At 38.5% G+C, this 115,343-nt stretch carries 102 protein-coding genes, 1 rRNA gene, 1 pseudogene and 1 other annotated feature (2 of these 105 running past the window's edge); of the genes and pseudogenes, 84 read left to right on the top strand and 20 right to left on the bottom strand.

From position 1 onward, the window contains the following. From IGL86_RS11630 to IGL86_RS11610, 5 genes are all read left to right on the top strand, one after another. Positions 1-1,292 carry the 3' portion of a hypothetical protein gene (locus IGL86_RS11630; protein ID WP_033625340.1) on the top strand. Its footprint begins 490 nt before the window's first position, so 1,292 of the gene's 1,782 nt are visible here — the last part of the coding sequence; the start codon falls outside the window, past its left edge; the stop codon is at positions 1,290-1,292. Positions 1,293-1,535: 243 nt separating this feature from the next. Next, positions 1,536-2,276: a tRNA pseudouridine(38-40) synthase TruA gene (truA, locus tag IGL86_RS11625; protein WP_002409191.1), complete on the top strand. Its 741-nt coding sequence runs from the start codon at positions 1,536-1,538 to the stop codon at positions 2,274-2,276. A 102-nt stretch (positions 2,277-2,378) separates the two neighbouring features. Beyond that, positions 2,379-2,762 (top strand): potassium channel family protein, encoded by a 384-nt coding sequence (locus IGL86_RS11620; RefSeq protein ID WP_002355036.1) that lies wholly within the window; start codon positions 2,379-2,381, stop codon positions 2,760-2,762. A 128-nt stretch (positions 2,763-2,890) separates the two neighbouring features. Beyond that, positions 2,891-4,153, top strand: a complete 1,263-nt coding sequence (gene sstT, locus IGL86_RS11615) for a serine/threonine transporter SstT (protein WP_002355037.1) — start codon at positions 2,891-2,893, stop codon at positions 4,151-4,153. 149 nt (positions 4,154-4,302) lie between these two features. Next, positions 4,303-6,855 (top strand): cation-transporting P-type ATPase, encoded by a 2,553-nt coding sequence (locus IGL86_RS11610; protein ID WP_033625254.1) that lies wholly within the window; start codon positions 4,303-4,305, stop codon positions 6,853-6,855. 5 nt (positions 6,856-6,860) lie between these two features. Here the strand turns inward: IGL86_RS11610 and IGL86_RS11605 are convergent, their stop codons facing one another. The 5 genes from IGL86_RS11605 to IGL86_RS11585 all read right to left on the bottom strand — a co-directional run bounded on the left by IGL86_RS11605 (position 6,861) and on the right by IGL86_RS11585 (position 13,440). Then, on the bottom strand, positions 6,861-8,300 hold the full coding sequence (locus IGL86_RS11605; RefSeq protein ID WP_002396642.1) for a helix-turn-helix domain-containing protein: 1,440 nt from the start codon (positions 8,298-8,300) through the stop codon (positions 6,861-6,863). Between the two features lie 100 nt (positions 8,301-8,400). Then, positions 8,401-9,582: a hypothetical protein gene (locus IGL86_RS11600; RefSeq protein WP_002367380.1), complete on the bottom strand. Its 1,182-nt coding sequence runs from the start codon at positions 9,580-9,582 to the stop codon at positions 8,401-8,403. 43 nt (positions 9,583-9,625) lie between these two features. Continuing rightward, on the bottom strand, positions 9,626-11,050 hold the full coding sequence (locus tag IGL86_RS11595) for a DUF1116 domain-containing protein (protein ID WP_002407867.1): 1,425 nt from the start codon (positions 11,048-11,050) through the stop codon (positions 9,626-9,628). After that, positions 11,037-12,596 carry an acyl-CoA synthetase FdrA gene (fdrA, locus tag IGL86_RS11590; RefSeq protein ID WP_033625257.1) on the bottom strand — a complete coding sequence of 520 codons (1,560 nt, stop codon included), beginning with the start codon at positions 12,594-12,596 and terminating at the stop codon, positions 11,037-11,039. Before fdrA ends, IGL86_RS11595 begins: the two co-directional genes overlap by 14 nt. Beyond that, the gene (locus IGL86_RS11585) at positions 12,574-13,440 is read right to left on the bottom strand and encodes a DUF2877 domain-containing protein (RefSeq protein WP_033625170.1); all 867 of its coding nucleotides are present in this window, start codon (positions 13,438-13,440) and stop codon (positions 12,574-12,576) included. Before IGL86_RS11585 ends, fdrA begins: the two co-directional genes overlap by 23 nt. Before the next feature lie 127 nt (positions 13,441-13,567). Between IGL86_RS11585 and IGL86_RS11580 the strand changes: the two genes are divergently transcribed. Next, positions 13,568-15,226 (top strand): PucR family transcriptional regulator, encoded by a 1,659-nt coding sequence (locus tag IGL86_RS11580; RefSeq protein WP_049095613.1) that lies wholly within the window; start codon positions 13,568-13,570, stop codon positions 15,224-15,226. A 207-nt stretch (positions 15,227-15,433) separates the two neighbouring features. Then, on the top strand, positions 15,434-16,642 hold the full coding sequence (locus IGL86_RS11575) for a chloride ion channel protein (protein ID WP_033625263.1): 1,209 nt from the start codon (positions 15,434-15,436) through the stop codon (positions 16,640-16,642). A 46-nt stretch (positions 16,643-16,688) separates the two neighbouring features. On the opposite strand, the gene IGL86_RS11570 is transcribed toward IGL86_RS11575, so the two are convergent. Then, complete coding sequence (locus IGL86_RS11570) at positions 16,689-17,441, bottom strand: MerR family transcriptional regulator (protein WP_010713754.1); 753 nt, start codon at positions 17,439-17,441, stop codon at positions 16,689-16,691. A gap of 111 nt (positions 17,442-17,552) precedes the next feature. Between IGL86_RS11570 and IGL86_RS11565 the strand changes: the two genes are divergently transcribed. Together IGL86_RS11565 and IGL86_RS11560 are read left to right on the top strand one after the other, a co-directional pair. After that, complete coding sequence (locus IGL86_RS11565) at positions 17,553-18,854, top strand: PTS sugar transporter subunit IIC (RefSeq protein ID WP_033625266.1); 1,302 nt, start codon at positions 17,553-17,555, stop codon at positions 18,852-18,854. Continuing rightward, positions 18,847-20,259 (top strand): glycoside hydrolase family 1 protein, encoded by a 1,413-nt coding sequence (locus IGL86_RS11560; RefSeq protein WP_010713756.1) that lies wholly within the window; start codon positions 18,847-18,849, stop codon positions 20,257-20,259. Before IGL86_RS11565 ends, IGL86_RS11560 begins: the two co-directional genes overlap by 8 nt. 103 nt (positions 20,260-20,362) lie before the next feature. Here IGL86_RS11560 and IGL86_RS11555 read toward each other — a convergent pair whose 3' ends face one another. After that, on the bottom strand, positions 20,363-21,430 hold the full coding sequence (locus IGL86_RS11555) for a choloylglycine hydrolase family protein (protein WP_002367364.1): 1,068 nt from the start codon (positions 21,428-21,430) through the stop codon (positions 20,363-20,365). A gap of 176 nt (positions 21,431-21,606) precedes the next feature. Between IGL86_RS11555 and IGL86_RS11550 the strand changes: the two genes are divergently transcribed. After that, the gene (locus IGL86_RS11550) at positions 21,607-23,268 is read left to right on the top strand and encodes a SulP family inorganic anion transporter (protein WP_002396652.1); all 1,662 of its coding nucleotides are present in this window, start codon (positions 21,607-21,609) and stop codon (positions 23,266-23,268) included. A gap of 164 nt (positions 23,269-23,432) precedes the next feature. On the opposite strand, the gene IGL86_RS11545 is transcribed toward IGL86_RS11550, so the two are convergent. Beyond that, on the bottom strand, positions 23,433-24,125 hold the full coding sequence (locus tag IGL86_RS11545) for a hypothetical protein (protein ID WP_033625267.1): 693 nt from the start codon (positions 24,123-24,125) through the stop codon (positions 23,433-23,435). Between the two features lie 192 nt (positions 24,126-24,317). Between IGL86_RS11545 and sylA the strand changes: the two genes are divergently transcribed. From sylA to allE, 6 genes are all read left to right on the top strand, one after another. Next, the gene (gene sylA, locus IGL86_RS11540) at positions 24,318-24,770 is read left to right on the top strand and encodes a transcriptional regulator SylA (protein ID WP_002383314.1); all 453 of its coding nucleotides are present in this window, start codon (positions 24,318-24,320) and stop codon (positions 24,768-24,770) included. Positions 24,771-24,788: 18 nt separating this feature from the next. After that, complete coding sequence (locus tag IGL86_RS11535; RefSeq protein ID WP_002399070.1) at positions 24,789-25,301, top strand: GNAT family N-acetyltransferase; 513 nt, start codon at positions 24,789-24,791, stop codon at positions 25,299-25,301. A 593-nt stretch (positions 25,302-25,894) separates the two neighbouring features. After that, positions 25,895-27,391, top strand: a complete 1,497-nt coding sequence (allW, locus tag IGL86_RS11530) for an allantoin permease (RefSeq protein WP_033625269.1) — start codon at positions 25,895-25,897, stop codon at positions 27,389-27,391. After that, the gene (gene allB / locus IGL86_RS11525) at positions 27,392-28,756 is read left to right on the top strand and encodes an allantoinase AllB (protein ID WP_033625271.1); all 1,365 of its coding nucleotides are present in this window, start codon (positions 27,392-27,394) and stop codon (positions 28,754-28,756) included. Positions 28,757-28,937: 181 nt separating this feature from the next. Then, entirely contained in the window at positions 28,938-30,161 is a 1,224-nt protein-coding gene (gene allC / locus IGL86_RS11520) for an allantoate deiminase (RefSeq protein WP_033625272.1), read from the top strand. A gap of 21 nt (positions 30,162-30,182) precedes the next feature. Continuing rightward, entirely contained in the window at positions 30,183-30,968 is a 786-nt protein-coding gene (allE, locus tag IGL86_RS11515) for a (S)-ureidoglycine aminohydrolase (protein WP_010707068.1), read from the top strand. Positions 30,969-31,085: 117 nt separating this feature from the next. On the opposite strand, the gene IGL86_RS11510 is transcribed toward allE, so the two are convergent. After that, positions 31,086-32,711, bottom strand: a complete 1,626-nt coding sequence (locus IGL86_RS11510; RefSeq protein WP_033625274.1) for a PucR family transcriptional regulator — start codon at positions 32,709-32,711, stop codon at positions 31,086-31,088. 171 nt (positions 32,712-32,882) lie between these two features. Between IGL86_RS11510 and IGL86_RS11505 the strand changes: the two genes are divergently transcribed. Next, positions 32,883-34,091 carry a pyridoxal-phosphate-dependent aminotransferase family protein gene (locus tag IGL86_RS11505; protein ID WP_033625276.1) on the top strand — a complete coding sequence of 403 codons (1,209 nt, stop codon included), beginning with the start codon at positions 32,883-32,885 and terminating at the stop codon, positions 34,089-34,091. A 97-nt stretch (positions 34,092-34,188) separates the two neighbouring features. Then, entirely contained in the window at positions 34,189-35,448 is a 1,260-nt protein-coding gene (locus IGL86_RS11500) for an MFS transporter (RefSeq protein WP_002368361.1), read from the top strand. Between the two features lie 45 nt (positions 35,449-35,493). On the opposite strand, the gene IGL86_RS11495 is transcribed toward IGL86_RS11500, so the two are convergent. Beyond that, positions 35,494-35,754: a metal-sensitive transcriptional regulator gene (locus IGL86_RS11495; protein ID WP_002355063.1), complete on the bottom strand. Its 261-nt coding sequence runs from the start codon at positions 35,752-35,754 to the stop codon at positions 35,494-35,496. A 168-nt stretch (positions 35,755-35,922) separates the two neighbouring features. On the opposite strand from IGL86_RS11495, the gene IGL86_RS11490 reads away from it, so the two are divergent. The 26 genes from IGL86_RS11490 to IGL86_RS11365 all read left to right on the top strand — a co-directional run bounded on the left by IGL86_RS11490 (position 35,923) and on the right by IGL86_RS11365 (position 63,704). Then, positions 35,923-36,237 carry a rhodanese-like domain-containing protein gene (locus IGL86_RS11490; protein ID WP_252671583.1) on the top strand — a complete coding sequence of 105 codons (315 nt, stop codon included), beginning with the start codon at positions 35,923-35,925 and terminating at the stop codon, positions 36,235-36,237. Then, a complete protein-coding gene (locus IGL86_RS11485; RefSeq protein WP_033625278.1) occupies positions 36,238-37,887 on the top strand; it encodes an FAD-dependent oxidoreductase in 1,650 nt (549 codons plus the stop codon). Next, entirely contained in the window at positions 37,880-38,179 is a 300-nt protein-coding gene (locus IGL86_RS11480; RefSeq protein ID WP_002355066.1) for a rhodanese-like domain-containing protein, read from the top strand. The genes IGL86_RS11485 and IGL86_RS11480 overlap by 8 nt, the downstream gene beginning before the upstream one ends. A 171-nt stretch (positions 38,180-38,350) precedes the next feature. Further along, on the top strand, positions 38,351-39,517 hold the full coding sequence (locus tag IGL86_RS11475) for an efflux RND transporter periplasmic adaptor subunit (protein WP_002361088.1): 1,167 nt from the start codon (positions 38,351-38,353) through the stop codon (positions 39,515-39,517). Then, entirely contained in the window at positions 39,510-40,184 is a 675-nt protein-coding gene (locus IGL86_RS11470; RefSeq protein ID WP_002367351.1) for an ABC transporter ATP-binding protein, read from the top strand. Before IGL86_RS11475 ends, IGL86_RS11470 begins: the two co-directional genes overlap by 8 nt. Further along, a complete protein-coding gene (locus tag IGL86_RS11465) occupies positions 40,181-41,389 on the top strand; it encodes an ABC transporter permease (RefSeq protein ID WP_033625280.1) in 1,209 nt (402 codons plus the stop codon). Before IGL86_RS11470 ends, IGL86_RS11465 begins: the two co-directional genes overlap by 4 nt. Positions 41,390-41,768: 379 nt before the next feature. After that, positions 41,769-42,434 carry a helix-turn-helix domain-containing protein gene (locus IGL86_RS11460; protein WP_033625282.1) on the top strand — a complete coding sequence of 222 codons (666 nt, stop codon included), beginning with the start codon at positions 41,769-41,771 and terminating at the stop codon, positions 42,432-42,434. A 96-nt stretch (positions 42,435-42,530) separates the two neighbouring features. Then, positions 42,531-43,979, top strand: a complete 1,449-nt coding sequence (locus IGL86_RS11455) for an amidase (protein WP_085443308.1) — start codon at positions 42,531-42,533, stop codon at positions 43,977-43,979. Between the two features lie 65 nt (positions 43,980-44,044). After that, positions 44,045-44,572 carry a histidine phosphatase family protein gene (locus IGL86_RS11450; protein WP_002359138.1) on the top strand — a complete coding sequence of 176 codons (528 nt, stop codon included), beginning with the start codon at positions 44,045-44,047 and terminating at the stop codon, positions 44,570-44,572. 121 nt (positions 44,573-44,693) lie between these two features. Then, positions 44,694-47,507 carry a sigma 54-interacting transcriptional regulator gene (locus IGL86_RS11445; protein WP_033625578.1) on the top strand — a complete coding sequence of 938 codons (2,814 nt, stop codon included), beginning with the start codon at positions 44,694-44,696 and terminating at the stop codon, positions 47,505-47,507. 71 nt (positions 47,508-47,578) lie between these two features. Beyond that, on the top strand, positions 47,579-47,980 hold the full coding sequence (locus IGL86_RS11440; protein ID WP_002365282.1) for a PTS sugar transporter subunit IIA: 402 nt from the start codon (positions 47,579-47,581) through the stop codon (positions 47,978-47,980). A gap of 19 nt (positions 47,981-47,999) precedes the next feature. Next, positions 48,000-48,494: a PTS system mannose/fructose/N-acetylgalactosamine-transporter subunit IIB gene (locus tag IGL86_RS11435; RefSeq protein ID WP_002355078.1), complete on the top strand. Its 495-nt coding sequence runs from the start codon at positions 48,000-48,002 to the stop codon at positions 48,492-48,494. A 23-nt stretch (positions 48,495-48,517) separates the two neighbouring features. Continuing rightward, on the top strand, positions 48,518-49,267 hold the full coding sequence (locus IGL86_RS11430) for a PTS mannose/fructose/sorbose/N-acetylgalactosamine transporter subunit IIC (protein WP_033625579.1): 750 nt from the start codon (positions 48,518-48,520) through the stop codon (positions 49,265-49,267). After that, positions 49,267-50,118 (top strand): PTS system mannose/fructose/sorbose family transporter subunit IID, encoded by an 852-nt coding sequence (locus tag IGL86_RS11425; RefSeq protein WP_002359140.1) that lies wholly within the window; start codon positions 49,267-49,269, stop codon positions 50,116-50,118. The genes IGL86_RS11430 and IGL86_RS11425 overlap by 1 nt, the downstream gene beginning before the upstream one ends. 11 nt (positions 50,119-50,129) lie before the next feature. Further along, on the top strand, positions 50,130-51,233 hold the full coding sequence (locus tag IGL86_RS11420; RefSeq protein WP_430605607.1) for a DgaE family pyridoxal phosphate-dependent ammonia lyase: 1,104 nt from the start codon (positions 50,130-50,132) through the stop codon (positions 51,231-51,233). A 3-nt stretch (positions 51,234-51,236) separates the two neighbouring features. Further along, positions 51,237-51,980 carry a 2-dehydro-3-deoxy-phosphogluconate aldolase gene (dagF, locus tag IGL86_RS11415; protein WP_002361094.1) on the top strand — a complete coding sequence of 248 codons (744 nt, stop codon included), beginning with the start codon at positions 51,237-51,239 and terminating at the stop codon, positions 51,978-51,980. Between the two features lie 346 nt (positions 51,981-52,326). Then, a complete protein-coding gene (locus IGL86_RS11410; RefSeq protein WP_425268170.1) occupies positions 52,327-54,240 on the top strand; it encodes an endonuclease MutS2 in 1,914 nt (637 codons plus the stop codon). A gap of 87 nt (positions 54,241-54,327) precedes the next feature. After that, positions 54,328-55,773 carry an alkaline phosphatase gene (locus IGL86_RS11405; RefSeq protein ID WP_002381148.1) on the top strand — a complete coding sequence of 482 codons (1,446 nt, stop codon included), beginning with the start codon at positions 54,328-54,330 and terminating at the stop codon, positions 55,771-55,773. A 111-nt stretch (positions 55,774-55,884) separates the two neighbouring features. Further along, positions 55,885-56,856 (top strand): dimethylarginine dimethylaminohydrolase family protein, encoded by a 972-nt coding sequence (locus IGL86_RS11400; RefSeq protein ID WP_033625807.1) that lies wholly within the window; start codon positions 55,885-55,887, stop codon positions 56,854-56,856. Positions 56,857-57,282: 426 nt separating this feature from the next. Then, positions 57,283-57,972 (top strand): WxL domain-containing protein, encoded by a 690-nt coding sequence (locus IGL86_RS11395; RefSeq protein ID WP_010713776.1) that lies wholly within the window; start codon positions 57,283-57,285, stop codon positions 57,970-57,972. 87 nt (positions 57,973-58,059) lie between these two features. Then, the gene (locus IGL86_RS11390; protein ID WP_010707083.1) at positions 58,060-59,193 is read left to right on the top strand and encodes a DUF916 and DUF3324 domain-containing protein; all 1,134 of its coding nucleotides are present in this window, start codon (positions 58,060-58,062) and stop codon (positions 59,191-59,193) included. Further along, a complete protein-coding gene (locus IGL86_RS11385; RefSeq protein WP_016616802.1) occupies positions 59,174-59,575 on the top strand; it encodes an LPXTG cell wall anchor domain-containing protein in 402 nt (133 codons plus the stop codon). The genes IGL86_RS11390 and IGL86_RS11385 overlap by 20 nt, the downstream gene beginning before the upstream one ends. A gap of 46 nt (positions 59,576-59,621) precedes the next feature. Beyond that, positions 59,622-59,846: a hypothetical protein gene (locus IGL86_RS11380; protein ID WP_002415869.1), complete on the top strand. Its 225-nt coding sequence runs from the start codon at positions 59,622-59,624 to the stop codon at positions 59,844-59,846. A gap of 165 nt (positions 59,847-60,011) precedes the next feature. Further along, complete coding sequence (locus IGL86_RS11375) at positions 60,012-62,021, top strand: BglG family transcription antiterminator (RefSeq protein ID WP_430605606.1); 2,010 nt, start codon at positions 60,012-60,014, stop codon at positions 62,019-62,021. Between the two features lies 1 nt (position 62,022). After that, on the top strand, positions 62,023-62,322 hold the full coding sequence (locus tag IGL86_RS11370) for a PTS sugar transporter subunit IIB (RefSeq protein ID WP_002355095.1): 300 nt from the start codon (positions 62,023-62,025) through the stop codon (positions 62,320-62,322). Positions 62,323-62,336: 14 nt separating this feature from the next. Continuing rightward, positions 62,337-63,704 (top strand): PTS ascorbate transporter subunit IIC, encoded by a 1,368-nt coding sequence (locus IGL86_RS11365; protein WP_002355097.1) that lies wholly within the window; start codon positions 62,337-62,339, stop codon positions 63,702-63,704. Positions 63,705-63,767: 63 nt separating this feature from the next. Here the strand turns inward: IGL86_RS11365 and IGL86_RS11360 are convergent, their stop codons facing one another. Next, positions 63,768-64,742, bottom strand: coding sequence for an alpha/beta hydrolase (locus tag IGL86_RS11360; protein ID WP_033625690.1), 975 nt, complete (start codon positions 64,740-64,742; stop codon positions 63,768-63,770). Between the two features lie 211 nt (positions 64,743-64,953). On the opposite strand from IGL86_RS11360, the gene rbsR reads away from it, so the two are divergent. From rbsR to rbsU, 4 genes are all read left to right on the top strand, one after another. Continuing rightward, positions 64,954-65,949, top strand: coding sequence for a ribose utilization transcriptional repressor RbsR (gene rbsR / locus IGL86_RS11355; RefSeq protein WP_002370032.1), 996 nt, complete (start codon positions 64,954-64,956; stop codon positions 65,947-65,949). Between the two features lie 91 nt (positions 65,950-66,040). Continuing rightward, a complete protein-coding gene (rbsK, locus tag IGL86_RS11350) occupies positions 66,041-66,958 on the top strand; it encodes a ribokinase (protein WP_002381157.1) in 918 nt (305 codons plus the stop codon). Between the two features lie 15 nt (positions 66,959-66,973). Next, positions 66,974-67,369, top strand: a complete 396-nt coding sequence (gene rbsD / locus IGL86_RS11345; protein WP_002359153.1) for a D-ribose pyranase — start codon at positions 66,974-66,976, stop codon at positions 67,367-67,369. Positions 67,370-67,389: 20 nt separating this feature from the next. Continuing rightward, complete coding sequence (gene rbsU / locus IGL86_RS11340) at positions 67,390-68,277, top strand: ribose/proton symporter RbsU (RefSeq protein WP_002414144.1); 888 nt, start codon at positions 67,390-67,392, stop codon at positions 68,275-68,277. Between the two features lie 19 nt (positions 68,278-68,296). Here the strand turns inward: rbsU and IGL86_RS11335 are convergent, their stop codons facing one another. Then, a complete protein-coding gene (locus IGL86_RS11335; protein ID WP_002365269.1) occupies positions 68,297-69,181 on the bottom strand; it encodes a LysR family transcriptional regulator in 885 nt (294 codons plus the stop codon). Between the two features lie 107 nt (positions 69,182-69,288). Between IGL86_RS11335 and IGL86_RS11330 the strand changes: the two genes are divergently transcribed. From IGL86_RS11330 to IGL86_RS11300, 7 genes are all read left to right on the top strand, one after another. Beyond that, positions 69,289-69,870, top strand: coding sequence for a DapH/DapD/GlmU-related protein (locus IGL86_RS11330; protein ID WP_002355105.1), 582 nt, complete (start codon positions 69,289-69,291; stop codon positions 69,868-69,870). 33 nt (positions 69,871-69,903) lie between these two features. Then, positions 69,904-70,608 carry an SDR family oxidoreductase gene (locus tag IGL86_RS11325; protein WP_430605605.1) on the top strand — a complete coding sequence of 235 codons (705 nt, stop codon included), beginning with the start codon at positions 69,904-69,906 and terminating at the stop codon, positions 70,606-70,608. Between the two features lie 180 nt (positions 70,609-70,788). After that, the gene (locus IGL86_RS11320; RefSeq protein WP_002355107.1) at positions 70,789-72,102 is read left to right on the top strand and encodes an NCS2 family permease; all 1,314 of its coding nucleotides are present in this window, start codon (positions 70,789-70,791) and stop codon (positions 72,100-72,102) included. Between the two features lie 158 nt (positions 72,103-72,260). Beyond that, positions 72,261-73,475, top strand: a complete 1,215-nt coding sequence (gene thiI / locus IGL86_RS11315) for a tRNA uracil 4-sulfurtransferase ThiI (RefSeq protein ID WP_010707108.1) — start codon at positions 72,261-72,263, stop codon at positions 73,473-73,475. Positions 73,476-73,604: 129 nt separating this feature from the next. Beyond that, entirely contained in the window at positions 73,605-74,252 is a 648-nt protein-coding gene (locus tag IGL86_RS11310; protein ID WP_002365189.1) for a redox-sensing transcriptional repressor Rex, read from the top strand. A 63-nt stretch (positions 74,253-74,315) separates the two neighbouring features. After that, the gene (gene tpx, locus IGL86_RS11305) at positions 74,316-74,804 is read left to right on the top strand and encodes a thiol peroxidase (protein WP_002355111.1); all 489 of its coding nucleotides are present in this window, start codon (positions 74,316-74,318) and stop codon (positions 74,802-74,804) included. A 49-nt stretch (positions 74,805-74,853) separates the two neighbouring features. Further along, positions 74,854-75,093 (top strand) — a binding site (T-box leader). Positions 75,094-75,195: 102 nt separating this feature from the next. Further along, on the top strand, positions 75,196-77,838 hold the full coding sequence (locus IGL86_RS11300) for a valine--tRNA ligase (protein WP_002372973.1): 2,643 nt from the start codon (positions 75,196-75,198) through the stop codon (positions 77,836-77,838). A 45-nt stretch (positions 77,839-77,883) separates the two neighbouring features. On the opposite strand, the gene IGL86_RS11295 is transcribed toward IGL86_RS11300, so the two are convergent. After that, complete coding sequence (locus IGL86_RS11295) at positions 77,884-78,483, bottom strand: TVP38/TMEM64 family protein (protein WP_002355114.1); 600 nt, start codon at positions 78,481-78,483, stop codon at positions 77,884-77,886. Beyond that, positions 78,476-81,040 carry a YfhO family protein gene (locus IGL86_RS11290; RefSeq protein WP_002387314.1) on the bottom strand — a complete coding sequence of 855 codons (2,565 nt, stop codon included), beginning with the start codon at positions 81,038-81,040 and terminating at the stop codon, positions 78,476-78,478. Before IGL86_RS11290 ends, IGL86_RS11295 begins: the two co-directional genes overlap by 8 nt. A 248-nt stretch (positions 81,041-81,288) precedes the next feature. Between IGL86_RS11290 and IGL86_RS11285 the strand changes: the two genes are divergently transcribed. The 4 genes from IGL86_RS11285 to IGL86_RS11270 all read left to right on the top strand — a co-directional run bounded on the left by IGL86_RS11285 (position 81,289) and on the right by IGL86_RS11270 (position 84,361). Next, a complete protein-coding gene (locus IGL86_RS11285; protein ID WP_002355117.1) occupies positions 81,289-82,611 on the top strand; it encodes a bifunctional folylpolyglutamate synthase/dihydrofolate synthase in 1,323 nt (440 codons plus the stop codon). Beyond that, positions 82,595-83,254 (top strand): HAD family hydrolase, encoded by a 660-nt coding sequence (locus IGL86_RS11280; protein ID WP_033625687.1) that lies wholly within the window; start codon positions 82,595-82,597, stop codon positions 83,252-83,254. Before IGL86_RS11285 ends, IGL86_RS11280 begins: the two co-directional genes overlap by 17 nt. 54 nt (positions 83,255-83,308) lie before the next feature. Then, positions 83,309-84,007, top strand: coding sequence for a RadC family protein (gene radC / locus IGL86_RS11275; RefSeq protein ID WP_033625686.1), 699 nt, complete (start codon positions 83,309-83,311; stop codon positions 84,005-84,007). Between the two features lie 153 nt (positions 84,008-84,160). Next, positions 84,161-84,361: a cold-shock protein gene (locus IGL86_RS11270; protein WP_002355121.1), complete on the top strand. Its 201-nt coding sequence runs from the start codon at positions 84,161-84,163 to the stop codon at positions 84,359-84,361. Between the two features lie 105 nt (positions 84,362-84,466). On the opposite strand, the gene rnjA is transcribed toward IGL86_RS11270, so the two are convergent. The 3 genes from rnjA to IGL86_RS11255 form a co-directional block, all read right to left on the bottom strand. Continuing rightward, a complete protein-coding gene (gene rnjA / locus IGL86_RS11265; protein ID WP_002355122.1) occupies positions 84,467-86,152 on the bottom strand; it encodes a ribonuclease J1 in 1,686 nt (561 codons plus the stop codon). A gap of 1 nt (position 86,153) precedes the next feature. After that, positions 86,154-86,366, bottom strand: coding sequence for a DNA-directed RNA polymerase subunit epsilon (locus IGL86_RS11260; protein ID WP_002355123.1), 213 nt, complete (start codon positions 86,364-86,366; stop codon positions 86,154-86,156). 305 nt (positions 86,367-86,671) lie between these two features. After that, a complete protein-coding gene (locus IGL86_RS11255; protein ID WP_002355126.1) occupies positions 86,672-87,058 on the bottom strand; it encodes a YbaN family protein in 387 nt (128 codons plus the stop codon). A 228-nt stretch (positions 87,059-87,286) separates the two neighbouring features. Between IGL86_RS11255 and efrA the strand changes: the two genes are divergently transcribed. The 19 genes from efrA to IGL86_RS11160 all read left to right on the top strand — a co-directional run bounded on the left by efrA (position 87,287) and on the right by IGL86_RS11160 (position 107,854). Next, positions 87,287-89,014 carry a multidrug efflux ABC transporter subunit EfrA gene (efrA, locus tag IGL86_RS11250; RefSeq protein WP_033624311.1) on the top strand — a complete coding sequence of 576 codons (1,728 nt, stop codon included), beginning with the start codon at positions 87,287-87,289 and terminating at the stop codon, positions 89,012-89,014. Next, positions 89,011-90,780 carry a multidrug efflux ABC transporter subunit EfrB gene (gene efrB, locus IGL86_RS11245; RefSeq protein WP_002365186.1) on the top strand — a complete coding sequence of 590 codons (1,770 nt, stop codon included), beginning with the start codon at positions 89,011-89,013 and terminating at the stop codon, positions 90,778-90,780. The genes efrA and efrB overlap by 4 nt, the downstream gene beginning before the upstream one ends. A 243-nt stretch (positions 90,781-91,023) precedes the next feature. Further along, positions 91,024-91,515, top strand: a complete 492-nt coding sequence (locus IGL86_RS11240; protein ID WP_002355129.1) for a gamma carbonic anhydrase family protein — start codon at positions 91,024-91,026, stop codon at positions 91,513-91,515. Positions 91,516-91,528: 13 nt separating this feature from the next. Further along, positions 91,529-92,680 (top strand): non-hydrolyzing UDP-N-acetylglucosamine 2-epimerase, encoded by a 1,152-nt coding sequence (gene wecB, locus IGL86_RS11235; protein ID WP_033625621.1) that lies wholly within the window; start codon positions 91,529-91,531, stop codon positions 92,678-92,680. A gap of 73 nt (positions 92,681-92,753) precedes the next feature. Next, on the top strand, positions 92,754-93,431 hold the full coding sequence (locus IGL86_RS11230; RefSeq protein ID WP_033625622.1) for an HAD family hydrolase: 678 nt from the start codon (positions 92,754-92,756) through the stop codon (positions 93,429-93,431). A gap of 207 nt (positions 93,432-93,638) precedes the next feature. Further along, positions 93,639-95,024 (top strand): endolytic transglycosylase MltG, encoded by a 1,386-nt coding sequence (mltG, locus tag IGL86_RS11225; protein WP_002375722.1) that lies wholly within the window; start codon positions 93,639-93,641, stop codon positions 95,022-95,024. A 260-nt stretch (positions 95,025-95,284) separates the two neighbouring features. Next, a complete protein-coding gene (gene greA, locus IGL86_RS11220; RefSeq protein ID WP_002355133.1) occupies positions 95,285-95,764 on the top strand; it encodes a transcription elongation factor GreA in 480 nt (159 codons plus the stop codon). A gap of 150 nt (positions 95,765-95,914) precedes the next feature. Beyond that, a complete protein-coding gene (gene liaF, locus IGL86_RS11215) occupies positions 95,915-96,646 on the top strand; it encodes a cell wall-active antibiotics response protein LiaF (protein WP_002381168.1) in 732 nt (243 codons plus the stop codon). Next, positions 96,643-97,746 (top strand): sensor histidine kinase, encoded by a 1,104-nt coding sequence (locus IGL86_RS11210; RefSeq protein WP_002365182.1) that lies wholly within the window; start codon positions 96,643-96,645, stop codon positions 97,744-97,746. The genes liaF and IGL86_RS11210 overlap by 4 nt, the downstream gene beginning before the upstream one ends. Continuing rightward, on the top strand, positions 97,721-98,353 hold the full coding sequence (locus tag IGL86_RS11205; protein WP_002355137.1) for a response regulator: 633 nt from the start codon (positions 97,721-97,723) through the stop codon (positions 98,351-98,353). Before IGL86_RS11210 ends, IGL86_RS11205 begins: the two co-directional genes overlap by 26 nt. A 103-nt stretch (positions 98,354-98,456) precedes the next feature. Beyond that, positions 98,457-99,122, top strand: a complete 666-nt coding sequence (locus tag IGL86_RS11200) for a potassium channel family protein (protein ID WP_002355139.1) — start codon at positions 98,457-98,459, stop codon at positions 99,120-99,122. A gap of 54 nt (positions 99,123-99,176) precedes the next feature. Further along, positions 99,177-99,506 carry a HesB/YadR/YfhF family protein gene (locus IGL86_RS11195; protein ID WP_002355140.1) on the top strand — a complete coding sequence of 110 codons (330 nt, stop codon included), beginning with the start codon at positions 99,177-99,179 and terminating at the stop codon, positions 99,504-99,506. Positions 99,507-99,709: 203 nt separating this feature from the next. Then, entirely contained in the window at positions 99,710-100,648 is a 939-nt protein-coding gene (locus IGL86_RS11190) for a glycosyltransferase family 2 protein (protein WP_010707118.1), read from the top strand. 209 nt (positions 100,649-100,857) lie between these two features. Continuing rightward, entirely contained in the window at positions 100,858-101,928 is a 1,071-nt protein-coding gene (locus IGL86_RS11185) for an ABC transporter ATP-binding protein (protein WP_033625620.1), read from the top strand. Next, the gene (locus tag IGL86_RS11180; protein ID WP_002355143.1) at positions 101,928-102,803 is read left to right on the top strand and encodes a carbohydrate ABC transporter permease; all 876 of its coding nucleotides are present in this window, start codon (positions 101,928-101,930) and stop codon (positions 102,801-102,803) included. The genes IGL86_RS11185 and IGL86_RS11180 overlap by 1 nt, the downstream gene beginning before the upstream one ends. 4 nt (positions 102,804-102,807) lie before the next feature. Then, positions 102,808-103,626, top strand: a complete 819-nt coding sequence (locus tag IGL86_RS11175) for a carbohydrate ABC transporter permease (RefSeq protein ID WP_002355144.1) — start codon at positions 102,808-102,810, stop codon at positions 103,624-103,626. Then, complete coding sequence (locus IGL86_RS11170; RefSeq protein WP_002359171.1) at positions 103,610-104,899, top strand: MBL fold metallo-hydrolase; 1,290 nt, start codon at positions 103,610-103,612, stop codon at positions 104,897-104,899. The genes IGL86_RS11175 and IGL86_RS11170 overlap by 17 nt, the downstream gene beginning before the upstream one ends. Positions 104,900-104,922: 23 nt before the next feature. Next, on the top strand, positions 104,923-106,203 hold the full coding sequence (locus IGL86_RS11165) for an extracellular solute-binding protein (RefSeq protein ID WP_002359172.1): 1,281 nt from the start codon (positions 104,923-104,925) through the stop codon (positions 106,201-106,203). 97 nt (positions 106,204-106,300) lie between these two features. Continuing rightward, a complete protein-coding gene (locus IGL86_RS11160) occupies positions 106,301-107,854 on the top strand; it encodes a bifunctional metallophosphatase/5'-nucleotidase (RefSeq protein WP_002419148.1) in 1,554 nt (517 codons plus the stop codon). Between the two features lie 64 nt (positions 107,855-107,918). Here the strand turns inward: IGL86_RS11160 and IGL86_RS11155 are convergent, their stop codons facing one another. Both IGL86_RS11155 and IGL86_RS11150 read right to left on the bottom strand, forming a co-directional pair. Further along, positions 107,919-108,881 (bottom strand): phosphoglycerate dehydrogenase, encoded by a 963-nt coding sequence (locus IGL86_RS11155; RefSeq protein WP_002355148.1) that lies wholly within the window; start codon positions 108,879-108,881, stop codon positions 107,919-107,921. 148 nt (positions 108,882-109,029) lie between these two features. Beyond that, the gene (locus IGL86_RS11150; protein ID WP_002368301.1) at positions 109,030-110,040 is read right to left on the bottom strand and encodes an NAD(P)/FAD-dependent oxidoreductase; all 1,011 of its coding nucleotides are present in this window, start codon (positions 110,038-110,040) and stop codon (positions 109,030-109,032) included. A gap of 204 nt (positions 110,041-110,244) precedes the next feature. Between IGL86_RS11150 and IGL86_RS11145 the strand changes: the two genes are divergently transcribed. Both IGL86_RS11145 and IGL86_RS11140 read left to right on the top strand, forming a co-directional pair. Next, positions 110,245-110,835 (top strand): peptidylprolyl isomerase, encoded by a 591-nt coding sequence (locus IGL86_RS11145; protein WP_002361120.1) that lies wholly within the window; start codon positions 110,245-110,247, stop codon positions 110,833-110,835. 164 nt (positions 110,836-110,999) lie between these two features. Further along, a complete protein-coding gene (locus tag IGL86_RS11140) occupies positions 111,000-111,206 on the top strand; it encodes a DUF3955 domain-containing protein (RefSeq protein ID WP_002355151.1) in 207 nt (68 codons plus the stop codon). 33 nt (positions 111,207-111,239) lie between these two features. On the opposite strand, the gene IGL86_RS11135 is transcribed toward IGL86_RS11140, so the two are convergent. Further along, positions 111,240-112,406: a MalY/PatB family protein gene (locus IGL86_RS11135; RefSeq protein WP_002368299.1), complete on the bottom strand. Its 1,167-nt coding sequence runs from the start codon at positions 112,404-112,406 to the stop codon at positions 111,240-111,242. Positions 112,407-112,589: 183 nt separating this feature from the next. Between IGL86_RS11135 and IGL86_RS11130 the strand changes: the two genes are divergently transcribed. From IGL86_RS11130 to IGL86_RS11115, 4 genes and pseudogenes are all read left to right on the top strand, one after another. Next, positions 112,590-112,958, top strand: a complete 369-nt coding sequence (locus IGL86_RS11130) for a CvfD/Ygs/GSP13 family RNA-binding post-transcriptional regulator (RefSeq protein ID WP_002365178.1) — start codon at positions 112,590-112,592, stop codon at positions 112,956-112,958. Positions 112,959-113,022: 64 nt separating this feature from the next. Further along, complete coding sequence (locus IGL86_RS11125) at positions 113,023-113,394, top strand: hypothetical protein (RefSeq protein ID WP_002385270.1); 372 nt, start codon at positions 113,023-113,025, stop codon at positions 113,392-113,394. Continuing rightward, positions 113,378-113,625 (top strand): annotated as a pseudogene (locus tag IGL86_RS11120) (hypothetical protein). The gene IGL86_RS11125 and the pseudogene IGL86_RS11120 overlap by 17 nt, the downstream one beginning before the upstream one ends. 435 nt (positions 113,626-114,060) lie before the next feature. After that, positions 114,061-115,343: ribosomal RNA gene (locus IGL86_RS11115) — 16S ribosomal RNA — on the top strand (it continues 278 nt past the right edge of the window).

The following is a 115,343-nucleotide window of genomic DNA, read 5'->3' as shown; positions in this document are numbered from 1 at the left end:
CGATTGCACCACAAACGGCGAAACGAAAAATGTTACAGAAATTTTCTGTCATTCCCAATTCCAATATGTTTACTTTGGATGGTATAACGGCACAAGTCGTCAATGGCGAGTATGTTTATGTAGCAACAGTCGAATTTAATGGCTTCTTTAAATGGCTAAAACTGGGGGAAGTACCTGGCTATTTCATCATTAGTGCGACAGATATCAACGCACAGCCAGAATTTGTAGAAAAACCAATTGTTTATACTCCTTCAGCTTACTTTGGCAAAGATGCCGCACGAAAAATTTACTCCGCTTATCCAGGTTATGCAGCAACTGGCACAATCAATTTAGAGCTGGACGACCAAGGGAATCCTTACTATATTCAAACGCTTTACAAAGAGTATGGGGTTTCTGGTCGCATGCACTATAATGAATTTAAAACGGCGGTATTAAATGCTACAACAGGAGAAGTTAACGTTTATGACAGTCAAAAAGCCCCAAGTTTCGTTGATGCGCCGATTACTAGCTCAGCGGCGAATAGCTTAAATGAATTCTTTGGTCGTTACAGTCAAGGCTGGTGGAACCAGACAATGTTTGGTGCCAAAAAAGATGTTAAAATTCCAACTGAAAATGGTATTTATGCATCAGGACAAATTACGCCGATGATGAACAAGGAAGGGAACCAGTTGCTTTATTTTACGGACTTTACAAGTAGTGAAAAAGACCAAGATTCCGCTTTAGGTTATTCCTTAATCAATGCCCGAACAGGCCAAGTTACGTATTATCGTGATACTAAAGTCGGCATTATGGATAGTGATGGCGCCATTTCTATCGCTTCAAAAATTTATCCAGAAAAGAAATGGAAAGCTAGTATGCCAGTCCTTTATAACATTGATGGCGTGCCAACGTGGATTGTTTCGTTAATGGACAGTAAAGGGATTTTCAAAAAATATGTCTATATAAACGCCGTAGATAATGATATTGTGATTGATGCAGACACGGCACAAGGCGCATTAGACGCTTATCGAATTGAGTTAGTAACCAAAGGAAGCAACAATGAAAATACAGACAAAGCCAACTTGAAAACGATGCAAGGTAAAGTAGCTCGTGTCTCAGTAGTAGCTGGGGAAGCGCAAACGGTAGTTTCATTTTTACTAGAAGATGAAAAAACCATTTTTAGCGTAACAACTAATAACAGTCCGCTGGCGCTATTCCTAAAAGAGGGCGACCAAGTGACATTTAAAGCCGTAGTGACTGAAAATGCTAAAGCAGCGAATGTTGAAGAATTGAAAATTGCAGGATTAAACTAAGAGGTCGGGACAGAAGTGTTTAACTCCGAGAAATAAGAAGTAATTTCCGAAAATTGTTCTTTAATTTTTGGAGAATTTCGGCTTATTTCCGAAGGAGTTGCTTTTGTTCCCGCCGTTTATCAATTTTTAAGCCTGGAACAAAAATCCAAAGTGATTTTTGTCCCAGGCTCTCTTGGAAAAGAAGAAAAATCCACTTATTTCTGCTATGATAAGAGAGAAAAAGAATACGAAGGAGCTTCGCCCATGCGCAACATAAAATTAACCATTGAATACGATGGTAAAAGATACTCAGGTTGGCAACGACTAGGTAATTCAGAGAAAACGATTCAAGGGAAAATTGAAAGTATTTTAACACAAATGACAGGTGAACCGATTGAAATTATTGGCTCAGGCAGAACGGATGCCGGCACACATGCACGTGGTCAAGTAGCGAATTTTAAAACGACTAGTTCACTAACAACAACCGAAATGTTATCCTTTTTAAATCGATATTTACCTGGCGATATTGTTGTTAAAGAAGTTACAGAAATGCCTGAACGTTTTCATGCACGGTATAACGCCACAGGCAAACAATACAGCTACTATGTTTGGAATAGCCCAATTCCTAATGCCTTTGAACGGTATCATAGTTTTCACTTTCCCAAAGCGTTGGATCAAGAAAAAATGGAACAAGCTTGCCAAAAATTAATAGGGACCCATGATTTTATTGGTTTTTCAGCATTGAAAAAAACCAAAAAATCAACTACTCGAACGATTGAAAAGATTACGATTGAAAGAAGCGGCGAAATGTTACAGTTCACTTTTGTGGGCAATGGTTTCTTGCATAAAATGGTCCGCATCCTCGTTGGGACACTTTTAGAAATTGGTGCAGGCACCAAAGAATTAGCGATAATTGACGAATTATTCGCAACAAAAGTCCGAGAAGGCGCAGGTGAAACGGCTCCGGCACAAGGGTTATTTTTAGATGAAGTGTATTATAAATAACAAAAAAATAAATTTTCTTTAACCACACCAATTAAAAAGTTGAACTTCATCTAAAAAGTGCTAACGTTAAGAAGAGATTAACAATAGAAAGAGGTCATTTTTTTGCTATCTTTACTTATTTCTGTCAAAAAACTATTTTCATCTTTTTTAGGTATCTTAAAAAAAGAAGATACTCGTGCCTTGTTCTTTTTACTGGCAACCACGTTGTTGAGTGGGACTATTTTTTATTCAACAGTGGAAAAATTGTCGCCATTAGATTCGTTATATTTAAGTTTCATGACGTTAACCACGATTGGTTATGGAGATGTGCATCCAGTTACTGACTTGGGAAAAATTTTCACCATGGTTTATGCTACAGTAGGCTTGGGGATTATGGCTATGTTTATTTCGGTCGTAGCAAAATCTTACTTGTATTCTAAACAAAGTCATCACCACCATCACCATAAAAACAAAGAACATTCAGCGGAAAAGTCTTCAGAAAAATAGACGAAATTGAGGAGTTGACCAAGTGTTTCTCGAAAAATGAAAGTTTTTTGAGAAACACTCTTTTTTTATCTTAATAATTATGGTAGTATGTCCCAAACTGTATTTTATTTTAAAGGAGCGTGAAGTGAATGGTCAAAGCGATTCGGAAATTATCGTTAATTCAAAAAATCATGATAGGGATTGTGATTGGAACCACCTTGGGTTTCTTGGTGCCTGAATGGACCTTCATCAGCGTTCTTGGTGAATTGTTTGTGGGCGCCTTAAAAGCAATTGCGCCGATTTTAGTTTTTGTCTTAATTATTGCGTCGCTAGCCCAACAAAAGGCTGGGGCGAAAACATATGTTGGATCAATTTTAGTTGTGTATCTGTTAGCGACATTTTTGGCAGCTGTTGTTGCCGTGACGGCAAGCTATCTGTTTCCCGTTAAGATTGTCTTGGAGGCGGCGCAGGAAGCGCAAGCAGCCCCAACGCAACTTAGTGATGTTTTAAGTAATGTGTTAACAAGCGTTGTCCAAAATCCGATTCAAGCAATGATTGAAGGCAATTATTTATCTGTTTTATTTTGGTCCTCATTAATCGGTATTGGGTTACGTCAAAGTTCGGTCGCTACCAAGGATGTGATTGCCAATCTTTCAACAGGGATTACCACGGTCGTTCAAATGATTATCGGCATTGCGCCAATTGGAATTCTAGGTTTGGTGTTTCATTCGGTGGCAACCACAGGCATTGCAGGGTTAGCCAAGTATGGTCAGTTATTATTATTGTTAATTGGTACGATGGCCGTGGTTGCTTTAGTCGTTTATCCAGCGATTGTTTTTTGGAATATTCGGCAAAATCCGTATCCGTTAGTCTTTTTTGTATTAAAGGAAAGTGCGATTCCCGCATTCTTTACACGCAGTTCTGCGGCCAATATTCCCATTAATATGGAATTGGCGAAAGCAATGGATTTAAATGAAGAATCTTATGCGGTCTCTATTCCGCTAGGCGCAACGATTAATATGGGCGGCGCAGCCATTACGATTACCATTATGACATTGGCGGCAGTCCACACATTAGGCATGTCCGTGCCAATCTATTTAGCATTATTGTTGAGTATCATCGCCGCTGTTTCTGCTTGTGGGGCTTCAGGAATTGCTGGTGGTTCCTTGTTGTTAATTCCGCTTGCATGTAGTTTGTTTGGCATTTCCAATGACATTGCCATGCAAGTCGTCGGCGTTGGCTTTATCGTCGGCGTAGTCCAAGATTCCATTGAAACAGCGTTGAACTCTTCTAGTGACTTGTTGTTTACCACCTCAGTTGAGTTAGCAGACCGACGTAAAAATGGTGAAATTATTGATGTCAAAGCGTTAATTGGCAAAAGTCAATTGGTGGTCGAACAAGAAAATATTTAAAAGAAAGGAACAACCCGCTAAAATGCGGGTTGTTCCTTTCTTTAATAATCTCGGCCCCATTTTTTTCAGGGGCCACTGAAATTATCGACCATTTTGTGAAGAAAATCCTCTCTATAATAAAGGTATCAAGTAAATAGGAGGTACACGAAATGAAATGGTATCAACTTTCCTCAACAAAAGTAATCGAGCAGACTAAGACGAAGCAAACGGGTCTTTCTAGCAAAGAACGTCAGCAACGTTTACAAACGAATGGTCCAAATAAAATTGAAGAAAAACAACAACTGAAAACGTGGCAAAAGCTAGCCAAACATTTTACAGATTTACTAATGGTAGTCTTACTCGCTGCCGCAATTCTAAAATTTGCCACAGGCGAAGTGGTCGAAGGAAGTATCATTTTTCTAGTGGTGCTTGTCAATGGCTTTGTCGGTTATTGGCAAGAGCGTAAAGCAGAAGAATCATTAGACGGCCTGAAACAGATGATGGGCCAAGAGGCAGTCGTTCTAATTGATGGACAAAAAACAACCGTTTCTTCTGAAACATTGGTTCTGGGAGATGTAGTCACGTTACAAGCTGGCGATGTAGTTCCAGCAGATTTGCGCTTATTTGATGTTCATAATCTGATGATTGAAGAATCAATTTTGACAGGCGAATCAGAAGCCGTGGAGAAAATTACCGGTTCCTTGAATGAAGAATTGCCAACAGGCGATCAAAAGAATTTGGCTTTTTCAGGAACACTTGTCCAAGCAGGTTCGGCCTTAGGTGTTGTAGTAGAAACAGGAGATGCCACTGAAGTTGGAAAAATTAATCACGCGTTGCAGTCAGTAGATCAAAAAACAACGCCGCTCGTACGGAAAATGCACCAATTAAACAAGCAAATTTTCCAAGGGATTATGGTCTTGATCTTGTTTCTGATTTTCTTTACCACTTTTCGTCATGGCATGGAATGGAGCCTCTTATTTTCTGCGATGATTGCATTAATTGTAGCAATGATTCCAGAAGGCTTACCTGCTGTGTTAACGATGATTTTATCGATGGGTGTTCATGAGATGGCTAGAGAAAATGCGATTATTAAAGGCATGCCTTCCGTTGAAACATTAGGTTCAATGACAGTTATCTGTTCAGACAAAACAGGAACGCTAACTAAAAATGAAATGACGGTAATGGATGTAGTGACTGAAGAAATGGCCATTGTCAAAGAGATTATGGCCAACTGTCAAGAATTGAAATTACAAGACCAACAAAAAATCGCCGACTTGCAAGGGAATCCTACCGAGTTAGCTTTACTACAATATGTTGATCAGGATCAACTGTCTTTACGCCCTGTAGAAAAGAAAATTCCGTTTAGTTCAAGTTATAAATACATGGCCACTCGCCATCCGCAAGCAGAAGGTTCAATTATTTATGTCAAAGGTGCGCCAGAAGTATTGTTACAACTTTCTACGTTATCTGATAATCAAAAAGGTGCTTGGCAAGCACAAGCTGCGCAATTAGCGCAAAAAGGACAACGGGTATTAGGTTTCGCTTATAAGACAGTTACGTCACAACAGGAACTGACACATGAAACATTGTCAGGATTGACGTTTGCTGGACTGGCAGGCATCATCGATCCGCCAAAAGAAAGTGCCATTCAAGCCGTCAAAGAATCTCAAGAAGCAGGTATTTCCGTCAAAATGATTACCGGAGACCATAAAGATACAGCGCAAGCCATTGGCGAGCAAGTTGGTTTAAAGCATACGAAAAAAGTCCTTGAAGGATTAGAAATTGATGCTATGTCAGATGAAGAATTAGCTCAGCACGTTCAAAAAGTCGATGTATTTGCACGAACGACGCCAGAACATAAATTACGAATTGTCACGGCTTTACAAAACAATGGTGAAATTGTCGGGATGACCGGCGATGGCGTGAACGATGCGCCAGCACTAAAGAAAGCCGATGTCGGAATTGCCATGGGAATTAAAGGAAGTGAAGTAACCAAACAAGCCGCAGATATGGTTTTGGCAGATGATAATTTCCATACGATTGCTAAAGCCGTGAAAGAAGGACGCCGCATTTTTGATAACTTGAAAAAGACGATTACCTTCTTCTTGCCAACCTCTTTAGCACAAGGTTTAATTGTTGTCTGGGCGCTTTTAATGAATCATCCTCTACCGTTGACACCTGTCCAGATATTATGGGTAAACATGGTAACTACGATTACTTTGTCTTATGCATTAGGTTTTGAAAAAGCGAGTGCTGATACCATGAAACGACCACCAAGAGATGTCAACGAAGGCATTTTAACAAAGTACAGTATTTTTAGAATCATCTATGTGTCGGTACTCATTATGGTACCAGGTTACCTTATGGCATTACAATTTGAGGGCCAAGCCTTACAGCAAACGTTCCTCTTACAAAGTATCGTCTTAGCGCAAGCAGCGTATATGATCAACTGTCGTAAGTTGGTTGATCCGTCGTTAAGCACAGGATTTTTCCAAAATAAAGTGTTGTTTGCTTCATTAGGAATCCTCTTTTTACTACAAGCGCTAGTAGTTTACTGGCCAGTAGCGCAGCAATTAATTGGCACAACTTCTTTAAATGGCCTTCAATTAGCAATGATTTTCGTCCATGTTGTGAGTCTGTTTTTCCTTGTTGAAGGGGAAAAATATATAACCAAACGATTCATGACGAAAGAAAGCCAAAAAACTAGCGAATGTCCTCGCTAGTTCCTTTAAAAATAAGAATGAAGAGTGAGCTCTGCTAGTCGGCGGAGTTCATTTTTTGTTGGAATTAAAGAGAGATAAAAGACAGGAAGATCAAGATGATCCAAGGGGAAATTGGAAATAATTATGTCGGCTTCATTTAACGTCAACTGGCTTAGTTCCACATATTCAATAGCTTGTAATTTCACACGAGTACCTAAATAAGCAGCTAATTCTTGTTGTAAAAAAGCTTTCCAAGCAGGTTCCCCTTGAAAGAGGAAATAGGCAGTCATCGTTTGCGCCTGAATAGAATAACTGGCTTGTTTTTCTAACAAAGAAGCCAAACTAAGAAAATAAGTTGGTTCTTCAATCGTGGTGTAGCGAGATAAAATCTCCAAAAGTTCTTGGTTGCTCTTTGATAACGCAAGGTCCTCCGCGGCTTGTTCAGTCATTAATTCTTGATATTCCAATTGAAATTGCTCAGAAAGTGTTGGGGACTCGGTATATTTAATGAATAACAATAACAGATTATCCAATAAATTTGTTTGGATTAAATCAGGCCGGGCTTCTTCAGTGGACAAATTAGTGACAAACTGTTGTAACGACTTTCGCAGCTGACTGTAATGAGTGTGGAGCGCAGAAGCCAACGTTTCGCCATAGACATTATCGTAATTCCAACTTTCTAAGAAACAAAAGAAGGCGAAAAAACTTTCTTCTCCTTGCAAATAGATGCCTTCAGAAGCATAAAGTTTTGCCAAGGACGGTTGATAAAGTTGAAACAAGACATCTTTTGAGTCAAAAGAAAATTGACTCACTCGGCAATTGGCTTTGTTGCGAATCGTGTTAATGAAAAACCAACAAGCACCAAAAATTTCTTCCGTTTCCACCGTCAACTCACTACTGTAAACTTGTTTCAAAAATTGAAAATAATGCTCCTCATGAATAGAATAATCGTCAAAAAAATAATTATTATGAGTAAAAGGCACCAATAAACGATGATAAAAAATCCGAATATTGCTTTCTGCCCCGATTAGCTGAATGGTCGTCGTGGTTAGTTGAATCGTTAAATGAAAATCACGTAAGGCCTGATTCATTTTTTTGATATGTCGCTTCAAAGTTTCATAAGAAACACCACTAGTGCTCAAAAAAGAAGTTGTCACTAACTCTTTCGTAAATAGTAGCTCTTTTAATAGTTGAATACTAATGGATTGAGGTAAAAATAATGACCAAAGCTCATTGGTTTGCGCATTCCCCTGATTGCGTAACCGAATACCACTGCTATCGGTTTCAATGGACCAGTCGGCGGGTAATTGACTGCGAATATACTGTAAATCCGAAAAAACGGTTCGCTCTGTCGTCTGGATTTGCGTGGCTAAACGCTTGGCTGTCAGCTGAGGAACATTTAACAACTGTTCCAACAAACGAATTTGCCGAAGCAAATCTTTTTCCGTTATCACACGTTTTAACATGGAGTACATGGCAAAACCTCCTTTTGCTTAAGAATACGGATAAAAAGGGGATTGGTCAATTAAAAAAAGAAGCGAATCGTCATTCGCTTCTTTTTATTCACTATACAAAAATATCAAATGTATGCAAAACGGCTGACAATAAAATGGTTACAACAGCCATTCCTGATACAAAGCCGACAGCACCAGGAACAAACGGAGGTAATCGTTTAGCAATATAGCTACCGACAGGGGCCGCACTGATTCCTGCTAAAACGGCGATGGTCAGGGAAAGCCAAAAGCCACCACCCATCATTAAAATCACACCAGGAACAATACTGACCAGTGGCATAAACGTTGGATACCAACCTTCTTCAGCGAAATGTTTTCGATAAAGAAAAACACCAACAGCCGAAGCAATCATTTGTCCCATTAAAATGTCAGGAACCAAGCCAGAACCATTTGTAATATGATTAATATTGACAAACCAATCTGTTAAAACGCCTAGAATTACCAAACCTCCAACTAACTCATTTCCATAAAACCAAGCTTCGGAGAAGTCAGCAAAAGTGCGTCGTATTGACCATTGAAAGGTTTGCGTATTTTCAATTTTAGGTTGTTTTTGCCGCTTCTGAGCGATTGGTGCAACAGAAGGAACCATCCAAGGAAGTTGATGACAGATGGCTGAAACAATCCAGCCAACAAAAGCCATTGTGGTAACGTTGGAAACTGTCCCAGGTACATTTAAAAGGGGCATCAATTGCGCATTCAGCCAATTGGCAAACGGAAAGGTGAAAAGCGCACTCAACAGAGAAATCGTTCCTAATTTTTTCCAGCCAGGACCATAAACGAGCGTTAAAGCTGGCGGCGTGCCGACCACCACAATAAACGTTGGTAACCACAACACTTCTTTTGTAAAAAAGCGTGTAAAATCAAAAACATAAATAGTTAAAAAGAGGGAAAGTAGCTGAGAAGCAAGTACCCAAGGCCAAGCACCAGAGCCACCAGCAATTGCAAATCCCTGCCATTTTGAATTTTTTCGATAAAGTTGCCAAGCAATCAGACCGCCGATTAGTAAGAAAAACGTTGTAAAAAGTCCACCGTAAAATTCCCCTTCCGTGAAGTTCATAACAAAATAGATAAATTTGTAAAATCCCTGCTGATTCACTTTGGTAACTACGTCATTGTAAGGAAAAAAGTTAGACACATGTCGAAAGCCATTCATGATCCAATACAGGAACATTCCCAAAAAAATTTTTACAACAAGAGCTAAAACGGCTTCGTAATTGATCGATTTATTTTTCATATGATCGCTCCAAAAAAAATGACATTTTACTAAGTTTTTGAAATTAGTTTATTTTAGCTACTAAAGCTTTTAGTGCCTCGTTAAAGACATTTGCTGGCGGATTAGTCAATCCAGCGCCAATCATACCAATCCCCGGTTCTTTATGAGCAATAGCAGTATTAATGACAGGCAGCATCCCTGTTTCTAAGACTTTTAAGACATCGATGCCTGAAGGAATCCCCATAAAATCTAAAACAGGAATCGTGACATTGGGATTTTCTTTCGTAGTAATTTCCAGCATTTCTTTTGAATAATTCAATGCTTCTGCCACTGTTCCGCCAACTAATGGGACAATTGCTGGTGCAGCTGCCATAGCAAATCCGCCAACACCATACGTTTCTGTAATAGCACTATCGCCCATATCCAAACCAGCATCTTCTTGTGTGTAACCAGCAAACATCGGACCAATCACCCGTTGGGCAGGCCCCGTAAACCAGTGATTTCCGCCAATCCCACTGACACGAATTCCAAATTCGACCCCGTTGCGACACATGGTGGTGACAATTGTACTATTCTCCACATTATGCCCAGCATCTAACGCACATTTAGCGGCACCCATCCAAGTCGGACCAGAAAAATAGTCAGAACTGCCAAGAAATTCAAATACTTCTTTTAATTGTTCACGAGAAAAATCAGTTTGAACCATGTAAGGTGTTAATGCTTGGACTAACAACGTACTTCCAGCTACATTGCGATTATGACACTCATCGCCCATATGCAAGGCTTGCGAAAGCATTAAGCGTAAATCAATGCCTTCTGGACAAAAAGTCATGGCATCATGAAGTAATGGACCTAAAACATCGCGCATCCAAATCAGACGATTCACGACGGATTGATCATTTGCACCAAATCGTAAAACTTTCGCCAATTGTTCACTTAAATTAGTAAAAGCCGTGTTGCCGTACGTTTCATTTTTGATAATATGAACGTACATATTCGGAGAAGTCACGCCAGCCATAGAACCAACGGCATCATGTTCATGACAAGGAGAAAACGTAATTGCGCCAGAACGAGCAACCCGATCGGCATCAGCTAGATCTTTTGCTAATCCTTCAAAAACAAGCGCTCCTTGAACGGCACCTTTCATCGGTCCGCACATATTTTCATAAGTAATGGGTGGCCCAGCATGTAAAATGGTCGTTTCAGTCATATCGGGCATGACATTAATTGCTTTATCAAATCCTACTAAAATAGGTTTTGATTGAATAATGCGGGTAACCGCTTCTTCGTTGGCTTGTTGGATTTTTTCATAAAGTGTTGGATTTTTTAATTGATCCAATAATTTCAATAGCTCTGGGTCACCATTGGCTGGCGGTGCCCAATTTACTTGATGTGAAGGAATCCCTTGTTTTTTCATATCTTCATGAATAAAGTCAATGCCTACATTGATCGTATCTAAAGGCTGTTTAAAAAGATCATTTCTGCTCATGTTCGTTCGCTCCTTTTACAAAAGTTTTGGTGGCTTCGCAAAGTTGATGACTGCTGTCGACAACGAGAACCTCTAAATCTTCTAAAATTTTCCGCTGTTCATGAATATCTTGTGGATCTTCTTCGGTCCCTAAAACATAGCCAATAATGGCTAACTCACGACCATCTGCTTTCGCTATTGCTTTGGCTTCCTTTAACGCCTCTGCTAACACACCAACGGGATTTTCGTGAGAACCATAACCTAATTCAAAATCTAACGCTAAAACCGCCACTTCAGGATCTTTGGCTTCTTGAAGAATGCGAGTAATCCGAGAAGTCGGATCGATCATTGGATGTGGGCGGCCTTCTGTGAAACGATCATCACCGAAATCAATCAATGTATGTGCTTGGCTGTGGTCAGGATTTGCTAATTGTCGTTCAGGAATTTTATGAATATTACTATAAACATCATCAGAGACTTCTGTTAAAGCATATAAAAGTTCATCACAAAGAGTGCCACCACAGAACAACCCACGAACAAATTTTTGAGAAGGGGCTTGTTGCTGTTGGATAGCTGTTAACGTTGCGCCTGTCGGATTTTGATAGAGGCTGGTTTCCGCTTCCTGTGTTTGACTAAATTGAATCACCTTTTGAACTGCATCCAGAGAAGAAGTAGCAAAAGTGACGTTGTCTATTTTTCGTTCCGTTTGTTCACTGCCGATAAAATAAATAACAACTGGTTTAGTTGAAACAGCTAATTTTTTTAAAATTTTCTCTGTTACTTCTGGAGCAGGCGGTTTAGAAATAAGCAAAATTGCCTTAGTTTGTTCGTCAGCCATTAAAGCATCCAGCCCGTCAAGCATCATCAGCCCACCAATTTCAGCAGACAAATCACGGCCACCAGTACCGATTAATTGTGAAATCCCATAACCATATTTATGGATTTGAACACTAACTTCTTGGCTACCTGTACCAGAAGCGCCGACAATTCCAATATCTCCTGAACGTACCTCGTTAGCAAAACATAACCCAACGCCATTAATAATCGCTGTTCCACAATCAGGGCCCATCACAAACAGTTCTTTTTCGTTTGCTTTTTGTTTTAACGCTAATTCCTCGTCAACCGTCACGTTATCACTAAAGAGCATGACGTGTTTTTGCTGATCTAAAGCTTTATGCGCTTCTCGTGCAGCAAATTTTCCATTGACAGAAATTACAACTAAGTTGGCATCAGGCTCTTCATGAAGGGCTGAATCTAACGTCTTATATGTTACTTCAGAAGAAGCGGTTTTCTTTTTCTTCGTAAATAACTCGTCGACTTGCTGTAAAATTTCTTCTGAGTTCGCTTGGTCATCAAGATCTAAAACAATTAATAAATCACCTGTTGTAACATGATCCAAGGCGGGTGTATATAAACCAACATTCCGAATCACTTCAAGATTCATGTCGGTTCCCATCCCAATCATTGCAGTTTTAACTCCAGCCAGTTCATTGGCTCGTGTTGAAATGGTCATTAAAGTAACTGAATCAAAATAGGCGTTCTCTTTAATTACTGTTTGAATTGTCATGATTATTCTCCTCACAAAATAGTTTTAAACCAAAAATAATGCCGCAAAGTATGTCGCTTCCTGAAGTTGAGCCCACCTCCTCTAAAGCTGAAACTGCTTGAGCCATTTCGTTTGTATTTCCACTTTCAATTGATAAAAAAACACGCTGAACTAGCTGAGAAAACTGTTCGTTCACTGCTTCATGGATTTCCGCATAACTGACCGCATTCGTTCGTTCCTTGGCTAGCACAGCCAGCTGTTGGAAATTCGAGGGAAGTTGCTGTAATGCAGAAAAACTAGCAAGTAATCCTGTGATAAAATCATCGCCAGTGGGAGTTAAACCAATCCCCAATCCCAAAATCTTCGTTAAACAATCAAGAGCTATTTTAAAAGATTTTTGCTCCCAAGCTTGTTGAAAATGAACCATTTCTTTTTGAATCTGGGTCCGACTATAAGAATCAAAAAGAAAGGTTGACGACGAAGCAGGAAAAAGCGTTTGCCAAGGATTGAAACGAGTTTGCTGAATATACGTTAAAAAAATAGCTATCTTTATTTTACTGGGTGTTAAATAAAGTGGCGTTGGTTGCCAAATTTGGGCATCGGCTAGGGTTAATTGTCGTCGGCCTAACCGGATAAACAGGGGCTCAATTTGGACAGGTAAATCAGCGAAATGGCTAAGTTTTTTTTCATCGAGTATAATCGTGTTAGGTGCTATATGTTCGGGATGCGTTGAAATGGTCAAGAGAATTTCTTGGGTGTCTACATGACCATAATTAATAGCGTGCGTAAAACATTGCAAACTAGTCAATGTTTGATGAGGGAGTTTCGATAAAATCGTTTGGTCATAAGCTAAAATTTTTGTCATTCCAACGACCTCCTTTTTAATAGCGCTTTCACAACTTCATAATAAAAGAATCCAGCACGCTAAACAATTGCTAAAAATGACATTGATTTACAAGTTTGAATGGACAATTTGTACATTGGGAGGATAAATGATGTTAAAAGTGAGTGATTTATTAACGTTAGAAGAATTACCTGGCATTACCTTAGTGGCAGGACATAAAAATCAGGACCAACCGATTTTAAAAGTCAATATTTTAGAAAATCCTGATATTTTAGATTGGCTAACAGCAGGTGAGCTGCTGTTAACGACAGGGTACATATTTAAAGATGATCGGAAATTACAGAAAAATTTTTTGAAAGAACTAGCCAAACACCATTGTGCTGCCTTAGGATTTAAAACCCAACGTTATTTTGAAGAAGTTCCACCAGACCTAATCAAACTAGCAAATGAAATGAATGTACCTATTTTAGCAATTCCTTACAATTACACCTTTTCGCAAATTGCTGACGTGTTGAAAAGTCGTGTCACGTTAGAACAATTTGACATGAATGCGCAAGAAACCGCATTGCATAATAAAATTTATCAAATCTTAGAAACGGGAAGTAGCAGTTTTCATTTGCTGCAGGATCTAGCAGAAACCATTCAAAATCCTGTCTTGTTATTGAATGACCACTTTGAAGGAGTTAATTTTTTTGACTTGCCTAAAAATCCAATTCGTATTTCTAGCATTTTAGAAGATAGACAAGAAACCTCAGAGTTCCAAAAACAATTACTGGAACAAAGTCATCCATTATTACGCTTTTATCAAGAACCGATTCATTTACAGTTGAAACTCCAGAACCAAGTGGTGCCAATTGAAATTTATCCAATTAAAAAGAAAAATGTTATTTTATATTATTTACTCGTCTGGAACACCTTGGCTCCATTACGACCAGTCGACGTGGCTCATTTTAAAATCACAGCTCATTACTTACTTTTACAATTGCAATTGGAATACTCACGGAAATTTGAAGAATACCAACAACGAAACGAATTATTTTTTAAGCTGATTGCGCATGAAAAGAGGGACCAAGCTGTCTTCCAACAATTTCAACAATATTATCGCTTGGCAATAGATAAGCCCTATGCGATTTTGCTAATTTCATTAACCTTAAATGAACGCCAAAGGCAAGAAAGAATGTCTATTTTAGGTAACCAGCTAAACCAAGTTATCTTAGGGGATAAACAAAAAATTGTTTGTATTGAAATTGATAGTTCCTTTATTTTATTAGTTGACGATCCACCTGAAAAAGAAGGCGATTATCTGAAAATGATGCAACGCCTAGCGCAAAGTAGCATAAATCAGTTAATGAAAGTACAAGAAGATGTGGAACTTTTCCTAACAATAGGACCTAAGATTCAAGGTCTGACCCAGATTCATGAATCGTATCAACAAGCGATTGACGTTTTAGCCTTTCAACGTCAATTCATTGCAGAAAAACCTGAAATGAGGATTGCTTCCTACGCGAATTTTCATTTTAGACAGACACTACAACGTTATTTTTTAGAAGAAGGACAAGCAACCCTCAGAAACAAATATCTTCAACCATTGCAGAAAAGTGATCAACAGCAACATACCGACTTTGTCCATACACTGAATGTCTATTTTCAATCAAAACGAAACTTGTCTCAAACAGCCAAAAAGCTCTTTATTCATCGTAATACTTTGTTACAACGATTGGAGAAAATTGAACAGCTAGTGCTGTTGGATTTTGATAAGGAAGTGGACTTGTTGGCACTGGAAGTGGCGTTGTTTGTGGGAACTTAAGAAGCAATATAAGTGGCGGTTTTTAATTTAATGGAATATATATAGCTAAAAGAAACGATTATACAAGAAGGATAATTTAATCAATAAAAAATGGAATCTTTTCATAACCTCAATTTTTTCAAAAAAATAAATCCTTCCCAAAATCTTCAAACACAAACCACTAACTATCTGCTACTATAAAAGAAACAACTATCATTTGGAGGAAGTATGCGTAACAGAAAAATGTGGACAATTATCGTCAGTGGGTTATTTTTAAGTAGTATCATCGCGGGAATTTCAGGAGCGTTTTTAATCATTGAAGGAGAGCTAACGACTCTGCTCTGGGAGGTGTTGCCAGCGCAAATGAAATGGCCAATTCTCTATTATTTTGTCTTGTGTGTGCTAGGAGCGTTGGTATTGAGTTATCTGAAGAAACGCTTCGGACAAGTACCACAAACGGCGCACGAGGCGCTGACAGAATTGAAGGCGAAACAATCGGTCGATTATTCAGGTGTGTTTAGAAATTTATTGGCCGCCTTGGTAATTTTAATTTTCGGGGCTGGTGTCGGTCCTGAAGCCGCATTGCTGGGAGCGATTATTTCGTTGTCAGTCTGGCAATCTGATAAGTTACGGTACCTTTATTTTCATTATGACGAGCAAGAACAGCAAGCATTTAGGACAAAAATCCAGCGCTTGCTGCATCCGCAACAGTTTGTTCAGCGCTACGATACGATGCTCGCTCCTGCGGATAAAAAGAAACTGAAACAAGTGATGAACGGGTTATTTATTGTGAACGGGTTGGTGGTGTTTACCTTTTTAATGAAATTGGTGGGACACCCATCGTTTATTACGAAGTTAGGAACTGGAAAAATTGAAACGGCTTCGTTATGGCTGATTTTACCCGCTTTATTAACTGCTTTTGTGATTGGTAACGCCTATCAATGGTTGCAAGCTGCTCTGGCTAAACTATGCCAACCATTTGAAGGAAAGCAAAGCATACTGGTAAGTTTAGGCGCAGCCTGTATTTTTCTTTTTGTTATTTTAATGCCAAGATTACTATTTTCAGGACAATCTTTTATGCATTTAGTTCCTAGTTTTGGTAGTCAACAAGCCTGGTATATCTTGGTGGTCGCTGCGATAATGAAACTAGTATTTTTACAAGTTTGTTTACAGACAGGTTGGATAGGTGGCGATATTTTTCCCGTCGTTTTTTCAGCTATTTTAATCGGGTTTGCGGTCGCACAATTTTTCCCAACAATTGACTCGCTTTTTGTTGTCGCAATTTTTGCTACGAGTTTAACAACCCAGATTTTAGGGACGATTCTTGTACCAGGCATTTTTGTGGGGCTCTTTTTCCCAATCACGCTTTGGCCAGTTGTAGTCCTTGTGTTATTTTTACAATGGCTATTGAAAAATAAAATTATTAAGAGTAACTAGAAAAACGTCAAATCGACTTAGGGGATTAAGCCGATTTGACGTTTTTCTAATTAGAACACTCAAACCATAGTTGATAGTAATCTTGATGTTTTTTTGAAAGCAGATAGCGGCCCAATAGTTGATGGACTTGATAGCCTTGTTCTTGTAAGTAAATCAGATTTTTCTGAATTTGTTGTGGCTGCAACTGATTGCTACTTTCTTCTATACGAATCAGTTGACTATAGTAGCTTTTAGAAGCATCGAATTCCCAGTGTAAGACTAAAGGGAAAGCGGCGCTGTCTTTATTAGTCGTTGAAAAATGTTCAATAGTTTGTTCATCTGGTGATAAAACAAAGCCTAAAATACTTGGATCATTTAAGTAAAGCAAAAGATTTTCTGCTTTAGCAGGGTGGAAATAGTAAAGAGTTTTAAACGGCGGTATTTCTTCTTTCAAGACTTCCTCTTGTAGTTGGCTGACTTCTTCATATTTTTGTTGATAAGTGATTAAGTTTCTGTGGATTTGCTTTAACTGTGTAATGCGTTCTTCTAAATCTTGACGTGCATTTTCTAGTAATTTCTGGGTATCTGATAATGGGTTGGTATATAAGTTTTTAATTTCTTTAATGGAAAAATTTAAGTCGCGATAAAACTTGATTTCACAGATAGCAATCAGCTGTTCTGTTGTGTATTGTCGATAATCATTTGTATCGCCTCGAACAGAATGAATCAACCGTTCTTTTTCCCAATAGCGCAATGTGGACTTAGGAATTTTCAACAAGGAAGCAATCGTTTCTAGCGAGTAAAGATGGTCTTGGTTCATCAGCATTCACCTCAATTTTAGTATAACACAAAATTAGTTTATAAAACCGCTTTACCTTGAAGTAACTTTAAGGTGTATACTCAACGTAAATTAGAAAGAGGAGAGAATTGTATGTTTGATAAGTTTCAACGTTTTTTAGAAAAGTTTATTGGTCCAATCGCTGAAAGAATGCAAAAAAGTAAGGTCATTCAAGCACTAACTAATGGGATGATGGCTGTTTTACCCGTTTCTTTAGGGGTTGCTTTTATCGCAATTGTAGGGAATTTTCCTATTCCAATTTGGCAAGAATTTTTAACATCCATTGGGTTAGCTCCAATCATTCAAGAAGTCATTGCTATGACCAGTGGCTTGTACGCTGTTTACATTGTTTGTACCATTGCGTATGAAACTGCGAAGATGGAAAAACAAAATCCCATCACTAGTGTTATATTATCTTTGGCATTTTTCTTGATCTTGGTACCACAGTTTACCGTTAAATTAGGTGGAGAAGAAACAATTGTCATTAAAACAGCATCAATTGGGACTGACGGGATTTTTGTAGCTATTCTAGTCGGTTTAGGTGTAACTATGTTATATAGTTATTTAATGAAAAAAGAATTTTTACGAATTAAATTACCTGATTCCGTTCCTACGATGGTGACAGATTCGTTAAGTCCAACCTTTGTAGCCATGATAATTTTTGTGGTAGCTTTATTAGTCAAAGCTATTTTCACATATACTGGTTCGGGGGATGCGATGAGCTTTTTGACCGAGTTAGTGAGTAAACCAATTGCATCATTAGGCCAATCACCAATGACGGTTATTGTAGTCTTTACACTAGCAAATCTATTATGGTTTTTTGGTATTCATCCAAGTCCAATTATTAATATTTTCTTTGCTGTGATGGCGCCAGTCTTTTTAGCTAATATTAATGCATTTATTGCTGGTCAAGCGTTGCCTTATCCAGAAATTATGTTTTTCTCTAGTATTATTATGGTTGGCGGAACTGGGAATACGATTGGTTTAGCCTTTTGTATGTTAAGAGCAAAATCAGAACGATACAAATCCCTTGGTAAATTAGGTGTTGTACCAAGTATTTTCAATATTAATGAGCCATTGATTTTCGGTGTTCCGATTATGCTGAACCCTATTTTCTTTATTCCGTTGGTAAGTTCAACAGCTGTCGGTGGTTTGGTGTTACATTTATTCTATAAAGTTGGTTTCTTAAATTACTATAATCCAACGGTTGAATTACCTTGGGTGACACCACCAGTTGTTGCAGAAACTTTCTATGGCGGCATTCGCTTTGGGTTGGCAATGATTGCTGTGGTAATTGCTCTGACGTTGTTATATTATCCGTTTTTCCGTATGGCTGATGAACGAGCAGTGAAAGAAGAGCAGACCTTAGCGACAGGAGAACAAGAAAATGAGTAGCAGTGAAAAAAAACAATTGAGCAGTATGCCAAATGATTTTTTGTGGGGTGGTGCAATTTCTGCTACTCAAGTAGAAGGTGCCTATAACCGTGACGGAAAAGGCTTGAGTAATTTAGATTTAGCTTTGCGTTGTAAAAAAGGGGAGAAACGTCAAATAACTCAACAAGTGGATGTAAATCAATACTATCCTTCTCATCGAGCGATTGGCTTTTATGAAAGTTATCAAAAAGATATCCAACTGTTCGCTGATATGGGATTTAAAAGTCTTCGATTTTCAATCCAATGGTCACGCATTTTTCCAACTGGAGAAGAGGAACGGCCTAATGAAGCAGGTTTATTATTTTATGAAAAAATTTTGGACGAGCTAGAGCGTCATCGAATCGAACCAATTATAACGATTTCACATTTTGATTTACCAGAAAATTTAGTGACAAAATATGGTTCGTGGAAAAATCGCCAAGTCATTACGTTCTATTTACGCTTTTGTGAAGCGCTATTTCAACGATTCAGTGATCGTGTCCGCTATTGGATTCCGTTTAATGAGATTAATGTTATTACGTATATGCCTTATTTTTCTACTGGGATTCATACGGAAAATTATCAAGAAATTTTCCAAATGGCGCATCATCAGTTAGTAGCAAGTGCAAAAGCGGTTCAATTAGGTCGGAAATATTCAAGTAACTATCGTTTTGCAACAATGCTTATGTATGGCCCGACTTATCCGCACAATTGTCACCCTGAATCTGTTTTTCAAGCAATGATGGATGATGAGGAAACCTATTATTTTGGTGATATTCAGATTCGAGGATATTATTCTCCGTGGGCTAAAAAAATGTTGGAGCAACTGGGTGTCCAACTAGTTATTACAGAAGAAGATGAACAAGACTTACGAGAAGGTGTGGTGGACTTTGTTAGTATAAGTTATTATATGAGTTGGACTACTGCACCAGAAACAGCAGCAGGAAATATGGCAACAGGAGGGAAAAATCCATTTTTAGAGCAATCTGAATGGGGCTGGCAAGTGGATCCACTGGGACTGCGGATTAGTTTAAATCGTTTGTATCAACGATATGAGAAAGAAATTATGATTGTTGAAAATGGCTTAGGAGCAGTTGATCATTGTTCAGAAAATGGTGAAATTTATGATGATTATCGCATTGATTATTTACAACAACATTTGCTGGCAGTGAAACAAGCGATTGTCTTAGATGGTGTGCCAGTAATTGGTTTTACCGTCTGGAGTGCCATCGACTCAATTAGTGCTTCAACTGGAGAAATTGGTAAAAGGTATGGTTTGATTTATGTAGATTTAGATGATGAAGGTCAGGGGACGCTGGCTCGAAAAAAGAAAGCCTCTTTTTACTGGTATCAAAAGATCATTGAGTCCAATGGTGCAGAGTTGTAAGCTCTATTTTCCGGAGTGGTATGATAAAATAACTGAACAACTAAACGCATGAACGAAATAACGTCTCTGACTAAGTACCTGGTCAGAGACGTTGTTTGTGTTTTTATTGATTTAAATCTGTTAGTAGTAGCTCGTTAGAAACAGCAAAAGTAGTAACTTCTGTTAAAGCTGGATCCAAAGTGTATTTTGTAAATGAGGTAGTACTTTCTGGTTGGACATACATGGTTAAATTAGTCACATCATATCCTGACCAATAATGTGTGAAATCAGACAGAGAATTACTTTGACCTAAATGGCCAATCCCCCGAGGAATCATCACTGTTTGGAAGGCGCGATAGAGTTGCATAATCCCTTCAGAGCTATCAAATTCTTGGAGATTGTCAGAATAGTATAACGCACGAATGAAGCGTGACGGCGAAGTGAAGTCTCCTGGGATTCCTAATAGTCCGTAAGAAGTCCCACCTTCAATTGGGTCAAGTGTTGCGCCTGATTTTAAAGTGTAAGGTTCCTTAATAGCATAGTTGCGCATCCCGATATAGTTTCGTGCATTGGTTAAATGATAATTGTATTCTGGGCTGTTTGTGACTACGCCAATCGAATCATAAATGACGAACGCTCCGTTATCTGTTGGTTGCAAAACGATACTATTATTATTTTTATCATTAATGGTCCAGTGTAAGGTGAAATGAACTTCCCCCAATGAATCAAGTTGGAATTTTTGATCTAACAGGCCGATTTTTTCAAAAGCTACTTTTACTTCGTCAACGCTTTCAAAATTACTCAAAATATAAGCAAGTACTTCTTCTGCAATATGAGGTGTTAAACCACGATCTGCTAAACTTTCAGCAGGTGCTGTTGAAGATTCCATTAAATATTGAATATCACCAGATAAGCCGGCTTCGTTGATACCATCTGTGATAGCAAGGCTGACGGTTTTACCATCGTTCGCTGGTTGATCTGTGCCTGACATTGCTAGTCCCATAAAGGCATATTTTGCCGTCCAAGGATTTAGTTGGCTGTTTAGAACTGTACCTTTTGGAAATTGAGCAATTAGAGTAGGGATTTTTGGTGCAATTGGATCTTCGTTGCCAAAAAAGTCAAACGTAAAATCCATCGTACGTCCATAAAAAATATCATTTGTTTTGGAAATAATCTTGATGCCTGTACACATAATAGTTTCCCCCAATTAATGTAAGTTTGTGAAGCCTGTTTACTAGTTAAGCATATCATACTCTAGGAAACAGCGGTGGCTAAATTCCTAAAATATTAGACAATTTTGTCTAAATGAGGTGAAAAAAATTTTTTAGCGATTTCCTTCACAAAACACCTTATTATCTTTCCGAAAATATGATATCTTTAGAATGGAAATTTCATGAAAAGAGGATGCGAATGTTTAAAAAGTACACACAAATGATAAGGGATGAATTTAAAGGGTATAATCAAAAAAAATTGAAAAAAGATTTCTTGGCAGGTTTGACTGTCGCAGCCGTCGCGTTGCCATTAGCGTTAGCGTTTGGGGTCTCTAGCGGCGCCACTGCAGCAGCTGGCATGATCACGGCGATTATCGCTGGAATTGTGATTGGGAGCCTTTCGGGTGGATTTTATCAAATTTCAGGACCAACAGGTGCGATGGCAGCTATTTTAATGTCAATTGCGGCAGTGCATGGCATGCAAGGGATTTTGTTGGCCACCTTTTTGGCGGGGATTTTCTTGCTTTTGGCAGGGATTTTGCGTTTAGGGAGCTTGACTTCTTTTATTCCGTCACCGGTCATTACCGGGTTTACTTCAGGAATTGCTATTATTATTGCGTTGGGGCAGCTTGATAATTTCTTTGGGGTTCGTTCAGAAGGCCACAATTTAATTGAGAAAATCAGCAGTTATCGTTCATTGGGCTTTGATTTAAGTATACCAACGACGGTGATGTCGATTTTAGTGGTGCTTGGATTAGTATTCTTTCCGAAAAAGTGGAATGCGATGATACCAGCTTCATTGGTGATGATTATTTTAGCTACGTTAGCAACAGTGGTTTTTCAACTGCCAGTGGCCACTGTAGGGAAAATTCCGACAAGTATTTTTAGTGATACACGTTTAGAACTTGGTTCGCTTCAATTAAGTGCGTTTCAGGATATTTTGGTGCCTTCAATTAGCATTGCTATGTTAGGTATGATTGAAAGTTTGCTTTGTGGCGCTTCGGCTGGTCGCATGACAGGGAAACCATTAGACAGTAATCAGGAACTAGTGGCACAAGGAATTGGTAACTTAATTTTGCCATTTTTCGGTGGCGTTCCTGCGACAGCAGCGATTGCCCGCACAAGCGTAGTGATTAAATCTGGTGCACAAACACGTTTAGCGGGTATTTTTCATGCAGTCTTTTTATTGTTATCGATGTTGCTTTTATCGCCAGTCATGTCTAAAATTCCCATGCCTGCGTTAGCTGGTGTTTTAGTGGTGACAGCGTGGCGAATGAATGAATGGTCGGTGATTAAAGAATTCTTCCAGAAACGTTTCCACACAGCCTTATGTTTATTCTTTTTAACGATGGTAGCGACCGTTATTTTTGACTTGAGTTTAGCGATTGTTTTAGGGGTCTTAGCTGGTTGCCTGTTTTTCATTGCGAAAAGTGCCGTGATTACGATTAATGTCGAGGAAGTTGATTGGTCAAGAATGGGGCTAGTACCGACCGATTGTACGGAAAATTGGGTGGTGGTTTATTTGAGTGGCCCGTTATTTTTCATGTCTTCTGAACGATTGAAACAAACGTTACTGCAATTGGAAACAAAAAGTGGTGTAGTATTTTCAATGCGAGGAGTTCCTAGCATTGATAGTACGGCGTTAGATATTTTAGAAGAATTTTGTCTTGCAGCAGAAGGTCGTGGACAACAAGTTCAATTTGCCGCTCTGCAACCAGAAGTTGAAAAAATGATTCGAACCATTCAAGGAAATCAAGAGAAAGAATACCATTTCTCAGTCGCAGAATTTTTACAAACGGTGCATGTTGCAGAACAATAATTCATTTTCAAATGAAATGTTCTATTTTCTATTGCGTGCTTAATGGGTGAAGAAATAAGAAAAATAAGTGGGGACTAAAACGAGTTTCTAGAGGAGTTCCTAAAAAATAATAAAGAGAAAACTTCTCAGTATGAAGTTTTCTCTTTATTATTTTTTTAGGTTATTTATTGAATTACTTCTAGCATAACGTCTTTTTGATCATCCGTAACATTGCCTGTGTAGTTAGGAGTGATTAAAGATATCGAACCATTTTTATTGTTGAATAAGTATAAAGTACCCGATCTATTTTGTTCATCGTTTGAAGAAATATTAGTTCCTAAAATTAACTCTGTATTTACTTTAACGGTGCGAATACTGTTATCGCCCGCCGAGAATATTCTAATCTCTTTTGTAGGAATTGTATTTATAGATAGCTCATATTTATTAATGGCTTCTTTCACTTGACCATTTTCAGCCCCAAACAATTTAGTTCGGAAGGTAGCAGTTGGTGTTGAATTTAAGTTTTCTAACGTAATTGAAGTTGGCACATTCATTCCTTTAAAATTAAATACGAGTGGATTGTTTAAACTACTAAGATCGACAGCATAAGGTGTTGCTTCTAAAGAATTTGCTTCTTCGACATTTGTGGATACTTCATTTTTAGACTTTGCCGAAGCCTGAGTGGTACTGGCACTTTCTGAAGTTTCTTTTAGTTTATTATTAGAGCTTGTTTCTGTGCTAGAACTGTAATGATTAGTACTGCTTTTTATTGATGTTGTATGATTGGTAGAATTTTCTTGTTTTTTAGGTTCATTCGCTTTTTGAGAACTACAACCTGTTAAAAAAATAACTAAAATAACACAAAATAATTTTTTCATACTATTCCTCCTATAGACGCTATAACTAATTTTATCTTACTTGTTAATATAACAAAAGAAATAATTATTTTATTTTCACGAATGCTCAAATTGTTTAAATCTGTAGTTTTTATACTTATTTTTGTTGCATTTGCAACAAAAATAAGTTAAAGTAATGACAATCATAAAATATTAGCGAAAGGAAGTGTCCTAGTGACAGATATTTTAAGAGAAATTGGCATGATTGCGCGGGCCTTAGATTCAATCAGTAATATTGAATTTAAGGAATTATCTTTAACACGAGGACAATATCTTTATTTGGTCAGGGTCTGTGAAAATCCTGGAATTATCCAAGAAAAGATCGCCGAACTGATTAAAGTTGATCGAACCACAGCGGCGCGGGCGATTAAGCGTTTGGAAGAACAAGGCTTCATTTATCGTCAAGAAGATGCAAGCAACAAAAAAATTAAGCGGATTTATGCCACAGAAAAAGGGAAAAACGTTTATCCAATCATTGTGCGCGAAAATCAACACTCGAATCAAGTTGCTTTGCAAGGCTTGTCAGAAGTGGAAATTTCACAATTGGCAGAGTACTTAGTCCGGATGCGTAAAAATGTCAGCGAAGATTGGGAATTTGTCAAAAAAGGGAACACTCGAAATTATTAAGGAAAGGACGACTGATCGATGGGAGAAATAAAACAATTAACAATAGAAGATGCACCAGCGTTACAAGAAATCAGCATTGAAACTTATACAGATACTTTTGGACCATATAATACCCCAGAAAATATGCAAGCCTATTTAGTAGAAGCCTACAATTTAGAAAAATTACAAAAGGAATTGGCTAATCCCCACTCTGACTTTTATTTTATCTTTGTCGATAATCAATTAGCTGGCTACATGAAATTAAATCGTGAGACGGCACAAACGGAACCGATGGGGCCAGAAAAGCTCGAGGTTGAGCGATTGTATATTTTGCCTGCGTTTAAAGGAAAGAAGCTGGGGACACAATTGTTAGAACTGGCGGAAGAGAAAGCTCGTGAATTTGGTAAAAACGCACTGTGGCTAGGTGTCTGGGAACACAATGATGCGGCGCGGGCATTTTATAAAACGATTGGCTACCGCTATTATAGTCAACATTCATTTTTTATGGGAGACGATGAACAGACGGATTTTATTTTGTTAAAGGAATTATAGCAAGAAAATTTAGAAACAAAGATTTCTGATAAAATCAGAAATCTTTGTTTATTTTTTGATTAAAATTAAGCATTTTTTTATTTTTAAAATGTTATTTTTAAAAACGTAAAAATTGAAAAAGAAGATTTTGAATCTGTGAAAAGTTGTCGATCTTGTGAGAAAACTCTTTTGTCAGTGTCTTTTTTCAGGATGGGTCTCTTCCTGAAAATCCACTTCATTTTATCTGTTTTGTGTGTATTTGGTTAAAAAATGTTGTGTTGGATTTCATTTAACTGTATAATTTATTTATGTCATTTTTAATAATAAGCGTATTTTAGCATTGGAAAAGAGAATTTGTACATAATATGTGAATAAAAAGATTTGTTTCTTACTTTCTAGAGTGAGAGGACGATATAAAAAAGGTTGCTATTTTTTCGTTCAAAGTGAACAAAGAATCGTTTGTTATTTAGTTGGGGTAACTAATGATTGTTGTTATAAAAAGCGCTTACAATTTGTGTGATGAGAGTAGTACGCATGTTTGTGCAAAAGTGACAAAAAAGAGAAGGCAGGGTGTTTTAATAGAAAAAAATTTTTAATAAAAAGGAGAGTTTGTCGTGGAGAAAAATGTGTCTCAAGTAACAGCTCAAGAAGAAACAGCGCTGAAAGCACGTGGCTACAATGAGGATTTGTTGCCAAGTAGCCCGAAACAACGGACAATGGGCGCGCGCAATTTTTTTACATTATGGATGGGTTCGATTCATAATATCCCGAATTATGCAGCAGTGGGCGGCTTTATTTTCTTAGGTTTATCGCCGCTGCAAGTTATGTTGGCAGTTGTGTTAAGCTCATTCATTGTAGCAACTTTCATGAATTTGAATGGCGTGGCTGGCTCTAAATATGGCATTCCTTTTGCGATGCACTTACAGTCTACTTACGGCAGTCTCGGGGCAAAACTGCCAGGGTTCTTAAGAGGTTGTGTGGCCGCGATTGCTTGGTTTGGTCTGCAAACATTTACAGGATCGCTGGCTTTATTAATTATTCTCGGGAAATTTTGGCCGAACTTTTTAGAAATTGGTGGATCATTCCAGTTTTTTGGTCTCAGGCTACCTGAATTAATGGCGTTTACTCTTTTCTGGCTCTTAAATGTGGCAATAGGTTTCGGTGGTAGCAAAATTTTGAACCGTTTTACCGCCATTTTAAGTCCGTTGATTTATGTCGTTATTATTGGATTAACGATTTGGGCCATTCGAGCTGGGGGCGGTTTAACACCAATTTTGTCTTATCAAGTTTCTGGTGCGATTCGTTCAGTCAATCCACTTGTGGCGTATCTGATTATTTTTAACTCGGTTGTGGCCGTTTGGTCAGCACCTGGTGCGAGTGTGGCGGATTTTACTAAGAATGCGCGCTCGACACGTGCTCAGGTTGTGGGGCAAACAGCAGGTTTAGTTGTTGGTTATGGGATTTTCGCTTTTTCCAGTGTGGTTATTCTGTTAGGTGGTTCGCTGTATTTTGGGATTCAAGAATGGAATATTTTAAACATTATTGATCGTTTAGATAATGTGGCAGTGGTGGTCTTAGCCATGTCGGTTTTCTTATTAACGACTATTTCAACGAATGCAACAGGGAACATCATTCCGGCAGGTTATCAATTGGCGGCGCTGTTTCCTAAAAAAATGACGTATAAAAAAGGCGTCATGATTGCCAGTGTTATTAGCTTTCTCATTATGCCTTGGAAACTGATGGAAAACGCCGATAGTATTTTTATTTTTCTGAACGCAATTGGGGCTGTTTTAGGACCAGTCGCTGGTGTGATGATTGCGAATTATTATTTTGTTCAAAAGCAACAAATTGATTTAAATGCTTTATACGTAGATAAACACAAAAAAGAGGAAGCCAATCCTTTTTACGGATTAAACAAACCGGCGTATGTCGCTACTATTCTGGCGTTGGTTCTTTCCTTAAGTGGTCAATTTATTCCACAGGTTAAAATCATTGCTGATATTTCGTGGTTTGTGGGCTTTACCACAGGTTTTGTGCTGTACTTAGTGTTAAAAAAATGGACTTGGGATTCAAAAAAAGTGAAAGAAACAGCTTATCAGGAGGGAAAATAAATGCAAGCAGAGTTAGTGATTAAAAACGGGTTAGTTATTTTAGAAACTGGAGAAGTCATTACGGATGTCGCCGTTCAAGGAGGAAAAATCGTAGCGATTGGGCAAGACTTGTCAGGAGAACGTGTGATTGATGCGACGGGTTTAGTCGTTAGTCCTGGGATGGTGGATGCTCATGTTCATATTACCGATCCTGGTGGTGGTTACCGCGATGAATGGGAAGGGTATGTCACAGGAACGGCCGCTTGTGCTAAAGGGGGCGTGACGACCTTTATGGAAATGCCTTTAAATCAGATTCCAGCAACTGTGGATAAGACCTCTCTTGAGATCAAATACAAGGCAGGAGAAAATAAACTAAAAGTAGATGTAGGGTCATTTGGCGGCGTGGTCCCGACCAACTTGGCTGGCGGGATTCAGGAACTTGATGAAGGAGGCGTTTCCGGCTATAAATGCTTTTTAGGAACGTGCGGCGATCGTTCAATTGAAGGAGATTTTCAAAATGTCGACGATTATTCACTATATGAAGGAATGAAACAAGTCGCCAAGACTGGCAAAGTGCTAGCAATCCATGCAGAAAATGCGCCAATTACGGATAAATTAGGCGCGTTAGCTTATCAAAATGGTGAAACGACTTTAGCGGCATATGTAGCTACACGTCCTGTGTTTACCGAAGTTGAAGCGATTCAAAAAGCCATTTTATTTGCCAAAGAAACAGGTTGTCGGATTCATATTTGTCATGTGGCTTGTCAAGAAGGCGTGGAAGAAGTTTTGAAAGCCCAAGCAGAAGGGGTAGATGTGACTTGTGAAACATGTACGCATTATTTATATTTTACTACGGATGAACTTGATGCCATTGGTCCATTTGTCAAATGTTCGCCGCCGATTCGTGACGCGGATCAACAAGCCGCCTTATGGAACCACGTGCAAACAGGCGGCATCGCGTTTGTAACCTCTGACCATTCTCCTTGTACGCCAGACTTAAAAGATACAACCAATGCTTTTGAAGCTTGGGGCGGCATTTCTGGTGTTCAAAATAACGTCGATGTGTTATTCGATGAAGCCGTCCAAAAACGTGGTTTATCCTTGAAACAATTCGCGGATATGATTGCAGCAAACCCAGCTGACCGTTATCACTTAGCGCAAAAAGGCCGCATCAGCATTGGTAAGGATGCCGATTTTGTACTAATTAAACCTAATGCGCCGTATATCTTAAAAGCAGAAGATTTAGAATACCGAAATAAAATTAGTCCTTACATTGGTCGTGAAATTGGGGCCCAAGTGATTCAAACAATTTTAAGAGGCGAAACAATTTACGCACAAGAAACTGGAGTAACCGAGGCGTTTAACGGCGTATTTATCAAAAATTAAACACTTATTTTAGAAATGTAAAGGGACAGAAGCGTGATTGAATTAGCACCTCTGTCCACGAGTTAGAGGATGTTCATTGGCTATTTTGCACAAAAAAAGGCTTAATTTTGTTTGATGAGTACAATGAAGATAGCTAGGGAAACGTTTACAATCAGAGTGTAATCAGTCAGGAGGTTTTGTGATGGACTTGGAAAAAGTTTTAAAACAAAGAATCGAAGAGTTGTCAGCAATTGGGAGTGATCCTGCAGGAGGGATGACACGCTTACTTTATACAGATTCGTGGTTGGCAGCACAAAAGTATGTGCAAAGCCAAACTGAGGCGTTTGGACTGGAAACGCAATTTGACGAAGTCGGGAATCTGTTTTGTCGAGTGGCAGGAACGGAATTTCCTCAGGAAACGATTTTAACTGGGTCACATATCGACACAGTAGTTAATGGTGGGACCTTAGATGGTCAATATGGTGTTATTGCTTCCATGACGGCTGTTCAATATTTATTAGACAAATATGGGAAACCACGGCGTTCTCTAGAAGTGCTTTCCATGGCTGAAGAAGAAGGGAGTCGTTTTCCAACGGTTTTCTGGGGAAGCAAAAATGTCGTTGGTGAAGCCAAACGTGAAGAAGTAGTCGACATCTCTGACAACGAAGGCAAAAAGTTTGTTGATGAGATGCATCGCCAAGGCTTTGATTTTCGGCAGGAGCAAACAAGACGTGAGGACATTGAAGCATTTGTCGAAATTCATATTGAACAAGGCAATATTTTAGAGAACGAAAAGCTCCAAGTCGGTGTTGTTCATAGTATTGTAGGGCAACGTCGCTACACGGTTACCTTAAAAGGGCAAGCCAATCATGCAGGCACTACGCCAATGAGTTACCGTCATGATGCGGTATATGGCTTTGCTAAAATTTGTGCAGAAGCCATTGATCATGCAAACGAAATTGGGGATCCGTTAGTTTTAACATTCGGCAAAGTCATTCCGAAACCCAATACAGTCAACGTGGTGCCTGGAGAAGTGGAATTTACAATTGACTGCCGTCATACCGACGCTGCTTTTTTACGACATTTTACAGGTGAATTAGAAGAACGGATGAAGACAATTGCTCAAGAATTAGGCTTGACGATTGCAATTGACCGCTGGATGGATGAAGCCCCTGTACCGATGAATCAAGCAATTGTAGAAGTTATTGAACAAAAAGCCAAAGAAGGCAAGTATCAGTATCGTATGATGCATAGTGGTGCTGGGCATGATTCGCAAATTATTGCGCCCCATTACCCGACAGCGATGATATTTGTGCCAAGTATTGGTGGGATTAGTCATAATCCAGCAGAAGCAACGGCATTTCCAGATTTGGTTGAAGGCGTCAAGCTTTTAGCAGATACCTTATATGAATTAGCGTATAAATAAGATAGAAAAGGAAGAATTGTGATGGGTTATAAAAATAATCGAGTTGGTTACCAAAAAGAATTGTTAACATCAAGAGCTGTGATAAAAAAAGACAATTACGCCATTATTCCCCATGATGGTTTGGTGCAAAATGCAGTACCTGGTTTTGAAAATGTCGATATTTCCATTTTGGGATCACCTAAATTAGGTGCGACATTTGTGGATTACATTGCTACGTTTCATAAAAATGGTCAACAAACAACTGGTTTTGGTGGCGACGGGATTCAAACGTTGGTTTATGTCATTGACGGTCGTTTGCGCGTTTCAGATGGTCAAGAAACCCATGAGCTTGAAGCCGGGGGCTACGCCTACTTTACGCCTGAAATGAAAATGTATTTAGCGAACGCACAGGAAGCGGACACAGAAGTTTTCTTATATAAAAAACGCTATCAGCCGTTGGCGGGCCATCAACCTTATAAAGTGGTTGGGTCAATTCATGACCAACACCCCGAAGAATATGAAGGAATGACAGACGTTTTACTTTGGAGTTTATTGCCGAAAGAGTTTGACTTTGATATGAATATGCATATCTTATCTTTTGAACCAGGCGCTAGTCATGCCTATATTGAAACGCATGTCCAAGAGCATGGTGCGTATTTAATTAGTGGCCAAGGGATGTACAATTTGGACAATGAATGGTATCCAGTGGAAAAAGGGGACTATATTTTCATGAGTGCCTATGTGCCACAAGCAGCCTATGCGGTTGGCCGTAAAGAACCGCTAATGTACGTTTATTCCAAAGATGCCAATCGTGAACCAGAATTATAACGAAAAGCCGAATGTAAAGTAATGACCTCGGAACAATAGGATTTGAACACGCAGTGGTGAACGGTAGAGTCCTTTTTCTTGGTAGACGTTACTTTTATTCGGCTATTTTCCTGTTAATTATTTTTCTGAAAGCTCTAGCGCTACCCGTAAGAGTAAACTCGTCTCAGGCTCTTGAATAGAGGTGTCTAATAATTTTTCACATTGATTCATGCGATATTTAATGGTGTTTCTGTGAAGGTAAAGAGCGTTGGCCGTTTTAGTAATTTCGCAATTGAAATCTAAAAAAACTTTCAAGGTTTTTCGTAATTCTTGTAACGTCGGTTCCGTCGGATAGGCCAACTCTTTCAATTGTTGCTGGCAAAAGTATTCAACATCTTCAGTGCCAATCTTTTCAAAAAGTCCAGCTAGGCCTTTGGGATGGAACAATTGCACAGTTGCTTGTTTTTGAGCGTGTAAAGAAGCCTCTAATGTCGAGGAAGCTTCAATATAAGAATTAGGCAAATCTTCTAGGTTTTCATAAGCATTGCCTAAAGCAAAGCGAATGGTAATAGGCAAAGCCTGTTGCAAACGTTCAGCGAGGTTTTGCAAAATCATCAAATGGTCATTTTTCTTAGATTGAAAAATCAAGATACTTTTATTTTGATTTTTTAATTTAAACAAGGCGACATCTGGCAGGATTTCCGGCAATTGTTCTTTGAGCCATTGGAAAATTAGTTGCCCTTCCGCTTGCTGATAACGAATATGGGTTTCATTTTCTGGTTTAGTCACGCCGTAGACAATCGCTAATTGATAATAATCACTGTTGATTAAACGATAATTTTTCCAAAGTTCCAACCAATTTTGATGTTTACTCAGTGCTTCTTGATGTGTATCAAGCAAGCGGTCCAAAAAGTCTGTTTTGAGATGCTCAAAAGATTCAGCAATTTTCTGGTTTTTAAATAACATAAAAGTCAAAACTAAAATGGCCTGATCAATGGCAAATTCAGAAATAGGATAAGGAATCTGTTCAGGAGATAAGACCAATAAATAATAGGGAAAATAATCGTTCACACGAATTGGAAAGCCAGCTACTTGAATGTTTTCTTGTCGCTCATCCTGTAAACGAAAGATTTTCTTTTCTTGTGCCAATTGTTGAAAGTGGTCTTTTGATAATTGTTTGATAAAAAACTCCGCCGATTTTTGATTGCCATAAAAATAATTCGAGTGGGCAATCACCTGTTGCCAAGGACTTAATAAAATAATTGGCGCATTTAAAATTTTCGCAAATTCAGCGATGAAGCGCGTAGCATCAACATCTTGCATTAATAATGTTGAAAAACGCTTTTGTATGTCAAATGCTACAGACATCTGTTCGGTTTTGCTATCACGAAGATAGCCTACAATTTCATGCAACAACCCGCCTAGTGGCTGTGTGCTAGGAATTTTAATCAGGGGCAAATCAACGGCACTGGCATAGGCAACAATTTCTGGTGAAATTTCGTCAAGGAACCGCCCAACTTTGATTCCTAAAGCCGTACACTCTGCTTGTTTTAGCGAGTCAATAAAAGGTTTCAATTTTTCTTGATCATCTTTATAAATCATTGCCGTTGTTAAAATCATGACATTTTTAGGGATAAAATCAGCCACATCAGGTGTTTCCGTGATTTCTACACTTTCCAAGGGCTGTGTTAAGTTTGAGTGAGACGATAATAATTGTAAGTCAGAAAATCTTGGTAAAGCCAAGACCTCAGCTAATATTTTCATCACAACAACCTCCTTTTTTTATAGTATAGCGAAGAATAAAAAGGAGTACAAAAGATAGTTATTGAATATGTCTAAAAAACAAAGTCAAAATAGTGCAAATTGAACAATGAATTTCTGGGTTTTTCCAAAGATAATAAAAGAGAAGAATTAAAAATGAAGTGAGGGATTACTATGTATCAACAACCAAATTTTGTACGGCGAACAATCATGACGCCGGGACCAGTCGAAGCCCATCCATCGGTACTTCGTCAAATGGGTCAACCAATTTTAGGGCAATTTGATCCAGAATTTCTACAGATTATGAACGAAGTTCGGGAAATGATTAAAGTACCTTTTGCCACAAAGAATCAACAAGCCTTTGCCATTGATGGCACGTCACGTTCAGGCTTAGAAGCGGGGTTATTTGCATTGATTGAGCCAGGTGACAAAGTGCTTGTGCCTGCGTATGGCCGGTTTGCTTATTTATTAGGTGAAATTTGCGAACGCGCCCGGGCCGAAGTCATTTATTTAGAAAAGGACTGGCTCGCACCGTTTGAACAAACAACGGTGATTGAAGCGATTAAAGAACATCAACCAAAAATTGTTGCGATGGTCCACGGCGAAACGGCGAATGCACAAATGCAACCGCTGGATCAAATTGGCGCCTTTTGTCGGGAAAATGAAATTTTCTTCGTAGTAGATATGGTGGCGACTTACGGCGGTGTCGAAACAAAGGTCGATGATTGGAAGATTGATATTGCGGTAGCAGGCACTCAAAAATGTGTCAGTGTACCTTCAGGCCTTTCTTTGATTACTTACAACCAACGTGTGGCCGATTATCTGGCGGGCCGTTACCAAAAAGAGTTAGGACTTGGTGCGGATGCGCGGAATGAACGGTTCATTCAAAGTAACTACTTGGATTTATCGCAATTAGAAAAATATTGGGGACCAGAGCGCTTAAATCACCATACAGAAGCGACTACAATGATTTATGGGCTACATGAAGGGCTGCGCTTGTTACTTCAAGAAGGCATGGAAAATGTCTACGCACGTCATCGGAAAAACGATCGTATTTTAGTTGAAAGTCTGCAAAAAATGGGCTTAGAAATTTTCGGGAATTTAGACACAAAAACACCAACAGTCATTCCTGTGGTCATTCCAGAAGGAATTGATGGTGAAAAAGTGCGGAGCTTATTACTGGATCATTTTAAAGTTGAAATTGCCTCTTCCTTCGGTGATTTAAAAGGAAAAATTTGGCGGGTCGGTAATATGGGTTACAGCAGTCGCGAAGACAATGTGTTGCATTTCTTAAGTGCCTTTGAGACTGTACTGAAACACCAAGGCTATCAATTTGAAGGCGGTAGCGGTAGTACTCATGCATTGGCTGAGTATTTAAACTAAAAAAGAAGGTAGGACAAAGGTCACTACGTAAAAAAGCGTAGTGCTTTTGTTCCTTGTGAAACGTTAACCAAAAAAATGATTGGTGGAGGAAAAGAAAATGACAGACAAGACAAAAAGTTCGTTGGCTTATTGGAAAAAAATCGTTATTTTACTATGTATGGGCTGGGTAACAATCTGGATTTATCGTTCCGCGCTTTCTCCCGTTTATCCACAAATTCGTGCGTCTCTAAATGGTAACGCTTCCGATACGGCCCTAGGGTCCATTTCTAGCTTTTATTTTCTCGGTTACGTAGTCATGCAGATTCCTGCAGGCTTCTTGGTAGACAAGATTGGGAAAAAACGTGTATTAATTCCAGGCTTTATCTTGTTTGCGCTGGCAGCATTACTGATTGCCCAAGCCCAAACGATTGGAACAATTTACTTAGGTAGCTTATTGGCAGGCTTAGGATGTGGTTCTTTCTATGGCTCGGCTTACTCGTTGACGTCGCAAAACATTCCTCAAGCCAAAAAAAGTTTTGCAACAGCTATTGTCAACAGTGGTTCAGCCGTTGGTTCAGGTTTAGGGATGATTTTATCTAGTTATTTAGTTGCCCAAAAAGGATTGCCTTGGCAAGTGATGATGTACATTTCCGCCTTTATGATTATTTGTATGTTAGTGGCTTTTCAAGTGATTATTCGCAATCATAAAGAAGACATGGCCTTGATTCAGCCAACCGTTGTTGATGAAAAAGATAACGGAGCGGTAAAAGAAAAAGTGCCCTTTAAAAAACTGTTTGCGCCACATATGCTATTTGCGTATATTTTATATTTTGGCACTTGTTATGCATATTATATGATTGTGACTTGGTTACCTAATTTTTTAAGTACCGAACGTGGTTTCCAAGGAGCGGCGATAGGATTATCCTCTTCGCTGGTCGCATTTGCCTCTATTCCAGGAGCGTTATTTTTTAGTCGGTTGGCGGATAAGTACATGCATAAAAAAGTTCAATTCATCGTTGTTTTAGAATTTTTAGCAACAGCCATGCTCTTGTTAACTGTACAAGTAAGTAATGCGACGTTGTTATTAATTGCTTTAATTATGTATGGGTTCTTAGGAAAATTAGCTGTAGAACCGATTATTATTTCTTGGCTAGGTGAAAATGCACCAAAAATTGGAATTGGCACTACTTTGGGCGTGTTTAACTTTTTCGGCATGATGTCATCTGTGATCGCCCCAGCTTTGACTGGGAAAATTTCAGACACAACGGGTTCGAAAGTCATGGGCTTTTATATCGCCGTCGTGATTTTACTAATTGGCACGATTCTTTTTATGCTTGTCAATTTAAAAAAACGCGGGGCAGATTCGTCTAATAAATAAAAAAACAACGCAAACTTATCTTTCGTTGAATAAGTTTGCGTTGTTTTACTTTTTGACAATCATATTAATCGCTTGTGCTAATCGCTCTTCTTGTTCTTTAGGATCTTTTTCAGGATTTTCAAAGCAATGCTTTAAATTCTCCGCAACAATCATCCCCATTACGCGATCAATACTAGAACGGACCGCACTCAACTGAGTGATAACATCGATACACTCTTTTTCTTCATCAATCATTTTTTGAATCCCGCGAATTTGGCCTTCTGTGCGGCGTAAACGATTCAGCACTTTCTTTTTTTCTTCAGTCATTTTGCCCCTCCTTAAGAGTAGTGATTGGTTTAAAATATACCTACACGAGGTATTTTTGTCAACTATCTTTTCTTTGAATCTAAAAATGGCAGAAATCTCTTCAGTTGACAAGTCTAACTTTTTCATGTTAAATATACCCCATAAGGTATATAAGAGAAGGAGAAAAAGATGTTATTTCAATTGTTTAAAAAAACGCCAAGTATTTCAGCAAAGGAATTGCAGTCACGTTTATCTAAAGAGATAACGTTATTAGATGTCCGAACACCTAGCGAATACCGCGCAGGGCATATTCCACAAGCGATTAATGTCCCACTTAACAAAATTCCCGCCTACAACAAATCCGCTAACGAAGTCTATGTGATTTGCCAGTCCGGCATGCGCAGCAAAAATGCGGCCAAAATTTTAGCGAGAAAAAACTATCACGTGATTAACGTTCGTGGTGGGATGTCCCAATGGTTTGGTCAAATTAAAGGAGGAAAATAAATGAAAATTGTAATTATCGGAGGCGTGGCTGGTGGCATGTCAGCAGCGACACGTTTACGTCGCTTAATGGAAGATGCTGAAATTGTTGTCATGGAAAAAGGCCCTTTTGTTTCATTTGCAAACTGTGGTTTGCCTTACTACGTTTCTGGCGAAATCGCAGAAAGAGAGCAACTGCTTGTTCAAACACCCGAAGCGTTAAAGGCACGGTTTAATTTAGATGTTCGTCCTCACCATGAAGTGGTGGCTATTGATCCAATAGAAAAAGTGATCACAGTGAAACATGAAACAGAAATTTTAACAGAACACTATGACAAATTAATTTTATCACCAGGGGCGAAACCTTTTGTGCCACCAATTACAGGATTGGCAGAAGCCAAAAATGTTTTTTCATTAAGAAATGTTCCTGATTTAGATCAAATTATGACAGCCTTGACACCAGAAACAAAACGAGCCGTCGTGATTGGCGCAGGCTTCATTGGCTTGGAAATGGCAGAAAACTTGCAAAAAAGCGGATTAGAAGTCACTCTCGTGGAAAAAGCGCCTCATGTTTTACCGCCATTAGACGAAGAAATGGCCGCTTTTGTCAAAGCTGAATTAAGCAAAAACAATGTTCAAGTAATTACGGGACAATCTGCGGTTGCTTTTGAAGAAGAAGGGCAAGTGATTCGCTTAGAAGACGGTCAAACATTAGCTTCTGATTTAACCATTTTGTCGGTGGGGGTCCAACCAGAAAATACCTTAGCAGTTGAAGCAGGTGTAGCAACTGGTTTACGTGGCGGTATTGTTGTTGATGAACGCTATCAAACGAATCAACCCGATATTTATGCGGTTGGGGATGCTATTGTAGTGAAACAACAAATCACTCAAGAAGATGCGCTGATTTCTTTAGCTTCTCCTGCCAATCGCCAAGGACGTCAAGTAGCGGATGTGATTGCTGGGTTAGAGAGAAAAAATCAAGGAAGCATTGGGACCGCCATTGTGCGAGTCTTTGATTTAACCGCTGCTTCAACTGGTTTAAGCGAACGGGCTGCTAAAGCTGCTGGACTAACAACAGCTGTTGTGCATATCAGTGGAAAAGACCATGCGGGGTATTATCCTGGCGCAACAGATCTTCAGTTAAAATTAGTTTTCCACCCTACGACAGGGGAAATTTATGGCGCACAAGGAATTGGGGCCAAGGGCGTAGATAAGCGGATTGATATTCTTGCGACCGCTATTAAAGGACAGTTAACTATTTTTGATTTGCCTGAATTAGAGTTTACCTATGCGCCGCCGTTTGGTTCAGCGAAAGATCCCGTGAACATGTTAGGTTATGCAGCGATGAACCTTGTAGAAGGATTGAGTGAAAACGTTCAATGGCATGAGTTATCCAACGAATTAGCTAAGGGGGCTGTTTTATTAGATGTCCGTAATCCCGCCGAACGAGCCAATGGTCAATTTAAAAATGCTGTCTCTATTCCTTTAAATGAGTTAAGAGAACGTTTGGAGGAATTAGACAAGTCAACGGAGTACATTGTTAGTTGTCACAGCGGTTTGCGTAGTTATATTGCAGAACGGATGCTAAAACAAGCAGGCATCTCAGCCAAAAATTTAGATGGTGCTTTTGCGCTATATCGAATGGTAAAACCGGAGGAACTAGAAAATGTATAACACGATTGGCATGCCTGAATTTTATCAGGAAGCAAAACGAAAAAAATTACCGATTATTGATGTACGAGAAGAAATGGAATACCAACTGGGGCATGTCCCCCAGGCCATCAACTTACCTTTAAGTACTTTAACCGAAAATTATCAGCAATTAGATAAAAACCAACCCTATTATCTGATTTGTCAAATGGGATCGCGCTCCGCACAAGCGTGTGCGTTTCTCAGTCAACAAGGGTATCAAGTAACCAATGTTCTAGGTGGTACATCTGGCTGGTTGGGTCAATTAGAACAATAAAATAACAAAAAACGTTTATCCTTTTACACAGGATAAACGTTTTTTTGTTAGATAAAGATGTGTCAAAACTGTAAGAGGAATGATAGGAAGATGAAGGGACCAGTTTTTTTATTCATTATATACTAAATAAAATGACAAACTCGTCAACAGAAATCAAGGAGGAACAAATAAATGAAAAAGTCAGGCCAGAAGAAGCGAAATAAAAAAGTGTGGTTCGGTATTGGTGCCGCAGTGGTCGTCGTCGGATTTATCGGAGCAAAAACAGTTTTTTCTTCAAAAGAAGTTGAACCTGAATACACAACGTATACCATTACAGAAATGGCCTCATTAAAATTAGATGGTCAAGTGAGTTTTCTAGATACTCGGGATATTTTCTTTGATCCTTCTTTAGGAAAAATTGCCGAAATAAATGTTGAAAATGGTAAAGAAGTCAAGAAAGATAGTCCATTGTTAACGTACAATAACTCAGACATCCAAGCCACAGAAACAGAACAAGCGAATGCCGTTAATCGGAACAATCTTCAAGTTCAACAAGCACAAGAGAACGTTAACTTAGCCACTCAAAAATACAATGAAGCGTTAAACAAAGTTGCTGCAGCCAAGCAAAAATTAAACACCGCAAAAGAGGCTGAAGAGAAAGAAACACTAAATGCGGAAATTCAGCAATTGAATGAAGCCGTTAGTGCTGCGAATAGTGAAGTCGCCCAAGCTAATCAAGCCCTTCAATTAGCCAACAGTGATGCCGTCGGAGCAGCAAACACGCTTGAACAAACACGTGGCAAAGTTAACACAGTCGTTACAGCACCAATTGATGGCCAAGTCACTGTCGATGCTAGTGCCATGAGTAGTACCGACAAACCAGTCATTAAAATTGCAACACAAAAGAAAAATATTCAAGGAAAAGTAACCGAATATGATTACGATAAATTACAGACAGGGGAAGAAGTAACAGTGACGACCGTTGGTTCAGGCAAATCAGCGCCAGGCAAAATTGTTTCCATTGCGCAAACCCCAATAGCTAAAAATGAAGGCAATCCAGTAGTGAGTTATCAATTTACAGTAGAAGGTGATTTTCCTTGGGCAGAAGGCTTGTCTACTAGTATCGCTGTGCCACAAAAGCAAATGATTATACCGACAGCAGCAATCCAAAAAGAAGGCGAAAAAGAATTTGTCTATGTTTACAAAGCGGGCAAAGCGAAAAAAACACCGATTGAAACAGAAACAAATTTAGGTCGTAAAGTTGTCAAAAGTGGCTTGAATTGGAAAGACCAAGTGATTGCCAATCCCAATAAAGAATTAAAAGATAATCAAGATGTTCAGGTAGCTGCCAATGATTAAGCTATCCCATATTCATAAATATTATTATTCCGAAGAAGAAACACTGCATGTGTTAGATGATATTAACCTCCAAGTAGACGCTGGAGAATTTTTAGCGATTATGGGTCCTTCTGGTTCTGGGAAATCGACTTTGATTAATTTGCTAGGCTTTATTGATAAAAAGTTTGAAGGAACGTATTTATTTGAAGACCGTGAAATTGGCGACTTTTCTGATAAGGAACTATCCCGAATTAGAAATGAAGCAGTCGGCTTTGTCTTTCAGAATTTTAGTTTAATTGAAACACTAACAGTTGAAGAAAACATTGAATTACCTCTTTTATATAGTGGGTTAACCCCAAAAGAAGCCAAAGATCGTGTCCACGAAGTTCTGACAAAAGTCGGCTTGCCAGATAAAGGCAAGAAGCATCCAAAACAGCTTTCGGGCGGACAACAACAACGTGTGGCTATTGCGCGTGCGATTGTCAATCGGCCAAGTTTTATTATTGCAGATGAACCAACTGGGGCTTTAGATAGTAAAACATCGGAAGAAATTTTAACGCTCTTTCAGCAATTAAACAATGAAGGTGTCACCATTATTTTAGTGACACATGATGAAGAAACAATTGAATACTGCAATCGTTTGATTAAAGTTCGTGATGGAAAGATTTTAGAGGAGGTGCTGACATGAAACGTTCAATTATTTGGAAAACCGCCTTCCGTTCCATTTTGAAAAATAAGCGACGCAGCTTGTTAACGATGCTAGGGATTGTCATCGGGATCGCTTCGGTGATTACCATCGTGGCTATCGGTAACGGCTTTAAAGAAGACATGGTCGATAAATTATCTGCTGAAAAACAAAAAGAAAATGTGAAAAAGATTTCTTTTTCGGCCTACAACACTTCGGATATGTTTAGTGACCAAGCGATGTTTACTGACAATGATTTAGGGGTCGTGCGCATGATTCCTGGCGTAGAAAAAATTGATTTTGATCAAAGAGAAGTTGATGGCGCCCAAAAAGGTACACTGAATTTTCAAGCAGGACCGAAAAATCTTTCTGTAACCTATGAACTTGCCGACAAAACCACCAAAGAATTGTTGGCGGGACGCCAACTGAATGATGGAGACAATGCAAAACTGGATAAAACAGTGGTGGTGGATGAACTGGTTGCCAAAGAACTCTACCAAGACCCAACTGCAGCAGTTAATCGAACTTTTCCGTATAAAGATCAACTTTTTACCATTGTTGGCGTGACAACCAATACCAGCGGTGCCATTGGTCCAGGTAATGATGACTCATTGCTTTATTTTCCCAAAAAGACCTATGAACATTATTTCGGCAAGCTAAAAGATACATCTACGTTGAAGCTAACAGTAGCACCTGGCTATCAACCAGATCAAGTATTGAAAGAAACAATAAAAACTCTCTCTCAACAAGGAACCATGAAAAACAGCGGGACGTATCAAGAATATAATGTTAAAGATACCATCAAAGAAATGGGCTCTTTATTAAATAATTTAACCTTGTTTATTTCCGCAATTGCGGCCATTTCACTGGTAATTGCTGGGGTCGGCGTTATGAATATGATGTACATTTCGGTTTCAGAACGGATTAAGGAAATTGGTATCCGACGTGCATTGGGCGGGACAGCCAGTGATATTAAAAAGCAATTCTTAACAGAAGGAATTGCCTTGACCTTAATCGGCGGAATTACTGGTTATCTTTTAGGAATGATTATTGCCTACTTAGCATCAATGGCACTACCGTTTTCTGTTCGTCCAGATTTAATGACCGTTTCATTAGCCATCGGGATTTCTGTCTTTATCGGGGTTGTATTTAGCTATTTCCCTGCCTCGGCAGCTTCGAAAAAAGACTTGATCGATATTATGAAATAAATACAAACAGCAAAAAAACAGCCACTTTTGGCTGTTTTTTTTAGTGAAAGTAGAAAAAAATCCAAAGATTTCAAGAGAAAATAGCTGACAAACGTCAAAAGGTTGATATTAGCTACCAACCTTTTGACGTTTGTCAGCTAAATAAAAAGAAAAAAATTGAAAAAATAGCACGTTGAGGATTAAATAACAAATATTTTTTAAATAAGACTATTAGAAAGCCTTTATAAATCAGGGATTATAGGAATGACTGTTAATGACTGATTTGCTTGTAAATTTCTAAATTTTAATTCGAAAAAATTCCAGTATACTAAATATATCAAAACAAAACACGAAAATTGAGAAAATTTTGAACTAAAAAAGAATTAAGGAGGAATCAAGAATGAAAATAATGGTCATCACAAAAAATATTTTATCAGAAACTGCTTTTCAAAACCACTTACAGCATTTAGATCACCAAGTTTTTTGTACGACGTGTTTGATTGGTGAAATTAAGGAAAGTCATTTGTTTTATCGAAAATTTGATGCAATCATTCTCAGCGAAACGATTCCTCGCAAAGAACAATATTTATATCTAAAGGAATTAGCCAGAGTTAAAACGCCGTTGTTTCTTCGCTCGGAAGACATTCCTACCTCGGAAGAATTGAGCATTAGCTATCAATATGGCATTCTCAATTGGTTACGATTGGATGCGACTTTGGATACATTAAGAGAAAATCTCCTTTTGGCAGAATTAAATAAACCCATCCAACGAGAAGATGAAAAGTTAGATGTAGAGGGAATAAAGCTAACAGCCACAGAACGTGCACTACTGGCTGTCTTGTATAGTACGCCAAAAGAACACTTACCAATGGAACGCCTTTGTAAATTAATATATGACACAGAAGAAACAGCCAATAATCGAAAAAAAATGACCAAACAGCTGACAAAATTAAATAAAAAAATTCAAGTAGGGGGCTTTAAAAAACAAGGTATCCAAAATACACGGTATAAAGGCTACAAACTGCATCCGCAGTTGCTTCCTTACATTGGCGAATTATTTACTTAAAATAAAGAAACTCTTGACGAATGAAAATCACCATCACAGGATGACCCCTAAAAACCATGCTATACTAATAAGGAATAGTATAGGAGGTGGGTCTGTATGAAAGACGGACTATATTGGGTACAACAATTAAAAGAACAGAAAGTAAGTCACACAGAACTCTTAAAGGATATTGAGAAAAAAGTCCAAAAGTTAAATCCAAAGATCAATGGCTTTGTAACCTTTGACAGCCAAGAAGCAGAAGCAACTTATCAAAAAAATAAACAGCAGGACACACTATTTGCTGGTTTGCCATTTCCTTTGAAAATGTTAGGCCAAGAAAAAGCGGGGTGGTCGGCAACGGCCGGCTCGCAACTTTTTAAAAATAGTACTGCAACAACGACCTCTAACTTTGTCAAACAAGCAGAAACGATTGGTTTGATGCCCTTAGGACAAACCAACGCCCCAGAGTTTGGCTTTAAAAATATTACGGATCCTGCGCTTTACGGGCCAGCCCGCAATCCTTGGAACCTGGAACATTCGCCAGGCGGTTCCAGTGGCGGCGCTGCCGCAGTTGTCGCTAGCGGGATTGTACCTATCGTCGGCGCTAGTGATGGCGGTGGCTCCATCCGAATTCCCGCCTCTTTTAGTGGCTTAATTGGCTTAAAACCTAGCCGTGGCTCCATGCCTGTCGGCCCAGAAGGCTGGCGGGGCTGGCAAGGTGCCTCGATTGACTTTGCGTTGACTATTTCTATGAGAGACACCAAAGCATTATTTTATGGCCTACGTGGTAGCCACAGTGGCGCCCCCTACCAAGCGCCCTTGGCAGAATGGCAAACACACCCTAAAAAACAACGGCTAAAAATTGCTCTGTGTACCGCTTCGCCTATCGGCTCACTGATTTCGCCAGAAGCAACACAAGCGGCGAAACAAGCGGCTGATTTTCTGGCAGCAGCTGGTCATGAAATCATTGAGATTCCTTATCCAGTCGATGGTGCAGCGCTGATTCGCTCCTATTATCAAATGAACGGCGCAGAAACTACAGCGATGATGAATAGCATTCAACAGGGGCTCGGGCGCCCAATTCGTAAAGAAGAAATCGAACCTTTTTCATGGACCATGCATCAATTTGGCCAAAAGATTCCAGCAGCCACCTATGTTCATTCATTACAGTTGTGGGATCAAGCAGCAGTAACGATGGAAGAACTTTTTCAAAAATTTGATCTGTTTTTATCCCCAACAACGGCTTTTTCAGCACCAAAAATTAACGAAGATTTGCAAAGTGAGCACATTCGTCAACGAATGGCGCAAGCAGCAGAATTAACAGAAGCAGAGCTAGCTGAATTAATCTATGATTATTTTGATAAAAGTTTACAGCTAACACCGTATACTCAACTAGCTAACTTGACAGGACAACCAGCCATCAGCTTGCCCACACATGTGACAGCAACGGGGTTACCCTTAGGCATTCAATTGCTGGCTGCACGTGGACGTGAAGATCTCTTATTCCAAGTAGGCGAACAGTTTGAGCAAGAAGGCAAATTTAAATTACCAAAAAGTTACCGCTAAATAGGGTGTTATTGTGACCAAATTTCAGATAAAATAGACACAAGACAAAAAACTGAGGTGGAAAAATGCTGTACGTAGTGAGACATGGTGAAACAGATTATAATGTGGCCCGTAGAATTTGTGGTCATGCGGAAGCGCAATTGACCGAAAAAGGCTATCAACAAGCGGAATTGGTAGCTGAAAAAATTGCCAAACAAGGAATTCAAATCGACCGTTTACTGGCGTCCCCTTTAAAACGGGCGCAAGAAACAGCCCGTAAAATTGCGGAACGAAATCAATTGACGATTGAAACAGAACCTCGTTTAATTGAGATGAATTTTGGCATTTATGATGGTGAACCGATTGAAACAACGGCTTTCCAAGAAAATCGTTCTGAGATTTCCTTGCCGTTTCCAGAAGGGGAATCAGTCCTAGATGTCGCGGGTCGAATTTATCCCCTGATTGAGGAAGCCTTGGCTTCAGAGGAAACTTACCTATTTGTTTGCCACAATGCGGTCATGCGAGTCATTGATAACTACTTCAATGGTAAAAAAATCCAAGATTTCTTGGACTTTCATTGTGAAAATACACAACTTGTACAATACGGAGAATAAAAATCAAGTCTTTAATCTTTTGGTTAAAGACTTGATTTTTTTTATGGTAAATAAGAAACCGCTTCCGTTTTAATGTATAATAAATTAACTTTTGGATCAAAAAAGAAATGGGGAAAAGACTATGAGAATTGATAATATTCATCAAGCGTTAAAACAGTTTCACGTACAAAATCCAAGTAGCAAAGAAACCTTGTTGCCCGCAACGGCTTCGCAATTAAGTCAGACCTCTGGCTATACCCGAACCGCTGTTAGTGAAGAGCTTTCAGAATTAGTGAGAAAAGACCAAGTCGTTAAAGTTAAATCTAGACCAGTGTTATTTTTTGATAAAGACTACTTAGAGGAACAGTTTCCTTTTTTTAAAAGTAGCACGTGCTACGATTCCCTCGCTTCGCTGCAAGAGGACATTTATCAACATGCAGAACAGATACATAAGAAAAAGCAGCTACTGAAAATGAATCCATTTGCGAACGTAATTGGTTTTGATGGGAGCTTAGCAGACGCCATCAAGAAGTTGAAAGCCGCTATTTTATATCCGCCTAATGGCTTGAATATTTTACTTACTGGAGAATCTGGGGTGGGGAAAACCTTAATTGCAGAACAATTACACCAATTTTATCAAGTTAAAATGAACCAAGAAGTCCCGTTTATTTATTTTAATTGTGCAGAATATTTCAACAATCCAGAATTATTAACTTCGCATCTGTTTGGCTATAAAAAAGGCAGTTTCACTGGTGCCGTCAATGACCAAAAAGGTTTAGTGGAGTTGGCAGATGGCGGTTTTTTATTTTTAGATGAAGTCCATCGATTAACGAGCGAAGGCCAAGAAAAATTGTTTACAGTTTTGGATAAAGGGTATTTTACACGGATGGGTGAAGCCGAAAAACAAAGAAATGTATCGATAAAATTTATTTTTGCAACAACCGAAGCCGTCAATCAACATTTTTTGAAAACGTTTTTAAGAAGGATCCCTGTGACATTAGCCATTCCAGCTTTAGCCGAGCGCTCTTTGAAAGAAAAAATTCAATTGATTTTGTCCTTTTTCTTAGAAGAAAGTCAACGGATTCAAAAGAATATCCATATTCGTTATGAGGCGTTGAAACAATTAACGTTTACTCATTTTGAAGCCAACGTTGGCGAATTGAAAGCGGCGATTCAATTTATGAGCGCACAAGCCTATTTAGAAGTATTCGATCAATTAACGGAAACTATTTGCATTGAAGCAAACGAGGGGACAGTCAAAGAGCAACCTGATGTAGAAAGTCTGCTGGCTTTTAATGAGTGGATACCTAACGATGGCCTCACGATTCAATACAACCATTTTTATTTAAGCAGTCAAGAGTTACTCAAATCGGAAAGTCTGAAAAATGATCGTTTTTATAATTTTCTATTGAAAGAATATGCGGATTTGAAAAAATTAACTCTTTCGACAGAGGATGCGCTAGCAATCATGCAAAACAAAGTCGAGCAACTTTATGATATGGACATTTTTGCTCAAGAACCGCTAGCCTTAGAGGCCATTGACGAAACATTGCAGCCAAAAATTCAAGAAGCCATTGTCTTTTTTGAACAATTAATCCAAGAAAAATTGACAGAGGATTTCCAGAATATTTTAATTGTCCACCTTTATTCTGCTGTTTTTTATTCTGCACAAATGAATGAAACATTTTATTCAGATACCAAAAATATCTATTCTGGCAAAGTAACCCAGTATCAAGCTGCTAAGACCATGGTGGACTTTCTACAAACATTGTTTGGGATTTCTTTTGCTGATACGGAAATCCTCTTTTTTGATCTATTTATTCGTAAAGTCACAGCTAAAAAAAGAGCGCACTCAGTTGAAGAAAACTGTGGCGTTATCGTCGTTGCTCATGGTACCGCGACGGCCAGCAGTATGGTTGAGTACACCAACCTTCTGTTTTCAACAACGGTCATGCGTGCAGTTGATATGCCGATTAATCAATCCGTGGAAGAAACATTAGAAAAAGTCCGTACAATTGTAAAGCAAAATCAGTATAAAAAAATTATTTTAATGGTGGACATCGGTTCCTTGGTTTACTTTGGTAATGCTATCAGTCAAACGTTTCAAATGGAAGTGCTGCTAATTAGCAATATCAATCTCTTAACATTGCTAGAAGTGGCCCGAGAAGTCATTTATGAATCGACGGCGTTTGAGTATCTATTACCAGTCTTAAAAGAAAAAAATCATCGCGCCTTGATTTGCAGTAAAGGTCGCTTCAACGAGGCAAAAGTTCTCATTATTTCCTGTCTAACTGGCATGGGGACTGCTATTAAAATTGAACAGTTGTTACTAAAAACTTTTCCCAATGAATTACTAACGAATGTACGCATCATTACTTTAGAGAAAAGAGAAGTGGAAGACATTGATCGCTTGCATTCTTTTATTCGGAAAGAAGAGAAAATCGTTGGCATCATTGGCACCGTAAAGACAGAAGTGCCAGATATTCCGTTTATTTCTTTACAAGATTTACTATCGAAGCGGGGCATTCAGCTAGTTTTCGAATTATTAGGCCATCATTTAGAAGAAAAACAAAACCAAGAGTTACTAAAAAAAGTTTCAGCTAAATATATTCAAGGATTATCAATCGAAGCTATTACAGACTTACTAACGGTTTTGAATCCGACAACCATTTCAATCGAATTAGCTAAGATTTATTCAGACATTTGCTTGCAAACCAAAATAAAAAGTAACGAAAAGATTTTACTTCGTTTTATCATTCATTGTGCCTGTATGTTAGAACGGCAATTGTTGAATCCAGAATATGACCCGACAGCTTATGAAGTGTCATACCGAGAGTTGCCAGAAGCAGTATCTGTCATAAAAATGGCGTTTCGACCGCTTGAAGTGTCCTATAATCTGTTGATTCCACCTTTGGAAGTGCGCTATATTTATGAATTGCTCTTTGAAAAGGCTTAATTCAAACGGAAATGAAAGTTGGCACACTTATTGCTTTTAATAAAATGATTAATTAGCAAAGGAGTTTGTTTATGGAAAATGAACCAATTTTACTTTTAACACACAATGGTTGGGGCTTGGAATTAGTCAAAAGCGTCCAGATGATTGTTGGAGAAGTCACAAATGTACATGAAGTAGCATTACAAGCAGAGGATTCACTGGGGGATTATTTAGAACGAGTCACAGAAAAAATTGACCAGTTAACGTGGCACAACCAGTTGCTAATTTTAACAGATGTTAAAGGCGGCACACCTAGTAACGTTGCATTACGTTTATCAAAAGATTATGACCTCCTGATTGTGTCCGGATTATGCACATCGTTATTATTAGAATCCGTCATGAAACAAAGTGGTCCTGGGTTTCGTTTACAAGACGCAGAAATGATTCAACAAGCAGCAGTAGACAGTTGTCAAATTTTAGAAATTCCAAAATAAGAAAGTACAGGTGAACAGAATGTCAAAAATCGTATTAACAAGAGTCGATAGCCGTTTAATCCATGGACAAGTAGTGACTAAATGGTTACAACAATCAGGTGCAAATGAAATTTTGGTAGTGAGTGATGAACTAGAGCAAGATGAATTTTTACAAAGTATTTATTTAATGGCGGCGCCTCCAGGGGTTTCTGTAGTAATTAAAGGGATTGAAAGTGCCAAAGAATATTGGGAATCGCAAGAAAAGGAAGAGAAAAAGGTGTTATTTTTAGTGCCAGATTTAACGACCTTAAAAGCGATGGTGGACCAAGAAATTATTAAAGAGGAGATTCAAGTTGGTGGCTTAGGTGGCGGACCAAATCGGAAAAATGTTTTAAAAAATATCAATTTATCTGAAGAAGATGTTGCAATTTTGACTGAACTTTTAACGAAGGGCATCCATGTTTTCTTCCAAGCGATTCCCGAAGAAAATCCCCTACCAATTCAAAAATTAATTGAAAAATATCAATCACTATAATCAGAGAAAAAGGAGAGAATCATATGGGCGTTTTAGGTGTTTCAATTATTATGGGACTTTATTATTGGTTTGCACGTTTGCGTTTTGGGTACACATTTTCAGGCATGCTGTCTCAGCCATTAGGCGCAGCGTTGGTGGCTGGTTCAGCAACAGGAAAACTTAGTGAAGCAATGGTTGTGGGGGCGGGGATTCAACTTGTTTATCTCGGAGTCACCTCCACACCGGGTGGCAATGTGCCTAGTGATCCGGCTTTAGCTTCAGCAATTGCGATTCCAATTGCTTTAGGTGTGGGAATGAATGCCGAGGCGGCTGTTGCACTAGCTGTTCCTTTTGGTGTGTTAGGCGTCTTTATGGATCAATTACGGCGGACCATCAATGCGACGTGGGTGCATATGGCTGATAAATATGCAGAAGAGTTAAATTATGGGGGGATTTACCGAGCTGCGTTTGTTTATCCAGCTTTAGCGGGATTTTTAATTCGCTTTCCTTTGGTTTTTGCGGCGAACTTTTTTGGTCAATCCGTGGTGAATAAAGTCTTAGAAGTTATCCCAGCATGGTTGATGCACGGCTTTGAAGTAATGGGTGGTATTTTACCAGCGTTAGGATTCGCCTTAACAATTATGGTAATTGGCAAGAAAAATTTGATTCCTTATTTTTTAATCGGTTTTGTTGCAGTAGTATATTTTGGCGCAGAAGTTATGGCCGTCGCTATTTTAGGAATCTGTATTGCCTTTTTAGTTAGAAACAAGGCATTGAGTGAGGAGGCAGCATAATGGAACAAATGACACAAGCAAATGAACAACAATTGGAACAGAAAAAAATTACTAAAAAAGAATTATCCAAAGCCTTTTGGATTTATCAACTAGGCTGTGAATTATCAAATTCTTATGAACGTCTTCAAAGTTTAGTTTTTTGTGCATCGATGATTCCTGCAATTAAAAAACTTTACGCAGACGATGAAGAACAACAAAGAGAAGCTCTGAAACGTCATTTGAATTTTTTTAATACTGAAGGAACAGTAGGGGCTTCAATTCAAGGGATTGCAATTGCTATGGAGGAAGAAAAATCCAATGGCGCAGCGATCTCTGATACGGCGATCACATCGATTAAAACTGGGCTGATGGGTCCGCTGGCTGGGATTGGCGATTCAATTATTTGGGCAGCATTAATGCCGTTAATCATTTCCATTTTTATTCCAATGGCTAAAGGAGGTAACGTGATTGGAAGTATCGGTCCGTTGGTTCTGTACACAGCCATTACGTTATACATCAGTTGGACGTTAGTGAATAAGTCCTATACATTAGGGCGTAATTCAATCTTAAGTTTGTTAAAAGACGGCAAAATTAAGCAAGTCATTTATTCAGCAAATGTTTTAGGAATGATGATGATGGGCGCTTTAAGTGCGAGTTATGTTAAAATTGCTAGCCCGATGACGTTTAAAGTTACTGGCGGTGCCACGATTGTTTTACAAGATATCCTAGATCAAATTATGAAAGGGTTGCTTCCTTTAGCAGCAGTCATGGCTATTTATTTCTTCATGGTAAAAAAAGGCCCACGTTACGGTATCATTATCGGCACGATTGTCTTAGTTAGTTTGGTCACTTCATTCTTTGGTTTGTTATAAAGGAGAAAATAATGAATAGTTACGAAAAATTCCACTTAAAAGAAGTCATTAATGCTTCTGGGAAAATGACCATTCTAGGTGTCTCCAAAGTTTCGGAGGCAGTCCTAGCAGCGCAACGATTCGGCGGCGAACATTTCTTTGAAATGAGTGAACTTAGTGTGCAAACAGGGGCCTTTTTAGCCAACTTGTTGAAGGTAGAAGATGCCCAAATCGTTTCCTCGGCTTCGGCGGGGATTGCCCAATCGGTGGCTGCCCTGATTGGAAAAGGCAGCTTGTACCACGCATATCATCCCTATACAGAAAAAATTGAACAGCGAGAGATTGTTTTACCTAAAGGGCACAATGTGGACTATGGCACGCCTGTAGAAGTCATGGTAGCGCAAGGCGGCGGCCAAGTGGTGGAAGCTGGCTACGCCAACATGTGCAGTCCAGAACACGTGGAAATGATGATTTCCGAAAAAACAGCGGCCATTCTATACATCAAAAGCCATCATACCGTGCAAAAAAGTATGCTGACGGTGGCCGAAGCGGCCAAAGTGGCGCAACGCCACAAGGTGCCGCTAATTGTTGACGCGGCAGCAGAAGAAGATCTTTTCAAATACACCGAAGCAGGTGCTGATTTGGTGATTTACAGCGGCGCCAAAGCCATTGAAGGGCCAAGTGCTGGTTTAGTGGTCGGGAAAAAAGAATACATTGACTGGGTGCGCCTACAAGGCAAAGGCATTGGTCGAGCAATGAAAATTGGCAAAGACAATATCCTGGGCTTTACGCAAGCAGTGGAAGAATACTTGGCACATGGCAGTGAATCAGGGGCTTCGATGCAAGAGCGCTTAAAACCGTTTGTTGAAGCCATCAACAACCTGTCAGATTTAACCGCTAAAATCGTCCAAGATGGCGCTGGCCGAGATATTTATCGCGCCAGTGTCAAAGTGGACGGCAGAAAAACCGCTAAGGAAGTCATCCAAGCATTAAAAGCAGAAAGTCCAGCCATTTATACGCGAGAATATCAAGCCAACAATGGCATCATTGAATTTGACATTCGTTCTGTCAATCAAGAAGAAATGAACAAAATCGTGCAACGATTACAAGAAATTATGGAGACAAAGGAGAAATAAGCCATGTCATTAAAACCTAATTATTTAGAAGAACGCATTTGTTTAAACGTCTTAGCCAATTCAGTAGAAAATGCCCAAGCCTGTTATGAAGCAGCAGAAGGGCATGTTGTGTTAGGCGTCCTTTCAAAAAACTATGAAACCGATGAAGCAGCCATTGACGATATGAAAAAATACCAAGCAGCAACCAACAACGCTTTATCTGTCGGTTTAGGAGCTGGTGATCCAAATCAAAGTCAAATGGTGGCTCGCTTATCAGAAGTTTTACAACCGCAACACGTGAACCAAGTCTTCACAGGTGTCGGCGCTTCGCGGGCCTTACTTCGTCAAGACGAAACAGTGATTAATGGCTTGGTTTCACCCACAGGCAAAGTTGGCTATGTCAACATTGCGACAGGTCCGTTAAGCTCTGGTGCGCCAGCGGCGGAAGTGCCTATCGAAACCGCCATCAAATTGTTGAAAGACATGGGGGGCAGTTCCATTAAATATTTCCCGATGAAAGGCTTGGCTCACAAAGAAGAATACCAAGCAGTAGCAGCAGCTTGTGCCAAGTATGACTTTTATTTAGAACCAACAGGGGGCATTGATTTAGAAAACTTTGAAGAAATTGTTCAAATTGCGGTGGATGCCGGCGTTAAAAAAATCATTCCTCATGTTTACAGCTCAATTATCGATCAAGAAACAGGGGACACTAGAACAGAAGACGTGAAAACGTTACTAACCATGATGAAAAACACATTGAATAAGTAAAGGGCCAATCTTTAGTTGACTTTCTCCGCCAGATTTGCTACTCTCAAGTGGAGAATAAATAAAAACCAACAAATGAATGTGGGGTATTTTGGTGAGTGTCGTAGGTATCTAATTGATAAGTTGAATAACCAGTGAACCAAGCAAGGTTTATTTGGTGTGCTTAGAAAGTGATACCTGTCAGTCATCTCAATTACTAAATACCTCTTTTAAAAGAGGTTTCTTTAGTAACCTTTATCCAATGATAAAGAGGACAGCGGTAGAACGCTGTCCTCTTTTTTCTGTAGAAACTGGTTTTTATTTAAAGGCGCCAGGTATTCTTTTCGTGATAGAAAGGAAGAAAAAACAAATGAATCATGAAACCATTCAAAAATTACAATTTACAACAATTCTTAAAGAAGTTCAAACACGTGCGATTGGCGAGTATAGTAAAGAACGGTTGGCGAAAATGGTCCCTGCAACACGTTTAGAAACAGTGCAGTCCCGCTTAACGGAAACAACCGAGGCCCGCTTAATTATTGATAGCGGACAACACGTCCCTTTCATGGGCTTGAGCCAAATTACCCGCTTGCTTCAACAAGTGAAAAAAGGCTTAATCCTTACACCAAACGAATTGATTGAGGTGGCTGACTTTTTAAGAAGTAGTCAGCGAATCCAGAAGTTTTTTGAAAAAAATCAATACCAAACACCACGCCTATTTAGTTACAGTCAGCACTTAGCTGATTTCAGAGCAATCGAAGAACAAATTTATACGAAAATCCATAACCAAAAAGTTGTCACCGATGCTTCCCGTCAACTTCGAAAAATTCGGCGTCAAATCAATGAATGCCAACAAGAAATTGAAACAAAAGTCACCAAATTTTTACGCAATAAAAATAATCAACTGTATATTCAAGAAAATATGATGGTGAAAAAAGGGGAACATTACACGGTACCAATCAAAGCTAGCTATAAAAATAAGGTTTCAGGCACAATCATTGAGCAATCCAATAAAGGACAAACGGTCTTTATTGAACCTGTAGCAATTAGTAAATTAAATGAACAATTGACACTCTTAAAAGCGGAAGAAACAGCGGAAGAATATCAAATTTTGGCAGAACTAACTGGGTTAATTAATGAGCAAGAACGACTTGTCGATCAAGCCGTCGATACAATGACCACCTTAGATATTATTTTTGCACGAGGAAAGTATAGTCGCGAAATTGGTGGGATTACGCCAAAAGTAAACAAAGAAGAACGCTTGCGCATTGTTCAAGGAAAACACCCTCTTTTATTAGAACACGCAGTACCATTGACGTTTTCTTTAGGAGCAGAGTATCGAGGACTTGTCATTACAGGTGCCAATGCTGGTGGTAAAACGGTTGTCTTGAAAACGGTGGGCTTATTGACTGTCATGACACAATTTGGGTTGCAAATTCCAGCACAAGCGGGCACAGAGATTCCAGTATTAGATGAAATTTTTGTCGATATTGGTGATCAGCAAAATCTGGAAAATGCGTTAAGCACTTTTTCTGGGCACATGAAAAATATTGCGGAAATGTTGCGTAATGTTAAGCGACACACACTTGTTTTATTAGATGAAATTGGCAGTGGCACCGAGCCAAACGAAGGAGCTGGCTTAGCGATTGCGATCATGGAAACGATGTATCAAAAGGGGGCCTTGGTAGTTGCGACGACCCATTATGGTGAAATTAAACGTTTTGCCCAAGAACATGATGATTTTGTGCCCGCCGCAATGGCCTTCGATCGTGAAACATTAACGCCCAAATATCAATTGAAAATTGGTGAAGTTGGCGATAGTCAGGCGCTTTGGATTGCACGTAAAATGAAGATGGAGCCACAGCTCATTGAAAAGGCGGCTCATTATATTCAGCGGAAAGAATACCCTACTAATCGAAGTCTATTTAAACCCCTGAAAGCAAAAGAAACGACCTTTGCCACGTTTGTAGAAGAAACACACCGTTATCAAAAAGGTGATCGTGTCCTATTGACAGAAACACAACAAATTGGGTTGGTTTTTACAGATGAGGGTGAACAAGAAATCCAAGTATTTGTGAATGATAAAATTGAAAATGTACCACGAAGACGGTTGAAATTACAAGCGAAAGCACAAGATCTATATCCGCAAGACTATGATTTAGAAAGTTTATTTACAGATTTCCATGAACGAAAGAAACTCAAAGATATTGAACGCGGCTCAAAAAAAGCGCAGAAACAATTACGCAAAGAGGCCGAAAAAAGAGCAGCAAGACGCGACAAATAAGGAACTTAACAGAAGCAATACAACAACTTAACACTTTGTTTACTTGTTATTTATCAGAAATCAACTAAGACTTGTTATAGTCAATGTATGGGTAGATATGAAGGAGGAAACAAGGAAATGAAGAAAAGAGCTTTGCTAGGGGTTACCTTATTAACATTCACAACATTAGCGGGTTGTACAAATTTATCTGAACAGAAAAGCGGCGAAAAACAAACAGAGGTTGCTGAAGCGAAGGCAACTGAATCTGAAAAAGCACCAGTAAAAAATGTTATTTTTATGATTGGAGATGGCATGGGGAATCCGTATACAACGGGCTATCGCTATTTCAAAGCCAATCACTCAGACAAGCGTGTTCCCCAAACAGCTTTTGATACCTATTTAGTCGGACAGCAAGCCACTTATCCAGAAGATGAAGAAGAGAATGTCACCGATTCAGCATCCGCAGCGACAGCGATGGCTGCCGGAGTAAAAACCTATAATAATGCTATAGCACTCGATAATGACAAGTCCAAAACAGAAACAGTGCTGGAACGTGCGAAAAAAGTGGGGAAATCAACGGGGCTTGTAGCAACATCTGAAATAACACATGCAACCCCTGCTGCATATGGCGCACATAATGTTTCACGCAAAAATATGGCAGAAATCGCCGATGACTATTTTGATGATCAAATCGACGGACAACACAAAGTCGATGTGTTACTTGGCGGCGGCTCCGAATTATTTGCGCGGAAAGATCGTGATTTAGTCAAAGAATTTTCCCAAGCGGGTTATGGTCATGTCACAGACAAAAAGTCGTTAAATGAGAACCAAGACGACAAAATTTTAGGCTTGTTTGCACCAGGCGGGCTACCTAAAATGATTGACCGAACGGAAGAAGTTCCTTCATTAGCTGATATGACAGAAGCGGCTCTTCAACGTTTAGATAAAAATGAAAAAGGCTTCTTTTTAATGGTTGAAGGTAGCCAAATTGATTGGGCCGGGCATAGCAATGATATTGTTGGCGCGATGAGCGAAATGCAAGATTTCGAAGCGGCGTTTGAAAAGGCTATCGATTTTGCCAAAAAAGATGGTGAAACATTGGTGGTTACAACTGCAGATCATTCAACAGGTGGCTTGTCTTTAGGCAAAGGAGATCAATACAACTGGTTGACGGAGCCTTTACATGCGGCAAAACGCACGCCTGATTTCATGGCAGAAGAAATTATTAAAAATGGTAATGTGGAAAAAACAGTGACTGAGTATATTGATTTTCAATTAAGTGAGGCTGAATTGAAAGCAGTGAAAACAGCTGCGGAGTCAAAAGATGTTGAAAAAATCGCTCAGGCATTAAGAAAGATTTTTGATGAACGTTCGAATACTGGTTGGACTACTGGTGGACACACAGGAGAAGATGTAAATGTCTATGCTTATGGCCCGCAAGCAGAAGCTTTTTCAGGACAAATTGATAATACAGACCAAGCGAAGATTATTTTTGGCTTAGTAGATGGCACCGGGCAAAAAGCTGAGATTAAAGACAAAGGTATTGGCAAATAACAAAATGAAGAAAAAGCAGAACGTATAGAAGTTCTGCTTTTTCTTCATTGAAGGCATAAAAATTTTATCTCTGTTATAATGAAGGTAACCAGATAAAAGTGAGGTCAAATAATGAAAAAAATGCATGTTGAAAGTGAATTTGCACCGTTGCGTTCAGTTGTTTTAGCACAATCGCAATTTTGTTTACCAGATAAATTTGATGAAGCGGATACGACTTTTTTAACAGAGGAAAATGCCCGTTTAACACAGAATAATGAAGGGCGTGATTTAGCAGACTTTGCACCAGAACAACAAGTGCGTTGGGAAAAAGAAAAAGAAGTCATGCAAGGAGTATTAGAATCTTATGGCGTAGAAGTATTTCGTCCACGTTTATTGACAACCTATGAAAAAGAACATGGCAAGGAATTGGGCGTAGGATATAGTAACTTCTTTTCACGAGACCCTTTTTTTACAATTGGCAATCTCTTAATAGAAGGAAACTTAAGATTTCAACACCGTCGACAAGAAATTTTACCAATTCGTCCGATTATTCAGCAGTGGACACAAGAAGCAGAAGGCTATTATTTTGCTGCGCCACAACCTGACATTTCTGAAGGGGCTTTAAGTGAAGCAGGTCCCTTTATTGAAGGCGGCGATGTTTTAGTTTTAGGAAAAACAATTTTTGTGGGCTACTCTGGCTTGGCAAGTAACCTAGCAGGAATTCAGTGGTTAGCCAATATGATTGGTCATTTTGGTTATGAAGTGGTGCCGGTTCGGTTACATCCGCATATTCTCCACTTAGATTGTGCGTTAAGCTTGTTGAGAGAAGGCTTGATGATTGTTTGTGAAGAGGCCTTTTTGGATGGACTTCCTGCGCAATTAGCAAACTGGGAAAAAATTCACGTTACTTTGGAAGAAGCAGCGTATTTAGTGACAAATGGTCTACCGCTTAACGAAGAAACGTATATAACGGACCAATCGTTTACAACCTTAATTCCTCAAATAGAAGCAAAAGGTATCAAAGTTGAGGCAATTGATTACCATGTTTCTAGAATGTTAGGTGGTTCTTTCCGTTGTACAACGCAAGCGTTGATTAGAGAATAGTCAGCGAGTGATTATCAATTTTCGTAAGAAAAAATGTACGTTTTGTCTATGAAAACGATATAATTTTAGTTTTCACTATTTTTTTTTAAAATATTGAGGAAATTTTGATTTAATAAATGCGAGAAAACGTCAAAATGTTAGTGTTCATTACTAATGTTTTGACGTTTTCTCGCTGTTTTTTTATAAAATTACCACTTTATAAATGGGGAAAAACAATATCTCTTTTGAAAATTACGTTTTCAAAGACACGAAAAGTCGTTGGAACCGTGATGTTATAGTAAATTCATTTTTTTTGCATGAGGTGTTTAAAATTTGAAATCACAAGCAGTCTTTTTTTCGCTATACTTAGTTTACGTTCTACTGAGATAGAAAAGTTTTTCACTTTTTTATTCATTAATCAACCAAGATAATAAAGGAGAGAGTAAAATGAAGAAAAAAACATTGGTAACTTTATTTGCAGGAACGGCAATTTTAGGGGCAAGCATCGCTCCTGCAGCAGCACATGCAACAACGACTGGTACAACACCAGCAAACGTAGAGATGACAAGTGGTTCATTGCCAGGTGGTAATGGTGATGGAGATGACGGAAGCACACAAGAACCAGAACCAGGCTCGAATACAAATTTTGATTTGTTATATGTTCCAACAGAGTTCAAATTTGCTTCGACAGAAGTTAGTTCTGATTTATCAGCGATTTCATTAGATGCAAATGGTACACAAACAAAACGTTATGCGGTCGGGGATGTTCGTGGAACACAAGCTGGTTGGTCAGTTACTGCAGGCGTTGCTGAAATGAAAAATGGTACTGCTACTTTAGAAGGTTCAATTACCTTTGCGCAAACAGGTGCGGTAGCTAAATACGATGAAACAGCAAAAACATACTCACGTGATGTGGCTGCCTTTGCAGCAGACCCAGGAAGCCCTGAATTTGCTGGAACAACTATTCCAGTAGGTGGAGCAGCTGTATCAATTGCTACAGCAGCAGTTGGTAAAGGTCAAGGTACATGGGATTCTGAATTATCAAATGTAAAATTAAACATTACAACACCTAGTTCAAAAATTACAAATGGTGCGTATACAGGTAACGTAACTTGGACATTAGTGGCTGCGCCATAAACAGTTACTAACGAGAATACTGCATTACTAGAAAAGGAGCTGCGCACTGGTGCACGGCTCCTTTTCGATACATAGGAGGAACAAATAATGAAGACAATGCGCTGGCTAATCGTCACAGTTTTTATTTGTGTGATGGCATTAAGCATCCCTTCTGCTGTACAAGCAGAAGAAGCGGATGACAACATGAATACAAAATTTACAGTTAAACCCAATATTCCAGAGAATCAAGCGAAAAATACGCAATCCTACTACGATCTCATTGTGAAACCAGGACAGAAACAAGAAGTAGAACTGTCATTAATTAATAAAACAAATGAAGAATTAACGATTGATTTAAATTTGGCGAATGCTGTGACGAATGACAATGGTTTAATTGTGTACAATGATTTTGAGAAAAAACCAGATTCAAGTTTAAAAGTACCCTTGACAACATTAATTAAATTACCTGAGGAACATGTAAAAGTTCCCGCTAAGAAAACCGTAACAGCCAAAATGACTGTCGAAATTCCAGCGAATGGTTTCCAAGGATTAGTTTTGGGTGGTGTTTATGCTTCGCTTGCAGAAGATGAAAAGGAAGAAAAAGGAAAATCAACGGGTTTAACCAGTCGATATGGATTTAATGTAGCAATTGCTTTACGAATGTCAGAAGATACACCGATGTATCTAGCAGAGACTCTTCAATTAGTTAAATTAGTTCCGACCATTGCTTTAGGAAATAAATCGGTCCAAGCGGTTATTCAGAATCCGACATCCGCTATTTTTCCTGAAGTACGTTTAGAAGGAAAAGTAACGAAAAAAGGCGAAACGAAAGAATATGCCAAACGGATTTTACCAAGTGTTCGTTTTGCGCCAAATTCGACGATGAACTTCCACTTAGATTTTGGAAAAGAAGATGTACGTCCAGGAACCTATATTTTTGAAGGAGAAGCGGTCTTGAAAGAAGATGAACAACAAGTGTGGCCGTTTAAGCAAGAATTTACCATCAGTAGTCAAGAAGCCAAGAAATTAAACAAAGAAGCAGTAGTGAAATTGGTCCTACCGACTTGGTGGAATCAAGCTTTTTATGGATTGTTAGCTGCAACAATTGTGAGTCTAATTCTAGCTATTTGGCGTTTTACACAACAGAAAGCGATACTAAAACAACAAGCCTATTTACAACAAGAAAAACAGGCAGCCTTGAAAAATAGACAAGGAGTGCGCGATGATGACAGCGAAAAGTAAAGGATCACTTCTGGTGACATTGGGAATACTTTTAACCGTCAGCATTGCGATTCTGACCGCTTCTTCTGAGAGCTTTGCAGAAGAAGCGGGACAAACGAATATCGGTGTGACGTTTTATGGAGGGAAGGCACCTCTAAAAACGAAAGGTGGCACTAAGTCAACAGAACAACCAGTCACTAATAAAGGTAAAAAAACGTCACAACAACAAGACAAAGTGAGCAGAAAAACCACTGCTAAGACGAATCCCACAGCTGCACAGACGTCCTTACCAAGGACAGGTGAACGAAATAGCACGTGGCTTTACAGCCTTGGTATTGCCTGTTTACTCGTAGTACTAATAAGTTTCTATTATTTGAATAAAAAAAGGAAAAAGGAAAAATAATGTGCTGTTTTTATAAACAGAGTCAATTGTAGAAGGAGGAATATAGATGGAGATTACGATGTGGATTTGGATTTGTGCTGGCTTGGCCGTCCTTTGTTTTGCTTTATTTTTACTATTCTTAGTAAGTAGCATGAATTTTGTTCACCAAGCAAAGCCTAAGCAGTCTTTAGTAAAACAATCAATGTTTAGTTGGCTGCTTCTGGTGATGTGTGGCGGCTGGGTAGCGATAGCCATCTTACTGAATATCGCATTACAAACACAATTAACATAATGACAACCCGTTGTAAGTTTTTAAGAAACTTGCAACGGGTTTTTGTTAACTTTAAAATAAAGAACGGTACAATTTATCAAAAAAGTACAGTAGACATTTGTACCCAACTTAGATAGAAAATAAAGCGCTATCATTATATGATAATTACAGGAGGAGGACACAGCTGTGAATTATAAAATAAGTTATCTCCTTGACGAGTATGCAGGGCAAAAAATTGCGCTCTCTTTGGCTCAACAAATAACCGATCTTTCGCAACGAGAATTAGTGACGCAACTTTCGACAATAGGCGGAGAAGTTCAACAGAATATCGTCAGCATTCCAAACCTTTCCGCAAATGAATGGGGAAAACAACTTTTTCAACAACGTCAAGTGATTTATAGCGAAACAGAAAGACAAACACTCATTTTTTTACTCACTTATTCAGAAATCGAAGAACTATCGGTGTATCATTACCAAAATTTTTTAGATGTTTCGAAAGGTACTATTTTAGCGGACATCAAAAAAGTACGACACCAACTAGCAACTGAAAACATTGCTTTATCCTACGAACGAAAACGAGGGTTTTACCTAGAAGGAGATGAATTTCGGATTCGTCGTTTCGGGAAAAATTGGCTTGCCCGCCTCTTACAACAAAAGTCGGGCACCTTCGCTTTATTTTGCTGGCTCAGTCAGCATCAAATGAGCCAATACGCAAAAATACGTGACGGCATTCAATTAGCCGTCCAGGAAGCGCAGCTTCAACTGGTACCCAGCAGATTGGATGAAATTAGTTACTTTCTTGCTTTTTCTCAAAAAAGATTAGGCAAATATAAAACAGTCGTCTGGCATGAGAACCAGTTAATTCAGTCCTTACGCGCTTATCCCGTCAGTCATCGTATTTTAAGTGATTTAGTTGGGCCAGTGGCGAATGTAGAAACTGAGAGTCTTTTTTTCACGATTTGTTTAATGACAGCCTTGCAAGGCGAATTGCGAGATACGAAGTTAGAGTTTTTATTAGATATTTCTGGTGAAATTATTCGGAAAATGGAATTATTGGCCGTCGTTCAATTTGAACAGCCTCGTGAATTGCTCATGAATGTGTATTATCATCTGGTTCCTGCTTATTTTCGGATTAACTATGGCTTTTACTTGCCCAATGTTTTAATCAAGGATATTCGACAATCGTATCGGTCGCTTTATCATCTTTGTGAACAAGCGTTAGCTCCTTTAGAAAAATTAACGAAACGTTCAATCCCGTCAGAGGAAATTGGTTTTTTTACCATACTATTTGGTGGAGAAATTTTCGGCCAAAAAAATGAACAGCGGCAAGAAAAGCTAAAAGCGCTAATTGTTTGTCCAAGTGGCATCAGTTCTTCGTTGATTTTGCAATCGGAATTGCGTCGGCTATTTCCAATGATTGAATTTAAAGAAACGAATGCGGTGAGGGAAATAGAGAATGTATCTGAAAAAAGTTATGACATCATTTTCTCAACGGTTCCTATTGAAACAGCCAAAAAGGTTTATCTTACCAAGCCCATTATGAGCTCTTTGGAGAAAAATCAATTGATGCACCAAGTTCAATCAGATTGGTTATTGCCAGGTATTTCCATGCCAGATGTTAAAGATATTTTAGATGCGTTAAAACCTTACATTTCCTTAAAAAAAGGAGTCACAGAAGCGCAGTTATATCGTGTCTTGCATCGTAAAATGAACAAAATTTTAGAAAAAGAGGAGGATCTGCGTCCAATGTTATCGGAATTATTAACAACAGAAACAGTCCAAGTCCTGCCTGAAGTTGCAGACTGGCGAGCGGGAATCACAGAAGCTGCCAAGCCGTTATTAAAAAAGGGCAGTATTACGGAAAAGTACATTGATGCAATGATTCAAAAAGTCGAATCGTTTGGGCCATTTATCCATATCTGTCCAGACGTAGCATTGCCTCATGCGCGACCAGAAGATGGCGTTAATCAGTTAGGCATGTCATTACTAAAAATCCAAAAAAGTGTCGATTTATTAGAAGATTCTAAGCATGAAATTCACCTTTTTATTTGTTTAGCTGCTTCAGATAACGAAACACACTTACGGGCCTTATCTAGTCTGACAAAAATTCTATCAAAAAAAGAATCATTACATCGCTTAGTGGCGGCTGAAACCGTCCCAGAAATACTATCAATTATCCAAGAAGGAGAGAAATAAGATGAAGATTTTTACAGTTTGTCAAAGTGGTTTAGGAACAAGTTTTATGGTGCAAATGAATATCCAACAAATTTTAGAGGAAGTCGGTGTTGATACAGATAATTTTCAAATTGATCACACAGATGTCGGGAGTGCCAGTGGTGATATGGCTGATTACTTCTTTGTCGAAAAAACATTGCAAGATGCTTTAGGGTCAATTCCTGATGAAAAAATCATTCCTTTAAATGCGATTATTGATTACGATGAAACGAAGGAGAAAGTCTTGAAAGTTTTAGATGACAATGGCATTGCACATCAATAAAAAGGAGGAAAAACATGGAAACTTTATTGAATTTATTTGTTTCAATTGTTAGCCAGCCAGCGATTCTGGTTTCATTAATTGCTTTGTTGGGATTAGTTTTACAGAAAAAGAAATTTTCTGATGTTGTTCAAGGAACGTTGAAAACATTCGTCGGCTTCTTAGTTTTAATTGGTGGCGCAGGGCTATTAGCGAACTCGTTAACGCCCTTTGCGGAGATGTTCCAAACCGCGTTAAATACACAAGGCGTGGTGCCTAGTAATGAAGCGGTTGTAGCGATTGCCTTGCAACAATATGGGACACCAACTGCTCTGATTATGTTGGTAGGCATGGTTGTTAATATTCTGTTGGCGCGTTTTACACGTTTTAAATATATCTTTTTGACAGGTCAAGCGATGATGTACGTTTCGTGTTTGACAGCCGTTATTTTAGTGGGGGCCGGTTTTAGCGTTAGTTTACCAATGATTCTTTTAGGTGGTTTATTTGAAGGAACTTTATTAACAGTGACACCTGCTCTTTGTCAGCCCTTTATGAAACAAATTACTGGAAATGATAAAGTAGCAATGGGGCATACAGGGAATATTGGTTATGCGGCAAGTGGCTTTATTGGAAAAGTCTTTGGGAATAAAGAAAAGTCAACGGAAGATATTAAAATTCCTAAAAGTTTTGGTTTTTTAAGAGACTCAACCATCTCAATTATGATTTTGATGTCGATTGTCTATGTGATTTTGGCTTTGCTGGCTGGGACAGGCTATGTCGAGCATGAGTTAAGCAATGGCGAAAATGCGATTATCTTTTCATTAATTCAAGCAGGAACCTTTACGGCTGGTTTCGTAGTGGTTTTACAAGGTGTGCGGATGGTTTTAGGAGAAATTGTGCCAGCTTTCCAAGGAATTGCTAAAAAATTAGTGCCTAATTCTAAACCAGCACTTGATGTTCCCATTATCTTTCCTTATGCGCCAAATGCTGTCTTGATTGGGTTCTTTGTGAGCTTTATTGTGGGAACTATTTCAATGTTAGCGATGGTTGGTCTGAATACCACTGTGATTATACCAGGTGTTGTTGGGCACTTTTTCTGTGGTGCCGCGGCAGGCGTTTTTGGAAATTCCACAGGGGGACGTCGAGGAGCGATTTTAGGGGCTGCGTTTAATGGCTTATTAATTAGTTGGTTACCGTTATTTATTTTACCAGTCTTGGGTGATCTACAGTTAGCATCCTCAACGTTTGCGGATACAGATTATTTAATCCCAGGCCTATTTTTAGGCAAATTAGGTGAGGCAGGTCCGAGTCTTTTAGTAGGAGGAATCATTGCTTTTGTAGTGGTTGTTCTTTTGGCTAGCGCTGTTTTGACTATGCGGGAGAAAAAAGTCGCCGAAGAAAACTAAGTGTTTTATTCTAAAAAAAGCAAGTGGGACAGAAGTCGTTTTGACTTCTGTCCCATTTGCCTTTTACCATTGTTCTTGGATAAACTGTGCAATTTGTTTCCGCGCTTGTCGTCCTTCTGGCAAGTATTGTTTCATTGCGAAAACGTGTTGCATGCCAGGCACCAATCGGCAAGTATCTTGTGGTCGTGGCCCTAATTGTTTTAAAAATTGGTGATAGGAAGGACAAAAAACTTCATGTGTGCCGCCCACGAAAAAAAGTGGCGGAAATTTTTGATAATCAAAGGACAAGCAATTTAAAGAAAGCGTGGAGTGATTAGCCGTGTCATCAATCTCTTGGGCAATTAATTGTAAATAGTTCATGCCAATCATTTTGTCCTTTTTTTGATAACTTTTGGCAACAGGAATGTCTAAATGTCCATCTAACCAAGGAGAAATTAAAACAGCAGCTTTTGGTAATCGTTCAGGGAAATCGATGGCTAAATTCTGCAATACGTTTAAAACCAATGTGCCACCAGCAGAATCACCTAATAAAATAACATCTTCGGGATCATAATGCTGTAAAATTTCTTGATAAGCAGCATAGCAATGATTATAAATATCAGCAAAAGACTTATTTGGTGCTAATGGATATACAGGGATAAAATAGTCTGTTGCAAAAGGGAGATCTTCAATTAGTTTATAACTAAAGTCTAATTGGCTATAGGCGAGATTCAATGTAAAGCCCCCACCATGCAGGTACAGTACAGCTTTCTTGGTAGGCGCAATAACGGAGTTTGACATGCGATACATCGTAGGAAATTGAGTCATTTCTTGAAGAGGAAAAAGATGACGTAAATGTTTTGGCAAAGTTATTTGTTCATTTAATGATCGTTGCCAATGATAAAAAGCCTTGGTGACTTTCGGATTTCGTTCAAGGCGAGCAATTTGGGAAAGACGTAAAGAATCTTCAAAAAGACAGGCTTTTAATGATTTTTGACGAGAACGTGTGTGGAACAAATATGCGCTAGCTAACAACAAACCAATCGATTTCTTTTTCAATTAAGGCCCTCCATTCAGCAAAAAGTAAATCATTTTTTCTACAGTATAACATTTTAAAAGTAGAACAACGAAATTTGTTGAAGGGATGAAAGGACGGTTTAAACGAATGTACGTATTTATTTGTGGTTGCGTAAAGTAAATGATTGTAGTAAATTAAATGAGATTAAGAGGTCCGGTGAATGGGCGCGTTCACGGCAAGGAGAGAAGTAGGATGACAAATAAAAAGGTTACAATTAAAGATGTTGCCAATGACTCAGGTGTCTCCATTACTACCGTTTCACAAATTTTAAACGGGAATGGGGCACGGTTTAGTGGGAAAACGGTCGAAAAAGTATTGGCTGCAAAAGAGCGATTAAACTATCAGCCCGACTATTTTGCGCAACGTATGGTGATGAAAAAAAGTAAGACAATTGGCGTAATCGTACCTGATATTACCAACCCATTTTTTGCGCAATTGATTCGAGGAATTGAAAGTGTTTTATACAAAGAAAATTTTATACTGATGTTATGCAATGCGGACCAAGATGTTACAAGAGAACATGAATATTTAACAGAGTTGATTCGTCGCAGTGTCGATGGTTTTGTGATTGCAAGTTCTGAAATTTCCAATCAAACGATTAATGAAACGCTACGTGCGAAAAAGATTCCATTTATTGTACTTGACCAAAAAAAAGCAGAAGGCTTTAGCGATGCTGTTTTGACAGACGATTATAGAGGTGGGCAACTAGCAGCAAAGCATTTACAAGAGCAACGACATAAACAGGTCGTCGTGGTAATGCCACCACATGCGCCAGTCAATATTCAGCAACGGTTAAAAGGTTTTTGTTCTGTTTATACGGAAAAGGTCCAGTTAATCGAAACAGAATTATCAAAAACTGGCGGCTACCAAGCTGTCCCCGAAATTTTAAAAACAGAGAGCACCGGAATTTTTGCTATCAATGATGAAATTGCTTTTGGTTTATATCGAGGATTAGCAGAAGCGGGCAAAAAAATTCCTGAGGATTATAGTATTATTGGTTATGACAATGTTGATATGTGCGAGTATGTTTCGCCGCCGCTAACAACAATTGCTCAACCTGTTTTTCAATTGGGGCAAACTACGGCGACTCTATTATTGGAAAGAATCCATCAGCCTGCAAAAGATTGGGAGGAGCAAACCTTGCCTGTCCAACTGATTGAACGATTTTCGACAGCACCCTTGAAATAGCTTTCAAGGTGTGCTATATTTTTGTTGTGGAATTAAAACGTTTTACTAAAACGTTTTAATTAGAATGAAAAAATAAATTTTATTGAGGTGGATGAAAATGAACGCGGTTACAATTATCGGAAGTATCAATTTAGACACAACATTAAGAGTCAAAGAAATGCCAAAACCAGGCGAAACAATTCACGCCATTGAACATTTTACAGCGGGTGGTGGTAAAGGAGCAAACCAAGCAGTTGCAGCGAAACGTTCAGGCGCAGAAACATATTTTATTGGTGCTGTGGGAAATGATGGCGCTGGAGCTATGATGACTGATTTAATGAGTCAAGATGAAATTAATTTAACTGGGGTCACCACTTTAGAGAAAACAGCTACTGGCCAAGCCTTTATTATGGTAGATAACGCTGGTGAAAATAGCATTATGATTTACGCAGGAGCCAATAACGCCTTTACGCCAAAACAAGTACAGGAACATCAAGAAATTATTGAAAAAAGTGATTTTGTGATTGCCCAATTTGAAAGTGCGATTGATAGTACGATTGCAGCGTTTAAAATTGCTAAAAAAGCAGGCGTCAAAACGATTTTAAATCCCGCACCTGCGTTAGAACAAGTTCCTGAAGAATTACTAAACGTGACAGATATGATTGTACCAAATGAAACAGAAACCGAAATTTTGACAGGCATTAAAATCACAGATGAAGCGAGTATGCGTAAAGCCGCAGAAGCACTTCATCAATTAGGGATTGAAGCAGTAATTATTACAGTAGGTAGTAAAGGAGCCTTTTATGACGTCAATGGACGAAGTGGTATTGTGCCTGCTTTTAAAGTGAAAGCGGTTGATACAACGGCTGCTGGCGATACTTTTATTGGCGCATTAAGTAGTATATTAGAGAAAGACTTTAGCAATTTGGAAGAAGCTATTCGTTATGGAAACAAGGCGTCCTCGTTGACTGTTCAACGTTTTGGAGCCCAACCTTCGATTCCTTATCAACACGAATTGGCAGACAAATAAAAAGGAGCGAGCGACATGAAAAAAACAAAAGTTATTAATTCAGATATTTCCCGCGTCATCGCACAAATGGGTCATTTTGATAAATTAAGTATTGGTGATGCAGGCATGCCAGTGCCTCGGACTACAGAAAAAATTGATTTAGCAGTTACCAATGGTGTCCCTAGTTTTATGGAAGTTTTAAACAATGTTCTTGAGGAATTGGCAGTTCAACGAATTTATTTAGCAGAAGAAATTAAAACAGAAAATCCTGACATGTTGGCAGCAATTGAAACTCGTTTACCAGAAACTCCCATCAGTTTTATTCCTCATACAGAAATGAAACAAGAATTAAACAACTGCCATGCATTTATTCGGACAGGGGAAATGACCCCTTACGCAAATATTTTATTAGAAAGTAACGTTGTCTTTTAAACGAGAGAGGGGAAATAGAGATGAATGCGACTGCATTATTAATCGGTTTAGGACCGCTTCTAGGTTGGGGGCTTTTCCCAACAATCGCTTCCAAAATTGGTGGTCGTCCAGTGAATCAAATTCTCGGGACCAGTTTAGGAACATTAATTTTTGCCGCTATTTTTTCAATGATTAATGGTTTAGCTTTTCCAACGGGCATGGATTTATTCTTTTCAATTTTATCTGGTGTCGGTTGGGCCTGTGCGCAAATCATTACATTTAAATGCTTCACGATGATTGGGTCATCACGTGCTATGCCAGTAACGACCGCGTTCCAACTTTTAGGTGCTTCTCTCTGGGGTGTCTTTTTCTTAGGAAACTGGCCAGGTGCGACAGCTAAATTGTTAGGCGCATTTGCCTTAGTGTTAATCATGATTGGTGCCAAAATGACGGTCTGGTCGGAAACGGAGTCCGCTGAGAGTGCTGGGATTATGAAAAAAGCAGTTCTTCTATTAGCCGTTGGTGAAATCGGCTATTGGGCGTACTCTGCAGCACCCCAAGCGACGGCAATTGATGGCATGCATGCCTTTTTACCACAAGCAATAGGCATGGTAATTGTCGCAGTTATTTACTCAGCAGTTGTCACTATTAAGGGTGGGGAAATATCGCCATTTATAGAAGCTGTTTCTTACAAACAAATTTTTTCAGGCTTTTTCTTCGCCTTTGCAGCGTTAACTTATTTAATTTCAGCGCAGCCAGATATGAACGGCTTGGCAACGGGCTTTATTCTATCCCAAACATCAGTTGTGCTTGCAACGTTGACAGGTATTTGGTTCTTAGGTCAAAAGAAAACAGCCAAGGAAATGACCGTAACGATTATCGGCTTAGTTTTGATTTTGGCAGCAGCTACGATCACAGTGATGATTTAAAAAAGTATTCAACGACCTATTATTCAGGGCGTTGAATACTTTTTTTTATTTGTTCTAAAAATAATGCAGCAGCTGTGGAAAGAACCGTATTTTTGCGCCAAATTAAACTAATTTTGGCTGTTAAAGCAGGATATAGCGGGATAAAACGTAAATTTGTTTGCTTTGTTTCTAGAATACCATCAATGCTTAGGGCGCTACCTAGCCCAGCTTCTACCATCAGTGAAGCGTTGTAAAGTAAGTTGTAGGTCCCAACGATTCGGAACTGATCTAGACTTGCTTCGAGCCAATCAGAGAGTTGGCTCGGAACTTGTGCTTGTCGAGAAATAAATAAAGGTTCTTCTTTTAAATCGGCTGCAGTAATAACATTTTTAGTGGCTAAGGGATGGTCCTTTACAGTAATTAAGCCCCATGTATCTACAATTGGTAATGTTAAATAGCTATATTTTTGTTTAGGTGCAGGCTCAATAATTAAACCAAAATCTAATAATCCTTTGTCTAGCCGTTCTATTACATCATCTGCATTCCCACTGTATAAATGAAGGTGAATATCAGCTGAGTGCTGGCTTGTTATTTGTTGTAGTGCATTCGCTAAAAAAGACATAGCTTTTGTTTCGCCGCCACCAATCGTGATTTCGCCATTAATGAATTCATTTTGCGACAAGTTGGTGACTGTTTTATTCGCTAAGCTTAAAATATCTTGCCCTTGTTTAGCTAAATATTCTCCTTCAGGTGTTAGTTGTATTTGTCGATTTCCTCGTATAAATAATGTCACGCCTAATTCTTCCTCTAATTCTTTTAATTGCTTAGATAATGTTGGCTGTGATACATGCAATTGTTTGGCTGCGCCACTAATCGTTTTTTCTTGGACCACTGCTAAGAAATAGTGAATCACTCGTAATTCCATTACTTTCCCTCCTATAACTAAAACGCATACTTATCTATTTATTATAAGTATTAGACAGAGGAGTTGTCACGTATTACGATAAATTTAGCAAAAGGAGGCGATTAGGAATGCTTACAAAAAATCTCCAAGAACTAATTGCAACAGGTAGCATTGATAAAGATGAACCACTATTTCAACTTATTCATCAGATTCAAGAGGAAAATAGTCGATATTTAATAGAATTAAATCAACAAGCCTATACACATAATGAAGTAAGGAATCTTCTTGCCACGATTATCCAAGACAAAATTGACGAAACCGTTACGATTTTATTGCCTTTTTATACAGATTTTGGACGCAATATACATTTTGGTAAAAATATTTTTATTAATCGGGCAGCTATGTTTGTTGATTTAGGGGGCATTATAATTGAAGACAATGTTTTAATTGGTCCGCGCGTTAATCTCTTAAGTGTCAATCATCCGGAACTGCCAATGAAACGGCGAGGCGTATTGCTAGCACCAATTACCATTAAAAAATTTGCGTGGTTAGGCGCGGGTGTCACTGTTTTACCAGGTATTACGATTGGTGAAAATGCTATCGTAGCAGCTAATGCGACTGTAACTAAAGATGTGCCAGCTAACGCTATTGTTGCAGGAACACCAGCTAAAATTATTCGTTGGATTCAGGAAGATAAGGAGGAAATATAATGAAATCATTATCAGAAAAAAGTTATTGTTATCATGGGCGCTTCCAGTGGCATCGGTGAGGCAACAGCCCGTTTACTTGCCAGAAAAGGAGCGAAGTTAGTCATTGCAGCACGTCGACAAGAACGTTTAATTGCTATAAAAAAAGAACTTCCTGAAGCAACGATTCTCGTGCAACAAGCAGATGTAACGAAAGAAGAGGAAGTTCAGCGTGTAATCAAGCTTACAATGGAAAAATATGGACGAATTGATGTTCTTTTTAACAATGCAGGAGTTATGCCAACGGCGCCTCTTATTGAAGCACCAAAAGGAGAATGGCGTCAAATGCTAGATATTAATATTATGGGTGTTTTAAATGGCATTGCGGCAGTTCTTCCAATTATGGTTGAACAAAAATCAGGGCAGATTATTGTTACTGATTCTGTGGCAGGACATGTCGTTTATCCAGATTCGGCTGTCTACTGTGGAACAAAGTTTGCTGTTCGAGCAATTATGGAAGGATTGCGACAAGAACAAAGAGAGAATAACATTAAATCAACGATTATTTCACCAGGTGCTGTACAAACAGAACTTTATCAAACAATTTCTAATCGAGTAGTAGCTGAAACGTTACATCTAGAACAGTTAAGTTGGGGCTTAAAGGCGGAAGACATTGCGCAAGCAGTGGTCTTTGCCATAGACACGCCAGATCGTATGTCAATCAGTGAAATGGTTGTTCGCCCGACCACACAAACGATTTAATTTAAAAAGTATTCCTAGAAAGGAATACTTTTTTTAATCGTGATTGTTCGTTTTTTACAGAATTTAGAATTTGATATTTACTTATTTGTTGGTTTATTATATGATTAAACACGTTGTTTCATTAATAAATTGAATATTTTACGAACATTGTAAAATATTTAGATTTTAGGAGGACGGAACATGAAAGAAAAAATAAGTTCATATTTTGAACTTGAACAATTGAATACGAATATGAAACGAGAAATGTTAGCTGGTTTCACCACATTTATCTCAATGGCGTATATTTTGTTCGTTAATCCAACCGTACTTGGTGCTTCTGGCATGGACGAAGGCGCTGTTTTTACTGCCACCGCTTTAGCGAGTGCTTTAGGTTGTATTTTAATGGGTGTGTTGGCGAAATATCCGATTGCGACAGCACCAGCTTTAGGAATTAATGCATTCTTTGCTTATTCAGTCTCTGTTGGTATGGGGATTCCTTGGCAAACGACATTAGCAGGCGTTTTTGTGGCTTCATTGATATTTATTTTAATTACAATTTTTAAATTACGCGAGCTAATTATTGATGCAATTCCTGCAGACTTGAAATTTGCCATTTCAGGTGGAATCGGGTTGTTTATTGCTTTTCTTGGTTTAAGCCAAGGTGGCTTAATTGTGGCTAATGATGCGACACTCGTTGGCTTAGGACCTTTGAATGTTGGTTCAACGTGGGTCACCATTGTCGGCTTAGTCGTAACTGCAATTTTGTTAGTTCGTCGAGTGCCTGGTGGTATTTTTATTGGGATGGCGATTTCAACGATTGTTGGTTTAGCGACAGGCGTTATTCCAATGCCTGATAAGATTATTTCAAGCGCGCCAAGTTTAGAACCAACATTTTTAGTGGCGTTAGGACATGTGAAAGATATCAATACGATTCAAATGTGGGTCGTGGTTTTAACGTTCCTATTAGTAACATTCTTTGATACCGCTGGTACGTTGGTGGGCTTAGCCAATCAAGCAGGTTTTATGAAGGACAATAAAATGCCGCGTGTGGGGAAAGCTTTAGCCGCTGATTCAACAGCTATGTTAGCTGGTTCTCTATTAGGGACATCGCCAGTTGGCGCATATGTCGAATCATCTGCGGGGATTGCTGTGGGTGGTCGTTCAGGAATCACAGCTATTACAACTGGGATTTTATTTATTTTCAGTTTGCTATTTTCTCCTTTGTTAGCAGTTGTCACTTCGCAAGTTACAGCACCAGCGTTGATTATTGTTGGTGTTTTGATGGCACAATCCTTAAGCAAAATTAAATGGAACGAGATGGAAATTGCGATTCCTTCCTTCTTAATCTTGTTAGGAATGCCATTGACATACAGCATTTCAGATGGGATTGCCTTAGGCTTTATCTTCTATCCAATTACAATGATTGCGGCAAAACGCGGGAAAGAAGTTTCGCCAATTATGTATGGCTTGTTCTTTGTTTTTGTCGGATTCATGTGGATCCTGAATGCGCAATAAGCAAGAGAGAAAGTTATCAAATAGTTGATTCATAAGACAATGAACTTATGAATCAACTATTTTTTTCGACTAAGCACTAGAAAAACGCCCCTTATTTGATGTATAATTTGCAAAGACATTGACCTGTGAAGATACAGGAACAGAGAGGAATTAATTGAGTGAAATATACAGAAATTATGGTTCGCTATGGCGAATTATCAACTAAAGGAAAAAATCGTAAAACGTTTATCATGCAGTTAGCACAAAATGTGAAACGTGCGTTAGCTGATTTTCCAGCATTGAAAATCCATGCAGATCGAGACAGAATGCATATTTTATTAAATGGGGAAGATAGTGAAGAAGTGATTCCGAAACTAAGTAAAGTGTTTGGGATTCAAAATTTTTCGCCAAGTATTCGTATTGAAAAAGAAATGCCAGCGATTCGTGCAATGGTTCAAGAGGTTGTTCGGGAAGTTTATACGCCAGGTAAGACGTTCAAAATTACTGCTAAACGCTCGGACCATTCATTTGAACTTGATTCAAATGGCTTGAATCAAGAATTAGGTGGGGCTGTTATTGAAGCCATTCCGGAAATTCGAGTACAAATGAAAAAGCCTGATATTAACTTAAGAATTGAAATTCGTAAAGACGCGGCGTATTTATCTTATGAAACGATTCGCGGTGCGGGTGGATTGCCAGTGGGCACCAGTGGTCGTGGTATGTTGATGTTGTCAGGAGGCATTGATTCACCAGTTGCTGGTTATTTAGCTATGAAACGTGGCGTGGAAGTGGAAGCTGTCCATTTTGCTAGTCCGCCTTATACAAGTGAACAAGCGTTACAAAAGGCTAAAGATTTAGCTGAAAAATTAGTCCCTTATGTAGGAACTATTCAATTTATTGAAGTGCCCTTTACAGAAATTCAAGAAGAAATAAAACGAGTTGTTCCCCAAGGCTACTTAATGACCATTACACGACGTTTAATGTTACGCTTAACAGATGCAATTCGTGAAATGCGGAAAGGTTTAGTCATTATTAATGGTGAATCGTTAGGACAAGTGGCTTCGCAAACACTTCAAAGTATGGTAGCAATTAATGAGGTTACCTCAACACCGATAATTCGACCTGTTGTTTCAATGGATAAGACAGAAATTATCGAAATTGCCGAAAAAATTGACACGTTTGAATTAGCCATCCAACCCTTCGAAGATTGTTGTACAATTTTTGCGCCACCGCAACCGAAAACACGACCTCGCTTGGATAAAGCGCAAGATTATGAAGCGCGCTTAGACTTGGAAGGTTTAATGGCTCGGGCCTTAGAAGGACTCAAAATTACAGAGATTTCAGCAGAAACAGCGAAAGATAAACAAGAAGACGAATTTGCAGATTTCCTATAAGAAATAAATACAGTGACGGTCGCTTAGACGTCACTGTATTTATTTTGTACTTATTTCACAAACAAGTTGCTCGGAGAGGGGAACCGTGATAAACTGAATATGTGAAGTAGGTAACAAGGAGGACAGAGGATGGAGAAAAAAATGCCTAAAGCAACGGCAAAACGTTTGCCGGTTTATTTACGTTATTTAAAAATGTTAGGGGATTCTGGTGTTAAACGCATTAAATCACGAGAATTTAGTGAAATGATCCAGATTCCTTCTGCAACGATTCGGCGTGATTTTTCCCACGTTGGTGAACTGGGCCGAAGCGGTTATGGTTACGATGTGCCGTATTTAATTGAGGTATTTAGTAATATTTTAAATACGCAAGAAGAAAAAAGAATTGCTCTGATTGGTTGTGGCAATTTAGGCAAGGCATTATTAAAAAATAATTTTAGACGCAACGAGAATTTGAATATTGTCTGTGCTTTTGATAATGATTCGGCTTTAGTTGGCACCACGATTAATGGATTATTAGTTCATGATATGTCTGAGTTAGAAGCATTCGTTCGACAAGAAGGGGTCACGGTAGCTATTTCTACAGTACCAAGTCACCATGCCCAAAAAGCTATCGACAAAATTGTACAAGCGGGTGTGACTGCGATTTTAAATTTTGCGCCAGACCGTGTCAGTGTGCCAGCCAACGTTAGTGTGCAGTATATTGATTTAACAACGGAACTGCAAACACTGATTTATTTTAATGAAACTTTTTCACTAGCAAATAGCCCAAAGCAATAAAATTGTCTTCATAAAAATCCTCTACTATACTTATTATTGAAAGTGGAAAAGGAGGATTTCAGAATGAATGTTACAAGAAAAGGGCACGTATTAGAATTGACAGGTGAGCAGCCTAAAGTTGGCACAAAAGCCCCCGTCTTTTCTTTGAAAAATTTAAACAACCAAGAAATCAACTTGGCAGATTATAAAGGTAAAACGGTTTTAATTAGTGTGGTTCCTGATATCGACACACGTGTTTGTTCACTGCAAACGAAACGTTTCAATCAAGAAGCGGCGAAATTAGACGGTGTTCAGATTATCACGATTTCTAATAATACAGTCGAAGAACAAGCAAATTGGTGTGCCGCTGAGGGTGTCGAAATGGAAATGCTTCATGATACTGAAGACTCATTTGGTGCAGCTTATGGTTTGTATATTCCAGAAATGGGCCGTTTAGCACGTGCTATTTTTGTGATTGACCCAGAAGGAACGTTAGTTTATGAAGAAATCGTCTCAGAAGTTTCGTCGGAACCCGATTATCAACAAGCGTTAGAAGCTGCAAAAAAAGTGTAATCCCTCTAGATTACAAATTGACTTTGCTTGCGCTTCATTGTAGAATGAAGCAAAGACAGCGAACAAGAGGAGTATCATTGGCGTCGTTTTAGAGAAAAAGTCGTTCAGGTGCAAGACTTTTACACAACCAGTGAGAAGGTAGCTTGTGAGTCAATGGTTTGAACACAGTACGTTAGTAGAACGATTCGTTTCGTGAACGTTATCTCACGAATGAGTGGCATTTGAATGAATTCAATTCAAATGCAATTTAGGTGGTACCGCGTAAATAAGATGAATCTACGCCCTAAAATACGAAAGTATTTTAGGGCGTATTTTAGTGTTTAGCCCAAAAAACTCATTTGTAAAATAATTACCGCTCCAAATCGCGTATTTTAAGAAAGAAGGGGAAAAAATGTCAGAAGAAAAAAACTTACCAACGAAATATCAACCGACAGAAATCGAAGCTGGCCGTTATCAAAAATGGCTAGATCAAGATTTATTTAAACCAAGTGGCGACAAAAAAGCGAAGCCCTATTCAATTGTTATTCCACCACCTAATGTAACAGGGAAGCTACACTTAGGGCATGCTTGGGATACAACATTACAAGATATGATTATCCGCCAAAAAAGAATGCAAGGCTTTGATACGTTATGGCTGCCAGGAATGGACCATGCCGGAATTGCCACGCAAGCAAAAGTAGAAGAGAAACTAGCACAACAAGGAATTTCACGTTACGACTTAGGTCGTGAAAAATTTGTTGATCAAGTGTGGGAATGGAAAGAAGAATATGCTTCTCACATTCGTGAACAGTGGGCAAAAATGGGCCTTTCTTTAGATTACAGCCGTGAACGTTTTACTTTAGATGAAGGGCTATCTGAGGCCGTTCGTAAAGTGTTTGTCTCTCTTTACGAGAAAGATTTGATTTACCGTGGTGAATATATCATTAACTGGGATCCGAAAGCGAAAACAGCATTGTCTGATATCGAAGTAATCCATAAAGATATTGAAGGAGCTTTTTACCATATGAGCTACCCATTATCAGATGGTTCTGGCGTTGTTGAAATTGCGACAACGCGTCCTGAAACAATGTTGGGAGATACGGCGATTGCGGTCCATCCAGAAGATGAACGGTATCAGGAACTTATTGGTAAGACAGTTGTCTTGCCATTAGTCGATAAAGAAATTCCAATTATTGCAGATGACTATGTAGATATGGAATTTGGAACAGGGGTTGTAAAAATCACACCTGCCCATGATCCAAATGACTTTGAAGTCGGTAATCGTCATGACTTACCTCGAGTAAATGTTATGAACGAAGACGGCACGATGAATGAACTGGCTGGAAAATACGAAGGAATGGATCGTTTTGCCGCACGTAAAGCGATTGTCTCTGACTTGAAAGAACTAGGTCGCTTAATTAAGATCGAAACAATGAATCACAGCGTGGGCCATTCAGAACGAACAGGCGTTGTCGTGGAACCTCGTTTATCGACCCAATGGTTTGTAAAAATGGGACCACTAGCTGAAAAAGCAATGAAAAATCAAGAAACAGAAGACGCTGTTGAATTTTATCCACCACGCTTCAATCAAACATTTTTACGTTGGATGGAAAATGTACATGATTGGGTTATTTCGCGACAATTATGGTGGGGCCATCAAATTCCTGCTTGGTATCACAAAGAAACGGGCGAGATGTATGTTGGGATGGAAGAGCCAGCCGACAGTGAAAACTGGGTTCAAGATAGTGACGTCTTAGATACATGGTTTAGTTCTGCATTATGGCCATTTTCAACGATGGGTTGGCCAGATGAAGCAAGCGAAGATTATCAACGTTACTTCCCAACAAGCACATTAGTTACTGGCTATGACATCATCTTCTTCTGGGTAAGTCGTATGATTTTCCAAAGCTTAGAGTTTACAGGTGAACGTCCCTTCCAAAATGTCTTAATTCACGGCTTAATTCGTGATGAGCAAGGACGCAAAATGAGTAAATCATTGGGGAATGGGATTGATCCAATGGATGTCATCGAAAAATATGGCGCAGATGCATTGCGTTGGTTCTTATCAAATGGTTCAGCTCCAGGTCAAGATGTTCGTTTTAGTTATGAAAAAATGGATGCTTCTTGGAACTTTATCAATAAGATCTGGAATGCAAGTCGCTTCGTTATCATGAATGTAGAAGGTATGACTGCTGCAGATATTGACTTTAGTGGTGAAAAGACTGTCGCTGATCGTTGGATTTTAACGCGCTTAAACGAAACAGTCGCCCGTGTGACAGAATTATTTGATCGCTTTGAATTCGGTGAAGCAGGTCGCCAATTATACAACTTCATCTGGGATGATTTCTGTGATTGGTATATTGAAATGAGTAAAGAAATTCTTTACGGAGACAATGAAGCAGCTAAACAAACAACACGGAGCATCTTGGTGTACACATTGGATCAAATCTTACGCTTATTGCATCCAATTATGCCGTTTGTAACAGAAGAAATTTGGGAAAAAATTCCGCATCAAGGTGAGTCATTGGTTGTGGCAGAGTACCCAGTTGTTCATGAAGAATTTAACGATGAAGCAGCAGCTCGAGGAATGGAAGTTCTGAAAGAAGTTATTCGTTCGGTTCGGAATATTCGAGCAGAAGTGAATACACCACTTTCTAAACCAATTACCTTGTTAATTAAAACAAACGATACAGAAGTAGAAGAATTTTTAACAGCTAATACTAGCTACTTGGAACGCTTCTGTAACCCAGAGGAATTAGTCATCAGTCGTGAAATAGAAGCGCCAGAATTAGCCATGTCCGCTGTTTTAACAGGCGCAGAACTATTCCTACCATTAGCTGGGTTGATTAATATCGAGGAAGAAATTGCTCGCTTAGAAAAAGAATTAGACAAATGGACAAAAGAAGTCAAACGTGTGCAAGGCAAACTTTCAAATGAACGTTTTGTGTCAAATGCACCAGATGAGGTCGTGGAAGCAGAACGTGCAAAAGAAAAGGACTACCTTGAAAAACAAGAGGCTGTCAAAGAACGGATTGCCCAATTACGTTCAATCTAAAAAAGAAAAGACAACAAAACCAACGTTGGTTTTGTTGTCTTTTTGTTATAATTTGCCAAATAATTGAAACAAATACAACATTAAATAGCTGTAAGTAGCCACAGACCAGAATTTCAATAAAAGAACAATTTTCATGAATTCTTTTAAAGAAATATCTGTAATTCCCGCCACTAAACAAACAATATCATCTGGAGCGAAGGGGACTAACATAGTAAAGATTAAGAGCTTTTTGACATTGTGTTCATTTTTGTCCAAAATCTCTTCAAATTTTTTGTATTTATTGGGTGAAAGGATTATTTTTACAAAGCTACGTCCATAGTAACGAACCAGTAAAAAGCCAATAAACTCACCAATAATCAATCCAAGATAGCTATACAAAAGTCCTTGCAAATTGCCAAACATCAACATTCCTGCAACAGAAGAGATTCCTCCAGGTAGAATAGGGATAATCACTTGGACGATTTGTAAAAGAATGAAACACAGAACCGCATAGTTACCAAACTGTTTAATAAAAGCTTGCAAGGAAGCAACAGAATGAAAAATTCCTCTGGAATATCCCCATAGAATTAAGCCGAAGAAAAGCACCAGTCCAACTAGGGGTAACCACCGAATGAGTCCATTTAAAAATTTTTTCTGATTAGTCATGAGTGGCCTCCTGACGTTTTCGACGGTATTTTTTAAACCCAAGATAACCAGCCGTTCCCAGTAAAATCGTTCCGCTGACGGCAGTGCCGAGATAAATCATTCTTGGATGATAGGCAAAGGTTAACTGCTGTTTGCCAGCTGGGACTTCAACAGCTAAAAAGCCACCTAGAATGCGTTGTGTTTTTAAGGGTTCTTTTTGTAGCGACGATTTGACTTGCCAATCTTGGTCATAAGGAATGGACGTATACAGTAACTGAGTGTCATTTCCAGGTACATTCAGTGCGCCATTTAAATGGCCTTTTTTAGTTGCATTCACGTGAAGAGCTTGTTGGCGTAATTTGTCAACCGCACGATTAAAGGCTGTTTGGTCTAAAGTTTGAAGTTGCCAATTGGTTAAATCAACCACTTGTTCAGCAGTTAGTGACAGGGTCACGGTAGTTCCTTTTTCAAAATGCCCTAAATTGAACAGTTGATTGGTTGCAATATAAATCGGCGTCGAGATAACTTGTTGGTTTACCTTCAATTGTGTAACTTTTTTCCATTTTAAATTCGGAATATAAAGATGCAAGTCACCAGTGCTATTCACTTTAAAGGTTGCTTCAATTGTTTCGTTGGTATGATGAGGTTCATTTATCAACGAAGCTGTTTTAAAGTAAGGTTTATCCGTCGGCACGAGCGTTTGCAGGAGTTCTTCTTGGGCATCTAAAGGATTATTTTTTGCTAATTTTAACTTGGTTAATGCGGTTGGCGCCAAAAAGCCCATACCGATCGCTTCATCGTTTTCCATGATTTTCGTGGAACCAACTGTTTTTAGCAATTTTTCACTGGTAGGTTTTTCAATTGGTAAAAAGTCATATTTCACATTTAAAAGTAAATTAGTTAGTTGTGAATTATCCACATAAGCAATCCGGCGATCATTTTTTCGATATAAACCTAGCGCACTTAATGTGTCTTGGGTAGTGGCAGTTAAAGTCGAAGTATAGCTAGAAACGCCAGCATAGCCATAAAGTAAAGGATTATTGTAGCCGTTATTGATTTCACGGAACCCTGTTTCTTTGGAAGGAATGACTTGTTTCATGCGATAAAGTTCTGGTGCTGAGGCCATTTTTTCATCGATTAATTGGCTGTGTTTTCGGTAATCTTGGGCAAATGTTGCTTGGCTACCAAAGGGCATGTGTTTAAAAGAAATCCAGAAATTCGTTGTTAATTCTGTGCTGACCAGTAAGAATAAAGCCACGACTACATAGTTTCTTAAGGCCTTTTTGTGCGCTAAACGCAAGCAAAAGAAAATCAACCAAATAAAAAGTAAACTTAGCCATAAATAATTGATCGAAATTAAGAGATTCTTTTGTGGACCATAATACAAAGATCCGTAGCCAATGACTAACAGCAGACTAAAAATAATAGGTGCGGTCCAAGGAATGGTCACTTTTTTAAGCCAAACTTCATAGGCAAAGACAATCAATAAAAAGCTAAAAATAAAGACATTTCGGTAAGGGAAACCAGCTGGGCTTTGAAACATGTGCCAGACAGTATTAAAGGCTTCTAACCAAAAGCTTAAAAAAAGAATGAATAAAAGAATTGCTGAAGCTATTCTTTCTTTTAACGCAATTTGTTTCGTTTGAAAATAGGCAACACAGAGGAGTGTCACAAATAATCCAGCAAAAACGGTTGGTAAATGGTCTAGACGCAACTCATAATTAATAGAACCTAAGCCTAATTGCGAGAAGAATGAAGTGTTGAACTTAGGCGTTAAAAAGAACGTCGAGACATCAAAGTCTGCTTTTTTTGTATAGAGCATCCCTTCTGCTGCAGGTAATAATAAAAAGCTAGTTGCGGTTCCTGTTAAAAAAGAAACGAGGATGAATAACGGACTTTGTTTAAAAAATTGCCGAATAGCATGGGCTTTGGTATTCTTTTTAAAGAACCAATAGATACTGTACAAAACAGCAAAGAGACAAATCATATAACCCATATAGTAATTCGTCACAATCGCTAAAAATAGGGTGATACTGTATAAGCCCCATTTGCGTTGATCCCATAAACGTTGGAGTCCCAATAAGATAAGCGGGAATAGAATCAGTGCATCCAACCACATAAAGTTTTGGCTATAGACGGTGACAAAGCCACAGAAACTATAGGACGTTGAAAAAAGTAACGTGGTGCCATCAACTTTTTGATAGGTGTATTTTAAATAGCTAAACATCGTAGTGCCCATCAAGGCAAGTTTTAAGGTAATAATCCATAAAATTGCTATAGGTAATTGTTCATAAGGAAAAAAGAAAGCCAACACATTAAAAGGGCTCAGTAAGTAATAGGCTGCCAAAGGAACAATCGATTCACCAATCTCATTGGAAAAAGAGTAGAATGTAGTTATTCCCTCGTGAAAAGAGCGTTTTAAAAAACTCAAGAAAGGCATGTATTGTGTGCCTAAATCACTAACTAATAAGTTGTTGTCACCAAAAGGCGCAAGTTGTAATGTCATCCATACAAGCAACAGAAGTAAAAACGGCAAGAAAAAACTTCCTAACCATAAAAGCTTCGATTTGTTTTTCATCAAAATAAGTCCACCTTTATAAAAAAATCATGAATAAGCGTGTTGAACGCTCTAAAAATAGTTTTTAATTGGCTGGCTGGAACGAACCATCCAGAATGTTAGTTTACCATAAGTTCATTAATGTATCCGCTAATAACGCAAAATTATGAAAAATGCAAAAAGTTTTCAAGAAAAAGTTTCAATTGGTTATTAGTGAAAAAGTCACCTAACTTAGTTATAATGTAGAAGAAGACAAGGAGTTGGACAAGATGCAATTAACAATAGAAGAAGCCATTGAATGGATTCATAGCCGGTTACCCTTTGGCTCAAGACCTGGTTTGGATCGGATTAATGCGTTATTAGAAAAAATTGATCATCCAGAAAACAAAGTGCCAACGATTCATATCGCAGGAACCAATGGTAAAGGCTCAACCGTGACATATTTACGCTGTCTATTAGAAGAAATGGGCTTGAAAGTCGGAACCTTTACCTCTCCTTATATTGAATCATTTAATGAAAGAATTGCGATAAATGGTCAACCAATTTCAGACGAACAATTGATTACCTATGTGGAAAAGTATCAACCAATCATTAAAGAATTAGACCAAATCACTGAAGTGGCTGGAATTACAGAATTCGAAACATTGACAGGAATGGCCTTGGACTATTTCGTGAATGAACAAGTGGATATCGCAGTTGTTGAAGTTGGCTTAGGTGGATTACTTGATAGCACCAATGTCGTGAAGCCATTATTGACGGGAATTACGACAATTGGGAAGGATCACACAGAAATTTTAGGTGAAACAATTGCTGAAATTGCCTATCAAAAAGCGGGTATTATTAAAGAAAAAGTCCCAGTAGTAACAGGCAATATTTGTGCTGATGCGCTAGCAGTCATTGAAAAAGTCGCACAAGAAAAACAGAGTCCAATTTTTCGTTTTGGCAAAGAGTATCAAGTGGAATATCTACATCCTGATACACAATGGGGGGAAGTATTTAATTTCTATGGAGAAATGGGCAAACTGACAAAAATTAAAGTTCCCTTGTTGGGGCGTCACCAAGTAGAAAACGCGGCGGTAGCTATTCAATTATTTGACAAGTATTGCCAACTACAACATTTGCCATTTAAAGAACGAGACATTACTCAAGGGTTGGCTAAAGCGCAATGGCCAGCTCGAATGGAACGTCTTAGTGATGAACCGTTGATTGTTTTAGATGGTGCCCACAATGATCATGCAGTAAAACGCTTAGTTGAAAACTTGCGCAAAGAGTTTCCACAACACACGATTCATATTTTATTTTCAGCTTTAGCAACTAAAGATGTGGATGAGATGATTCAGGACTTAAAGCAAGTACCGAATGCGCATCTTTACTTAACTAGCTTCGATTATCCTAAAGCTATTGCACTTACAGAAATGGAAAAATATGAAGACGATTTAACAGAAATTGTGTCTTTATGGCAATTTGGTTTAGGCGAAATTTTAGAAAAAATGTCGACAGATGATTTATTATTAGTAACAGGTTCATTATATTTTGTTTCTCAAGTAAGAGAATTACTTTTAACTATAGGAGGAAATGATGAAGAAATTTGATGGCGTAATTTTTGATATGGATGGGTTGCTTTTTGATACGGAGTTGATTTACTATACATCTACTCAAAAAGTAGCAGATGCAATGGGATTACCATATAGTAAAGAAGTCTATTTAGACTATGTTGGGATTTCCGATGAAGAAGTACAAGAGAATTACCGACGTATTTATGCATCCTATGGTCACGACACAGTGGAAGAATTTATCCGCCGTTCTTATGAGGATACCCTGCAAGAGTTTCAATCTGGTAATGTACCTTTAAAACCAGGGGTGGTGGAATTCCTCGACTTTTTAGATGATCAAAAAATTCCTCGATTAGTTGCTTCAAGTAACGTCCGTCTAGCAATTGAAATGTTATTAAGCCATGCTGGGATTCAGGATCGTTTTGTAGGGATCGTTTCAGCAGAGGATGTTAAACGAGCAAAACCGGACCCAGAAATTTTTCAAAAAGCTCGTCAACTTTTAGGAACAGAAGCCCCGAAAACCTTGATTTTCGAAGACTCATTTCATGGGGTAAGTGCGGCTCATAGTGCGGGCATTCCAGTGATCATGGTACCTGATTTATTGCAACCAACTGAAGTTATCCAAGAGAAAACATTACATGTCTTGGAGAGTTTACATCAAGCGCCACATTATTTAAAATAATAAAAACAACACTCCTTTGCGTAGTTTATTAATGACTAGCAAAGGAGGTTTTTTATGCAAGTATCGGATCTATTTATTCGCGAGATGCCGAGTGATTGTTTACCACGAGAACGGCTCTTAGCGAGAGGAGAAAAAGCATTATCGAATCAAGAGTTGTTGGCGATTCTGATACGAACTGGCTCAAAAGAAGCAGACGTGATGACTGTTGCCGCAACGCTATTAAAACAGTTTAAGCAACTTTCTTATTTCCAGCAAGCCACGTTGAACGAGTTAATGGCTATTAAAGGCATTGGCCAAGTGAAAGCCATTGAATTACGTGCGGCCATTGAATTGGGGTGTCGAATTTATCAAAGTAGTCAAATCAAATTTGGCAAAGTTACGTCTAGTCAACAAGTCGCTCAACGATTACTCCAAGAGATGAAGGGGCTGCAACAAGAACATTTAATTTGTATTTACTTGAATACCAAGAATGACATTATCCAACAGAAAACGATTTTCAAAGGATCACTGAATCAAAGTATTGCTCATCCACGCGAAATTTTTCGGGAAGCGGTTAAATATTCTTCTGCTCGCATACTATTAGCTCATAATCATCCATCTGGCAATCCGACACCATCTCCACAAGATATTCAATTTACCAAACGAATGGAAGAATGTGGCGAAATGATGGGGATTCAATTGTTGGATCATATTATTGTTGGTGATAGCGGATACATTAGTTTGAGAGAAGAGAATTTTTTTGCTTCAGAATGAGGACAATTCTTGCAAAAATATTTTATCACGTGTAAAATGAAAGGGTAATCTTGTTTGGAATTATGTAGACTTTTTAAATTTTTTTAAATATTCTATTGGAAGCGAGCAAAGTTACGACTATTTATGTGCAAATGCACGAGGAGGAACAAAAGAATGGAACAAGGAACAGTAAAATGGTTTAACGCAGAAAAAGGTTTTGGGTTTATCTCACGCGAAGACGGAAGCGACGTATTCGTACACTTCTCAGCTATCCAAGGTGATGGTTTCAAAACTTTAGAAGAAGGTCAAGCAGTGACTTTTGATGTTGAAGATTCAGACCGTGGCCCTCAAGCAGTTAACGTAGAAAAAAACTAATAAAAAATAATCCAAAAACACCTAACATGCGTTAGGTGTTTTTTTGTTAGAAAAAATAGAGAAGAAAAATGGACAAACATTTTTCTTCTCTATTAAATGAGAGCTTTATTGATCACTAACTGTGGCAGTCATAATCATTGGCAGAATCATTGGATGACGTTCTGTTTGTTCAAACAAGAAAGGCTGTAAAGCGGTCGTCATGGCTTCGCCTAATTTTGCTTCGGTACAGTTTTTATCTTTCATTGCTTCACGTAGAGCATTGAATAAAAGACGTTGGCCTTCATGAATCATATCACCAGACTCACGCATGTAGACAAAACCACGGGAAAGAATGTCTGGACCAGCCATAATTTCTTTATTTTTAATATCAACCGTTGCTACCGCTAAAACTAAACCTTCTTCAGATAAGATACGACGATCCCGTAAAACAACATTCCCGATATCACCGACACCATTTCCATCAACGTACACGTCGTTAGCGTTGAAGTGACCAGCAGGACGTGCGCTATCAGCCGTTAAAGCTAAGACATCGCCGTTGCCCATGATAAAGCAATTTTCTTCAGGAACCCCTGTATCTTGAGCGAGCGAAGCATGGATTTTTAACATTCTAAATTCACCATGAACAGGCATGAAATATTTAGGCTTCATCAAGCGAAGCATTAATTTTTGCTCTTCTTGTCCACCGTGACCAGAAGTATGGATATTATTGATTTTTCCGTGGATAACTTCTGCACCGGCTTCAGATAATAAGTTGATTAAACGGTTAACGCTTGTCGTATTCCCAGGAATTGGTGAACTTGAGAAAACAACCGTATCGCCTGGTTGAATACTAATTTGGCGATGTGTACCGTTAGCAATCCGACTAAGCGCGGCCATAGGTTCTCCTTGAGAGCCAGTACATAAAATCATTGTTTCATTTGCTGGCAATTGATTCAGTTCCGCCGCATCGACAAACGTTCCTTTTGGCACTTTGATGTAGCCTAAGCGTTCGCCATTGACAATGGCATTTTCCATGCTACGACCAAAAACAGCAATTTTGCGACCTGTTTTCACGGCTGCATCAGCAGCTTGTTGTAAACGGAAAATGTTTGAAGCAAAACTGGCAAAGATAATCCGACCATCAATTTTTTCAAAGATTTTTAAAATAGAGGTCCCAATTGTTTTTTCGGATTTTGTAAAGGTGGGTATTTCAGCATTGGTACTGTCTGAAAGAAGACAAAGGACGCCTTCTTCACCTAATTTCGCCATTCTGTGTAAGTTGGCTGGCTCACCAACGGGTGTAAAGTCAAACTTAAAGTCACCTGTTGCGACAATGTTACCAGAAGGCGTTTTAACCACAACGCCCAAGGCATCCGGAATACTGTGAGTCGTCCGGAAAAAGCTAATCGCTGTTTTTCTAAAACGAATCACCGTATCTTCATTAATTTCGTGTAATTCCGCTTCTCGCAATAAACCATGTTCATCTAGTTTGTTGGTAATTAAAGCCAAGGCTAGTGGTCCCGCATAGATTGGGATATTCGCTTGACGTAAAAGATAAGGAACGCCACCAATATGGTCTTCATGACCGTGGGTAATAACGAGTGCTTTGACTTTATGCAAATTTTGAACGATGTAGCTATAATCTGGAATCACGTAGTCAATCCCAAGTAAATCATCTTCTGGGAATTTGATCCCAGCATCAATAATGATAATTTCATCTTGGAATTGTACCCCATATGTGTTTTTTCCAATTTCGCCTAAACCACCGATTGCAAAAACGCCAGTTTCGTTATTTTTTATGTTTACTTTCATGTTAAAACTCCGTTAGAGTGAAGTCCGCATGTTCTTGCTCGTAAGCAAGATGTTTTTCGTCTAATAATTGAACGTATTCAATATTGTATGGGGTATTTTCTTCAACTAATTGGCGCACGATTACATCGCTATCGGCTTCCATGTAAAGAGATTTTGTGTCTTCTCTTTTTGGGTTTCTGATTTTTGTTTCTTGATAGTATACTTTGTAAATCATCGATTCATTTCTCCTTCAGCTACTAATAGTAGCAATTTATAGTTTTTTTCATTTTAAGACAGAAAATTAAACACAACAAAACGAGGTGCTGATCACCTAAAAAAGAATGCTCATCAAAAACATCTGTTAATGATGAAATGAAGCCTCGACTTTGCTTCATTCTGGGTATTTGATTTTATGTGTTCTTTTTTCAACCGTCCCGTGTGTTGTGAATAACAACAATTAAGCTTATTTTATCATAGAATGATAAGGAAGTATAGAAACACTCACTGGACTTTTAAAAAAAACAAACTTCTTGTTTCGCCTTATTCTTGATCAAGTTCGAGTGCCTTTTTTTTAGGACGCCAATACCAACTTAAGCCAATCACGTGAGCTAAATAAACAATCGCTAAAGTCGTGGTCATCAACGTATTTCGGACAATTAAACACGGAATGGCAAATAAAAGAAACATGGAAATAAATAGTTTCCATTTGCCTTTACGAGTAATTTTTTTCTCAAAGAAGGCTTCTTGGATATATTTTTGATAATAAGAAGAAGCTAAAAATTTGTTATAAAGTTTATCTGAACTACGCATCCAAAAAAAGGCCGTTAATAAATAAAAACCAGTGGTGGGTAAAAGCGGCAAAAAGATTCCTAACGTGCCTAAAGCAAACGTACAGGAACCGAGAAAAATGAAGAATAATTTTTTCATTCAAAGGGTCCTTTCAGTTTTTCCCAATTATGGCACAATCAAAAGGAAGTAGCAATTTTAATCGTATAAGTAAATCATTAAAATTATCTATTTTTTAGAAAATCTAAAAGAGAAAGGATAGAAAGAGAAAGGCTGTTTTTTCTAGTCAGACAGCTTGTATTACCGATTTCTTTTTGATACAGTGGGGGTACTAGAAAATTTAAAGTAAGATAAGAAGGAGATGATTAATTGAAGTTAATGTGGCGTTACACAATGCGTTATAAGAAATTACTTTTCGCTGATTTTATTTGTGTGTTTGGTTTTATTTTAATTGAATTAGGCTTGCCGACTATTTTAGCACGAATGATTGACAAAGGAATTATTCCTAAAGATATGGACTATATTTATCAGCAAGGGATTTGGATGGTTGTAATTACGATTATTGGTGTCGCAATGAATATTTTGCTGGGGTACTTTGGTGCCAGAATTACAACAAACATTGTTCGTGATATTCGTGATGATTTATTTGAAAAGATTCAAACTTTCTCACACAGTGAATATGAAAGTATTGGGGTTTCTTCCTTAATTACGCGAACGACCAATGATGCATACCAAATTATGCTCTTCATGGGAAATATTTTACGTCTTGGCTTTATGACGCCAGTGATGTTTATTGCCAGTCTTTACATGGTGATGCGAACGAGTCCGTCGTTAGGAATGTACGTTTTAGGTGCCTTGCCTTTTCTGCTGCTAGCAGTTGTCGGAATTGCTCGTTTGTCAGAACCGTTATCTAAAAAGCAACAAAAGAACTTAGATGGAATCAATGGGATTTTAAGAGAAAATCTTTCTGGATTGCGGGTAATACGCGCATTTGTTAATGAAAAATTTGAAGAATCTCGTTTTAATAAAGTCAATGAAACTTACACTAAAAGTTCAAAAAGTCTGTTTCGTTTAATGGCAGCAGCCCAACCAGGCTTCTTTTTCTTATTTAACATTGTGATGGTCTTAATCATTTGGAGCGGGACTGTTCAAATCAGCAATGGGGATTTAGAAGTTGGGAATTTAATTGCTTTTATTGAATATATTTTCCATGCGCTGTTCTCGTTTATGTTATTTGCCAGTGTCTTTATGATGTATCCTCGGGCTGCGGTTTCGGCTTCGCGGATTCAAGAAGCCTTAGACATGGAACCAGCTATTCGTGAAGAAGAAGGCGTAACAGAAACAGCTACTAAAGGCTATCTAGAGTTTAAAAATGTAACCTTTGCCTATCCTGGACATGCGGAAAGCCCAGTTATCCGCAATGTAAGTTTTAAGGCGTCACCTGGTGAAACAGTGGCCTTTATTGGGAGCACAGGTAGTGGGAAATCAACATTAATTCAATTGATTCCACGGTTTTATGATGTATCAGAAGGTGAAATTTTAATCGATGGAGTGAACGTAAAAGATTACCAACTTAGTGCATTACGCAATAAGATTGGCTATATTCCACAAAAAGCGTTACTTTTTACTGGTACAATTGCTGATAATCTTCGCTACGGTAAGGAAGATGCGACGTTAGAAGAAATGGAACGAGCAATTGACATTGCTCAAGCTACAGAATTTGTTTCACAAAAACCGCAAGGCTATGATGAACCTCTTTCAGAAGGTGGCACGAACTTTTCTGGTGGTCAAAAACAACGTTTAGCTATCGCACGGGCGATTATTCGCAATCCGGAAATTTATATATTTGATGATAGTTTTTCTGCGTTAGATTATCAAACAGATGCAAATTTACGAGCGCGTCTGAAAAAAGAAACAACAGAATCCACTGTTTTAATTGTGGCACAACGTGTTGGAACAATTATGCATGCGGACCGCATTGTTGTTTTAAACGAAGGCGACGTGGTCGGAATTGGCACACATCGTGAATTACTTGAGACTTGTCCAATTTACTATGATATTGCGGCTTCTCAATTGTCAGAGGAGGAATTAGCATGAAACACGCCTTTTCTTCTATGAAACGAATCGGTCGCTATATTAAACCGTATCGGGTGACGTTTTATTTAGTTATTTTATTTACCATATTAACCGTTGCCTTTAATGCAGCGTTGCCTTATTTGACTGGATTACCAACGACAGAAATTAGCCGTAATATTGCGGCCGGTGAATCAATCAATTTTGATTATGTAATCCAATGTTTAATTTGGATTTTAGTTGTGGGAACAGGTTATTGTGTGGCACAATTTTTGTCAGGCTTTTTAATGACGAATGTCGTTCAACAATCCATGCGCGATTTACGTCGAGATATTGAAGAAAAAATCAATCGTTTGCCAGTTTCTTATTTTGATAAGAACCAACAAGGAAATATTTTGTCACGGGTGACGAACGATGTGGATGCTGTCAGCAATGCGATGCAACAAAGTTTTATTAATATTGTTTCGGCAGTCCTAGGGATTGTGATGGCGGTAGTGATGATGTTCTTAATCAATCCGCTGATGGCGATTTTTTCAGTGATTATGATTCCGTTGTCTCTGATTATTTCCAGAACAATTGTTAAAATCTCCCAGAAATATTTCCAAGGAATGCAAAATTCTTTAGGAGACTTAAATGGTTATGTCCAAGAAAATATGACTGGGTTCAGTGTTTTAAAACTATATGGTCGGGAAAAAGAAACCCTTGAAGGCTTTAAACAAGTCAATCATCGTTTAAATGGTTTTGGTTTCAAAGCATCCTTTATCTCAGGATTAATGTTGCCATTGGTTCAAATGACCGCTTATGGGACCTATATCGGGGTAGCTGTCCTTGGTAGTTACTATGTGGTTGCTGGTGTGATCGTAGTGGGGCAGTTACAAGCGTTTATTCAATATATTTGGCAAATTAGCCAACCAATGGGGAATATTACGCAGTTGTCTGCAGCTTTACAAAGCGCTTCAGCTTCGACCATGCGGATTTTTGAAATCCTAGATGAACCAGAAGAAGAACTTAACGAACAAGATGTTCCTTTACCAGAACCTATTTTAGGCTCTGTTGAATTTGAAAATGTCAGCTTTAGTTATGACCCAGAAAAACCGTTAATTCGTAATTTGAACTTTAAAGTTGATGCGGGCCAAATGGTTGCGATTGTGGGACCAACTGGCGCTGGGAAAACAACCTTAATCAACTTACTGATGCGTTTTTATGATGTAACAGAAGGCGCCATTAAAATTGATGGTATTGACACAAAAAAAATGAACCGTAGTGATGTCCGATCTGTATTTGGAATGGTATTGCAAGATGCTTGGTTGTATAAAGGTACCATTGCCGATAACATTCGTTTTGGGAAATTGGATGCCACGGATTATGAAGTTGTGGATGCAGCGAAAACGGCCAATGTGGATCACTTCATTCGGACAATGCCAGACGGGTATGAAATGGAAATCAATTCTGAGGGAGATAACGTTTCCCTTGGTCAAAAACAATTGTTGACCATTGCCCGAGCGGTAATTTCTGATCCAAAAATTTTGATTTTAGATGAGGCGACTAGTTCAGTCGATACACGCTTGGAAGCCTTAATTCAAAAAGCAATGGATCGTGTTATGGAAGGACGAACGAGTTTCGTTATTGCCCACCGCCTATCAACTATTCGTGAAGCTGATTTAATTCTTGTTATGAAACAAGGAGAAATCATTGAAAAAGGAACGCATCATGAGTTGCTGGAACAAGGTGGCTTCTATGAAAAACTATACAATAGTCAATTTGCTGAAGAAGGCGACTATGAGGAATAAAAATGAGGTCGGGACAGAAGCGTTTAACTCCGAGAAATAAGAAGGAATTTCCGAAAATTGTTCTGTAATTTTTGGAGAATTCCGGCTTATTTCCGAAGGAGTTGCTTTTGTTCCCGCCGTTTATCAGTTTTTGAGCGTGGAGCAAAAATCCAAAGTGATTTTTGTCCCACGCTCTTTTCTTGTCTTTTTTACTATGAAAGTGAGGGATTCTTGTCTATACTTAATGAAAAGAGGTGACAGAGTTTGAAAAAAGAGTATTTTATTGCTGCTAGTGCAGATGTCTATGGAAACGTACAACTAGCGAAGGATAGTAATATTTGGTTTCAGTCGGTCTTAAGAGGTGACAGTAACACAATTACCATTGGTGAAGGTAGTAATATTCAAGATGGCACGATTATTCATGTTGATGAAGATGCCCCGACAATTGTAGGCAAGTATGTAACGGTGGGCCATCAATGCATGTTACACGGTTGTAAAATCGGTGATGGTGCTTTGATTGGCATGGGTTCAACGATTCTAAATAATGCTATTATTGGAGAAAACAGCCTGATTGGTGCGGGTTCTTTAGTGACAGAAGGCAAAATTATCCCGCCAAATGTTTTAGCATTTGGTCGACCCGCGAAGGTTATCCGTCCGTTAACGGCAGCAGAAATAGCCAGTAATCATACGAACGCCTTACATTATATTCAACGAGCAGAAGAATTTCGCCAACAAAAATACCCGAAACTAACATAGAATTAGGAGGAAAATGATGAAGAAAATTAAAGTAATGACGGTTTTTGGAACACGGCCAGAAGCAATCAAAATGGCGCCCTTAATCAAAGTTTTAGAAGAGCAAAGTCAAGGATTTGACTCTGTAGTAGTCGTAACAGCGCAACATCGCCAAATGTTGGATCAAGTGTTAGAAGATTTTCAAATTACACCGAATCATGATTTAAATATCATGAAAGATGGGCAAACCTTAACAGATATTACAAGTCGTGTTTTGAATTTATTAACTGAGGTTCTTGTGACAGAACAGCCGGATATTGTCTTGGTTCATGGCGATACAACCACGTCATTTGCGGCTGCATTGGCTGCTTTTTATCAACAGATTCCGGTGGGACATGTGGAAGCAGGATTACGGACCTGGCAAAAATATTCTCCGTTTCCGGAAGAAATGAATCGTCAACTGGTAGACGTGTTAACTGATATTTATTTTGCCCCAACTACTCAAAGTAAGGACAATTTAATCAAAGAAAATCATCCAGAAGAACATATTTATATAACTGGCAATACAGCGATTGACGCGATGGCGTACACTGTTGATGCCCACTATCAAAATGATTTATTGGAAAAAATCCCTACAGACCAACGCATCGTGCTAATTACAATGCATCGTCGTGAAAATTTAGGCCTGCCAATGGCAAATGTGTTTAAAGCTGTTCGTCGACTTGTAATGGAACATCCAGAAATTGAAGTCATTTTCCCTATGCACAAAAATCCCAAAGTCCGTGAAATAGTAGCGGAACACTTAGGTGAATTAGCTCGTGTGCATTTAATTGAACCATTGGATGTCAAAGATTTTCAAAATTTTGCAGCGAAAAGTTCTTTAATTTTAACTGATTCTGGCGGTGTGCAAGAAGAAGCTCCTTCCTTAGGTGTGCCAGTTTTAGTTTTACGAGATACAACGGAACGTCCAGAAGGCGTAGCGGCAGGAACATTGAAATTGGTTGGTACAGACGAACAAGTAGTCTATCAAGAGGCGAAAACATTATTGACTGATTCTGATGCTTACCACGCGATGGCGCATGCACAAAATCCGTATGGGGATGGTCAAGCTAGCCGCCGAATCGTTGAAGCCATTGCCTATGAAATGCAGCAATCAGATAAAAAACCAGATACGTTTACAGCAAAATAAATAAAAAGGCAGAGAAGCGCTGAAAAATGTGCTTCTTTTGCGTATCTTATTTGAAGAATCAATTAGACAAAAAATGCTAGAAAGTAGTGAAGTGAAGATGTATCAAACGATTTTATTTGATTTAGATGGCACAATTACGGATTCTGGTAGCGGCATTATGCGTTCTATTTTATACGCAACAGAACAATTAGGGTGGCCAGCTCCTAGCGAGGAGACGTTACGTTCTTTCATAGGGCCGCCTTTATATGAGTCGTTTTTGCACATGGCGCCTTCAGCTGAAGCAGCGCAACAAGCCGTGGGTCATTATCGAGCGTATTATCAGAGAAAAGGTATGTTTGAAAACCATGTGTATCCAGGGATTCCAGAAGTGTTAACAAGGTTAAAGGAAGCGGGAGCAAAGTTATACATTGCGACTTCCAAGCCAGAAGAATTTGCTAAAAAGATTATTACTCATTTTGATTTAGATCGTTATTTTACAGGCATCTATGGAGCGAGTATGGACGGTCATCGTTCTAAAAAAGCAGATGTGATTCAGTATGCATTAACGGAAGCTCAATTAGACCCAACCAAAGAAGCAATTATCATGGTTGGCGATCGCAACCATGACATTTTTGGTGCCCAACAAAATGGCTTAGATAGTATAGGTGTCTTGTATGGATTTGGTGAAGAAACAGAATTACAAGAGGCGGGAGCAACATTCCTAGTACAATCGCCTAAAGACTTAGGTGCTATTTTGCTACAAAATTCTTAATAGAAAATGGATTTTCGATAAATTTAGGAGGATTTTAAGATTTATTATCGTTTCAATAGAAAAGCGCCATCATAGGCTTTAAACGTTGTCAATGATGAATTTTTTATCGGGGAATGACGGTCTTTTTATTAAAAACATTTAATTTTAAAGAGGTTTCATGTATAATAGTTTCAGTCATAAACGATAGAATAGTAAGGAGGGTTAGTTTTGGCTAATGATAACCAAAATAACCAAGATCCCAAATCTTCGCTTAGAGATCAAGTAACTGGGTCTTTAAAAGGTAGAAATGATGGCGATCAACCTGATTCCTCTGAAAAAAATGATAGGTCTCCCCAACCTTCATCTGATGAATCACAAGAAACAGCGAGCCGCACAACACAAACACGTGCAGGTTCTAGAGCTGCTCGAAGACGTGGGAAAGACAAGACAACACAGACAGTCGAAGAGCCAACCCCGATTGAAACAGACGAAAAGCCAACAAATACAAAAAAACAAACACGTAAAAAAGAAGATCGTTTAGTCGGTCGTATCGTGTTAATTGTAGTTTCTGTATTGGTTTTAATGATGGCAATCTTTGGGTTTACTTTTTATAAATATGTAGACGCTGGGCTACAACCACTAGACAAGAACAATAAGAAGCTTGTTCAAGTGCATATCCCAGAAGGATCTTCTAATAAGCAAATTGCTGCGGTTTTAGAAGAAAGCAACGTCATTAAAAGCGGAATGGTTTTTAACTACTACGTAAAATTTAAAAACTTAACAGATTTTCAAGCGGGCTATTATCAAATGTCTCCAAGCATGACACTCGATGAAATTGGTGAAATGCTAAAAGAAGGAGGCACGCCAGAACCAACTAAAATTGCAGATGGCAAAGTAACGATTCCTGAAGGCTACGATATAGATAAAATTGGCGAAGCTATTGAAAAAAATACAGATTTCAAGAAAGCAGATTTCATTGCATTAATGAAAAACGAAGACTTCTTCAATCAAATGAAGGCTAAGTATCCTGATTTACTTGAAAGTGCTGCAACTGCAGAAGGTGTTCGTTATCGCTTAGAAGGGTATTTATTCCCGGCAACTTATGATTACTACAAAAAAGCAACACTTCCTGAATTTGTCGAACAAATGATTGCTAAAATGAACACAGTAATGGAACAATATACGCCGACAATTCATGCAAAGAATTTAACCAATCAGCAAGTCTTAACGTTAGCTTCATTGGTTGAAAAAGAAGGAGTCAAAGAAGCAGACCGCAAACAAATTGCGCAAGTATTCTTTAACCGCTTGGCTGCCGATATGCCGATCCAATCAGATATTTCTATTTTGTATGCTCTAGGAGAACACAAAGAAACTGTAACGTATGCTGACTTGGAAGTGGACTCGTCTTATAACTTGTATAAAAATACTGGTTATGGACCAGGACCATTAGATAGCCCAAGTGAGGAGTCAATTAAAGCAGTCTTGAATCCGACACCAAGTGACTATTTATACTTTGTAGCAGATATTTCTACAGGAAAAGTATACTTCTCAAAAACATATGAAGAACATCAAGTATTAGTAGATCAGTATGTCAATAATTCAAGTAGTGAATAAAATGAAAACATAAAAGAGCTTGGTGAATCAATTTTGTATGATTCACCAAGCTTTTAGATACTCAAAAAGTAATCTGTTTAACAGAGGGAAAGAGTAGCAACTAGAAATTTATATAAATAAAATTTAGCAAAATCACAAAAATTCAATAATTATATTTACAATTTAGAAAAAGCGTGGTACTCTTTTGTGGATTGAAAGCGGAATTTTTTTCAATAACCAACCAAGAACTACGTATCGTTAAGCGAAAAAGGAGAATTAACATGGTAGAAAAAGTATATCCAATGACTCTTGAAGGAAAAGAAAAATTAGAACAAGAGCTAGAAGAATTAAAAACAATTAAACGTAAAGAAATCGTAGAGCGTATTAAAATCGCTCGTAGCTTTGGGGATCTTTCAGAGAACTCAGAGTATGAATCAGCTAAAGATGAACAAGCTTTCGTTGAAGGACGTATTACAACGTTAGAAAATATGATTCGTTTTGCAGAAATCATCGATAATGATGGCGTGGACCAAGACGAAGTTTCCATCGGTAAAACAGTTACTTTCCAAGAATTGCCTGATGGAGAAGAAGAGGAATACACAATCGTAGGAAGTGCCGAAGCCGATCCATTTTCTGGTAAAATTTCTAACGATTCACCGATTGCGCAAGCCTTAATTGGTAAACAATTAGGCGACCAAGTGATTATTGCAACACCTGGTGGCGACATGACAGTTAAAATTACAAAAGTTGAAGCAAACTAAATAATTGAGTAGGGCAGGCAGCTTCCAAGGCCTGTCCTTTCGCAATCTATGACATTTAGGGCTAAAGTCCTATGGTAACCTGAGGCGCAAACCACTATGATTAAATAAAATAAACGAGTAAAATAAATGACAGAGGGAGGAGGCAAATCTATGAATAACCCTTGGCGCTTTTTTATCGTCGCAGAAGCATTACTTTTTATTCTGGCGTTATGGCAAATTGTACATAATCCTGGATTAGCTGTTTTATTAACAATTGGCGTTTTACTTGTGGCCTACGTTTCCAGGAAAGCATCTAAAACACATTTTAACAACTTTCAATTCGTCCTCGGCGTTGTTTTTATTGTCATTGGTGCAATGAATAGCACGGCTGTTTGGTTTATGTTGATTTTTGGCGTACTCTTTATCGGCTTAAAAGGCTTTGAGATTTCAGGCGTGGATATAGCTGAGCGAGCACCTTGGCGAAAAAAACAAATGATTATGGTGGAGACGGCGGCAAAAGAACCTAAAAATGGCAAACGGTTTAAACGCCGCTGGTTTGCCAACGAACGCATTGGTAACAATATCTATGAATGGGACGATATCAATATTGATTTAATCTCTGGGGACACCATTATTGATTTAGGTAATACGCTACTACCGAAAGAAGACAATATTATTATTATTCGTAAAGGTTTTGGCCGCACGCGAATTCTAGTGCCGTTAGGTGTAGCTATTTTGTTAGAACATTCAACTTTTTACGGAACGGTACGTTTTGAAGAAGAAAAATATCAATTGAAAAACGAATCATTAAAAATTTACAGCAATGATTATGATACCAATCTTCGTCGTTTGAAAATTATGACGAACACTTTAGTAGGAGATGTTGAGGTGATCCGTGTATGACCGATCGGATTTCAAGACGCATGATTTCATTATATGCGTCCCTTAGCACCTTTATTGTTATCTTAATTACATTGTTTTCATATTTTCATTCGATTAAACAAAACCGGTGGTTATTAGAGCTTCTTCAGAGAAAAGTCTTTTATTTACCACTAATTGTGCACATTGTTCTCATATCCTTACTAATAGGCTTATTGACCTTTTTACTGATTTCATTGGTTCAAAAAGGGCAATATGGACGGATTGAAGAAAAACTTCGGTTATTGGCCAACGGTAATTATGAAAGTCCAGTCTTAAACAAACCAACGACCAGTGAAAATCAAGACCATTATCTAACCGAAGTCGAACAAGATATTTGGTCGATTAAAAATAAATTATTAGAGATGTCTAAAGAATTGCAATTATTAAACAGTCGACCGCAATTAATGGATGGGCAAACAAAAGAAGAAATTTTAGAGAACGAGCGGCATCGTTTGGCGCGGGAGTTGCATGATTCAGTCAGTCAACAACTTTTTGCAGCCATGATGATGTTGTCTGCCTTAAATGAACAAGCACAACGAACAGAAACCCCGGAACCATATCGTAAACAACTAGCCATGGTGGCAGAAATCATTAATGCCTCCCAATCGGAAATGCGCGCGTTACTATTGCACTTGCGTCCTATCAGTCTAGAAGGAAAAAGTTTGCGTAAAGGTATTGAACAATTACTGAAAGAACTACAAACAAAAATTAAAATTGAATTGATTTGGGATGTTGAAGATGTTCATTTAAATAGCAGCATTGAGGATCATCTTTTCCGAATTGTGCAGGAATTACTTTCAAATACCTTAAGACATGCCAAAGCAAAGGAATTAGAGGTATACTTACACCAAGTCGATAAAAACGTGTTATTGCGTATTGTTGATGACGGTGTCGGCTTTGATATGAAGGAACAAAGTAATAAAGCCGGTAGTTATGGCTTAAATAATATCCGAGAACGTGTTGTCGGCATGGGCGGTACAGTTAAAATTATTAGTTTTAAAGGGCAGGGAACCAGCGTTGAAATTAAAGTTCCTGTCATAAAGGAGGAAACTGCAAGTGATCAAAGTAATGTTAGTGGATGACCATGAAATGGTCCGTTTAGGCGTTTCATCATATTTATCTATTCAAGAGGATATAGAAGTCGTAGGCGAAGCAGAAAATGGTAAGATTGGCTATGAAAAAGCATTGGAACTACGTCCAGATGTTATTTTGATGGATTTGGTAATGGAAGAAATGGACGGCATTGATTCAACAAAAGCGATCTTGAAAGATTGGCCAGAAGCCAAGATTATTATTGTGACGAGTTTTATTGATGATGAAAAAGTGTATCCGGCGATTGAAGCTGGTGCAGCGGGCTACCTATTAAAAACATCAACAGCACATGAGATTGCTGATGCAATTCGGGCGACTTATCGCGGAGAGCGTGTGTTGGAACCTGAAGTGACACATAAGATGATGGAACGGTTAACAAAAAAACAAGAGCCGGTGTTGCACGAAGATTTGACAAACCGGGAACACGAAATTTTAATGTTGATTGCACAAGGTAAAAGTAATCAGGAAATAGCTGATGAACTCTTTATCACTTTGAAAACAGTTAAAACACATGTTTCAAACATTTTAGCAAAACTAGATGTGGATGATCGGACCCAAGCGGCGATTTATGCTTTTCAACATGGTTTAGCCAAATAAATATCAGATAAATCCATAAATAAATTCTAGGAAATCCTTCTAGGAATTTATTTATGGATTTGTTATACTAATTTTAACGAACAGACAGGAGCGGTCAGAAGAAATGAAACAAAATTTTGCAATTATTGGTTTAGGACGTTTTGGCGGCAGCATATGCCAAACTTTGGTGGAAGCTGGTCAAGAAGTTTTGGCCATTGACAGCAGTGAAGACCGTGTCAATGAATATATGAATATTGCAACGCATGCAGTGGTGGCTAACGCCCAAGATGAAATGACGTTGCGTTCTTTAGGAATTCGGAATTTTGATCACGTAGTGGTGGCAATTGGTGAAGATATTCAAGCGAGTATTTTAGTGACACTAATGGTTAAAGAGATGGGGGTTCCCAATGTCTTGGCCAAAGCAGTCAATGAATATCATGCCCGTGTCTTAGATAAAATTGGGGCAGACATGGTCGTTCACCCAGAGCGGGATATGGGTATTCGAATTGCTCACAAACTTGTTTCACGCAATATTTTAGATTATATTGAATTATCTAGCGAATTTTCATTAGCTGAGGTTCGGGTCACCAATCCTAAATTTTACAATAAAACCTTAGCAGAATTAAATTTCCGTCAACGATTTGGTTTAACTGTGGTAGCGATCCGCCGCTCGAAAACAGAAGTAATTGCTTCGCCAGATGCTTCTGAAATTGTTCGAGAAAACGACAATTTATTAGTTATCGGTGATACCGCAGACGTTGATTTATTAGATGAAAAAATGAATGGCTAAGCACTTTATTCTCTAAAAGCACTGCGCTGTGCTACAATAAATGGCGACAGAGATGTGAAGGAGGAACAAAGAATGAAATTAGAAGTGACACCGAAAGCCCAACAATGGTTTAAAGAAGAAACCGGGGTTCAGCCTGAGACAGGCATTCGTTTTTTCGGAAAAATTTACGGAAAAACACCTGTTCATGATGGTTTTTCCATTGCGATGTCTGTAGAAGCGCCAGATGAGCCAATGATTAAAGAGAACCTAGATGGGATTACCTATTTTATTGAAGAAACAGATGATTGGTTCTTTAAAGGGTATGATTTGATTGTTGATTATGATGAAAAGAATGATGAACCGCGTTATCAATTTGAAGCAAACCAAGAAGATTTAACAAAATAATTTTAGTGCTAAACAAAAGAGGCTGAAGTAGTGCGTAGGACTATTTCTGTTGCTTTCGTTTAACCGCTAGTCAGCCTGAGAAAAAATCGTTTTGGATTTTTTCTCAGGTTCTTTCTATTTAAGTTATTTTTAGTCGGATATCGTTATTTAATAAGGCTATTATATGGTATAATGATAATTAACTGAAGTGTGGAGGAAATAAAATGTTATCAATTGTTGTCCCTTGTTATAATGAGGAAGCAGCGATTCCGCTGTTTTTTGAAGAAGTAGAAAAAATTAGCCAGCAACTGTCTCATTCAGTAGAATATATATTTGTGAATGATGGCTCAAAAGATAATACGTTAGCTGTTTTAAGACAGCTTTATCGCGAACATCCAGAGAAGGTCCGTTATCTTTCTTTTTCACGAAATTTTGGGAAAGAAGCGGGCTTATACGCTGGTTTAAAAGAAGCAACAGGTGACTTGGTGACAGTCATGGACGTTGATTTACAAGACCCGCCTGAGTTATTACCTCAAATGATTGAGATGATTGAAACCAGTACAGATTTAGATTGTGTTGGCACACGACGCATAACAAGAGATGGTGAACCGCCCATTCGTAGCTTTTTTGCACGGATGTTCTATAAACTCATTAATCGAATTGCTGAGACGGAAATGGTGGATGGTGCCCGTGACTTCCGTGTCATGACCCGACAAATGGTCGATGCGATTTTAGAGTTATCTGAGTATAATCGTTTCTCAAAAGGGATTTTTAGTTGGGTCGGCTTTAAAACAGAATATATTGAATTTAAAAATCGAGAACGAATTGCTGGAGAAACCTCTTGGTCTTTCTGGAGTCTATTAAGTTATTCAATTGACGGGATTGTCAATTTTTCAGAAACACCATTGAATATTGCTTCATACGTTGGCGCCTTTTCGTGTGTTGGTTCTGCACTAGCAATGTTAGTGATTATCTTTCGAACATTAGTTAATGGTGATCCAACAAGCGGCTGGCCTTCAATGGTTTGTATTGTACTTTTTGTAGGTGGTTTGCAACTATTATGTTTAGGAATTATTGGCAAATATATCGGCAAAATTTTCTTAGAAACGAAAAAACGACCAATTTATATTGTAAAGGAATCAGAAAAAGATTCTAAAAAATAACCAAAAAAGCAGAGAAAAATTCTCTGTTTTTTTGTTGTGCATTAAAAAAAGTGTGAATAGACTTTTCAGAAAAACAACATTTTTTACATAAAAAATACATTAACTTTACCTATTTTTATCTTAATGAAACAGCTTTGCTCTCGCGGTTGCAAGAAATAAATGTTAAAATCAAAAGGTATGCTATTAAATGTTTTTTTGGAGGTTGGGTCATGATAGAAGTTATCGACTTGAAAAAAGTATTCGATAATGGGTTTGAAGCGTTAAAATCGGTCAATTTTACGATTGAGCAAGGGGACTTGGTTTGTTTGTTAGGACCAAGTGGGTGTGGGAAATCCACAATTTTAAACTTAATTGCAGGTTTATTACATCCAAGTGATGGAGATATTCAGTTTCGACAGCAATCGGTTGTCAAAACAGCACCAAAAGATCGGAACATCGGGTTCGTTTTTCAAAACTATGCCTTATATCCACATATGACTGTTCTAGAAAACGTAATGTTTCCTTTGACGGTAGGAAGTAAGAAAGTTCCCAAGGCAGAGGCACAAGCTATTGCTGAAGAATATATGAAACTAACGAATATTGAAGAGTTAAGCCATAAAAAGCCAGGCACACTTTCTGGTGGTCAACAACAGCGTGTTGCGATTACCCGGGCGTTAGTTCAAAAACCAGATGTTTTATTATTAGATGAGCCCTTAAGTAACTTGGATGCACGTTTGCGTTTGAAAATTCGTGAAGAAATCCGCCGCTTGGTGAAAGAAGTAGGGATTACAACAATCTTTGTAACGCACGACCAAGAGGAAGCGCTATCAATCAGTGATAAAATTATTTTATTAAACGAAGGGGTTATTCAACAAAATGATGAACCTCAAAACCTTTACTTAGAACCAAATAACTTATTTGTTGCTCAGTTCATAGGTAACCCAATTATTAATTTATTGTCTGTTGAAGTGAAAGACGGCAAAATGTACCACGAAAGTTTTGAAATTCCGCTTGAGCGTTTTGAGCAAGCACGCTTTAAAATGCCAATGACTGACGGGAAATATACTTTTGCTTCTCGTCCAGAAGATGTGGTACCAGCTGGAACAGGTCTCTTTACCACAACGACAGATTTAGTGGAATTGATTGGTCGAGAACGTATTTTACGATTTACATTAGGAAATGAACAAGTGAAATCAATTGTAAGTGTAGAAGAAGCGATTGAAGAAGGAGACACTTTATCTTTTGATTTTTCATATAAAAAAGTATTTATCTTTAACGAAGCGGGAGACCGGGTTTACTAATGAAAAAATACAATCCAGAAAATCAACCAAAAGCATGGCTCTTCCTTCTGCCATCATTAGGAATCATTTTACTGTTTAGCGTTTATCCACTGTTTCGTTCTTTGTGGATGAGCTTCCAAAAAGGTTCCTTAATTAACCAACGCTACGCTGGTTTAGAAAATTATCAACGTGTATTGAATGATCCAATCTTCTATAAAGCGTTAAAAAATACAGCGCTCTATGCATTTGCTGTGGTACCGATTGCCTTGATAATTTCCCTAGCAATTGCTTGGATTATCTTTGAAAAAGTTAAACATAAGAGTTTCTTTGAAACGATTTTCTTTATGCCTTATGTAACGAGTACGATTGCCATTGGGATTGTCTTCCGTTACTTCTTTAATGGCGATTATGGAATTGTCAATTACGTCTTAGGCTTTTTCGGCATTCCTTCTGTCAACTGGCTAGATAATGTTCAAATGAGTATGCCGACATTGATTATTTTTGGGGTTTGGACGAGTTTAGCATTTAATATTATTATTTTGTTGGCTGGGTTGAGAAATATTGATGAAGAACACTTTAAAATAGCGAAAATGTTTGGTGCCTCAGACGGCGAAATTTTCCGACGTATTACGTTTCCGCAGCTAGTCCCGACCATTGCCTTTTTATTAACGGTCAATTTAATTGGCGCCTTTAAAGTTTATACACAAGTTTATGCTTTATTCGGTGGTCGTGCGGGGATTGCCAACAGTGCCACAACCGCAGTGTACTATATTTATGACAAATTCCACATTGCAGGGCGTCCCGGAATTGCGATGGCCGCCACAGTGATTTTATTTGTGATTATTTTAGTGGTCACTTTCTTACAAAATAAACTCTTAAAGAAAGTGGGGCAATAAGCCAATGAAAAAAGTTTTAACGATTATCGCATTTGTTTTCTTAGGCATTTTAGCCGTTATTACGTTATTTCCATTTGTCTATATGATTTTAGCTGGTTTAATGAGTTACTCTGAAGCGACCAGCATGCCGCCAACCATGTTTCCGAAACAACCACAATGGCAAAACTACACAGAGGTCTTTCAAAAAGCACCCTTTCTTCGGTATTTCTTGAACACAGTCTTTGTTTCAGGCGTTACAACGATTGCTACGGTAGTCACCGCCGTGTTAGCTTCATTCGCATTAACGAGTTTGAAGTTCCGTTTTAAAAATGTGGTCATTGCTTTGATGATTTCGTTGTTAATGGTTCCGTATGAATCTATTATTTTTACCAATTATCAAACGATTGCGCAATTAGGTTTGTTAAATACTTACAGCGCCTTAATTATTCCATTTTTAACTAGTATTTTTTATATTTACTATTTAAACGGGTATTTAAAAGGTATTCCTGATACTTTTTACAAGGCTGCCAAGATTGATGGTGCTAGTGATTTAGAATATATTTGGCGTATTTTAGTACCAATGTCAAAACCAGCGTTAGTAACAGTAGGGATTTTAACATTTATTTCTAGTTGGAATTCTTTCTTGTGGCCATTGTTGGTGACGAACGAGAAAAAATACCGTCTATTAAATAATGGACTATCGGCCTTTGCGACAGAGAGCGGTAGTGACGTACATTTACAAATGGCTGCTGCAACATTAACCGTTATTCCAATTTTAATTATTTACTTGATTTTCAGAAAAGAAATTATCAGAGGAGTTGCAAAAAATGGAATCAAAGGCTAAAACAACTGTGACTTTTCACAGTGGCATTTTAACAATTGGAGGAACCGTGATTGAAGTGGCGTATAAAGATGCCCATATCTTCTTTGATTTTGGTACAGAATTTCGACCAGAATTAGATTTGCCCGATGATCACATTGAAACCTTAATTAATAATCGTTTAGTGCCAGAATTAAAAGACTTATATGATCCACGTTTAGGTTATGAATATCATGGTGCAGAAGACAAAGAGTATCAACACACCGCTGTTTTCTTATCTCATGCCCATTTAGATCATTCACGCATGATTAATTATTTAGACCCAGCTGTTCCGTTGTACACCCTAAAAGAAACGAAAATGATTCTAAATAGTTTAAATCGCAAAGGTGATTTTTTGATTCCATCACCGTTTGAAGAAAAGAATTTTACCCGAGAAATGATTGGTCTTAATAAAAACGATGTGATTAAAGTTGGTGAAATTTCAGTGGAAATCGTACCTGTTGATCATGATGCGTACGGTGCTTCGGCATTACTGATTCGCACGCCTGACCATTTCATCACATACACAGGTGATTTGCGCTTACATGGCCATAATCGTGAAGAGACTTTAGCTTTTTGTGAAAAAGCCAAACATACTGAATTATTAATGATGGAAGGCGTAAGCATTAGCTTCCCAGAACGTGAACCAGATCCAGCCCAAATAGCGGTTGTCAGTGAAGAAGATCTTGTTCAGCACTTGGTTCGTTTAGAACTAGAAAACCCGAATCGACAAATTACCTTTAATGGTTATCCAGCAAACGTAGAACGTTTTGCTAAGATTATTGAAAAGTCACCACGTACAGTCGTTTTAGAAGCAAATATGGCTGCGTTGTTACTTGAAGTATTTGGAATAGAAGTTCGTTATTATTATGCTGAATCTGGTAAAATACCAGAATTGAATCCAGCGTTAGAAATCCCGTATGACACGTTACTAAAGGACAAAACAGACTATTTGTGGCAAGTTGTGAACCAGTTTGACAACCTCCAAGAAGGTAGTTTATACATTCACAGTGATGCGCAACCGTTAGGGGACTTTGATCCACAGTATCGCGTGTTTTTAGATTTGTTGGCTAAAAAAGACATTACTTTTGTCCGCTTAGCTTGTTCAGGACATGCAATTCCAGAAGATCTGGATAAAATTATTGCATTGATTGAACCTCAAGTATTGGTTCCAATCCATACGTTAAAACCAGAAAAACTGGAAAACCCGTATGGTGAAAGAATATTGCCAGAACGTGGCGAGCAAATTGTTTTATAAATTTTTTTAAGGGAGAGAAAAAAATGAAGTTCAAAACTCTAGCAACAACAGTGTTAGCAACCGCAGCTATTTTCGCATTGGGGGCTTGTGGTAACGGTAATGGGGCCAAAGAATCAAACGATATTGTGAAAGAAGTGAAGGAAGATACGACAATCACTTTCTGGCATGCAATGAATGGGGTTCAAGAAGAAGCGTTAACAAAATTAACGAAAGACTTCATGAAAGAAAATCCAAAAATTAAAGTGGAATTACAAAATCAATCTGCTTACCCTGATTTACAAGCCAAAATCAATTCGACTTTAACTTCACCAAAAGATTTACCAACAATTACGCAAGCGTACCCAGGCTGGTTATGGAATGCTGCACAAGATGAAATGTTAGTGGACTTAAAACCATATATGGATGATGACACAATCGGCTGGAAAGATGCAGAACCAATTCGTGAAGTATTGTTAGACGGCGCCAAAATCGACGGCAAACAATACGGCATTCCATTTAATAAATCGACAGAAATGTTATTTTATAATGCTGATTTGTTGAAAGAATATGGTGTTGAAGTACCGAAAACATTAGAGGAATTAAAAGAAGCTTCTAAAACAATTTACGAAAAATCCAACAAAGAAGTCGTTGGTGCTGGTTTTGACTCGTTAAATAACTATTACGCAATTGGAATGAAAAACAAAGGCGTTGATTTTAATAAAGACTTAGATTTAACAAGCAAAGATTCACAAGAAGTCGTGGACTATTACCGTGATGGTATCGAAGCAGGTTACTTCCGCACAGCTGGTTCAGATAAATATTTATCTGGCCCATTTGCAAACAAAAAGGTAGCAATGTTTGTCGGTAGTATTGCTGGTGCTGGTTTTGTTCAAAAAGATGCTGAAGCTGGTGGCTATGAATACGGTGTTGCACCACGTCCTGAAAAAATCAACTTACAACAAGGAACAGATATTTATATGTTCGATAGTGCTACGCCAGAACAACGGACAGCGGCATTTGAATTCATGAAATTCTTAGCTACGCCTGATTCACAATTGTACTGGGCACAACAAACAGGTTATATGCCAATTTTAGAATCTGTTTTACACAGTGATGAGTACAAAAATTCTAAGACAACCAAAGTACCTGCACAACTTGAAAACGCAGTAAAAGATTTATTCGCTATCCCAGTAGAAGAAAATGCTGATTCAGCCTATAATGAAATGCGGACAATTATGGAAAGTATTTTTGCTTCATCAAATAAAGACACGAAAAAATTATTGAAAGATGCAACATCACAATTTGAACAAGCATGGAACCAATAATCAATAAATAAACAGACGTGGGAGGTTGGGATCTGAGTCGTTATGGCTCGTGTTCTAACCTTCCTGTTCTTTTGGGCGGAAGAAGGAGAGAAACAAAATGCAAATAAAAATTTTAGCAACAAGTGATATGCATGGGTATATTATGCCGACAAGTTATAGTGAAAAAAAGATGGATTTGCCTTTTGGAACCGCAAAAGCAGCAACCATGCTGAAAAAGTTACGGGCGTCTGCCAAAGGACCAGTTTTTCAAATTGAAAATGGGGATTTTATTCAAGGTTCGCCGCTTAGTTACTACGTAAGAAAAGCAGAAACACATTCAGTGGAAGCCATCACTAAAATCATTAATCAAATGAATTATGATGTTAGCATTTTAGGCAACCATGAATTTAATTACGGTTTAGATTATTTAAAGGAAACGATTGCCAGTTATCAACAGCCAGTTTTAGCTGCCAATATTCTTGGTAAAGATGGACAACCTTATTTCGGTCAGCCGTATGTCATCATAGAAAAACAAGGGGTTAAAGTAGCCATCCTTGGCGTGACGACCCAATATATTCCTCATTGGGAACAGCCGGCAACAGTCAAAGATTTAACGTTTAAAAGTGTCGTTGAAACAGCGGCAGAATACGTGCCAAAACTGCGGGAAGAAGCAGACCTAGTTGTTGTCGCTTACCATGGCGGTTTTGAAAAAGATTTAGAAACAGGGGAACCCACGGAATTACTAACAGGAGAAAATGAAGGCTACGATTTATTGGAAAAAGTTCCTGGGATTGATGCCTTAGTCACGGGTCACCAACATCGAGAAATTGCTACAAAACTGAATGGAATACCTGTGATTCAACCAGGTTTTCGAGGAGCTTTCGTTGGAGAAATTACTTTAGAAATTGAACCTATGGCTAAAGGCTATCGCGTTATTGGAAGTGACGCAGCTATTCATCCTGTTGGAAACGAACAACCAGATGCAGAAGTTTTAGCTTTGACAACAGCGTTACATGACGAGGTAGAAGAGTGGCTTGACCAACCAGTGGGAAATGTGGAAGGGGATATGACGATTCAAAATCCGAATGCCGTACGCCTCAAAGAACATCCATATATAGAATTTATTAATAACGTCCAAATGGCTTCAAGCGGAACGGATATTTCAGGGACTGCACTTTTTAACAATGAAGGCAAAGGGTTTAATAATCAAATTACGATGCGCGATATCATTACCAACTACATTTATCCAAATACCTTGGCTGTATTGCGTGTCACTGGACAAGACCTCCGTGAAGCGTTAGAACAAAGCGCTACTTATTTTGTGTTAGAAAAAGGCCAACCAATTTTCAACCCGAAATATGTCGATCCAAAACCACAATACTATAATTATGATATGTATGAAGGCATTGAGTATACGCTTGATTTAAGACAACCGTTTGGTGAAAGAGTGACGAAACTTAATTATCATGGCAAAGCAGTGCAAGCAGAAGATGTTTTGGAAATCGTGACAAATCAATACCGAGCAGTCGGTGGCGGAAACTATCAAATGTTCCAACCTGAAAAAATTATTCGAGAAATTCAAATTGATATGACGGAACTGATTGCAGAATATTTAAAAAAACATCCAATCATTCAAGCGTCGACAAATGATAACTTCAAGGTTATCTGGTAAAAAATAGCAAAAAAAGCCTTCAACCATGCAATTACTTGAAAGATGGTTGAAGGCCTTTTTTGAGTTAATAGCCTTTTTTTAAGGAAACTTGGTTTTTGACGAGGGTCTGATCCGTCACAAATTGATTTAAGTTTGGAATAAAAATCGCCAGTAATTTTGATTTGAACTTCGGTGTCATGCCAGAAATATGAGGTGTTAATAAAACATTCTGCATCTCCCATAAAGGGCTATCTTCGGGAAGAGGTTCTTCTTCAAAGACATCTAAGGCAGCAAAAGCAATGGTTTTATTGTTTAAGGCAGTTATCAAATCGTTCGTTGCTACTGAGGCGCCGCGACCAACATTTACGAAAATTGTTTCAGGAGCCATTTTTTCAAAAAGTGCCTGATTGTATAAATGTTTTGTTGTTTCAGTCAAAGGAAGAATGTTCACAACAATGGACATTTCATGGATAATTTTACTCATATTCTTCTGTGAATAGCATTCAATGAAGCCTTCCGTCACATGTCCAGAGGTATTCACGCCATAAACTTGAAGATTTAAACCTTTAGCAAATTTAGCTAATTGTTGTCCGATTTGCCCGGTGCCTACGATTAACATTTTTTGCCCAGAAAGTTGTTGATAGGAAGGGGCTGTTTGATTCCATGTGTGTTGCATTTGTTGTTGGATACTTTCTTGCAGTCCGCGGGTATGTGCTAATAAAACGCCTAAAACATGTTCTGAGATAGAAACACTATGGATTCCGCTACCATTAGACAACAGAATGCCCTTTTCTCTTAATTTATCAAAATCCATATAATCAGCACCAGCAGAAATGAGCTGAATCCATTTTAGGTGACTAGTATCAGAGGCTAATAAACGCGGACCAATTTCTTTATGCCAGCCTAACATAATCTCGATGGCCTCTTCTTCAGCAGAGGATAAATGATCGGTAGATGTTTTAACTAGATAATTGGGTGCCACAGCTTTCACTTGTTCCAGTTGTTCTTCGTTGAATACTTCATTTAAATAAATAATTGGTTGGTTCATCTTTCTTCCTCCTAGCACTTTTTATTGTATCAAAAATAAATTTAAAAGAGAAAAAGAAAGGCTTTTCAGTAAAGCAGAAAGCCAAGGACAAAAATCCGATTTAGATTTTTGTCCTTGGCTTAAAAACTGCTAAAGTCCAGTGCTAACCTTATTTAGGTACGCCGTTTTCAAATAAACTTGTACTATGAACTGGTTGACGTCGAGCATCGGGCCGTAAGTAATGTAAAGCATTATTTACGGCAGTAGGTGCCTCACCAAAGCCTGTAGCGATTAATTTCACTTTTCCCTCATAGGAACAGATATCCCCTACAGCGTATACACCAGGAATGTTAGTTGACATATCGGAATGAACATTAATAGCATTTCTAGAAACGTCTAATCCCCATTCTTTGAGGTGTGTTAAAGAAGAGGTGAAGCCATAATTGATAATTAAATCATCCAGAGGGAGATCCAATGTTTGGTCACCTTTTGTCTCCGTTAATTGGATGCCTGTGAACGTTTCATTTTCCTTTAAAATATCACTAATGATATAAGGAGTTCTGATAGAAACGCTAGATTTTTCCAGTTGTTCCACGCTATGTTCGTGGCCGCGAAATTGTGGGCGACGATGGATAATAGATACTTCTTCTGCAACGTTTTCTAGCATTAAAGCCCAATCAATTGCGGAATCGCCGCCACCAGCAATCGCAACTTTTTTGCCAGCGAATTTTTTCATGTCAGTCACATAATAATGGATTGACTCACCTTCAAAGGCTTCAACATTTTCGATAGCTAAACGTCGAGGTTGGAAAGCGCCATTACCAATCGCAAAGATAACCGTTTTAGAATAATGTGTGCCTTTAGTTGTGTCTAAGCGCAAAAGTCCATCTGCTTCCTGTGCAAGGTGTGTGACCTCTTCTTCCAAGCAAACATCGTGCTGAAATGGCTGCATCTGTTTTTCCAAATTGGCAATTAACTCACCGGCTTTAATAGCAGGGAATCCAGGAATATCATAAATATATTTTTCGGGATACAGCATTGTTAGCTGACCACCTAATTGCGGCAGGCTATCAATGATTTTCGTTTTCGCTTTACGAATTCCCGCATAAAAAGCGGCAAATAATCCAACAGGACCGCCGCCGATAATCGTTAAATCATAAATATCTTTTTCATCAGACATTTGAAAATTCCTCCTAATTCATTTAGGGTTGAGACAACTATTGATCGTTTTGCGAACACTTCACAAAATAGCACGGCTTTTCGAAAAAAGCAAGTTTGGCTAACGAATCAAAGCATTCTTTAATCATTGGAAAAAGATCATAGCAATTTTTAGCATTTTTCGATATGATGGAACTATAAAATAATTATCTAGGAGGACATTCTCATGTCACAATTTCCACAATTAGATTTAGAAAATGCTAAAGGCCCAAAAGCGGTCATTAAAACAAACCGAGGCGACATCACTGTTCAATTATTCCCAGAACAAGCGCCTAAAACGGTTGAAAATTTTGTTGAATTAGCGAAAAAGGGCTACTATGATGGCGTTATTTTCCATCGTGTGATTCCTGATTTTATGATTCAAGGCGGTGACCCAACCGGAACAGGAATGGGCGGCGAAAGTATTTATGGAGAAGCATTTGAGGATGAATTTTCTCGGGATGTTTTCAATTTGCGTGGCGCATTGTCAATGGCAAATGCTGGTCCTAACACAAATGGCAGCCAATTCTTTGTTGTTACTAATCAAAATGTTCCAGCTCAAATGATGAGTCAGTTAGAAGATGCTGGTTTTCCAGAAGAAATTATTGAAGCATACAAACAAGGCGGAACACCTTGGTTAGACTTCCGTCATACTGTTTTTGGTCATGTTGTTGATGGTATGGATGTAGTGGATGAAATTGGTGGAGTCCAACGGGATGCCCAAGACCGTCCAACATTTGACGTCGTGATGGACACAGTTGAAATCATTGGTGAATAAGTTTAACCAATTGAAAAAGAGAGTACCAACGAGGGACAAATTCGTTGGTACTCTTTATTTTTTTCTTAAAACGACTAACTTTTTTTTAAAAGCATCCAAATCGCTTCTTTTAATGAAGTCTTTATAGGATACTGAGTGAAAGAATAGAAGGAGAGGAAGCAAATTTGTTAGAAAAATACAGATATCCAATGGCCTTGGCTTTGTTTGCAGTAATACTCCCATTTATAGGAACGTTTTTTACGTATGTAGATCAGCAAGGAATCGTTCATGAACCAGGATTTTATACAATCATAATTGGAGAAATTTTACTTCTATTTTCAGGTATCTGGTTCGTCAGAGTTTATTTAGCTAAACGCAAAAGAAAGAATTAAAAACAGCTGTCCTAAAAACTAGGACAGCTGTTTTTAATTAAAGGCTTTTTTGATACGTAAAAGGCCTTCTTCGAGAGTTTCTTTTGAACAAGCTAAGTTTAAACGCATGTGTTGAGAACCTTGGGGACCAAAACTAATTCCTGGATTTAGAACCACTTTCCCCTTATGAATTAAGGTATCGCGAAGTTCCCGATCCGTTAGCGAATAAGAACTAAAGTCTAACCATAAAAGATAGGTTCCTTCAGGCTCCATTACACGAACGCTAGGCATCTCTTCACGGAAAAAGGAAAGGGCAAAATCAATATTTTCTTTTAAATAATCCAGTAACGCCGTTAGCCATTCTTCCCCTGTTTGATAGGCAGCTGCCGTTCCCACGTAGCCAAAAGTATTGATACCGCCTTGATGATTTTTGTCTTGTAAAGATACGAAAGATTGCCGTAGTTTTTCATTAGGAATGAACAGCATTGAATTTTTAATCCCCGCTAAATTAAAGGTTTTGGTTGCCGCTGTTAAGGTAACAGTGAATTCCTTAAATGCTTCATCAGCGACAGTAAAGGAAGTGAAGGTATGCGGTTTGAAAATCAAATCCTGATGAATTTCATCGCTAACCACAGTTACTTGGTGTTTTTGGCATAAACGGCCAATTGCTAGCAATTCTTCTTTTGTCCAAACACGTCCACCAGGATTATGGGGATTACAAAAAAGTAACAGTTTCACCTTTTCTTCGATTATCTGTTGTTCCATTTTAACCAAATCAACTTCATAATGTCCGTTAACTTCTAGTAAAGAATGGCGCACAAGTCTACGCTCATTTTGTTTTACCACATCTGCAAAAGGGGGGTAGACTGGATCACAAATCATGACAGAATCAGCAGGTGCTGTATACGCTTGAACGGCTGTGGCCAAACTGGGTACCACGCCACTATTAAACAAAATTTCTTCTTTTTCAACAATCAATTGATGGTGTTGCCGTTGCCAATCTTGAATTGCTTGATACAGTTCATTAGGTGCAATCGCATATCCTAGAATGCCCTGTTCAATAACTTGTGACAAAGCATCAAGAATAGGCTGATGCACTTTGAAATCCATATCAGCAACCCATAAAGGTAGTAAATCTTTTTCGTGGTAACTCGTTTCAACGGTGTCCCATTTAACACAATTCGTGTGGCGACGATCAATGGTTTCATTAAAATTAAACATAAGATAACTCCTTTTCTTCTATATAAAGTCTTACTTCCTATAGTATAGTAGATTTTGCTTAAAAGATGAAACAATAGTTTTAACAACTAGGGAAGAAATAATGCACAAACGTTGAAAAAATGCTATTATTTTAAATGAGTAGAAACGGAAAAAGAAATTTATCGTATGAAAAGAGGAAATTTGATGAAGTACAAAATTGGTATGGTACTTTCTGGCACAATTACCGGACTTCAACCATATGGCGCATTTGTTTCTTTAGACGAAGAAACACAAGGACTGATTCATGTTTCGGAAGTACAAGCTGGCTTTACTAAAAATATCCATGGACTCTTAACCGTTGGACAAAAAGTAACCGTTCAAGTTATTGATGTTGATGAATATTCTCAAAAGATTAGCTTATCTTTACGAACCCTTGAAGACAAAGTTCATTCAGTGAACCATCGACGCAAAAAATATTTTACGGATAAGAATAAAAAAATTGGCTTTGCAACCTTAGACAAAGAACTTCCAGAATGGATTGATGAAGCAATGGATAAGTTGCTTGAAAAATAATTCTGTATTTTTTCAGAAAGTGTGTTACAATTTCTTTTGTTAGTGAATCTAAAAATTAATTGAGGTGGATGTCGTGTCTAACAAAAAAGTCGCTGGAACAATCATACTGAACTTAAACGATGGTAGTAAAAAATTTTTGATGCATCCAATAGGTGAAGCGATTGAGTTTGCGATGGCAAAAGTTTCTGATGAGATGACGGGTTTAGCTAGTATGCTACAATGGTTCAAAGAAGAGGTTCAATTGGACGTTACTTCAATTAGCTTAGTAGAATTAACTAACGCGCATATCAATAAAGAAAATGTTCCGCTGTTTGTCTTCGAGATGGATGAACAAGCACTTAAAAATGAAATGGATAAAGACTATACATGGGTAGCACCTGCAGAATTAAAAACGATTTGGTCAAAATATCATATTGAAGGTGTCCCAATGTTTTAAACAAAAAAGAAAGAATCTGTCGATAATCGAACAGATTCTTTCTTTTTTTAGTTGTACGTAAAAAAGTTAATCGAACTATTTCAAATATATGATTCAAATTGTTCGATTTTTAGCAAGGAATTAAACTGTTTTGATAAACAATTAGGATTTAAAAAGTTTAAAAACGAAATAATTGAAAAGAATGAAAACAGATTGAAAACTTCTTTTAATTTTTTTGAAAAAAAGTGTTGACCAAACATCAAAATCTTGATATATTATTACATGTCGCAAGGCGAGTCACACAGCTGAGCGATTCAGAAATCAATAATTAAATAACAATTCTTGATTTCAAATCTCTCGAAAAAAGTTTGAAAAAACAACAAAAAAGTTGTTGACAAATAACAAACGAGATGATAAGATATAGAAGTTGTCACAACAGACAACAACAACCGAGCAAAACAACTTAAAAAAACTTTTTTTAAAAAAGTTCTTGACATTCAAATGAAAGTTTGTTATGATATAAAAGTTGCTGCGAGGTAACGTAGACCTTTGAAAACTGAACAAAGAATAGACGAACCAAATGTGTAGGGCGTCTTGATTCAATTCAAGACAACAAACATTTTTAACAAGCAAGCAATATGCTAGCAAACAAATTGAGCTTAACAATCGTAAGGTTGTTCTAACTTTTATTATGAGAGTTTGATCCTGGCTCAGGACGAACGCTGGCGGCGTGCCTAATACATGCAAGTCGAACGCTTCTTTCCTCCCGAGTGCTTGCACTCAATTGGAAAGAGGAGTGGCGGACGGGTGAGTAACACGTGGGTAACCTACCCATCAGAGGGGGATAACACTTGGAAACAGGTGCTAATACCGCATAACAGTTTATGCCGCATGGCATAAGAGTGAAAGGCGCTTTCGGGTGTCGCTGATGGATGGACCCGCGGTGCATTAGCTAGTTGGTGAGGTAACGGCTCACCAAGGCCACGATGCATAGCCGACCTGAGAGGGTGATCGGCCACACTGGGACTGAGACACGGCCCAGACTCCTACGGGAGGCAGCAGTAGGGAATCTTCGGCAATGGACGAAAGTCTGACCGAGCAACGCCGCGTGAGTGAAGAAGGTTTTCGGATCGTAAAACTCTGTTGTTAGAGAAGAACAAGGACGTTAGTAACTGAACGTCCCCTGACGGTATCTAACCAGAAAGCCACGGCTAACTACGTGCCAGCAGCCGCGGTAATACGTAGGTGGCAAGCGTTGTCCGGATTTATTGGGCGTAAAGCGAGCGCAGGCGGTTTCTTAAGTCTGATGTGAAAGCCCCCGGCTCAACCGGGGAGGGTCATTGGAAACTGGGAGACTTGAGTGCAGAAGAGGAGAGTGGAATTCCATGTGTAGCGGTGAAATGCGTAGATATATGGAGGAACACCAGTGGCGAAGGCGGCTCTCTGGTCTGTAACTGACGCTGAGGCTCGAAAGCGTGGGGAGCAAACAGGATTAGATACCCTGGTAGTCCACGCCGTAAACGATGAGTGCTAAGTGTTGGAGGGTTTCCGCCCTTCAGTGCTGCAGCAAACGCATTAAGCACTCCGCCTGGGGAGTACGACCGCAAGGTTGAAACTCAAAGGAATTGACGGGGGCCCGCACAAGCGGTGGAGCATGTGGTTTAATTCGAAGCAACGCGAAGAACCTTACCAGGTCTTGACATCCTTTGACCACTCTAGAGATAGAGCTTTCCCTTCGGGGACAAAGTGACAGGTGGTGCATGGTTGTCGTCAGCTCGTGTCGTGAGATGTTGGGTTAAGTCCCGCAACGAGCGCAACCCTTATTGTTAGTTGCCATCATTTAGTTGGGCACTCTAGCGAGACTGCCGGTGACAAACCGGAGGAAGGTGGGGATGACGTCAAATCATCATGCCCCTTATGACCTGGGCTACACACGTGCTACAATGGGAAGTACAACGAGTCGCTAGACC

It is taken from the genome of Enterococcus sp. DIV0774 (assembly GCF_050539095.1).
GTDB classification, from domain to species: domain Bacteria; phylum Bacillota; class Bacilli; order Lactobacillales; family Enterococcaceae; genus Enterococcus; species Enterococcus faecalis.
Note: the sequence above shows the minus strand (reverse complement) of the source record. Positions and strands in the feature narration are given on the sequence as shown.

Bases quoted from the DNA above. Each gene is read 5' to 3' on its own strand.
- IGL86_RS11605 (WP_002396642.1), bottom strand. From the start codon at position 8,300: ATGTTAAAACGTGTGATAACGGAAAAAGATTTGCTTCGGCAAATTCGT.
- IGL86_RS11370 (WP_002355095.1), top strand. From the start codon at position 62,023: ATGAAGATTTTTACAGTTTGTCAAAGTGGTTTAGGAACAAGTTTTATG.
- IGL86_RS11170 (WP_002359171.1), top strand. From the start codon at position 103,610: ATGGAATCAAAGGCTAAAACAACTGTGACTTTTCACAGTGGCATTTTA.
- IGL86_RS11320 (WP_002355107.1), top strand. From the start codon at position 70,789: ATGAAAGAAAAAATAAGTTCATATTTTGAACTTGAACAATTGAATACG.
- IGL86_RS11325 (WP_430605605.1), top strand. From the start codon at position 69,904: ATGGGCGCTTCCAGTGGCATCGGTGAGGCAACAGCCCGTTTACTTGCC.
- IGL86_RS11445 (WP_033625578.1), top strand. From the start codon at position 44,694: ATGAGAATTGATAATATTCATCAAGCGTTAAAACAGTTTCACGTACAA.
- tpx (WP_002355111.1), top strand. From the start codon at position 74,316: ATGAATGTTACAAGAAAAGGGCACGTATTAGAATTGACAGGTGAGCAG.
- greA (WP_002355133.1), top strand. From the start codon at position 95,285: ATGGTAGAAAAAGTATATCCAATGACTCTTGAAGGAAAAGAAAAATTA.
- IGL86_RS11545 (WP_033625267.1), bottom strand. From the start codon at position 24,125: ATGAAAAAATTATTTTGTGTTATTTTAGTTATTTTTTTAACAGGTTGT.
- IGL86_RS11210 (WP_002365182.1), top strand. From the start codon at position 96,643: ATGACCGATCGGATTTCAAGACGCATGATTTCATTATATGCGTCCCTT.
- IGL86_RS11335 (WP_002365269.1), bottom strand. From the start codon at position 69,181: ATGGAATTACGAGTGATTCACTATTTCTTAGCAGTGGTCCAAGAAAAA.
- IGL86_RS11475 (WP_002361088.1), top strand. From the start codon at position 38,351: ATGAAAAAGTCAGGCCAGAAGAAGCGAAATAAAAAAGTGTGGTTCGGT.
- IGL86_RS11145 (WP_002361120.1), top strand. From the start codon at position 110,245: ATGTCACAATTTCCACAATTAGATTTAGAAAATGCTAAAGGCCCAAAA.
- IGL86_RS11570 (WP_010713754.1), bottom strand. From the start codon at position 17,441: ATGAACCAAGACCATCTTTACTCGCTAGAAACGATTGCTTCCTTGTTG.
- IGL86_RS11175 (WP_002355144.1), top strand. From the start codon at position 102,808: ATGAAAAAAGTTTTAACGATTATCGCATTTGTTTTCTTAGGCATTTTA.
- IGL86_RS11180 (WP_002355143.1), top strand. From the start codon at position 101,928: ATGAAAAAATACAATCCAGAAAATCAACCAAAAGCATGGCTCTTCCTT.
- rnjA (WP_002355122.1), bottom strand. From the start codon at position 86,152: ATGAAAGTAAACATAAAAAATAACGAAACTGGCGTTTTTGCAATCGGT.
- IGL86_RS11580 (WP_049095613.1), top strand. From the start codon at position 13,568: ATGATGTTAAAAGTGAGTGATTTATTAACGTTAGAAGAATTACCTGGC.
- IGL86_RS11395 (WP_010713776.1), top strand. From the start codon at position 57,283: ATGAAGAAAAAAACATTGGTAACTTTATTTGCAGGAACGGCAATTTTA.
- fdrA (WP_033625257.1), bottom strand. From the start codon at position 12,596: ATGACAATTCAAACAGTAATTAAAGAGAACGCCTATTTTGATTCAGTT.
- truA (WP_002409191.1), top strand. From the start codon at position 1,536: ATGCGCAACATAAAATTAACCATTGAATACGATGGTAAAAGATACTCA.
- IGL86_RS11285 (WP_002355117.1), top strand. From the start codon at position 81,289: ATGCAATTAACAATAGAAGAAGCCATTGAATGGATTCATAGCCGGTTA.
- IGL86_RS11465 (WP_033625280.1), top strand. From the start codon at position 40,181: ATGAAACGTTCAATTATTTGGAAAACCGCCTTCCGTTCCATTTTGAAA.
- IGL86_RS11405 (WP_002381148.1), top strand. From the start codon at position 54,328: ATGGGTAGATATGAAGGAGGAAACAAGGAAATGAAGAAAAGAGCTTTG.
- IGL86_RS11230 (WP_033625622.1), top strand. From the start codon at position 92,754: ATGCTAGAAAGTAGTGAAGTGAAGATGTATCAAACGATTTTATTTGAT.
- allE (WP_010707068.1), top strand. From the start codon at position 30,183: ATGGGTTATAAAAATAATCGAGTTGGTTACCAAAAAGAATTGTTAACA.
- efrB (WP_002365186.1), top strand. From the start codon at position 89,011: ATGAAACACGCCTTTTCTTCTATGAAACGAATCGGTCGCTATATTAAA.
- IGL86_RS11165 (WP_002359172.1), top strand. From the start codon at position 104,923: ATGAAGTTCAAAACTCTAGCAACAACAGTGTTAGCAACCGCAGCTATT.
- IGL86_RS11600 (WP_002367380.1), bottom strand. From the start codon at position 9,582: ATGAAAAATAAATCGATCAATTACGAAGCCGTTTTAGCTCTTGTTGTA.
- IGL86_RS11460 (WP_033625282.1), top strand. From the start codon at position 41,769: ATGAAAATAATGGTCATCACAAAAAATATTTTATCAGAAACTGCTTTT.
- IGL86_RS11310 (WP_002365189.1), top strand. From the start codon at position 73,605: ATGGAGAAAAAAATGCCTAAAGCAACGGCAAAACGTTTGCCGGTTTAT.
- IGL86_RS11185 (WP_033625620.1), top strand. From the start codon at position 100,858: ATGATAGAAGTTATCGACTTGAAAAAAGTATTCGATAATGGGTTTGAA.
- IGL86_RS11390 (WP_010707083.1), top strand. From the start codon at position 58,060: ATGAAGACAATGCGCTGGCTAATCGTCACAGTTTTTATTTGTGTGATG.
- IGL86_RS11160 (WP_002419148.1), top strand. From the start codon at position 106,301: ATGCAAATAAAAATTTTAGCAACAAGTGATATGCATGGGTATATTATG.
- rbsR (WP_002370032.1), top strand. From the start codon at position 64,954: ATGACAAATAAAAAGGTTACAATTAAAGATGTTGCCAATGACTCAGGT.
- IGL86_RS11610 (WP_033625254.1), top strand. From the start codon at position 4,303: ATGAAATGGTATCAACTTTCCTCAACAAAAGTAATCGAGCAGACTAAG.
- IGL86_RS11190 (WP_010707118.1), top strand. From the start codon at position 99,710: ATGTTATCAATTGTTGTCCCTTGTTATAATGAGGAAGCAGCGATTCCG.
- IGL86_RS11535 (WP_002399070.1), top strand. From the start codon at position 24,789: ATGGGAGAAATAAAACAATTAACAATAGAAGATGCACCAGCGTTACAA.
- IGL86_RS11425 (WP_002359140.1), top strand. From the start codon at position 49,267: ATGGAACAAATGACACAAGCAAATGAACAACAATTGGAACAGAAAAAA.
- IGL86_RS11300 (WP_002372973.1), top strand. From the start codon at position 75,196: ATGTCAGAAGAAAAAAACTTACCAACGAAATATCAACCGACAGAAATC.
- rbsK (WP_002381157.1), top strand. From the start codon at position 66,041: ATGAAAATGAACGCGGTTACAATTATCGGAAGTATCAATTTAGACACA.
- IGL86_RS11255 (WP_002355126.1), bottom strand. From the start codon at position 87,058: ATGAAAAAATTATTCTTCATTTTTCTCGGTTCCTGTACGTTTGCTTTA.
- IGL86_RS11280 (WP_033625687.1), top strand. From the start codon at position 82,595: ATGATGAAGAAATTTGATGGCGTAATTTTTGATATGGATGGGTTGCTT.
- IGL86_RS11380 (WP_002415869.1), top strand. From the start codon at position 59,622: ATGGAGATTACGATGTGGATTTGGATTTGTGCTGGCTTGGCCGTCCTT.
- IGL86_RS11385 (WP_016616802.1), top strand. From the start codon at position 59,174: ATGATGACAGCGAAAAGTAAAGGATCACTTCTGGTGACATTGGGAATA.
- IGL86_RS11500 (WP_002368361.1), top strand. From the start codon at position 34,189: ATGACAGACAAGACAAAAAGTTCGTTGGCTTATTGGAAAAAAATCGTT.
- sstT (WP_002355037.1), top strand. From the start codon at position 2,891: ATGGTCAAAGCGATTCGGAAATTATCGTTAATTCAAAAAATCATGATA.
- IGL86_RS11560 (WP_010713756.1), top strand. From the start codon at position 18,847: ATGAGTAGCAGTGAAAAAAAACAATTGAGCAGTATGCCAAATGATTTT.
- IGL86_RS11295 (WP_002355114.1), bottom strand. From the start codon at position 78,483: ATGACTAATCAGAAAAAATTTTTAAATGGACTCATTCGGTGGTTACCC.
- IGL86_RS11555 (WP_002367364.1), bottom strand. From the start codon at position 21,430: ATGTGTACAGGCATCAAGATTATTTCCAAAACAAATGATATTTTTTAT.
- IGL86_RS11200 (WP_002355139.1), top strand. From the start codon at position 98,457: ATGAAACAAAATTTTGCAATTATTGGTTTAGGACGTTTTGGCGGCAGC.
- IGL86_RS11410 (WP_425268170.1), top strand. From the start codon at position 52,327: ATGAATCATGAAACCATTCAAAAATTACAATTTACAACAATTCTTAAA.
- IGL86_RS11485 (WP_033625278.1), top strand. From the start codon at position 36,238: ATGAAAATTGTAATTATCGGAGGCGTGGCTGGTGGCATGTCAGCAGCG.
- IGL86_RS11550 (WP_002396652.1), top strand. From the start codon at position 21,607: ATGATATCTTTAGAATGGAAATTTCATGAAAAGAGGATGCGAATGTTT.
- IGL86_RS11260 (WP_002355123.1), bottom strand. From the start codon at position 86,366: ATGATTTACAAAGTATACTATCAAGAAACAAAAATCAGAAACCCAAAA.
- allB (WP_033625271.1), top strand. From the start codon at position 27,392: ATGCAAGCAGAGTTAGTGATTAAAAACGGGTTAGTTATTTTAGAAACT.
- IGL86_RS11490 (WP_252671583.1), top strand. From the start codon at position 35,923: ATGTTATTTCAATTGTTTAAAAAAACGCCAAGTATTTCAGCAAAGGAA.
- IGL86_RS11595 (WP_002407867.1), bottom strand. From the start codon at position 11,050: ATGAGCAGAAATGATCTTTTTAAACAGCCTTTAGATACGATCAATGTA.
- IGL86_RS11400 (WP_033625807.1), top strand. From the start codon at position 55,885: ATGAAAAAAATGCATGTTGAAAGTGAATTTGCACCGTTGCGTTCAGTT.
- IGL86_RS11290 (WP_002387314.1), bottom strand. From the start codon at position 81,040: ATGAAAAACAAATCGAAGCTTTTATGGTTAGGAAGTTTTTTCTTGCCG.
- IGL86_RS11435 (WP_002355078.1), top strand. From the start codon at position 48,000: ATGTCAAAAATCGTATTAACAAGAGTCGATAGCCGTTTAATCCATGGA.
- IGL86_RS11585 (WP_033625170.1), bottom strand. From the start codon at position 13,440: ATGACAAAAATTTTAGCTTATGACCAAACGATTTTATCGAAACTCCCT.
- IGL86_RS11430 (WP_033625579.1), top strand. From the start codon at position 48,518: ATGGGCGTTTTAGGTGTTTCAATTATTATGGGACTTTATTATTGGTTT.
- IGL86_RS11130 (WP_002365178.1), top strand. From the start codon at position 112,590: ATGAAGTACAAAATTGGTATGGTACTTTCTGGCACAATTACCGGACTT.
- radC (WP_033625686.1), top strand. From the start codon at position 83,309: ATGCAAGTATCGGATCTATTTATTCGCGAGATGCCGAGTGATTGTTTA.
- IGL86_RS11495 (WP_002355063.1), bottom strand. From the start codon at position 35,754: ATGACTGAAGAAAAAAAGAAAGTGCTGAATCGTTTACGCCGCACAGAA.
- IGL86_RS11455 (WP_085443308.1), top strand. From the start codon at position 42,531: ATGAAAGACGGACTATATTGGGTACAACAATTAAAAGAACAGAAAGTA.
- IGL86_RS11450 (WP_002359138.1), top strand. From the start codon at position 44,045: ATGCTGTACGTAGTGAGACATGGTGAAACAGATTATAATGTGGCCCGT.
- IGL86_RS11480 (WP_002355066.1), top strand. From the start codon at position 37,880: ATGTATAACACGATTGGCATGCCTGAATTTTATCAGGAAGCAAAACGA.
- rbsU (WP_002414144.1), top strand. From the start codon at position 67,390: ATGAATGCGACTGCATTATTAATCGGTTTAGGACCGCTTCTAGGTTGG.
- IGL86_RS11565 (WP_033625266.1), top strand. From the start codon at position 17,553: ATGTTTGATAAGTTTCAACGTTTTTTAGAAAAGTTTATTGGTCCAATC.
- rbsD (WP_002359153.1), top strand. From the start codon at position 66,974: ATGAAAAAAACAAAAGTTATTAATTCAGATATTTCCCGCGTCATCGCA.
- IGL86_RS11155 (WP_002355148.1), bottom strand. From the start codon at position 108,881: ATGAACCAACCAATTATTTATTTAAATGAAGTATTCAACGAAGAACAA.
- IGL86_RS11330 (WP_002355105.1), top strand. From the start codon at position 69,289: ATGCTTACAAAAAATCTCCAAGAACTAATTGCAACAGGTAGCATTGAT.
- IGL86_RS11135 (WP_002368299.1), bottom strand. From the start codon at position 112,406: ATGTTTAATTTTAATGAAACCATTGATCGTCGCCACACGAATTGTGTT.
- IGL86_RS11420 (WP_430605607.1), top strand. From the start codon at position 50,130: ATGAATAGTTACGAAAAATTCCACTTAAAAGAAGTCATTAATGCTTCT.
- IGL86_RS11365 (WP_002355097.1), top strand. From the start codon at position 62,337: ATGGAAACTTTATTGAATTTATTTGTTTCAATTGTTAGCCAGCCAGCG.
- IGL86_RS11150 (WP_002368301.1), bottom strand. From the start codon at position 110,040: ATGTCTGATGAAAAAGATATTTATGATTTAACGATTATCGGCGGCGGT.
- dagF (WP_002361094.1), top strand. From the start codon at position 51,237: ATGTCATTAAAACCTAATTATTTAGAAGAACGCATTTGTTTAAACGTC.
- IGL86_RS11505 (WP_033625276.1), top strand. From the start codon at position 32,883: ATGTATCAACAACCAAATTTTGTACGGCGAACAATCATGACGCCGGGA.
- wecB (WP_033625621.1), top strand. From the start codon at position 91,529: ATGATGAAGAAAATTAAAGTAATGACGGTTTTTGGAACACGGCCAGAA.
- IGL86_RS11575 (WP_033625263.1), top strand. From the start codon at position 15,434: ATGCGTAACAGAAAAATGTGGACAATTATCGTCAGTGGGTTATTTTTA.
- IGL86_RS11470 (WP_002367351.1), top strand. From the start codon at position 39,510: ATGATTAAGCTATCCCATATTCATAAATATTATTATTCCGAAGAAGAA.
- allC (WP_033625272.1), top strand. From the start codon at position 28,938: ATGGACTTGGAAAAAGTTTTAAAACAAAGAATCGAAGAGTTGTCAGCA.
- liaF (WP_002381168.1), top strand. From the start codon at position 95,915: ATGAATAACCCTTGGCGCTTTTTTATCGTCGCAGAAGCATTACTTTTT.
- IGL86_RS11440 (WP_002365282.1), top strand. From the start codon at position 47,579: ATGGAAAATGAACCAATTTTACTTTTAACACACAATGGTTGGGGCTTG.
- IGL86_RS11270 (WP_002355121.1), top strand. From the start codon at position 84,161: ATGGAACAAGGAACAGTAAAATGGTTTAACGCAGAAAAAGGTTTTGGG.
- IGL86_RS11510 (WP_033625274.1), bottom strand. From the start codon at position 32,711: ATGAAAATATTAGCTGAGGTCTTGGCTTTACCAAGATTTTCTGACTTA.